A 115,343-nucleotide genomic window follows, 5' to 3' on the forward strand; every position below is an offset into this window, starting at 1 on the left:
TGACGTACCGCATCAAATAGTGGGTTATCCCTATATTAAATTTTTCAGGGGTCTCCCTAAACAAATGGCATTCGGCGACGAATGCCATTTGTTTGACGGCGCAGTAAATGACATTTAAAATATAAACCTAATGTTCCATTAACTGTCGCTTAATATTGCAGAATTACTTTTGAAGCGAAATTTCAAACTACTATACAAATGGAAAAATTTAGAACGAAATTGGTGATGGTGGCATTATCCGTGCTTTCATTGTCATTTGCGCTTTCGTCTTGCAGCGACGATGACGAGGCGACCCCTACTTACGGAGACCCCTCTGTTGCCACTTTCATCGGTGGTGTAACCAGCGAAGGTAAAATCCCTCTGACAATCGCAGTTACTGCTCCCGCAGGTTTGAAGAATGTGACACTGGGTGAGACTGAAATTAAGTCTTACAGCAACGGTGAAACATCTGATGTTTTCCAATACCTCTACGAAGGTGATGCTACTTCACTGGCGCTGGTTGTAACAGACGTGAACGGTAACACAGGCGAAAAAACCGAATCCATCGTTCCGGTTGTCGTGGTTGATGCTAACATCACTGCCAACACTACCTGGGAAAAAAGCAAGCGTTACCTGTTGAAGGCTAACATCTTCGTTACAAACAACGCTACACTGACAATTCAGCCTGGCACAATCATATTTGGTGATAAAACTTCTAAAGGCGCTCTGATCATCGAGCGTGGCGCTAAACTGATGGCCGCAGGTACTGCAGCTGAACCGATTGTGTTCACTTCATCTTCTCCAGCGGGTTTCCGTAACACGGGTGACTGGGGTGGTTTGGTCCTCCTGGGCAAAGCTAAAAACAATCAAAATGCTAATCAAAACATCGAAGGTGTTACAGCAGGTGCACTTGGCCAATACGGTGGCGAAGTAGCCGACGATAACTCGGGTACGATCACATACGTTCGCGTTGAATTTGCCGGTATCGCACTGTCAACAGATAACGAAATCAACGGTATTACGCTGGGTAGCGTGGGTAGCGAAACAACTTTCCACCACGTACAGGTATCTTACTCTGGTGACGACGCTTTTGAGTGGTTCGGCGGTACTGTAAACGCAACGCACCTGATCGCTTACAAAACATGGGATGACGACTTCGATACAGACTTCGGCTTCACAGGCAAAGTTCAATACGCTGCTGCATTCCGTGAGCCTAACACTGCCGATAAATCGGGTTCAAACATCTTCGAATCTGACAACGACGGAAACGGTAATCCTTCTGAGCCTTTCACAGCTCCTGTTTTTGCTAACGTAACTGGTTTCGGTCCTTTTGTATACGCTAAACTGGGCGGTACTGCTCAAGCTCCAGCACTGAACAACGGCGCGGTAAGTGCAAACTTCCAAAACGGCCTGCACGTACGTCGTCGCAGCCAACTAAAACTATACAACTCGGTAATTCTAGGTGCCGGTACTACTGGCAACGCAGCACTCCGCACTACAGACAGCAAAAACGGTGCTTCTCCTGACGCTGACTTCCAAAGCAACTACTTTGGCCGCTACGTAGGTGGTCTGACACTTCCTGCTACTGGCGCAAACGATCTTGGTTTTGACGTTGACGCAATACCTGTTGACAACAATACTGCAGATAAGAGTACAATCGACCTGTCTGCTAAGTTCGCAGGCTTGACAACTGTCGGTGACCTCAACACTCCGGCTGCTACTGCAACGCTGGCTGCTAACTCACCGCTGGCAACTGGTGCAAAAGATATGAGCGCTGAAGATGAATTCTTCCAAAAAACGGACTACATCGGCGCAGTAGGTACATCTGCTGGCTGGCTGGGCGAGTCTTGGGTGAACTTCACTCCGAACACGACCAACTATTAATCGACTCTGATATTCTGATAAAAAACCCGGATATTTGTCCGGGTTTTTTTTGTCCTTACTTTATGAGAATCGCCTACTACACTTTTTTCGCCCTGCTCGTTTTATCGACTTCTTGCAAGAAGAAAAATTACGACCCGTCTGGATGCCTTTCTGCAGAAGAGCAGAAGAAAATTCTCTATACGATGATGCACTACGCCTCGCGCCTGGCGCCGGAGGCCACACATGAAACAAAGTTTGATAAGAAATTCGATTGGTACTACGACCGCGCCGTAAACGAAGCCCGTGTCCTGTATTGCGACCACAACGAAGAAAATGATACCTATAGTCTGTTAGTAGCCCGTAAAGCACGAAGCATTACGCCCATGGAGGAAGGAATTGCCGTGCGTATAAAACTCGGAGAGAATGATACATTCGCAGACTACGAAGAAGTATTCAGAATGTGGAAAATGCACGCAGACTCGGTTGAAAAGAAAGGTAAGTTCCTTTTCCGCACCATGCTCGAAGGCGGCGACCTGACGTTGTACTATACACAGTTCCGCAAAGATGAATTTATCGAGTTCCCCGACCAGCGCTTTACATTCGATAAGAAGATTCGCCGCTGGCGGGATAGCGCCATGGATACCATTCAGTTTCAATAACAAGACACATAATCATAATATTTCAATAATAGGTTATCCGGCCTATGGCGATAGCTCTTACGTTATCTTAGCCATCGTTATCGGCTACAGATCAAGTTTCGATCGGTTGTCAGCAAGCACGAGAGTTGTTACAATTTAACTATATATGTTATGATTAAATCTCTATTTAAAAAAGCAGCGCTTTTGATGGTGCTGCATCTATTCATGTGTTTACAGGTATTTGCCCAATGGCAAAATTACAGCAGCTGGGAGATCGACCAAAATTCTCTCGGAGGCAGTACTTCCCAACTTTTGCTGGCGGCGAATCAGAGCAGGATCGTTAGGTTCCGCATAACAGTGATAAAAAATGTTAGCCCGGTAAATTTCAATTTCCAGATGTTCCGTAAACCCAGCGGCACACAAACATGTGGATGTATACCGATATCGAATGCCTTTAAGATAACGGATGCAGACTTTCCGAGTGGTGTTACCAGCATTACGAAAGAGTTTAGCATGACACTGTATGCTGAAGCGGGTTCATCGTTAAACGATGCTACAATGCGTGATTTTGATACTGTTATTATGGGCGTGGCCACAAATAGTCCCGAGAATCCTACCAGTCCCCCCTGGAATCCGTCGAAAACGTATACCGTAAGAGTTCAGAGCCCCCCGACAACGCCACCGGGAGTACCACGTAATTTGAAAGTAGATGCATCTTCCGCCTGTAGCATTACGCTCTCGTGGACCCGGCCCAGTTCATCGGTTCAGATAACGCAATACAGTGTATATATAAATGGACAAGGTAATTTCAACTGGGCGGTAGACGCCAGCAGGACGAGCATAACGATTAACGGTCTTGCCGCCAGCACGGCGTACGCAATTTATGTAAAAGCAGGAAACGATATCGGTGAGTCGGCGGCATCTAACACTGTGAATGTAACGACCCCAGGGCCAGTCCCCGGCGCCACACGTACCAACGCTATCGAAGTCCGTTTGGAGAATAGTAACTTGCTTTATTACTTCTCCCCAGATAATTCAAAAGCAAACTGCTACGGTAATGACTTTGTAGGCGATGCGTCTAACGAGTTTAATGGGCAGCCGAGCGACGACATTTATTATAAGGTCATTTCCAGCTACTATGGTACCCTTCAAATATCTACTTGTGGTTCACCAGATCAGGAAAATACCCGGATTCATGTACTAGATGCAAATGGAAAGTGGATGCGGCATGTCGTAGAAGCGTATCCGACGGTGTGTGCTAGTTATAATACATCACGAACACTGGATGCTCGGCCAGGAGTGTATTACGTTGTAATAGAACGTGTTGGTCAAGGACAAGGGGAGATCAATGTAAAGATGCAACTGAATCCGATGAATGTGCCGGGCATTTCATGGACACAGCCAATTCACCTGGGTGTTCTAGGCGACTGTAGCCGATTTAGCGACTACTTACCCGATATTAACGCGTCTTTCAGAGACCAGTATGGCTGGTATGGAGATGACGTCTTTTATCGGTTTACATTGACAAAGCCCACAAGCATTAGAATTGGAAACTGTAGCGATGCTCACCCGGATTTTGCCGTGTACTTGTTTGACTCACTGTATCAATTTATTGCAAAAGGAGACGTTGATAATTGTTTATTGACGACCCGCGTGCTCCCAGCAGGCGAATACACAGTGATGTTTGAAGGGGAAGCCGACAGTTATCCGTTTTCCTATGGAATGCCGGTCAGTATAGCGACCCAAGACTGTAATCAAGGAAGTCGTATTGCTTCCGCTGGACCGTTAGAAATGTTACCGGGTAATCAGCAATCCGCAAGTAAAGAGAGTGGGACCGCGATCTATCCTATCCCGGCCAGCGGTACGCTAACGATTGATGTACATGCCAACACCTACTACAACGTTTCGATGACAGATATCTACGGATTGCCCGTGAAAGCATGGAGCGCGCTGCGAGGTAAGAACAACCTCGACATCTCTCAGGTGAAGGAAGGTGTTTATGTTGTTCAGGTGCACGCTGGCGACCAGACGACGGTCAGAAGAGTTGAAGTGAAAAGATAGTTAAAATCTGCTATCTGTAATGAGATAAAAAGACCGGACGTCAATGTCCGGTCTTTTTTTAGTAACTCCGACTCATTTACCTTTAAGTCTCCATTAAAACAACATCTCTTCTAGTAATTCCGTGGTAGACGTAACATCTTTTTCTTTTTGCAATTTCCAGCGACGCAGCTCATATTTATCACCGCTTTTGGTAAAATACACCTTAACCAAATCGAGGTCGCAATAGGAATACAAGTATTCGAATTCCTCGTGCGGAGTTCTGTAAATTCCAATTGACTCGAGATCCTCATCGGTTAGTTCGTTCAGTTGTTTAGATTTAATGCAGGCCAACTTTTCAAAGTCCAGTTGGTCCATGTGTTCGGCTGCCCGTTCTTCATAGTCGGCTTTCATTCTTAGATTTAGGATCTCGTTTGAGACCTCGTCATCAAAATTCATCATCTTTTTTCCCAATTAACGTTTAACATTCTGTTTCTTGTGAAGTTTAGATCGTTGTGTTTCTTGTGAAGTTTTATGAACTTCCATAAAACGTGTCTAAAGTAGACTCGAGCGGGTTTGGCAACTCGGGTTTTGGTACATACGGATTGCACATGGAAAACAGATTGTAACGTTTAATAGCGGTCCTATTTATACAGACTGCGGGACGAAGACGTACGGCTCGTGTAATCCTCCACTGCAAGGAAATGTGGTTTTTACCGTGTGCGGTTTTTTTCTCCTTTTTCCAACACGCTTTCTCCACGTGAATCAGCGTCAACACAGTATATTTCTTATCCTCTACAACACAATACTCGCGATCAACCTTTCGGAGATACTCAACGCCCAACGTTATAAAAAGAAACTCATCCTCAACAGGCATGATGCGGCTGGTAAATGTCAGAGGAGTCCTCGCCACCATGCGCGACGACATCACTGCTGACCGGATGTGCTCCACGGAATGCGCACCGGTTTTAAAGTCGATCCTGGCTACGCCCATCACAAACCGAAAGCGCGCAGCATCCGCATGCTGTAGCACTAACTTCTTATCGGAAGGGATAATCGTGATAGTACAAACACCTCTTTCGTGATCAACATCCGTACTATACGTTGCCTTTAACACGCGTTTCAGTGAAGTCCCTTTATTAAACTCAAACCCACGCAACAGCCCGATATCGCCTGACTCCGGACGTCGCTTACCCGGCATGTTGGTGGTGTCGGACTGCATGGCGGCCATAACGGCCTGAGTAAGCCTACTGGTCATGCGCGTATCAGCCGCACCGGCAAACAACTGTATAAATGCCGCGCGTAAGAGCTTAACACCCCACGCACACCGTCCAAAGTCCGTATTGTTCTCCCGCACCCGTGCAAAGGCAGGATCAGTACGAATACGCTCCGCATCGACAGACGTTATTTTTCGGACGAGATAGCCATTGTCTTTAGTATAGTAGTAGCTATTTTCCCCTAGTTTGCCGATTAATTTAATAACACCCGTTTGTTTCGCCATGCCCTCTTAAGTACAAACCTAAGATCGCTTTCCGCTGCCGAATTAGCCAGTAATATGAGACGAGATGTCATTAGCGGATTTGGCATTCATATCAACTGTCCATGAACGGTATTCGGGCAATTTGGCGAGGTCCTGTATGCTGGCGAGTCTAAGTCCAAGCACATGATATAAGCTTTAGGAAGATCCGCATCTCCCCTAAGCCATCCATACAGCATACCTAAGGCAAATCTATGGATTACCCGTATCAAACATATACTCTAGCTATACCTGAGCTATACTAGACACATAGCTAATTAAAGCAATCCCTCCTAACCGGATAAATCAGGTGACCAATTTCTGTCTTCGTCAGTTCACCTTCCGCTGCTTCTCCTTCTGCGCCTCCATCACCTTCTTAATCTGCACCCCCGCCAGCGCTACAGAGTCACGATCGTGCTTATTTTTCTCGATCTTCTTCAACAGATCAGCATTTTGCAGCTTATTATTCTCAATCGACTTCTCCAGCTGAATCTTCTCCCGTTTGTTATCTTCTAACTTGACGTTCAGATTCTTATTCTCATTCGTCAGCTTCTGCTGCTGTTTATCCACCGCCTGCGCAGCACGTAGCGACTCATCAATCTGCACCTGGATTTTCTCCCGATAGAACTTCACGCCAAAGTCGTGCATCAACTTCTCCAGCTCTTTGTTAACATGCGCCGCAGTTTCCGCAGAGCCCCCTTCCGGCTTCATCCCAATCCAGGCTGCCGCCTTCGTAGTGCTTTCGGCTTTCATCACCGCGTAGGCAGGCGTAGCGTACGGAATAGCGCCAATGGTGGGTTCGTTGATCGTAATGGCCTCGGTAGCTTGCTTGGCCTTGCCAAGCGACTTGGCCAGCTTGAGCAGCGCAGCGTTGACCTCCTCAGGTGTGCCGTCTAGCTCTACCTCAAAACCTTGGAGATTTTCTCCCTTTACACGGGCAGTCTCTTTTTTAACTTTTACGGTTTGGGCGGTAGCGATAAGTGTAAGCGCAAAAAATGAAAAGATCAGGACAAACTTTTTCGTTAGCGACATGTTGTTTACTTTGTAATAATTCAGGGCTCAAAACTACTGAAAAATTGACTGCAAAAAATATACTTATTACCGGCGCTTCAGGTCTTATCGGTACGCACCTGACAGAACTTTTACAACGCGAAGGCCGCCACGTGGCGCATCTCAGTCGCAGCAACCGTGGCAACAAGACAACCACCTTTTTATGGCACATCGCTCAAGCAAAACTTGATGTAGCCGCCTTGCAAGGCACTGACACGATTGTGCACCTGGCAGGTGCCGGCGTCGGCGAAAAGCGATGGACAGACTCTTACAAGAAGGAAATCCTCGAAAGCCGCACGCACTCCACGCGCCTGCTGTACGACACGCTGCGTCAACACCCGCATACTGTCAAGACCTTTGTCTCTGCCTCCGCGATTGGCTATTATGGCTTTGAAGACAACGACTCGTTGTTAACCGAAGAGCATCCCTCCGGCAAAGATTTCATGGCGCAAGTAACGCGTGCGTGGGAGGAAGAAGTAGACCGCATCGCCACACTGGGCATTCGCGTAGTAAAGATTCGCATCGGTATAGTACTGGCAGCGGAGGGTGGTGCATTGGAACAGATGGCCAAACCGGTAAAGCTCTTTGTCGGTGCACCCCTCGGCACCGGGCGTCAGAATGTAAGCTGGATTCACATTCACGACATCTGCCGCATGTTTATCAAGGCCATGGACGACGAGGCAATGCAAGGCCCTTATAATGGCACCGGCCCGTATGCCATCACCAACTGCGAGCTGACAAAAGCTATCGGCAAGGCCATAGGCCGGCCGGTGTTTATGCCCCCTGTGCCGGGCGTTGTACTAAAGATGTTGATTGGACAAATGGCTGAAGTGGTACTCACGGGTAGCAACGTGTCGTCGAAAAAGATTCAGGGCGAGGGTTTTCAATTTCAATTTAAGACGCTGGAGGGTGCATTAAAAGACCTTCTTCATTAACTTCCACCGTATTGCACACGTATAAACAGCCGTAAAAAGGTTTTACATCATGGCAAAAAAATCAAAGAAAAAGGAAATAGAAACACCGGCGTTTCAACACAGCCTGGAAGAAGAGCAACGTATCCGCCAGGCATTTCAAGACAAAGACTGGGCCGAGATCAAAAGCTCGAACAGCTGGGTGATCTTTAAGGTCATGTCTGAATTTGTAGAAGGCTTTGATAAGCTCGCAAAGATAGGCCCCTGCGTGACCATCTTCGGCTCAGCCCGCGTAAAGCCCAGCAACCCATATTATAAAATGGCCGACGAAATCGCCTTTCAACTGGTGAAGCATGGCTACGGTGTCATCACCGGTGGTGGCCCGGGCATCATGGAAGCCGGCAACAGAGGCGCCAACCGCGCAAAAGGAAAATCCGTAGGCCTAAATATTTACTTACCCCACGAGCAAAAAGGAAATATATACATCGACCCCGATAAGCTCATCACATTCGATTACTTCTTCGTGCGCAAGGTAATGTTCGTAAAATACTCCCAGGGATTCATCGTAATGCCGGGCGGATTCGGAACGCTCGATGAGCTAATGGAAGCATTAACATTGATCCAAACAAAGAAAATTGGAAGATTCCCCATCGTGCTGGTAGGAAAAAAATTCTGGAGTGGACTGGTTGATTGGTGGAGGAAGGTATTAGTGGCGGAAAAGATGATTGACGCCGACGACCACTACCTCTTCGAAGTAGTAGACACCCCAGAAGACGCCGTAAAAGTCATCGAAGAATTCTACTCCAAATATCTACTCTCCCCCAACTTCTAATAGCAGCGCAACTGCTCTGACATCTGGTTCAAGTCTTCCGACCGAAGGGAGGGCGACTTGGACCTACTTTAATGGCAGTCTTCAGACTGCCGGAGCACAGTCGTCATAAATGGCAATCCAGCACCGAGCGAAGCGATGGTGCGCCACAACAAAAAGCCCCGGCACAAACCGGGGCTTTTTCTATGTATATAGTTGATCGAATTACTACGAAACCAACTCAACACTCCGCTTAATAAAGCTCGTCAAATCAGCCCCCGTCAACATACCCTGCGACAGCAGCGCCAAGTCAAACGACTGCTTCGCCAGCTTAATCTTTTGCTCTTCCGCGTCAGCCTTCAAAATCTTCTGCACAATCCCATGGTTACCGTTAATAGCCACCGCATAATTATCCGGCATCTGCCCCATAAAAGCATAACCGCCACCACCAAGCTTCGCCATATCCTTCATCCGGCGCATAAACTCACTCAGCGTGATCAACACCGGCAGTTCGTCCGGAGACAGCGATTCAACAGTCACGTTAAAGCTCTTATTATTAATAGCCTTCTCAAAAATCCCCTTCACCTGCTCCTGCTCTTCACTGCTCAGCACACTCTCAGTCTTGCTGTCGGTATCCACCAGCTTATCTGCCGTCTCGCTATCAACACGCTTCAGTTGCGTCTTCTCCAGCTTCTGCTCGAGCGTATTAATAAAGTGGCTATCCAGCACACCGTCTAACACCAGCACATCATAGGCTTTATTTTTAGCCGCCTGAATGAAGCTATCTTGCTTACCCGGATCAGACGAATAGATATACACCAGGTTACCATCCTTATCCGTCTGGGTAGCCTTCACCTTCTCCTTATATTCTTCCAGGGTAGCATACTTGCCTTCAGTATTTTTCAACAGGACAAAATCCTTCGCCTTATCGTAAAACTTCTCGTCGCTGATGATACCATACTTAACAAAGACGCTGATGTCATCCCACTTCTTGTCAAAGTCGGCACGGTCCTTCTTAAAGATCTCCTGCAGCTTATCCGCCACTTTCTTCGTAATGTGAGCGCTGATCTTCTTCACGCTAGCGTCACTTTGCAGGTAGCTACGCGATACGTTCAGCGGAATATCCGGCGAGTCGAGCACACCGTGCAACATCATCAGGAAGTCGGGCACCACATCTTTCACCTCGTCCGTAATAAACACTTGGCGTGAGTACAGCTGAATCTTGTTCTTCTGCATCTCGAAATCGTTCTTCACCTTCGGGAAGTATAAAATACCCGTCAGGTTGAAAGGATAGTCCACATTCAGGTGGATCCAGAACAGCGGCTCTTCCGAGAAAGGATACAGCTCCTTATAGAAGGAGAGATAATCCTCATCCTTCAACTCAGACGGTGACTTCGCCCACAGGGGAGCAGGATTGTTAATAATCCGGTCGGTCGTAACCGACTTATACTTAGGCTTACCCTCCTCGTCAACACCATCCTCTTCGTTCTTCTCCTGCGTGCCGAACTTAATCTCTACGGGCAAAAACTTACAGTATTTATCGAGAATGCCTTTCAGCTTCCATTCATCGAGGAACTCCTCCGAGTCGGCATTGATATGCAGGATAACATCCGTACCGCGTTCTGCTTTCTCAGCAGGCGTCAGTTCGTACTCGGTCGAGCCGTCACACTCCCAGCGGGCAGCCTCGTCGGCACCTACTTTAAAAGAGCGCGAAACGATCTCTACTTTGTCAGATACCATAAAAGCGGAGTAGAAACCAAGACCGAACTTACCGATGATGTCTTTCGCATCGGTCTTGTCCTTAAACTTCTCTACAAACTCAGTAGCACCCGAGAATGCAATCTGGTTAATATATTTTTTGATCTCCTCGCCCGTCATGCCGATGCCTTTATCGCTAACGGTGATGGTCTTCTTCTCTTTGTCAAAGCTCACCTCCACCTTCAGGTCGCCCAGCTCGCCGGTAAATTCGCCCAGCGACGCCAGCTTCTTTAATTTTTGGGTGGCGTCTACGGCATTGCTAACCAGCTCGCGCAGGAAAATCTCATGGTCGGAATAAAGGAACTTCTTAATGATGGGAAAGATGTTCTCGGTGTGAATGGAGATCGTACCTTTTTCTTGTGTCGTACCTTTTTCTTGTGTTGCTGCCATATTTGTCAGATTTAAGGGTGGGGGAATAAAAAATCCCCGACAGGCGGGGATTTCAAATGTTGTTCCAGTTCAGGAATGTGCCAAGGTGGCAGAATTTCGGGTGCTTAGCGCAGGCGATCGGAGTCGCGTACGATCTTTTCGTCGCGTTTGATAAAGCGAATTGCGGCCCAGTTAGAAATCACCGCCACAAAAGGTGCCCACAGACCGTAGTCGTAGTTGCCACCCTGGTTGGCCTTCAGAAGCCCACTGGCGAAGTAAACCGCCACGCCAACAGCGACAGCCAGGAAGACGGCGTTCAACGCACCCAGCTTCACTTGCAACAGGCGGTTGCGGAACTTTTGAATTTCAATAAAAGCGATGGTTGCCGCCGCGATGTACAGGACAGCGATGACACTATAAGGGAAATATTCACTCGTACGCACGTTGTTTTCAATGACGGTATAATGCAGCGCGTAAAGCGCATGCGTTTTGCCGGAGGCGTCTACGTGCAGGTAGATCGGTAGGAAGATGGAAGCGATAAGACTAAGGATGGTAATACCCAGAAATACGGTTTGAATTCTTTGCCACATGTGCCGGTTGCGTTAACTTGAGGGCAAAAGTAATCAAAAATAATTCACACCAGCCCGCGTATGTCAGCTGCCTTTATTGTCGATATACTTCGCACGCCCATCGGCCGTTACGGCGGTACGTTGGCCTCCGTGCGTCCCGACGACCTCGCCGCCTACGTGCTGCGTGAGGTGTTGCAGCGTCAACCTGCCGTCGACGCTTCACTCATCGAAGATGTCATCGTCGGCGCGGCCAACCAGGCAGGCGAAGACAACCGCAACGTGGCCCGTATGGCGCTGCTGTTGGCGGGCCTGCCCGTAACCGTGGCTGGGGTGACCGTCAACCGGCTGTGCGCCTCCGGTCTGCAAGCCATCATGCAAGCTGCCCAGGGCATCATGACCGGTGCAGGCGATGCATACCTCGCCGCCGGTGTCGAAAGCATGAGCCGCGCGCCCTTTGTAATGGCCAAAGCCGAAGAGTCCTTTGCCCGAAAAGCAGAGATTTATGATACAACGCTCGGCTGGCGGTTTGTGAACGACAAGCTCTCAGCGCTCTACTATCCCTATTCCATGGGCGAAACCGCCGAGAATGTCGCGGAGAAATGGAGTATCACCCGCGAAGAGCAAGACCGCTTTGCGCTGGAGTCGCAGACCCGGTATCAACGCGCGTATGAGCAAAACCGTTTCCAGGCAGAGATGGTACCCGTGGCGCTACCCTCGCCAGTCGCACGCCGGGAAATCATACTATTTGATAAAGACGAGCATCCACGCACAACGACGCTGGAAAAGCTCGCGACCCTAAAACCCGCCTTCCGCGAGCAAGGCACTGTCACCGCCGGAAACTCATCTGGTATAAACGATGGCGCCGCCGCCTGCCTGGTGGTAAGTGAAGCCCTGCTGAAACAACTGAACCTGAAGCCCATGGCACGTATCGTGTCGACCGCTGTCGCCGGTGTGGATCCCGCCTACATGGGCGTCGGCCCTGTGCCGGCCACCCACAAAGCCTTGCAGCGCGCGGGGCTTACCGTGGCAGATTTGGATTTGATCGAGCTCAACGAAGCCTTCGCCTCCCAGGCGTTGGCCTGTATAAAAGACCTGGACCTGTCACCCGACCGGGTAAACGTCAACGGCGGCGCCATCGCCCTCGGCCATCCCCTGGGTTGTAGCGGCGTTCGCATCAGCGCCACCTTGCTGCACGAAATGAAACGCCGCGACGCCCGCTATGGCCTGGCGACAATGTGCATCGGCGTGGGCCAGGGAGCCGCCATCGTGTATGAATCTTTATGAGGTATTTTTTTGAAATAGCCTACCATGGCGCCGCCTATAGCGGGTGGCAGTCACAGCCCAATGCTGTCGGCGTACAAGCCGTGGTGGAAGACGCACTGACAAAGTTACTGCGAGAAGAGATCAGCGTTACCGGCAGCGGCCGTACCGACGCCGGTGTACACTGCGAGCAGCAGTTCTTTCATGCCGATATTGAAAAAGACTTCGACCGGCCCACGCTGCTCGTAAAGCTTAACTCGTTTTTACCCAAAAGCATCGCCATTCACGCCATCCGGCGCGTACAGCCCGAAGCCAATGCGCGATACGAGGCGTACGAGCGCACCTACCACTATCGCATTACGCGCGTGAAAGATCCGTTTACCGAAGGGCTCGCTTTATATTATTTTCGCCCCCTCGACGTCGACGCCATGAACCGCGCCGCGGCTACGCTGTTGGGCGAGCACGACTTTGCCTGCTTTAGCAAGGTGCAAACCGATGTCAACCACTTTCGCTGCGACATGAAAAAAGCCGAGTGGCGCGAAGACGGCGCGCGGCTGGAGTTCACCATCACCGCCAACCGCTTTCTGCGAGGCATGGTGCGCGCCATCGTAGGCACCCTTCTCGATGTGGGCAGCGGCCGCACGTCGCTGCGTGAATTTCAAACCATCGTACAAAGCCGCGATCGTAAACAGGCCGGCGCCAACGTGCCGCCTCACGGACTGTACCTCAGCCGGGTTAAATACCACAGCCGTATATTTGTAAAAGAATAATCGTACTTAATACTGAGAAGCAATGACAAACATTCGCGTAGGCATGGGCTATGACGTACACCAATTAGAAGAAGGAAGAGATTTTTGGATGGGAGGCATCAAGCTGCCCGCGACCAAAGGTGCCGTAGGCCACAGCGACGCGGACGTATTGATCCACGCCATCTGCGACGCGCTGCTCGGCGCGGCCAACATGCGCGACATCGGGTTTCATTTTAAAAACACCGACGACCGGTGGAAAGGTATGGACAGCAAGTTCTTCCTAAAAGAAGTCACACGCATGATCACCGAAAAAGGCTGGAAAGTCGGCAACGTCGACTGCACCATCTGCCTGGAGAAACCCAAGATCGGCCCGCACATCGACGCCATGAAAAAAACGATGGCGCCCCTCATGAACGTAACCGAAGAAGAGATCGCCATCAAAGCGACCACAACGGAGACGCTGGGCTACGTAGGCCGCGAGGAGGGAGTGAATGCATCCGCCGTGGTGCTGATCTACAAATAAAGAATGAGTATCGAAATCATTACCACCGGCGACGGCTCGCATTCCCTGCTCAACACCGCCCTCAATGAGACCTACCACTCGCGCCATGGCGCCGTGCAGGAGTCGCGGCACGTCTTTATACAAGAGGGCCTCGATCGTTTCCTGGCCTCGGGCGCTACCACCGTGGCCGTGCTGGAAGTAGGATTTGGCACCGGCCTTAACGCGTTACTCACCGCACAACACGCCGAAGAGAAAGATGTAACCGTGCAGTATACCTCGCTGGAAACTGCGCCGCTGCCCGAAGACCTGTGGATGCAGCTTAATTATTCTACCTCGCCCGCCGCGCAAACACTCTTTCACGCAATACACCAGGCACCCTGGAACCAGCCGGTCGCAGTACGCCCGACATTTCAATTGCAGAAACTAACGATATCGCTGCAGGACGCAACCTTACCGGTCGCGCAAACCGACGTGATCTACTTCGACGCATTCGCGCCGAACAAGCAACCCGAGATGTGGACCTACGACATGTTGGCGAAAGCCGTACAGACGTTGCGGCCCGGAGGAATGTTTGTGACGTACTGCGCCAAAGGCCAGTTGAAACGCGATCTGAAAGCCCTCGGATTGACAGTAGAAACACTTCCAGGACCTCCCGGCAAGAAGGAAATGGTGCGCGGTGTGCGGAGCGTATAATTCATTGAAAATTCTTCAATCGTTTTCGCTGTTTCTTGAATTTTCAAAACTGAACAGGGTGCAATCGTATTCGTTTTTTAGTTTTTGAAGCATTCTGATTTTTTTGTGAAAAGATTCAAAAAATTCTTTGCATTACTGAAACCTCAGAAATTTCTTCTGTTTTCTCCCTAACTTTATAGACTCTGTTCCGCTCAAAACAGAGAATTAACACACCCATAACAACTAGTAAACGCCAGAAGTAATGAAAGAAACAACCAGCCGTGGTCTGTACACCCCTGAACTGGAACACGATGCCTGCGGGATCGGCTTTGTTGCCAACATAAACGGCAACAAAACCAATCAAAACCTGCGTGATGCATTGTGCATGCTCGAGAACATGGAGCACCGGGGAGGAAGAGGGAGCAGCCCAAAGACAGGGGATGGTGCCGGGATCTTGATCCAGCTGCCCCACGAATTTTTCATCGAAGAAGCAACACGCCTGGGCTTCACATTGCCCGCCCTCGGGAAATACGGTGTGGGAATGGTCTTCTTTCCGCGTGATAAGAAAGTGCAAAACGCTTGCCGCGAAGTACTGCGCAAGAATATCAAGGAACTGGGTTTCGAGCTCATAGGCTTTCGCGTTGTACCGGTAGATCACAGCGTGCCCGGCCCGGGTGCCGCCGAAGTGGAGCCTACCATCGAGCAGGTGTTTGTTAAACCCGCGGACGAAACCATCACCGGCGACGCCCTCGAGCGAAAACTCTTTGTACTGCGCAACTATACGCAGCACATCATCGAAGACACCGTAAAAGGAAACAACAAAGACTTTTACATTACAAGCTTCTCCGCACGCACAATTATCTATAAAGGTCAGCTGCGCACCGAGCAGTTGCGCGCATACTTCGACGACCTTCAGGACACGCGACTCAAAACAGCCCTGGCACTGGTACACTCGCGTTTCTCAACCAATACTTTTCCGAACTGGAAACTGGCGCAGCCGTTCCGTTACATCGCACACAACGGTGAGATCAATACCATCCGCGGCAACGTCAATAAAATGAAATCCAAAGAGGCGCTTTTCAAATCGACGTTGTTTAGCGACGAAGAATTGAAAAAGCTCGTGCCGATCACCAGCCCCGACGGCTCGGACTCGGCCAACCTCGACGCCCTGGTAGAAATGCTGGTACTCTCTGGCCGTACCATTCCACACGTCATGATGATGCTCGTGCCCGAAGCCTGGCAGGACAACAAGCTCATGGATCCACACCGCAAGGCATTCTACAAATACCATGCTTCCATGATGGAGCCGTGGGACGGCCCCGCCGCCCTCGTCTTTACCGACGGTACCCGCATCGGGGCAACACTCGACCGTAACGGTCTGCGCCCGCTGCGCTACTGCGTAACCCGCACAGGCCGCGTCATCGCCGGCTCAGAAGCCGGTGCCCTGCAAATCGATCCGAAAGATGTTATTGAGAAGGGTCGTATCACACCGGGCAAAATGCTCATGATCGACACCGAAGCCGGCAAAATACTCGACGATGACAAAGTAAAACGTGCCGTATACGAAGGCAAGTCATACTACAACTGGATCATCCAGAACCGCCTCAAGCTGCGCCTCGAACCCGAAGTAGAGTGGGTAGAAACTTCTTTCGACGAAAAGACACTCGTACAACGTCAGAATGCCTACGGCTACACCGCCGAAGACGTCAAGACGATCATTCTCCCCATCGCCGAAAAAGGTTATGAAGCCATCGGCTCCATGGGTGACGATACACCACCGGCCATACTCTCAAAAGAAAGCCGTCACATCTCCAACTACTTCAAACAGCTTTTCGCGCAGGTAAGTAACCCGCCGATCGACCCGATCCGCGAGCGCCTGGTGATGTCGTTGTTCACGCGTGTCGGCGCCAGCCTCAACGTACTGGACGAAACACCACAGCACACCAACCAGATCCACATCTCGCAGCCCGTGCTGCTGAACGACGACCTGGAAAAGCTCAAGCACCTGCAAGACCAGGGCTTTGAATATGCCGTCATCCAATGTGTATTCAACGCCGACGGCGCACCCGGTCGTCTCGAAGAAAGCATTGACCGCATCTGCGCAGAAGCCGAGAAGGCTGTACGCGCCGGCAAGAAGATCCTCATCCTGTCCGACAAAAAGATCAGCAACGACTACGCACCGATTCCGTCCATGCTGTCGGTAGGTGCTGTGCATCAATACCTGGTCAGCAAGCGCATCCGCACACAAGCAGGCATTGTGGTAGAAGCCGGCGACGTGTGGGAAGTGCACCACTATGCCACCATCATTGGCTACGGAGCCAGCGCGGTAAATCCATACATGGCGCTCGAGACCATCCACTCCATGAACAAGCACGGCATGTTCTACAAGCCGCTGCCCGATGAAGAGGCCTATGCCAACTATCAGAAAGGTATCGGCAACGGTCTGCTGAAAGTCATGTCGAAAATGGGTATCAGCACCCTGCAGTCATATCAGTCGTCACAGATCTTCGAAGCCCTCGGTTTGGGCAGCGACGTGATCGAGAAATGCTTCCGCGGCACCATCAGCCGCATCGAAGGCCTCTCGTTCGACGACCTGGCACAGGAAGTACTCGTACGCCACAAACTTGCCTACGAAGCAGAAAGCAAAGAGCTGCAAGTGGGCGGTATCTACCAGTGGAAACGCCGTGGTGAGAAACACATGTTCAGCCCCGAGGTAATCCACCTGCTGCAACACTCTACCAAGACGAACAACTTCGAACAATACAAGAAGTACGCACACCGCATCAACGAGCAAACAAAAGAGCAGATCACCATCCGCGGTTTGTTTGAGTTCAAGAAGCGCAACCCCGTACCATTGGAAGAAGTTGAGCCGGTAGAAGAAATCTTCAAACGCTTCGCCACCGGTGCCATGTCGTTCGGATCTATTTCCCACGAAGCGCACAGCACGCTGGCCATTGCCATGAACCGCATCGGCGGTAAAAGCAACAGCGGCGAAGGGGGGGAAGATGCCGCACGCTTTGAAAAGAAAGCCAACGGCGACTGGGAGCGTTCTGCCATCAAGCAAGTAGCCTCCGGACGTTTTGGTGTAACCAGTTACTACCTCAGCAATGCTGACGAATTGCAGATCAAAATGGCGCAGGGTGCGAAACCCGGCGAAGGAGGTCAGCTGCCCGGTCACAAAGTAGACGACTGGATCGGTCGCGTACGTCACTCCACACCGGGTGTGGGCCTGATCTCGCCGCCGCCCCACCACGATATATACTCCATCGAAGACTTGGCCCAGCTGATCTTCGACTTAAAGAATGCTAACCGCCAGGCGCGCATCAACGTCAAGCTGGTATCGCAAGCCGGTGTAGGTACTGTGGCAGCCGGTGTTGCCAAAGCAAAAGCAGACGCGATCCTCATCTCCGGTGCTGACGGTGGCACAGGTGCTTCGCCCATCAGCTCGGTACGCCACGCTGGCTTACCATGGGAGCTCGGCCTCGCCGAAGCACACCAAACACTGGTGAAAAACAACCTGCGCAGCCGCGTCGTGTTACAGACCGATGGACAGATCCGCACAGGCCGCGACATTGCGATCGCCGCCATGCTGGGTGCTGAGGAATGGGGCGTAGCCACCGCTGCCCTCGTGGTAGAAGGCTGCATCATGATGCGTAAGTGTCACCTGAACACATGCCCTGTCGGTATTGCCACACAAGACGAAGAACTGCGCAAGCTCTTCACCGGCGACCCCGACCACGTCGTGAACTTCTTCCGCTTCCTCGCACAAGACCTGCGCGAGAACATGGCCGAGCTCGGCTTCCGTACCGTCAATGAAATGATTGGCCGTGCCGACATGCTGCGTGTACGTCAGGATGTAGAACACTGGAAAGTGAAGAAGCTCGACCTGTCACCAATCCTGCACGTAGACTCTTCCCGCGAAGGAGTAGGTCTGTACAAACAGATCGAGCAAGACTTCGAATTGGAAAAAGTACTCGACTGGAAGCTCGTGGAGGCAGCACGTGCGGCACTTGACGACGCCGAAGCCGTACAAGAAAAGTTCATCATACACAATATCGACCGCTCTGTCGGCGCGCTGTTGTCGAACGAAGTATCAAAGAAATATAAAGGCAAAGGCCTCCCGGAAGATACCATCCACTTCCAATTCAAAGGCTCCGCCGGACAAAGCTTTGGTGTGTTTGGAGCACCAGGCCTTACGTTCGAGCTGGAAGGTGAAGCCAACGACTATTTTGGCAAAGGCCTGTCGGGAGGTAAGCTTATTATCTACCCCGACCGTGAAGCCAGCTTCAAACCGGAAGACAACATCATCATTGGCAACGTGGCCTTCTACGGCGCTACGTCAGGTGAAGCTTATATCCGCGGCCAGGCCGGCGAACGTTTCTGCGTACGCAACTCGGGCGTAACCGCCGTAGTGGAAGGCGTAGGCGATCACGCCTGTGAATACATGACGGGTGGCCGCGTGGTAGTGCTCGGTAAGACGGGTAAAAACTTTGCCGCCGGTATGAGCGGTGGTATAGCATACGTATTTGATCCCGAACATGCGCTCGAGCGTCTGACCAACCGTGAGATGGTCGATCTCGAAACCATGGAAGAAGAAGATAAGGTGGAGGTGAAGGCGATGATTGAAAAGCACCACAAATATACGGGTAGCGACCCGGCTGAGTGGGTGCTGGAGAACTGGGCCGTAGCGTCAGAGCTTTTTGTAAAAGTAATGCCGCGCGACTACAAAGCCGTTCTTCAAAAGCAAAAAGCTGCCGGCAAGCAAGCCGCCAGCGCCAAAGCCGCCGCGCCGGCCCTGGTAAAAGAATAATGCGATTCAATCATCAAAAAGTAACAGACACATGGGACAGATAGATGGATTTATGAAGTTCGAGCGCGAGATGCCAAAATCGCGCGACCCCAAAGAACGGCTCAAAGATTACAAAGAGGTATACAACCCGCTCGATAAAGAGAAAGTAAAACAACAGGCTGCGCGCTGTATGGATTGTGGCGTGCCGTTCTGCCACAACGGTTGTCCGTTGGGCAACAACATTCCCGACTTCAACGATGCCGTATACAACGGCAAGTGGGAAGACGCGATCAAGATCCTGAGCAGCACCAACAACTTCCCCGAGTTTACCGGTCGCATTTGCCCGGCACCGTGCGAAGCAAGCTGCGTGCTCAGCATCAACAACAAACCGGTCACGATAGAATACATCGAAAAGACTATTGCCGAGCAAGCCTATGAAAAAGGCTACCTCAAGCCTACACCGCCCAAGCATCGCACAGGCAAGCGTATAGCCGTAGTAGGTTCCGGCCCCGCCGGCCTCGCCGCCGCGGCACAGCTCAACAAGGCTGGCCATTGGGTAACAGTGTTCGAACGCAGTGACCGGATTGGTGGCTTGCTGCGCTACGGTATTCCCGACTTCAAACTCGAGAAACACGTGATCGATCGTCGCCTGCGCCTTATGGAACAAGAAGGCATCGTCTTTCGCACCAACGCCCACGTAGGCGTAAACATCAGCGCGAAACACTTGCAAGATGAGTTCGACGCCATCGTAATGTGTGGTGGCGCCTCGGCGCCGCGTGACCTGCCCATTCCAGGCCGCAACCTGAAAGGTGTACACTTTGCCATGGACTTCCTCTCGCAGCAAAACAAACGCGGAGCGGGCGACAAGCTGGCCGTCGAAGAGATCCTGGCAACCGACAAAAACGTATTGGTGATTGGCGGTGGTGACACCGGCTCTGACTGTGTGGGTACGTCTAATCGCCACGGCGCGAAATCGGTCACGCAGATCGAGCTGCTCGCGAAGCCGCCCGTAAAACGCGACGACACAAACAACCCCTGGCCGCTCTGGCCCATGATCCTTAACACTTCTTCCTCACACGAAGAAGGTGCCAATCGTCAATGGGCTATTTTGACCAAAGAGTTTGTGGGTGACAGCGCCGGCCGCCTGACCGGAATGAAACTGGTCGACATCAAATGGGGCACAAACGCACAAGGTAAAATGGGCTTTGAAGAAATCGCCGGCACCGAGCGTGTCATTCCCTGCGAGCTCGTCACCCTGGCCATCGGCTTCGTAGGCGCTGAAAAAGGCGGTCTGGTCGAAGAACTCAAACTGGAGCTCGACGAGCGTGGCAACATCAAAACGCAGAACTATATGTCCACACAAGAAGGCGTATTCTCCGCCGGCGACGTACGCCGCGGACAGTCGCTGGTAGTATGGGCAATCTCGGAAGGTCGCGAAGCCGCCCGTGCCGTAGACACCTGGCTGATGGGCTCATCGAATCTCGAAGCGAAAGACGAGTCGTTCATACACATCGAGCAAGAAGCGTAAAAAATCCCTTTTAAAAGTCGCATACAAAGCCCTCCGGCACGCCGGGGGGCTTTTTTTGCCCACTGCGTACGTCGACAGTCCTTTATCTTCTTCGCTCTCACACGCACGCTCACACTGATTTTTGCTGGCGGAATTACTTTCTCTACTTTTGCGTTCTGAAGCCAAAAAAACGGAATAATACGTGAGTAAATCAGTGAAAGTAGGTACCGTGCAAATGAGTTGCACAGCCAACCCCGACGAAAACCTTCAAAAAGCGGTTGTCAAAATACGCGAAGCCGCTGCACAAGGCGCGCAGATCGTGTGCTTGCAAGAGTTGTTCCGCTCGCTGTACTTCTGCGACGTGGAAGATTATGACAACTTCAAATTGGCCGAGCCGATTCCAGGTCCGTCAACCGACGTCCTTTCCGCGCTTGCCAAAGAGCTCGGCGTGGTCATCATCGCCTCGCTGTTTGAAAAACGCGCCGAAGGCCTCTACCACAACACCACCGCCGTGCTGGACGCCGACGGTAAGTACCTGGGCAAGTATCGCAAAATGCACATTCCTGATGACCCTGCGTACTATGAGAAATTTTACTTCACACCCGGCGACCTGGGCTACAAAGTATTTAAGACGAAGTTCGCCACCATCGGCGTACTCATCTGCTGGGACCAGTGGTATCCCGAAGCGGCGCGCATCACATCGTTAATGGGCGCTGAAATGTTATTCTACCCCACCGCCATCGGCTGGGCTACCGCGCAAGATGAAGACACCAACACCGAGCAATACAACGCCTGGCAAACCATTCAGCGCAGTCACGCTGTCGCCAATGGTGTATATGTAGTAAGCGTAAACCGCGTGGGCCTTGAGCAACAGGGAGCCATGAAATTCTGGGGCGGTTCGTTCATCTCGAACCCCTTCGGCAAGATTGAATACCTCGCGTCGCACGACAAAGAAGAAGTACACGTACACACGCTGGACATGGACAAGAGCGACCGCTACAGAACACACTGGCCGTTCCTGCGCGACCGTCGCATCGACTCCTACCAGCCGATCACCAAACGTTACATAGACGAAGAATAATATAATGACCCCCGGCAGCGACCCTGCCGGGAGTTTTTTGCCCCGATCCATTACCTCGCATAGTATTTCCATGAGCACCACTACCCCGAAGCAACAAGGATATTTTTTCCCGGCAGAATTTGCCAAACACGACGCCACCTGGCTTAGCTGGCCGCACAAAGAAGCGTCCTGGCCCGGTAAGATTGAAGCCATCTATCCGGTATATGCCGAGTTTATCAAACGCGTAGCCGAAGGGGAGAAGGTAAACATTAACGTGCTGAACGAGGCCATGAAGCAAAAAGCCCTGGGGCACCTGCAGCAAGTCGGTGCCGACGTGGGCAACTTGCAGTTTTTTATGCACCCCACTAACGACGCCTGGTGCCGCGACCACGGCCCTGCATTTTTGATCAACCCCCACGCCGCGCAGAAGAAAATAATCGTCGACTGGGGCTACAACGCCTGGGGTGGTAAATATCCTCCATTTGACCTCGACGATAATATACCGACACTCATAGCACAGCACTATAAGGTGCCCGTGGTATATCCCGGTATCGTCATGGAAGGTGGCTCAGTGGAATTTAACGGTCGGGGCACGCTACTAACGACGCGCGCCTGCCTGTTAAACGAAAACCGCAATCCGCACCTGACGCAGGAGCAGATCGAAACATACCTGCGCAACTACTACGGCGTCGACCACATCCTGTGGCTCGGCGACGGCATTGTGGGCGACGACACCGATGGCCACATCGACGATCTCACACGCTTTGTCAATGCCGACACCGTTGTAACCGTGGTGGAGGAAGATAAGAACGATGAAAACTACACGCTCCTGCAAGAGAACCTGCACGCGCTACACCGCCTGCGCCTGGAAGACGGCAAGCAGCTGAACGTCGTGGAACTGCCCATGCCAGGTGCCGTGGTATATGACGATATGCGCCTGCCCGCCTCGTACGCCAATTTTTACATCAGCAATAAATACGTGGTCGTGCCAACCTTCCGCGACAAAAACGACGACCGCGCGCTGGACATACTCCAGAAATGTTTCCCCGATCGGAAAGTGATCGGCCTGGATTCGGTTGATATTATCTGGGGCCTGGGCTCGTTCCACTGCCTCAGCCAACAGGAGCCGGCAGCATAGGACCCTCCACCCGGCCTCCCGGGCGACATTTTCATGTAGGATATATACTTTTTGGTATAACACCCATAGTAAACATGGTGTGTTGTCGTTATATTTATTCCAAACTGTTGCCTATTGAAAAAGTTACTACTCTTTTGCGTGCTGGTGGCTTCACCTGCCTGGATCTTCGCGCAAGACATGCCATCCATGCCGTTGACCGATATCAAAGATGGACAGCCCCTGGCGGAGGTATTAGTCGAATTGGAGAAATCGTATCCCGTCCGCTTTTTCTTTGCTTCCGAATGGCTTGAGCCCTATACGGTAGACAGTCAGTTTAAGGGCATGCCCATCAAGAGTGTGCTGGACGAGTTGCTGCGCGGCAGCGATATTCGCTACTCCTATAGGTTTGGCTACGCCGTCATCTTTATCCGTGATCCCCAGCGCGCGTTGGAACACGAAGCACGACTCAAGACAGCCATCGCCAAAAAGAAAACGATCGAATCGCGCGAGCTGGGTGACCGCCGCAAATACAAACCGGGCAACCGTGCCACCATTACGGGTAATGTCAAAGACGAATCTACCCGGCATCCCATGGCGGGTGTTACGGTGCTGGTCAATGACGTGGAAACGACGGCAACAGACGAAAAAGGAAACTATACCATCAACGTACTGGCCGGCGAGAACATAATCCACTTCAAGTCTGTAAACTTTCGGGAGCGCGTGGTAGACGCCAGGATATATAGCAGTGCTACCCTCGACATAATCCTCGAAGAGGCACCCACGATACTGGACGAAGTGTTGATCTCCGAACAGGCCGTACTCAACCGGCGGATCAGCCAAACGTCGCTCCGCATTACCGACATGAAACGCGCGCCCACGTTCCTCGGCGAAGTAGACCTCATCAAGCAAGTACAAAACCAACCGGGCGTGACGACGGTTGGCGAAGTAGCCCAGGGCTTCAACGTGCGCGGTGGCGGCGTGGACCAGAACCTGGTGCTATACGATGGCGTACCGGTGTTTAACACCTCGCACGCGCTGGGTTTCTTCACCGCCTTTAATGCCGATGCCGTCAGTCAGGTATCCTTTTATAAAGGCGGCATTCCCGCCGAATTCGGCGGCCGCGTATCATCGGTGCTCGACATCAAGTCGAAAGAAGGCCCGCTCGATAAGTGGCACGGTGGCGGTGGCATCGGCATCCTGTCCAGCTACCTCACAGCCGGCGGCCCCGTAAAACGCGACACCTCATCGATCATGGCCTCCGTACGCAGCTCATATTCCGACTGGGTGCTAAAGACCATCAAATCCAATTATCAGGACATACAAAGCGCCTCCGTGTCATTCTATGACGCCTCGCTCAAGTACACCCACAAGGTCAACAACAAGTCGAAGCTGACACTGTCGGGTTATACCAGCTACGACCGCTTTAGCCTCACCAACGACACACTATATACATCGCGCAACATCGCTGCGTCCATTCACTACGATCGGACCTTTACCGAAAAATTATTCGGCACCCTGTCGGTGTCGTTTGGAAAATATACCTACGGCACAAGCGACGACGATCCGACCCAGGCCTACGACCTGTCGTACGGCATTACATACCCCTCCGTAAAACTGGACTTCAACTACGAAGGCGAACACAAGCTATCCTTCGGTGTACATCATACCTGGTATGACTTTGTGCCGGGCAGGCTGGAGGCGACACAATCAGAGTCGATCGTAAAAAATATCGATATGGGGCACGAGCGTTCGTCCGAGTCTGCGCTGTACTTCAGCGATGCGTTTTACTGGCGCGAGAAGTTCTTGCTGGAAGCCGGCCTCCGTGCGTCGTTCTTTAATCGCGTGGGCGAAGGTGTAACCTACCACTATGCCGAAGGTCAGCCACGGCTGCGTCAGAATATAACAGACTCCACAGTATACAAAGGCGGCGAAAGCATGAAGACCTACTTCGGCCTCGAACCGCGTGTATCGCTGCGATATACCCTCGATGCTTTTGCATCCATCAAACTGGGCTACAACCGCATGTACCAATACATGCACCTGATCAGCAACACCGCGGCCGTGACACCGGTAGATATCTGGCAGTCGAGCAACACTTATTTCAAACCGCAGATCGCCGACCAGGTGTCGCTCGGCTATTACCGCGCGATCAACGAAAACATGTACGAAGCCTACGTAGAGGGATTCTACAAGGTAACGCAAAACGTACTCGACTTCCGCGACGGCGCAAGCCTCATCTTGAACAAGAACCTCGAAACAACGCTGCTGCCCGGCGACGCCGAAGCCTATGGCGTAGAGGTATCGTCGAGCAAAATCAAAGGCCGTCTGCTGGGCAGCCTCAGCTATACCTACTCGCGCTCGTGGCGCAAAGTGGATGGCGCCTGGGAAGAAGAAAAGATAAATGACGGCAATCGCTACCCTTCAAACTACGACCAGCCACACGTCGTACAACTCAACTGGCGCTATGGCCTCTCACGCCGTATCTTCTTCTCGGGCACATTCGTATACCATACCGGCCGGCCGATGTCATTGCCGATTTCGGGATACATAGTAGACGGTGTACCCGTCATAACTTTCTCGGATCGGAACAAATACCGCATCCCTGACTACCACCGGCTTGACCTCGCCCTAATCATCGAAGGCACACACAAACGTAAAAAGATCCTCGACGGTACCTGGGTCATTTCGTTCTACAACGCCTATGGAAGAAAGAACGCCTATGCGGTTTTCTTCCAGGATAATGGCAAAGGTTTTTATAACCCCTATAAATTGTCCGTGGTGGGCACAATCGTTCCTTCGGTAACATACAGTTTTAAATTTTGACACATGAGGACGCGAAACCTGTTAGTACTACTTATAATGCTGTTGATCGGTGCGTGTGTTGATCCGCTGAAGGTTCCCGATATTGCATTAGAAGAAGGCCTCGTCGTCGACGGCGCAATTACCGATCAACCGGGGCCCTATACCGTCCAGCTCTTCTCCACACTATCGCTGGACGGCGACCTCGACAAGCGCAAATACATTCCCGGCGCTACCGTCACGATCAGCGACGATCACGGTCACACCGTAACCCTGACGGAAAACGCCACCGGCACCTACCAGACCGATGCTGACGAAATTCAGGGCGTCGTGGGGTATACCTACCAAGTGAAGATTACTCTGGGGGACGGCCGGCAGTATGAATCCACCCCGGTGTTACTGGAGCCCGCGGGCACCGTCGATCGCGTCTTCTTTCAGTTCCAGGAAAACTCGATCAACCAAAACGACCTGACGAAACCGCAGGATGCCTTCGCGGTATACCTCGATGCCACAGGCACACCCGGCGCGTCGAATTTCTTCCGCTGGCGCTGGAAAGGCACCTTTCATTACATAGCCTTTCCCGAGTTGAGGACCCGCGGGGTAGGAATGGTAGAGATTCCCGATCCTGTGCCGTGCAGTGGTTGGGTATATACCGACACAGCAGGCCTCGAACAGATAGGGCCATGTGAATGCTGCGACTGTTGGGCGCCGCAGTATAGCACCGATGCGCTCGTATCGGAAAACGATTTTGTCAGCGAGATGGAATTTAAAACGGTGCGCATCGCGCAGATTCCCATCGACAAGCGGTTGTTCTATGAAAAATATCACATCGAGGTAGAACAGATGAGCGTATCTCAGGACATCTATGCTTTCTGGAAACTGGTCAAAGCGCAACAACAAAGCGCAACCGACCTGTTCCAACCTGCAGTGGTGAAAATCAAAGGCACAATACGATGCACATCTGACCCGGGCGAGAAAGCGTACGGAATCTTTTCCGCTTCCGCGGTAACAAAAAATTCAGTCTTCCTCCGGCGTCTGGATATTCCGAAAGGAATTCCTCCCATCGATACACTGAAGACAGACTGCCGCCAGATCTATACGGGCGCAACCAATCAACGACCTCCTTTTTGGTGATATGAAAAAACTGGCACTCTCCCTTGCTATAGCTCTCCTGACTCCCCTCTGTTCACTGCGGGCGCAGGAAGACCCGTTTGTGGTGCGTTTGAAAGAAAAGCTGGCAGCGTTTTACGAGAATCGCCTGCCCGTTAAGCTGCACCTCTTTTTTAACCAACCCGCGTATTACCCGGGTGACACCGCGTATTTCCACATATCGTTTCTCAGTGAACAGGGTCTGCGCGGCATCGGCGGCCGGCAGATCATACAGGTCTCCCTGATGGACGGCCAGAATACCCCCGTTATACGACAACAAGTATTGATCCGCGACGGATTTGGCTACAACCAGTTGGTAATTCCGCCGTCACTTCCCGCCGGTATGTATACCGTTACCGCGTACAGCAATTGGATGAATAACTTCGACAAGTCGTTGCTCTACCAAACCAGGTTGCCGATCGTTACCGAAAAGAGCCTTGCGGGTAGCCCGATCTACACCCCTGCATTTTATCCGGAGGGAGGCAATCTCGTACAGCAGGTTAGCAACAAGATTGTCATGACCGGTGCGCCGGGCACACAAAACGATATTGTAACATCGTCCGGTAGTACGGTCGCCACCTGCACGCTCGACAGCGCCGGTCTCGGCTTCTTTTTTCTGACGCCGCAACCCGGCGAAACCTATACTGCCGTTGGAAGCAAGGGTGTCCGCACGGCACTTCCCGCGTCGACTAACGTCGGTGTAAATATGCTGTTGACGCACACCAGTGCGGAGGCTCCCGTACGCATCATTCTGCAAGCGGGTCAGCAAACATTCACCACCGACCACAACCGCGCCTACCTCGTGATTAGTGCGCAAGGACACGTGTACTACAGTGCGACGATCCAGTTTGGCGAGAGCCGTAACGGCATGGTGATGATCCCCGTCGGAAACCTGCCCTCAGGCATGACCCGGGCCACGTTGTTTCGCCCAGACGGTACAGTACTAGCCGAGCGTTTGTTTTTTGTAGAAGAGGCCGCCCCCGTGCAGATCACCAGCACCTTCGATAAACAAGTATACAACACCCGTGAAAAAGTAACGCTAAAACTACATGTGGAGGATAAAACAGGCATCACAAAAACCAAGCTGCAGGTACGGATATACCAGCACGACCTGTTCCCTCCGGCAGTATCGCCGCGCATCCATCCGCTACAGGTCTCCGGCAATTTGCCATATACCGCGTATGCGCCATTTCTGACCAGCACGCCGCAGGCCTTTGATAATTTCCTCATCACCCAACAGGACAAACTGTTCACATGGCCGGACGTTTGGAACAACGCCGAGGCGCGTAATGATTATAGCTTTAGTACATCCCTGCGTTTCGCCGGTCGCGCCACGTTTCAGCAATCTTCCAAACCGCTTCCCGACTCAACCCGCATTACATTCTTCCTCGAAAAAGACGTGATGACATACTCTATCTATCTCAACAAAGAAGGACGATTCAGCTTTCCTTTGCTAAATGACTTTATCGGCGATGACCTGGTATACTACCGCGCCGATGTAAAGGGCGTCACTGTAAAAGATGTCGTTGTGACAATGTCGCTGGAAGATGCCGCGCCCCCGACGCCGGACAATCGCACGGTATACCGGGAGACGGCTACATCCTCGCCATACGCCACGTTCGCCACGCAAAAACTGACGATCGATCAGGCCTATGGATTTTTGAAGCATGCGCAACAACAGAACTATGAGAAAGCAAACCCGCATGCATTCCTGGAAGAAGAGATCTTCGGCCCCGATGTTACTGTAAACCTGCGCGACTACCTGCTCTTTCCCGACATGGAAGAAACGCTCCGCGAGATCATCCCCTTTGTACAACATCGCTGGCACAACAAGCAACACGTGGTACGGGTATTCTTACCCGACCTGGAGGCACTGGGCAAAGAATCACCCGTGTATATAATCGACGGTGTCCTGACAGATGATACCGATTACTTCATGTCGCTCAAGCCGGAAGATGTTGCTACGATCAAAGTAGTATGTTCAAACGATAAACTTCGGACATTCGGCCAGATCGGCAAAAGTGGTATTGTTTTGATAGAGACCACGATCCCAGGCAACGCTGCCAGTGTGCCGATACCAGTCACCACGCTAAAGGTACAGGGCATTACGCCTATAAAACCATTACTAACAGGTGCGGATGCCGACGCCATACAACGATATCCGCAGATTTTGCCCGCCCTCTACTGGAATCCCGACGTAACGACAGACGAAGCCGGCAACGCGACATTGTCTTTTTATACACCGGACAATACGGGCGAGTATAACATCGAGATTGATGGCATCACATACTCGGGTAAACCGGTCACGGCATCAGGGAAATTTAACGTGGTATACCAGCCCGGCCCGATGGGCAAACGTTAGAACACCGTCACACCCGCCGGTGTAACAATTTGAGTCAGCGGTTGGTCAAAGGCATTGGTATCATCTATTGCCACGGGTTCAGTAAACAAGGATAATCCGACGCGTTGGCACGAAGGCTTGCACAGCGGCAGGAACCGGTCATAAAAGCCTTTGCCATAGCCCACACGATTACCGTATACATCAAAGGCCAGCAGCGGCACCAACACCATGTCGATCTTTTCAGGCTCGGTCGGCACACCTTGCTTAGGCTCCAGAATACCCCAGGCGTTAGCCTGTAACTGGTGCATACCCTCAAAAAAAATATTCTCCAGTTGCCCTGTCTGCGGTTGTACACGTGGCAACGACAGCCGGATGTGTGGAAACTCCCTCCGGATGCGGTCAATGATTAGCCACGTGTTTGGCTCTCTGAATTTTTCAATCGGCACAAAGCTGTGCAGCACGCGCACGAACGAAAGATCAACAAACGCAAAGAAGTATTCACTTAAAAGATGATTGAGGCGGAAATATTCCGCCTCGGACATTGTTGCCCGTTTTTCTGAATAAAGCTTGCGTAGTTCGGCCTTGGTCATGCAGGGTTCGCCAGCGGTTGCTTGTACGCAAAGATATAGAATTGAAAATCGAATGGATCAAAATGCAGCAGCAGGTGCTGGATGAACTGCGGGTCCTGCTGGTAGAAGTTGAGGAAGTTGTCGGTGCGCTCCTGTAAGTTTCCGTTCGGGAATAGTAAATCTTTTACCGCTTCGATCTGTCGCAACGTGTCACTGTGTAAACGTTTCTCCGCGCGGAGCAACTTGTGCTCGATCTTCTCCAGGCTGTTCAGCGCCCGCTTCCCTTCTGCCGCCACATAGGCTGCGAGAGTAGTGTCAATCTCATGGGCGCGTTGACGCAAGACCTCGAACAACGCCTGAACGTCCGTACGTTCTTTGCCTACCGTGAGGTTGCGGGGCGAATGCTGCAATACCCAGTGATTGTAGATATAGTTCTTGTCTTCAAAGAAATCACGAATATGAAGTTCCGTCCGCAGGAACTTACGATGCGCGGTATGCTCCAGGACCAACGCAAAGTTGCGCGGCATGAGAATCGGGAAAGGCACCTGGAAGTGTTTGAATACACCGCCAAGCTGCAACCAGTACTCCACTTCAGAAGGTCCACCCGCATACGCCAGGTTCGGTAGGATCATCTCCTGGTACAGTGGACGCAGGATGACGTTAGGACTGAACTTTTCAGGATGCTTGTCGATCAGCGCGCGGAGTGCCTCGGCCGTAAACGATATATCGGTATCGACCACCTGAAACTGATCACCTACTTTTTCGATCCGTGCGCGCAGGCCTTCGTCCAGGTAAAAGAAATTAATGTCACGACCGTTTACAGCAGGCTTGTAGCCTTTTGCTTCCAGCGCCTGTGTGGTTTGATCAACGTGTTTCTTGGCGACGTTGTCAAAAATATCTTGTTGGATCACATCGCGGAAGCCGGTTTTAAAAGCCGTCTCATCGGCGTCGATCACCACCAGCCCTTCAGCGCCAAATAACGCATTGACATAATGCCGCACCGCGCCGCTTAAGGTCTTGTTTTTCGTATAAGCTTCCCGGAATAGTTGAATGTCGCCGGGAACTTCGCGCAGCAGCCCCGCCATGTCCTTTGTCGAGAACCGGCCGACAGCTCCTTGTTGGGGAGTCTCCCAGATATACTTCTTATTGTATAACCGGAAATATTTGATCTCGTCGTAATCGTGATCTTCCGAAGCCATCCAATATACCGGAACAAAGGTGTAGTCCGGATATTTTTCCTTTAGCTGACGACAGGTGTTGACGACCGTTACGATCTTATAAATGAAGTATAGCGGTCCCGTGAAAATGTTCAGCTGGTGACCTGTGGTCACGGTAAAGGTCGTATCGTCGGCCAGGGCCTTAATGTTGACCTGTACGGCCTCGGGTGTCGTTACGTCTTTGTATTGTCGCTGCAACACCTCGACGAGTGTCGTGCGGCGGTCGCGCGTAAAGGCGGCTTGCTTGTCGGTTATCTGCTGCTTGAATTCGCCTGGCGTCGGAAAGCGATTATAGAAAGGACGCAACGATTCTTTTTGCTGAATGTAATCGAGAAAAAAGGGATGGAATGCATGGGTGTCAGCAAAGGGAATTTTCTCAAGCTGCATAAAAAAGTGCGGAGGTTGGTGGACTCAGAAACTACACCCCGAATAACGGGAATTAATGGTATTATGTTTGAAAGAATTCTATCACCGGAGAAGCGCAGCCCGCCTTTGGTCAATAAAATTTGTTAATGATCTGTTAAAGCCCCTGCATCATAACACGACCTCTCCCGTCAGGTCGAATTCCGTGGCAGATTTAATTTTTACGTTGGCAAAATCACCGACACGAAGATAGTTGTCGGGACTTTGGATGATGACCTCGTTATCCACTTCCGGTGAGTCAAACTCCGTCCGGCCGATAAATGTGCCGCCCTCTTTCCGGTCGATCAGCACCGGGAGGGTTTTACCAACCCGCTGCTGATTCAACGACAGCGATATGCCTTGTTGCAGCTCCATGATCTCGTCTACCCGTTCTTGCTTCACATCTGCGGGTACATCATCAGGCATGGAGTATGCGTGCGTGTTTTCTTCGTGCGAGTAGGCAAATACACCCAGGCGATCAAATCGCGACCGCTCAATAAAACGTAGCATTTCTTCGTGCTCGGCTTGTGTTTCTCCCGGGTGGCCGGAGATCATGGTTGTGCGAATAGCAATGCCGGGCACACGCTCGCGAATGGTCTCGAGCAATTGCTCGGTCTTTTCGCGTGTTGTACCACGCCGCATGATCTGCAGCATCTTGGAAGAGCCGTGCTGCAGGGGAATGTCGAGGTACTTGCAGATGTTCGGCCGCTCCGCCATGACGTCAAGGACATCCATCGGAAAGCCTGCGGGAAATGCATAGTGAAGGCGGATCCAGTCAATTCCTTCTACATCCGACAGCCGCTGCATCAGCTCTGCCAGATTGCGTTTTTTATACAGGTCGAGACCGTAATAAGTTGAGTCTTGCGCAATGAGCAACAGTTCTTTGGTGCCGTTCTTGGCCAGGTTTTTGGCCTCGAGGACCAGCTCCTCCATCGGACGCGAGATGTGGCCGCCGCGCATCAGGGGAATGGCACAAAATGAGCAGGGACGATCGCAGCCCTCAGATATTTTTAAATAAGCATAATGGCTGGGATTCGTCAAAATACGTTCGCCTACCAGCTCCGTCTTATAGTTGGCTTTGAAGACTTTCAGCAACCGCGACAGGTCGCGGGTACCGAACCAGGCATCAACATCCGGGATTTCTTTTTCCAGGTCGTCTTTGTAGCGTTCGGAAAGACACCCTGTGACGTATACCTTGTCGACAATACCCTCTTCCTTCGCATCGACATATCGCAAAATGGTGTCGATGGATTCCTGCTTGGCATTGTCGATAAACCCGCACGTATTGATCACCACGACGCTCGCGTCATCGTCGCTTGACTCGTGTACAGCGTTGATGCCGTTGCCGCGAAGCTGGGTGAGCAATACCTCCGAATCCACCAGGTTCTTGGAACAGCCCAGTGTCACAATGTTGACTTTCGTCTTTTTATTTCCCTTTGTCTTCATGTCTCTTGGCAGATTTGGTGGGGGTCCAAATGAAATGGCCCCCCCAACGCCTTTCCGGCGGCAAAAATACAAAAATAAACGGGCACGGAATTTGGGCTTCCGGGTGTTAAAGTATCTTTACAGCCTCAAACCAAACCATGAAAAAGTCGTCCTGGTTCATTTTTTTCCTGATTTTGGCCGTTTCTTGTCTCGACGATCCCGACTGTTTTCGTCTAAATAATAATGTCGTCGGATTTGCTTTTCGGGTGATCGGTTCCAACCGCGCAGACACGGTTCGACTGGTGATGGTAAATGTGAGCGGCACGGACAATTTTGTTCCCGACACGGTCACATCCAGCGTATACGTGCCAATCAACTTCACCACGGATTCCACCAACGTCAGGTTTACATATCAGGACGGCACCACCCACTACCTCGATCTGCGATATAACCTTAAGACGCAGTTTATTTCCGAGGATTGTGGCTCGCGATATGAAGTGTCGGACCTCCTGGCGCGGGATACGGACATAGACTCGGTACGTGTAATCAGCAGTGCGCCCAATAAGGCCGCCGGAGCAATCAACATCGAGCTCCTCCGTTGCCCCAACCCGCGATACGTGGGGGTGGCCTTCTATGATATGTCGGCGTCCAATAACAACACGGTTGCCTTTAACATTAAATCCGGGTCGCTGGCAGTAGACAGCATCATCGCTGACTATAGCGGTGAAGTGCTTTACCCAAAAGCCAGCCGCGCACTTTTTTACTTACCAATAGACCCATATTCAAACGAAACAACCTTTAGTTTCTACACACGTGGTGGAAACCCGACCATCCCGCAAAAACTACGGGTGACTTACACGACACGTCCACAGAATTCCTTTCCCGACCTGTGCCCTGAAATACGCCGTGTCGAGAATCTGGATGTGACATTAGTAGATGCTGGTCTGGCCGCCGCCGACAGCCTTGGCATTGACGAAGACAACGAATTTCTGAACTATCTGACCGATCCGCCGTCGAGCAATATCCGGTTATTTCGGTGTCCGCAAACAAACCTGGCAAAGCTGGTCTTCCGTCAGCGTACTGCAACGGGCGCTACAACGACCAAAGACGATACAATTGCCGTCAAGCGAATTACGTCGAACTATGCTCCCGACAGGATTTATGCTGGCAACCGCGATCTTTCCAGCGTTACATTGCCGGTAGACCCGGACGCTGACGAAACAATATTTTATATCGAATATACGAACAGCAGTACACCGACCGATACAGTACATATCCGCTATAGGCGTACGACAAGCGCCAGCGGCATACGGAATTGTGGCACCATAACCGCATATACCGAACTGGTAGGTGATGAGGGAAATGCGGATAACATCATCGTCGCGCCAACGAATAGTACGAACTCCGATGCTTTACATAATCCCCCCACGTATACTAATATTCAGGTTATCCATGAGGCTGATCAGTAGCATAGTGTTTGTTTTGGTGGCCATCGTCGCACAGGCCCAGCATGCTGCCCCTCGACAGCCGGCTGCGCCCAAAAAAGACAAAGCCCCGGTGGCTACAGCTACCCCCGAGAAGGATACTGTTAAGGTGACGAAAGACCCGCGGCGGTTCATTCCTACCGGCGTGCGTTTTGGCACCGACGGTCTGACGATCGCCCGAAATTTTTACGATAATACTTTTTCGGGGTGGGAGGTTGACGCTGACGTGGATTTTGACCGGTATTTCCTCGCACTGGAATACGGCACGTGGTCTCGTAGCTTTGATGGCAGTGGCAACGTATATGACAACGACGGCCGCTATTTCCGAACCGGTATCGATGTGAATTTTCTTACGAAGGATCCCGAGAAAAACATGTTCTTTTTCGGCCTGCGCTACGGACGCGCTACCTATTCAGAGCACCTCACCGTGGATACAACGGATCCAGATTTTGGCGACATCAGGGATACATATCACAACACGAACCTCCACGGCCATTGGTATGAGTTGACCACCGGGCTTCGTGTCAAGATGATCGGCGGTTTCTGGATGGGGTATACTGCTCGTTTTAAGTTCGGCCTCAAAACCAACGATGGCGGCGAGATGATCACCAGTGATGTGCCGGGCTTTGGTCGCACCGACAAACCTTCCACGTGGGGTTTTAACTATGTGCTGTTGTTCAGAATCCCCCTGGGCAAAGCCAAAGTGCCTACGGCAGCGGCGCCGACAGCAGAGAAGGAAAGTACGAAAGAGAAATAATTCAGGAGCGCTTAGCCGTTGCGCTTAAACAGGGAATCGACAAACTCCGTCTTATTAAACACCTGCAGGTCATCAGTCTTTTCACCCACGCCAATATATTTGACGGGTATCTTAAATTCGTCGGAGATCCCGATCACCACACCACCCTTTGCTGTACCATCCAGTTTAGTAATCGCCAGCGCAGTTACTTCCGTGGCTTTGGTAAACTCGCGCGCCTGGATTACCGCATTCTGTCCGGTGCTTCCATCGAGTACCAATAATACTTCGTGGGGGGCATCGGGTATAACTTTTTGCATAACGCGTTTGATCTTGGTGAGCTCGGCCATCAGGTTGACCTTGGTGTGCAATCGGCCGGCAGTGTCGATTATAATAACATCGGCATTCCGATCCACACCTTCTTTCACGGCGTCGAATGCAACGGCAGAAGGGTCCGTATTCATGCCACGCGAAATGACCGGCACGCCTACGCGCTCCCCCCACAACTTAAGCTGATCCACCGCAGCAGCGCGGAAGGTATCCGCTGCACCTAGTACAACGTTCTTACCCTTCTTTTTGAATTGCGCCGACAACTTGCCGATGGTGGTCGTTTTACCCACGCCGTTTACCCCGACAACCATAATAACATACGGCTTTTTATCCGAAGGCGTTTCGAATTCGGCTACGTCTTGTGAATTGCTTTCGGACATAAGAACGGCGATCTCTTCACGCAAGATCCGGTCCAGTTCGGTAGTGCCGAGGTATTTGTCGCGGGCCACGCGGGCCTGGATGCGCTCGATTATCTTCAGGGTTGTTTCCACACCCACGTCGGAGGACACGAGAATCTCTTCGAGATTGTCTAGCACCTCGTCGTCTACAGTAGATTTACCGACAAGCGCTTTCCCCAGCTTGCCAAAGAAGCTATCCTTGCTTTTTTCAAGTCCCTTATCGAGGGATTCTTTTTTGTCTTTTGAAAACAGTCCGAACATAATGGGTCTGGGGTAAGGCATCCTGCGGATAGACGCCGACGTACAAATTAAAATAAAAAAAAAGTCCCTCAAGGGGACTTCTTTTATTCTGTGAGGCCAGCTTATTTCTTGGCGAGTGTTTCTTTCACCAGATCAGCTGCGACAATTTCTTCTTTGAAGGTATAAGCACCAGTCTTTTCAGACCGCACGGCACGGATCACTTTTGCGTAGCTTTTTCCGTCGGTTTTTTTCAGGGTAGCAACTACTTTCTTTGCCATGGTTATTTAATTTCTTTGTGTACAGTTACTTTTTTCAGAATCGAATTGTATTTCTTCAATTCCAGACGTTCTGTTGTGTTCTTGCGGTTCTTCGTGGTAATGTAACGACTCATACCCGGCTGGCCGCTGGTCTTGTGCTCTGTGCACTCTAAGATCACTTGGATCCTGTTACCTTTCTTTGCCATGATTTCTTTGCTTTATTTACTAGAGTACCAGGTTTCCGTTGGCTTTAGCTTCCTTTAAAACCGCAGAGATACCGTTTTTGTTGATAGTCTTAATTGCTTTTGTGGATAACTTCAAAGTGATCCATTTACCCTCTTCAGGGATAAAGAAGCGCTTCTTCTGAAGGTTCGGCAAAAAACGACGCTTGGTCTTGTTGTTCGCGTGCGAAACATTGTTGCCTACCTGAGGTCTTTTTCCGGTTATTTGACAAACTCGTGCCATATTCAGCTTTTTTAGCCCTTTTCGAAAAGGGACTGCAAATATCGTTAAAAGCAGTCCATAAATACAAACCGATCCCTAAATAAAACCCTAAAAAAGCTTGGAAATCAGTTCCTGCGGCTCCAAACCAGCAAAATCGTGGATAATAAAATCCGTCTCGTGTAGCTCCTCAGGGCTGTGCGTGGTCGTAATGCCCACAACTTTGCACCCCGCCTGCTTGCCGGCCTGCACGCCTGACAGCGAATCTTCAAAGACAATGCAGTCCGCCGGAGCATAGCCCAGGGCCGCCGCTGATTTCAAATAAATCTCGGGATCAGGTTTGCCTTTGCTTACAAAACTATCGTCAAGGATAGTAGGAAAAAACCGCTCGGTATGCGTCTTCGAAAGAGAAAAATCTACGTTCGAGCGCGGGGCAGAAGTGGCGATGGCCCGTGCAATGCCGAGCGCATCCATCTTTTCCAGGAAGCCCACCAACCCGTTCACAGCCCTAATGTCTTTGTCGTACACCTGGCGATAGAGCGCCTCCTTTTCTTCTGCGTATTGCTGGATGCGGGCATCGCCGATGTCGCCAAACAAATTGGAAATCCAATCTTTGTTGGTGCGGCCGTAAATCTTCTCGCGCAGCTGCGCTTCGGTCAGGTCGTACCCTAGCTGTTTGCAAAATTGTTGAAGAGCTATTTTGTGATAAGGATTGCTGTCGACAATGACGCCATCCATATCAAAGATAAAGGCTTTATTCATGCGGCGTTAATTACAAAACATTCCACATTAAAGCACGACAAATCTTCGTGCAAACGATTTGTTGCCAATCGCCACGCGTAAAATGTATACGCCCGCCGCGAGCGAGGCCACTGGTACATCCGTTGTTTGCTGCCCTTGCAGATACAACGGTTGGCCAACCGCCTGACCGGTGACACTGTAAACCTGTGCCGTGGCAGCCCGATCGATGCGCACTTCCAGTCGTTGTGTCTGGCGTGCGACGGGATTAGGTCCGAGGTAGATCGCGGGATCTCCCGGCAGAACGCCTTCATTGTCATGGCGCAGAATGTGTATGCCGCCTTGCAGATTACCCACCACCAGGGCCGGTCGCGCACTGCTAAACAAATTGACGGCCACGGGCCACACACGCCCGCCCAGGTTGTAGGATTCGTATTCGTCCAACAGCGGATTCCACAGAATATTGGTGGCGGCATTTTCGGCCTGCGTAGCAAGACGGAAGTTGCTGACGATGCGCAGAACACCCGTCTGATCGCCCATCACCAAATCGGCCGCGCCGTCGCCGTCGAGATCGCCCACCGCGCAAGCAATATTCTGACGCACCACACTGGACACCAGGCCCAGGTACGCGCTTGACTCCAGCACAAAGTTCAGGCCTCCTGTGTTTCGCAAATAAAAGAGCGTACCGTTGGTGCGGCCATACAAGAGATCGGGACGCCGGTCGAGGTTAACGTCAACGACGAGTATATTCTCCGACGAGACCAGGGTAGCGTTATTGGGCAGCGCAGGGAGTGTAATAAGCTGACGATCGTTCAGGGAAAAGTTGGCGCTGCCGCTAACACGGTTCGGAATATAATACAGGCGCGTCACCCCATCGTCAGGAGACGTGCCGGTGAAGACGAGATCGTTGCTACCGTTCGCGTCCATATCGGCAAACTGGATCTTGATGTTATAAAGCCGTAGCGAGGTGAAGATGAGATAGTCCGGGTCGACGAGTGTAAAGATGGGTAGTTCGGCCGAGCCGGTGTTTTCGTATACCTGTATCGTGGCATAAAGAATGCTGGAACTGTTTTGGCTGATGAAGAGGTCAAAGTCACCGTCGCCGTCATAATCCAAAAAGGCAGGCACGGCATTGTCTCCAACTTCCAGCATGGCGTCTTGTAAGAAGTTGTTCTTGACAAAGGCGAGCGATGGATCGGTATTGGTACCGTTGTTTTTGTACAGCCAGCTCGATCGTGCGAGGTCGATGAACGTCGCTGGGTCGGCACGATTGATCTGTTTACTGGGCAGGTTGGTAGAGACAATGATGTCTTTTTTACCATCGAAGTCGACGTCCTCGTAATAGGCCGCGGGGTATAAGAAGTTCGGGGCGGTTGGCCCGGGAAAGTCGACGTTGGTGTTAATAAGGGGTGCATCGACGGTGCCGGCGTTTTCGAGCAGCCAAAGGTGATTACACGCCGCCTCCGACAGCAATATGTCGGGTATGCCGTCGTGCGTGAAGTCTTGCACAAGCAGGCTTTTGCCACCGGCGTGTTCGGGCCGGCCACCGGTAAAACAAGCAGTGTTGTTAAAGGCAAAGTCGCCGCAGCCACATTCTACGAAGCCACCCCATTTGGATGTCACACGTTCGAAATCCAGTGAGTCACACGTACCGTGGTGCTCGATGCCAAAATTTTTATAATAGCCTACAGTGCCATTGCTGCCAAAGCTGATGCTAAAGATATCGAGGTCACCGTCGCCGTCTACGTCAGAAATCGACGGCAGGTCGTCAGGCGCCATTTGAAGATTTACTTTGAACGTGCCGGAGCCTTTGTATAATACCGCGTCGCTCATGCCGCCGCCAGGACCGCTGGAAAATCGAATATGCTCCCAGGCGGGGAGACCGCCCTCGGGGGTAACGTTGCGGAATACACGAATGCCGAAGTTGTCGCCGGTGAAGATGTCTTTGTGACCATCGCAGTCAAAGTCACGCAGCAATAACCAGTTGATGATCTCGGTTGGAAAAAAATGTTCGTAGGCAGGCGTATACACATAACGACCGTCTTGCTGCAGGAAGGTAGAGATTTTTGCCGCCATGCGGTCGTACACCACAAGGTCGTCTTTGCCATCGTGGTCGAGGTCCAGCGTGTTGTATTGGGCAGCGTTCAATCCACCGGCCCAGGCTAAGTCCAGGTTGTTCTCAGCACGGTTGACCAGCACCGAATCTTCCAGCGTATACGTAAACTGGGCGTGCAGGCCTAGCGGGAAGAGAATCAATGCGGCGTGTAAAAACCTTCTCATGTAAAATAAATTTCTTCCTTAGCATAACGTAGTCGCGATACGGCCTGTTATCTTGCTGCAAGATACTTTCTTCTGGGTTAGCCGGGAAGGATGGTCGTGTTAATATAGAGAATAGTACTGTATGGAAATAGCCGCATTGTATGCCCGGTTCAAAGAGGCAGGAAAGGTGTCTACCGACACCCGTAAAATTGAGCCCGGAGCGATGTTTTTTGCGCTGAAGGGAGACCGCTTTAATGCCAACGAATTTGCCGCGCAGGCCCTCGGGGCCGGCGCCCGGTACGTAGTGATAGATGAAGCCCGGTATAAAGTGGACGATCGCTGCCTGCTGGTGGACGACGTGTTAACAGCCCTGCAGGCGCTGGCCCGGTATCATCGCAGCCAATTAAAAATGCCGGTGGTAGGACTGACGGGCTCCAATGGAAAGACCACCAGTAAAGAGCTGGTCAGCGCCGTGCTGAGCCAGAAGTTTAAGACATATGCCACCAAAGGCAACCTGAACAATCACATCGGTGTGCCGCTTACACTGCTGGCCATAGACGACTCGTATGAAATAGCGGTGGTAGAAATGGGCGCCAACCACGTCGGCGAGATCGCGTTGCTTTGTTCGATTGCCAATCCCACACACGGTTTTATTACCAACATCGGCCGCGCCCACATCGGCACTTTCGGCGGGTATGAAAATATCATCCGCGCGAAGTCTGAATTATACCAGCACCTGCTGACGCATCAGGGCACCGTGTTTATTCAATCTCAAAATCCCGTGTTAGCCAATATGGCCAAGCGCTTTGCCGCGCCGGTATTTTACCCGGCATCGGGCGACTACTATCACTGTGCGTTGATCGATGCCGACCCGTTCGTGCGCGTACGCGCCGAGAACGGCGACACGATCACGACCAACCTGATCGGTAGTTATAATTTTGAGAACATTGCGGCTGCCTTGTGTATTGGCAAGTTCTTTGGCGTGGACGACAAACTGGCAAACCAGGGCATCGCCGCCTACGTGCCGGGAAACATGCGATCGCAGATCTTACAGAAAGGCAGTAATACCATCATATTGGATGCGTACAACGCCAACCCCAGCTCCATGCAGGCCGCCATTGAAAACCTGGCGGCGATGAAAGCCGACCGGAAAGTGGCGATCCTGGGCGACATGTTCGAGTTGGAGGAAGAAGCCGAAAAAGAGCATGCTGCGTTGGGCGCGTTGCTGCGCGAAAAGAATTTTGCCGCGGTATACTTGTGCGGTAACCTCGTGCGTGCGACGGCAGATGCTTTACCCGGCGCCCGGCACTTCACCACTAAGGAAGACTTGGTGGCTGACTTAAAAAGGCATCCGCTCGAATCAGCGACGATCCTCGTAAAGGCGTCACGCGGCATTGGATTGGAAACGATAGTCGACAGCTTATAAACACACAATAGTATTTACCCATGGAGTTTACACCCATACTCAAGTTCCTGAAAGACCTGGCCAAGCACAACGATCGGGATTGGTTTGAGAAGAACAAGTCGCGCTACGTAGAGGCGCGTGAGTATTTTGAGCAGGCTGTTGGAACCTTGTTAAACGACATGATCAAATTTGATGCGTCGCTGGCAGGCCTGGAACCGAAGAAACTGATCTTCCGCATCTACCGCGACGTACGCTTTAGCAAAGACAAAAAACCGTATAAGAATAATTTCGGTGCCGGCTTCTCCGCATCAGGCAAAGGACTTGGCATGCCCGGATATTATTTCCAGGTGCAGCCCGGTGGGGAAAGTTTTGTAGCCATTGGATTTTTTCAACCCGAGCCGGAGATCCTGGCCCGGGTGCGTCAGGAAATAGACTACAATGCTGCCGCGCTGGAGAAAATCTTTCGCGATAAGAAATTCAAAGCAAACTTCGAAAAATTTTGGGAGGAAGGCGCCCTCAAGAATGCGCCCAAAGGATACCCCAAAGATCACCCCCATGCCGACTGGCTGCGGCTGAAGAGCTTTATTGTCATTCGTAACTTCAGCGACGCCGAAGTGGCAGATAAGAAATTTCTCAAGCAAGTGGCCGACACACTTAAATCGGGCAAGCCATTGAATGATTTTCTGAAAGAAGCGCTGGCATAGGTAGACCGTGCCATTAACTTTGTACCATGTTTTTATATAATGTAACGGTGGGCATCGACAAGGAGCTTGAAGCGGATTGGGTGCAGTGGATGAAGGAGCAATATGTACCGGTGGTGATGGCTACCGGCATGTTTGTGGACTGGAAGATGTACAAGGTGTTGCACGACCAGGAAGACGGCTCGGTGTCGTACAGCGTGCAATATTTTGCCACAACGATTGAGCGGGTAGTGCAATTTGTTGAGCAAGTGGAGCCGGAGTTGAACAAGGCACACCAGCAACGCTATAGAGATAGACATGTGGCCTTCCGCACATTGCTGGAGGAGGTTTAAACAAAGGCAAAAAAAATACCCGGTTCGTCAGCCGGGTATTTTTTATATGTCCTTTCTTCAAGCTGTTAATACACGCTACTTCTTGCGTATTTTTCGAACGGTACTCTTCGTGCCGTTAGTTGCTTTCAACAGGTAATTTCCCGTCGGTACACCACTCAGGTCGAAGTTATGTTCGATGTTATCGATGTTCTCTTGCTTCAATACGTTGCCCGAGTAATCCAGCAACAATACTTTGCCACCACGCCATGACGCGTCGAAAAGCAAGGTCACTTCATCTTCTGCCGGGTTGGGATAGCTCACGATTTCGTTTGCCTCTGCGGTGCGGGCAGCTGCAGTCGCAGTACCGTACACTTCCAGCTCATAGATAGAATAGCCCCACTCGGTGCCGCGTACAGTAGCGTTGACACGTACATACCGTGCCGTGCCACTCAAGCCAGTGTGATCATTCACCAGCGTCGTGTTGCCTGTGACCGGTTTTAATGTAGACCATGCGTTGCCGTCGTTGGACGTTTCAATAACATAGTCCCTGCCATAGGCAGCTTCCCACGTGATCTTCACGCGGCTGATGGAATAGGTGCCACCCAGGTCCACAGCGATCCACTCGAGCGCTGTCTCTGCACTCGCCCAACGGGTGGTTGTAGTGTTTCCATCAACAGCTTTGCCACCTTCCAGACCCGCAGCCTCTACGGACGAGGTTGTTACGGACTTGTTCAGAGCGATGTTCGATACCGGGTTTGTTACCAGCGAACCATATACTTCCAGTTCATAAATAGAATAACCATAAGGTAATCCACGCACAGTATTATAGACCCGTACATAACGTCCGCTGCCGCTGAGGCCGGCGTAGTCGTTTACGAGGGCGGTGTTGCCGGTTACCGTGCGCAGCGGTGTCCAGTTGTTGTTATCGGATGAGATCTCAATAACATAGTTCGCAGCATAAGCAGCCTCCCAGGTAATTTTCACCCGGTTTACGGCGTAGCTTGCTCCCAGGTCAACGGTGATCCACTCGGTTGCAGTCTCTGCACTGGCCCAACGTGTTGACAGGTTACCGTCCACGGCTTTGCTGCCTTCCAGGCCCGCGCCTTCAATAGAAGAGGTCGTAGCAGCTTTGTTCAGTGCAATGTTTGCGCCACTGTTGCCGGTAGTGACAGAAACACTCACAATACCCGATGTGGTAGAAGCACCGGCATTGTCCGTAGCGATAGCAGTGAGAGAATAGCTGCCGGCGCTCACGTTGCTCCAGGTGTAGCTGTACGGTGCAGTGTTGTCAGTGCCCAGCAAGGTAGTGCCCTGGTAAAACGATACGCCGGTGATGGTGCCATCAGCATCGGCGGCATTGGCCGAGATGGTAATGCTGGCGGGTGCCGTAAAGCTACTGCCGCTGGTAGGCGCCGTGATGCTCACGGTGGGCAATTGGTTGGTGCCACCACCCGGGAAGTCGTCGGCCGGACTCATGATCTTGTCGCGGATCCACAGACCTGCTTCTTTCAGGTTGTTTGTAGTCCAGGGGCCATTCGGAGAAATGCCGGTCTTCCATACTGCGCCCGACAGCGGGTCGTCTGAATAGTTCCAGTTGGTCCAGCTGATCTTCTTCTGACGCATCATGTCGATGTAACGCTGCGTCATCACAAAATCGTTGGGGCCGTCACCCGATGCCTCTTGTGAGCCGAACTCGGATACGAACACCGGCAGGCGGTCGGCCGCCCAGCTGAGCTCGTTCAGGTATTGATCGCGGTGATCTTTTGCATAAAAGTGAAACGTATACATCACGTTCGGGAAGCTGAGCTGGTTGCTGACAATGTCTTGCGCGCTGCGGCCCATCGACACACCCATCGAGCTCCACGCATGCGTACCGACGAGGACTACAGCATCCGAGTCAATCGCGCGAATAACAGGAATGATCTGGTCGGCATACGTCTTAATAACAGGCCATGTTGTGTTGTTGCCGTTGGGCTCGTTGCACACGTCATAGATGATGTTATTGTAGTCCTTAAACGTGTTGGCAATCTCCGTGAAAAAGGTCTTGGCGCGTGCGAGGTTGAAGTTCGGGTCACCCGGGGTGAGCTGGTGCCAGTCTACCAGGGCATACATGCCGCGTTCGGTAGCTTCATTCACCAGTGTCTTCACCTGGTTGGTGTAACCGGTTGGGTTTGTTTCGTAGCCACCTTCCTGCACATACAGCGAAATGCGGAGAATGTCAGCGCCCCAGTCGTACGCGAGTGTATTGAGAGAGGTTTCGTTCAGCGACTTTCCCCAGCCGTGCCACTGAATGCCGTGCGTACTCATACCGCGCAACTGAATGGGATTGCCATACTGGTTGCAAAGCTTGGTACCAATCACCTTTAGCTGACCGTTTTTCTGCACGGGCGTCTGTGCGTGCGCCGACGGCGCCGACAGCTGCCAGCAGGCCGCGATCAACAGTAGGTGTAACATAACAATTCGGAATAGTTTAATCATAGTATTCAAATTTGGTTTTGGTTGTACGCTTGAAACAGGCCGTGCACGGCCTGAAGAGGGAATTAAAACTCCGGATGAATGGGGGAAAGAAAAAAAGCATTGATTAAACGGTTGGCGTCAATTATTAAAAGGCAGAGCCCAAAAAATCTCTTTACAAGGGTTAGCTTCCAATGGGTAGAAAATAACGATGAATTTTTTTTTGGCTGCGTGAACCTAATGGCGGGCGACATGGTTCTAAGACCATACCGATCGGTATGGTTTTACCAAAAGGTTAAGAACAATGCCAAAAGCAGAACAAACCCGGACATTTATCATCGAGCGCACGGCCCCCGTGTTTAACATGAAAGGTTACGCGGGCACGTCGCTATCAGATCTCGAAAAGGCAACTGGCCTGACGAAGGGTAGCATTTACAACAACTTTGCGAACAAAGACGAAGTAGCCCTGGCCGCCTTTGACTACAACCTCAACATGGTCCACACGCTGATCCAATCGGAAATGGCCCTGGCTGACTCGGCGCACGAGAAGCTGATGGCGTACATACGCGTTTACAGCGACCCTTCCTTTCGCAATGCTTTTCCAGAAGGCGGTTGCCCCATTCTAAATACCGCGATTGAGTCAGACGACACACACCCCGCGTTGCGTGAACGCGCGCATGCTGCCGTGATGGATTGGAAAGACACCATTGTGGCGGTAATCGAGCAAGGCATGCAGGCGGGCGAGTTTAAGGCGTCGGTCAACGCGCAAGAGGTGGCGGTGGCGATGGTGGCCATGATCGAAGGCGGCGTCATGATGGCGCGCGTGACAGGCAAGCCTGCCTTACTGAAAACGGTGATGCGTTCGGTCGAACATACCGTCAAAGAATTATTATCAGAATAACTACACACAAGTATAAATTATGAAAACAACAAACAACACCATCCTGATCACAGGCGGCAGTGCAGGCATTGGCCTGGAGCTCGCAAAACAATTTGACGCCGCGGGAAACAAAGTAATTATTACCGGTCGCGATGCCGGTCGGTTAAAGAAGGCCTCCGATCAGCTCCCCGGCGTAACAGGCATCGTAAGCGACGTAACCCGCGCAGCCGACGTCGACAAGCTCGTGGCTCAACTGCAAGCAGAATTCCCCAGCCTAAACGTTGTAATCAACAACGCAGGCCGGGCCTTTGTACACGACCTGGCCCTTGCAGAGGGTACGTACGATAAGGCGGCAGAAGAGATGGAGACCAACTACCTTTCGGTTATTCGACTGAACGAAAAACTGATCCCGATTCTCCGCAAGCAACCGGAAGCAGCGATCGTCGACGTATCATCGATCGTGGCCTATACACCGAACCACATCATTGCCACCTACAGCGCCACGAAAGCGGCCCTGCACTCATATACCGTGTCGCTACGCCACGCGCTATCAAAGAACAGCAGCATAAAAGTGTTTGAGCTCATGCCGCCCCTGGTCAATACAGAGTTTTCGCACGACATCGGTGGCGCAGAACGTGGCATACCGCCAGCTGTAGTAGCCGCAGATTTGTTGGCGGCGTTCGAGCAAGACAGCTACGAAGTCCGCGTGGGCGACACAGCCTATATCTATGAGCTGAGCCGCACATCACCCAATGACGCTTTTGCTGTTCTGAACCCTGCATAAGCAACGACCCTGCAACCAATGAAAACAGAACTGAAACAAAAGATAGCCTTCGCCTTACTCATGGGCATCGTTACAACAGGCGTTATTTCATTTACGCTGATTAGTATTAACGTAGGCTTCACGGAGCGCTTCTGGCAAATTTGGCTCCGATCATGGGTCATGGCCTATATCGTAGTGATCCCCGCCATTTTAATCATCGGCCCCAGGATTCAGGTACTGGTTCATCGGTTGATTCCGCACAGAGAATAGTCAGTGGCAAAATAAAGGGCTTACACCGTAAGCCCTTTATTTTGCAATAAACTTTCCAATTGCCCGCGCTCCAGCGAGCAATTCATCCAACTACCATCAATCGCCGCCCCATACTTCTTATAAAACTCAATGGCCGGCGTATTCCAATCCAACACCTGCCAGATCATACCATTACAATTTTCATCCAGCGCACATTGCATCGTCCGGTTGAAAAGCTCCTGCCCAATGCCGCCGCCACGTTGGCTTTCGGTAACGATGATGTCCTCCAAATAAAGCCGCTTCCCCTTCCACGTAGAATACCGCCAGTAATACAGCGACAACCCCACAATACCCTGCTCATTCTCGGCTACAAAAAAACCGTAGATGGGCGTGGGTCCAAAGCCGTCGCGCTCCATTTGCTCGACGGTATTTGTTACTTCGTGAGGCGCGCGTTCAAACAATGCCAGTTCTTTAATAAGCTCCAGCACGCGCGATAAATCTTCTTTTTTTCCTTTGCGAATCTGAAATGCCATGATGATTATTTACATATCTTTTTTAGCGAGCGGCGGCACGACACCCATGTTGTACCAGCTGAAGGCAAATTGATCGGCGTCGAGATCGATAGCCTTCGACAGGTTCGATGCGCCATGGGCGGACTTCGTGTCAATGCGGATCAACACCGGTGTTTCGCCGGCATGATATTCTTGCAGCGTCGCCGCGAATTTAAAGGAGTGGGCAGGCACCACACGGTCGTCATGATCAGCCGTGTTCACCATCGTGGCCGGATAACGCGTACCAGCCTTGATATTATGAAGCGGTGAATACCCTCTCAGGTAGTCAAACATTTCTTTTGAGTCGCTTGCCATGCCGTAATCAGGCGCCCATCCCGGGCCAGCCGAGAACTGATGGTAACGCAACATGTCCATGACACCCACACCCGGCAATGCTACTTTAAACAAGTCGGGACGTTGGGTCATACACGCGCCCACCAGAAGCCCACCGTTGGAACCACCTTTGATGGCGAGATGATCGGCGGACGTATACTTTTCTTTGATGAGGTATTCAGCGGCCGCAATAAAGTCGTCGAAGACGTTCTGCTTTTGCAGTTTGGTGCCGGCCTTGTGCCAGGTTTCGCCGTACTCGCCACCCCCGCGAATGTTGGGGAGCGCATAGACGCCGCCGTTCTCGAGCCATACCAGCAGGGAGGGATAAAAGACCGGTGTCAGCGAAATGTTAAAGCCACCGTAGCCATACAACAGGGTAGCATTTTTGCCGTCCAGCGTCAGGCCGCGTTTGTGTACGATGAACATCGGCACTTTTGTACCGTCCTTGCTCGTGTAAAACACTTGCTTCATTTCGTAGTCGTCGGCGTTGAAGTTCACCTTGGGTTGTGCATAGAGTGTCGATTTGCCGCCGGCGATGTCATAGCGGAAGATGGTCGTGGGGTAGAGAAACGACGTGAAGCTGTAGAACACTTCTTTCGCGTCTTTCTTTCCACCACCCCAGCCGGCAGCGCCAATGCCGGGCAGTGCTACGTCGTGCTCGAACTTGCCGTTCAGGTCAAATTGCTTGATGAGCGACTTTACGTCTGCGGTATATTCGGCAAACAGCTTGCCGCCAATGGAGCTGAAGGCAGCTACGTCTTTTGTTTCGGGTATCAGGTCCTTCCAATGTTCTTTGGACGGGGCAGAAATGTCTGCTATGACCAGCCGGTTGTTAGGCGCTTTGTAATTTGTCTGGATATATAGTTTCGAGCCTACGTTCTCGACAAAGGAGTGGTCGTTATCCTGGTCGCCCACCAGGGTGACGATCTTGCTGCCGGCGTCGTTCAGGTCTTTGATGTACAACTCCTGACCCGATGTGCCGTTGGTAGCGACGATTACGAGGAACCGCTCGTCTTCAGTAACCAGGGCGTCGAGGTAACGCTTCGGATTTTTGTCGTCGCCAAAGATCAATACATCTTCGCTGCGCGGTGTGCCGACGCGGTGGTAATACAATTTTTGATTTTCAGCTTTGGCCAGCAGCTTGCTGCCCTCTGGCTTGTCGTATGCCGTGTAATAAAACGAGTCGTTGCCCTTCCACGCGATGGAGGCAAACTTCAAGTCGTGTAGCGTGTCTTCCAATACACGTTTAGACACGGCGTCAATGACGATGGCGTCGTTCCAGTCGGAGCCACTGCGAGAGACCAGGTATACCAGGCGCGATCCGTCGTTTGTATAACTCAGGCCGGCGAGTTTCGTTGTGCCGTCGGCAGAAAAGGTATTGGGATCGAGAAATACTTCGGCGGCGCCATTTTCGCCCTTCTTGCGGTAATATACGTTTTGGTTTTGCAGGCCGTCGTTCTTGGCAAAGTACAGGTAGTCGCCTTTGCGGAAGGGCGTGCCCAACCGTTCGTAGTTATATACTTCGCGGAGGCGGCTTTTGATCGCATCGCGATACGGTATCTTGGAAAGGTAGCTCGCGGTTACTTCGTTTTGTGCTTCAACCCACTCGCCCGTCTCCCGTGCGGTGTCGTTTTCCAGCCAGCGGTACGGATCTGCTACGGCTGTTTCGAAATAGGTGTCAACGGTGTCTACTTTTCTTGTTTGAGGATATTTCATGGAATCAGTATGTTCTTCTTTGCCGGGTGTACAGGCTGTGATGGAAAAAGCCAGGCACGCAGCGATCGGGATGATAAAAGTCTTCATGGTCGGGGTTAATGGTATTGGCACTCAAAGTAACGCTGCGGAATGAATTCCCCAAGACAAGTTTGGTAATCGGCCAAACCGGCAGGCACTATTTCTTTCTGGTAGGATATCTGTAGTATAGATAACCTCCTGTATGAGCAAGCAAAAACTTCTGGCCGGCCTGGCCATCGTTTCTTTCGCCGGAACGATCGCCGTCAATGCCCTGGCAAACCTTCTGCCGATCAATGGATTGAATACAGGGCAAGTATCCAACCGCTATCCCAGCCTTTTCACACCCGACGGAACGACCTTCCTCATCTGGAATGTCATCTATCTGTTGCTGGTGGGTTTTGTGGCCCTGGCCTGGAATCGCCGGCATTTATCGGTGGTACAACAGGTATTGCCATGGTTCGTCGGCACCAATGTGCTTAACATGGCGTGGATCCTCGTGTGGCATTACCTGTTTATCGAGGTGTCGGTGTTGATTATGTTGATGCTGCTCACCGTGCTGGCCCGCATCTTTGTCACAATTTACAGCGCACGGTTGGCCGACTGGAAGGAAAAGACCTTTATTCGGCTTTCATTTGTTTGTTACCTGGCGTGGATTTGCGTGGCGACCATGGCCAATGTCGCCGCACTGCTGGTATCGGTTCGATGGCAAGGCGGTCCGTTATCGCCACAGGCATGGACCGTCGTGATGATGATCGCAGCCGCCTCACTGGCATTCTTTATGGCGTGGCGGTATAATGTGCCGGCATTTATACTGGTGGTGATGTGGGCCCTGCTGGGCATCTACCTGCGCTGGCGCCACACCGAGTTCACGGGCTTGATCTATACCGCCATGATGCTTGTGCTGGCGCTGGGCGCTGCGTTTATCGCACTCTCACGCAAAACAGGAGAAATCAAGACCGGTCGTGCTTAGCTTTCGCTATCGAAGTAAAGTTTATAATAGTGCTTCCCTTGCACTTCGTCAAATCCCTTTTCGATTAGTTCACGATTGCCGTGAATATAGATGTGAAAGTTCTTGTCCAGCTTGAGCACCGTCTTAAAAACTTTGGCCTGGCGCTTCACCGCCTGAACCGAGATCTCAAACTGATCCATGGCGTCGAATTCGTTTTCGGCCATAAAGTTCTTACCGTAATTACGGAAGGACTCGATCACGTCGGCGTCACCCAGCACACTCGTCTCGAACTCGGCTTTGCTAAACTCTTCGTTTGACTTGAAGAAATCTACGGATCGGTTGAGAAGATCGATTTTTTCAGCCTTCGACACGTTAAACTCTTCTGACAGTTGCTCGGATACAAACTGCCGCGTCATGTTCATGAAGTTGCTGGTATGATGAAATGCATCCGATTGCGGCTTGACATTCAGGAAATCATGTTTCCAGAAATGAGCGTCTGACTTGTTGTCGACGACCATTACTTTAAAGCCCGACCCCCGCTCGGTGTCAAGGATGATACAGCCTTTATCCAGCTTGCGCACGTTGGTGCCTTCGTCGGTATAGAGCTCGAAATCGCGCGTCAGCTTGAGGTAGTTCTCTTTATTTTCAGTTTTAAAGATGCCTACACCATTGAATAGCTCGTGATCTACTTCGATGCCTTTGACGTAGGCTACGTACAGCTCGCCCGCTTTGATGTTAGGGTGCTGTGTCGCGCCGAAGAGATGCTTGGCGATGTTAATGGAGTTATCAAACAGCGAATACGGATCATCAAAGATATCGCTGGCAAACCGGTAAAGCGGGTTGAGCGTAAAATCCTCATTGGAGAAGGTAAACGAATAAAACTCCGGCGTCGTAAAACCTGATAGGAAGTACGATCGTAGTAAGCTGACAAGATGATCATCTTGCAGCTCGAACGGACCCTCTGATAATTTCAACGGGTCGCCGTTAGCGTTGTTGCCTACGAAATGCGCAGCGACCTGCTGCAGCGAGCTGAGTGCTATATTGATCATGCCTTCCGCCTACGCAATTAGGTCAAAACCAGTATATGGCACCAGCACCTTCGGAATCCGAATGCCTTCCGGTGTTTGGTTATTTTCCAGAATAGAGGCCACGATGCGTGGCAACGCCAGTGCGCTACCGTTCAGGGTGTGCAGCAATTGCATTTTGCCTTCTTTATTTTTGTAGCGAAGCTTCAGGCGATTTGCCTGGAACGTTTCGAAGTTGCTCACCGAGCTTACCTCCAGCCAGCGCTGTTGCGCCGCGGAGAATACCTCCAGGTCGTAGGTCATGGCCGAGCCGAAGCCCATGTCACCGCCACAGAGCAACAGCTTGCGGTAGGGAAGCTCGAGCTTCTCTAACAAGCCTTGTACATGTGCGCACATGATTTCGAGCGTTTCGTATGATTCCTCCGGCTTGCGGATTTGTACAATCTCCACCTTGTCGAACTGGTGCAGGCGGTTGAGCCCGCGCACATGCGCGCCCCAGCTGCCGGCCTCGCGGCGGAAGCACGGCGTATAGCCTGCGTTTTTGACGGGCAGTTCGTTGTCGCCGAGAATAACGTCTCGGTATAGGTTCGTAATGGGTACTTCTGCCGTGGGAATTAAATACAGACCATCTTCGTTTACAAAGTACATCTGGCCTTCTTTATCCGGCAGCTGGCCGGTACCATAGCCGGAATCTGCGTTCACCACAATGGGTGGTTGTATTTCGCGATAGCCCTGGCTCACGGCTTCATCCAGGAAGAAGTTGATGAGAGCACGCTGCAAACGAGCGCCTTTGCCTTTGTATACCGGGAATCCTGCACCGGCGATTTTGGTACCCAGGTCAAAGTCGATGATGTCGTATTTCTTGATAAGTTCCCAATGCGGCTGTGCGTCGGCCGGCAAGGTCGGTACCATGCCGTGCTGGTATACCGTCACGTTGTCTTCGGCGCCGACACCTGCGGGAACATTCGAATGGGGTATATTGGGGATTTTATACAACAGTTCGAGTTGTTTCTGATCAAACTCTTCGAACGATGCTTCCAGGTTTTTCACGTTTTCTTTGTCCGCGGCTACAGCCGCGCGCAGTGCGGTAGCGTCTGCGGATTGGCCCGACTTCATCAGCTCGCCAATCTTCTTGGCATCGGCGTTTGACTTTGCTTTGAGCTCGTCGAGTGCTTTTTGAGTATCACGACGACGTTGATCGTTCTCGAGTACCGCGCGAACCAGTGTTTCCCCATCCTTGAAATTACGTTTTCGTAAGCCTTCCAGGATGGTGTTGGTTTGTTCGCGGATCGCTGCTACCTGTAACATTGTGTATGATTTTTTAGAGGATCAAAAATAGGTTTTTTGATCGTCCAGCAGGGTTTTCACGTGAAGAAAATATTTTTAACCGTTTGATAATTTTCAATTTTCGGCTATACTTGCAGGGTCGTTCGGCTTTTATCTCCAGCCCTCTGAATAAATCCGGAATTTTTAATCAAATTTTTGTCCTGTATTTCATCTGTTTACCCTGTTACCATACAGCCATGGTGCTGAGCAACGTATTCAATCATTTTTAATAAAAAATTCAATCCATTTCCCATTCCCATGTACACTATTGATGACCTGAATGTCAGGCTCCTTTCAGAATTGAAGGAAATTGCGGAAGATATGGGCGTTAAAAACGCCAAGAAGCTGTCCAAGCAAGACCTTATCTACAAAATCCTCGATCAACAGGCTGTATCGGGTGAAAAGACTCCCGCCAAAAAATCAGCCCCTGCCACCGCCTCTGCTCCTGCGGTCGAATCTGCCGATGCATCTGCCGCCACTGAACGTAAAATGCGTCCCCGTCGCCGTGAAAACGTAGCGCCTCCCACCGCGGCGACACCAAAAGCCGATAGTGAATTCACCTCTGACGAATTGCTTGATTCTATCAACATCAACTTTGATAGCCCCGCTACTTCGAACTTCGATGACACGTCAGATGCCGATATAGAAAATATTATCATCAACGAAGAGCCACGTCCTGATCGCCTTAGCCGCGAAGAGAGACACCAGCCACGCGCGAACATCCGCGAGTTCGACGGTGCCATCAGCAACGAAGGTGTGTTGGAGATCATGCAAGATGGCTACGGCTTCCTGCGCTCTTCCGATTACAACTACCTGGCTAGCCCTGACGATATTTATGTTTCGCCGTCGCAGATCAAATTGTTTGGTCTGAAAACAGGCGATACCGTAAAAGGCTTTATTCGCCCTCCGAAAGAAGGCGAGAAATACTTCGCGCTGCTGAAAGTAGAATCTGTAAACGGAAAGACTACCGAAGAGATTCGCGACCGTGTCGCGTTCGAATATCTCACGCCGCTCTTCCCCGAGCAGAAGCTGAGACTCAGCACAACACCCGATAATATGTCTACGCGTATTCTCGACTTGTTCTCACCCATTGGTAAAGGACAGCGGGGTATGATCGTAGCGCAACCGAAAACGGGTAAAACCGTCTTGTTGAAAAACATTGCAAACGCCATCGCGGAAAACCACCCCGAAGTATACCTCATCGTGTTGCTCATCGACGAGCGCCCGGAAGAAGTTACCGACATGGCGCGCAGCGTAAAGGCCGAAGTAGTAGCGTCTACCTTCGACGAACAGGCGGAACGCCACGTAAAAGTTTCCAGCATCGTATTGGAAAAGGCGAAGCGCATGGTAGAGTGTGGTCACGACGTGGTGATCCTGCTCGACTCGCTGACGCGTCTGGCACGTGCATACAACACCGTTGTACCTTCCTCCGGTAAGATCCTGTCGGGTGGTGTGGACGCCAATGCACTGCACAAACCGAAGCGTTTCTTCGGTGCGGCCCGCAAGATTGAAAACGGTGGCTCGCTCACCATCATCGCGACAGCCCTGATCGACACCGGTTCGAAAATGGACGAAGTGATCTTCGAAGAATTTAAAGGTACCGGCAACATGGAGCTCCAGCTCGACCGTAAGCTCGCCAACCGCAGAGTTTACCCGGCGATGGATGTACCGGCTTCAGGCACACGTCGTGAAGATCTGTTGATGAAACATGAAGACTTGCAGCGCGTGTGGATCCTGCGCAAATTCATGGCCGACATGAACTCAGTAGAAGCGATGGAATTCCTGCAACAGAAAATGAAAGGAACACGCAACAATGAGGAGTTCCTGGCATCCATGAACGGATAATAAATTCCTCATACCGATAAGAAAAGGACGTCTAGCGCGTCCTTTTTTTATATCCACCCTTTTTCGGAGTCTCTTCGTTTTTAGATTTGCCCGTTCTTGGCTGGCTGCCGGTCTTTGGCCTGCCCGCCTGTTTCTGCGCCTCTTTCTTTTCATGAAACGCACCCTGAAAGGTCGGGTCGTCTTTCTTGCGCTGGTCGTCCAGTGTACGTGCGATCGACTGTTGTTCCTGGTATGGCGTCTTTTCGACCTTTACACCTTCCGGTAGTTCCAGCACCGGTATTTTGGCGCGGATCAGCTTTTCTATTTTCTCAATGTGATATTCTTCGGCTTCGGTCACAAGGGTAATCGCCTTGCCCTCCTGAAACGCCCGGCCCGTGCGGCCGATGCGGTGCACATAGTCTTCATACAGCACCGGCACGTCAAAGTTTATCACGTGCGACACATTGGCAACGTCTATCCCACGCGCCGTGACGTCGGTCGACACCAGCACGCGCAACTTGCCTTCGCGAAAATCGTTCATCGCGTTGATGCGTGTGTTCTGGTCTTTGTTGGAGTGAATGGCCCGTGCAGGCCCCAGGTGTGTGTCGGCTATAAAACGGAACAGGTCGTTGGCGCTATCTTTCGAGCGCGTAAAGATCATGACACGTGTTAGCTCGTCTTTCTTCAGTAACAGGTGTTCGATGAAATTGAGCTTCGTTTTATGATTCGGTACACGATACATCTCTTGCGCTACCTGCACCGCCGGTGTTGCCTGAGGTGTTACTTCGATCTTTATCGGGAATTCCAGGAACTCTGCCGACAGCCGCTCCACACGTTCGGAGAACGTCGCGGAGAAAAGCAAGTTCTGCCGTTTGTGCGAGACAACTTCAAAGATTTTGCGCAGCTGGTGCATGAAACCCATGTCCATCATCCGGTCGGCTTCGTCCAGCACCAGCGTCTTGATGTGTTTCACCGGCAGATTGCCGCGCAGGTAAAGCTCCATGAAGCGCCCCGGCGTAGTAACCAGGATGTCAACACCCTGTTCAATGGCCTCGATCTGGATTTTGGGCCCCGTGCCACCGTAAATAGGCAATATGCGTAAGTCAGTATATTTTGCCAGCAGCTTCGCATGGTCGGCTAGCTGTACGGTTAGCTCCTTGGTCGGCGCCAGGATGACAGCCCGCGGCTCCGTACCTTGCGCATATTTTACCTTCATGAGCAAGGGCAGCATATAGGCTGCGGTCTTGCCTGTGCCGGTCTGGGCGATGCCGATCACCTCCTGTCCCCCCAGGATCAGTGGAATACTTTTCTGTTGAATCTCGGTAGGGTGCTCAAAGCCCAGATCAGCCACTGCCTGCAGCAGCTGTTTGTTGAGGTTAAATTCTTCGAAAGATGTAATGGCTGGCACGTTTTACTTTATTTTTGGGGCGATGAAAACTACACTGATCCTGCATGCAAATATAGTCAACGAAGGCAAGGTCTTTCAGGGCGATGTGCTGATTAAAGGGCAACACATCGAAACCATTGGCAAAGATCTGTCTTCTGTTAAGGCTGATACGGTCATTAATGCCAACGGCCGTTATTTGTTACCCGGTGCAATAGACGACCAGGTACACTTCCGTGAACCCGGCCTGACACACAAAGCTACTATCTTTACCGAATCGCGCGCAGCGGTAGCGGGCGGAGTTACCAGTTTTATGGAAATGCCCAACACCAATCCGCCGGTGTTCACGCAGGCACTGTTGGAAGACAAATACCAAATTGCTGCGCGTACCTCGTTGGCTAACTATTCGTTCTTCCTTGGTGCTGGCAATGACAACCTCGAGGAGGTGATGAAGACCGACATCCGCCGCGTATGTGGTTTGAAGATCTTTATGGGCTCTTCTACAGGCAACCTGTTGGTAGACGATATAACCGCCCTGGAGGGATTCTTCTCACGGTTCCCGTCCATCATCGCCACCCACTGCGAAGACGAAGCGACTATTCGCAAGAATTCGGCCGACTACAAAGCGCAGTACGGCGAGGAGATTCCGATCGAATGTCACCCGCTCATCCGCAGTGCCGAGGCCTGTTATAAATCATCTTCGGCCGCCGTGGCGCTGGCCAAAAAACATGGCACGCGCCTGCACATACTGCACATCTCGACGGCACGCGAGCTGGAATTGTTTGACAACACCATACCCCTCGAACAGAAAAAAATCACTGCAGAGGCCTGCATTCACCACCTGTGGTTTAACGAAACGGACTATAAGACACTGGGCACACGCATTAAGTGGAACCCGGCGGTCAAGACCCGACACGACCAGCAGGCAGTATTCCAGGGCGTGCTCGACGATCATCTGGACGTGATCGCCACAGACCATGCCCCCCACACCTGGGAAGAAAAACAAAACACGTATTTCAAGGCGCCGTCGGGTGGACCGTTAGTGCAGCACAGCCTGGTCGCAATGTTGGAGTTCTGTCGCCAGGGGCGGATCACCATCGAAAAGGTGGTGCAGAAAATGAGCCATAACCCCGCTATTCTCTTTCAGATCGAAAAGCGTGGTTTTATTCGTGAAGGGTATTTTGCCGACCTGGTGCTGGTCGACCTGGATAAACCGTGGACGGTCAGCAAAGAAAACATCCGCTCGAAATGCGGCTGGTCGCCGTTGGAGGGGGTCACCTTCCAGGCGGCCGTTACGCACACTTTCGTATCCGGGCACCTGGCGTATGCTGATGGCACGCTGGACGAGTCGACCATGGGTCAGCGGCTGCTCTTTGATCGAAAATGACGTAAAATCATTTTTGCAAATTCGGCTAACCTCGCTACATTTGCAGTCCTTAAACGGTGGATGTAGCTCAGTTGGTTAGAGCACCAGATTGTGATTCTGGGGGTCGCGGGTTCGAGCCCCGTCTTTCACCCAAAAGATAAACCCCTCATACGAGGGGTTTTTTGTTTTGCAGCCTTTTCCTTTCATAGAAATCCGGTGGCTTTTGAATCTGGAAAGCGGTATCTCGTGTCTATAACAACCCCCCTTTGCTATGGACCAACGTATCATCAACCTCTTTGACGAGTATACCCATAAGCCATTATCGCGTGAAGAGTTTATGCGTCGCCTGACAACACTGGCCGGTAGTACCGCCGCCGCGCTCTCCATCCTGCCACTACTGGAAGTAAACTATGCACATGCCGCCACGACCGCCATACAGGATGATCGGCTGACGACCGGCTATATTTCATATCCCTCGGAAGCAGGGCTCATGCGTGCTTATATCGCACGACCGAAAAAGCAGGGCCGTTATGGTAGCGTGGTAGTCATTCACGAGAACCGCGGATTGAATCCACACATTGAAGATGTGACACGCCGCGCTGCGCTGGAAGGATTTGTCGCGCTCGCACCTGATGCACTTTCGCCACTGGGAGGAACTCCCACCGACGCGGATAAAGCGCGCGACATGTTTCAGCAACTCGATATGCCGAAGACGATTGCGTCGTTTGCGAAAGCGTTTGAGTACCTCGGAACGCAAGCCGATAGTAATGGTAAATACGGATGCGTCGGTTTTTGCTGGGGTGGTGCGATGGTCAGCAACCTGGCGGTGCAGGTACCGAATTTATTAGCAGCGGTTGCATTTTATGGCCGGCAACCCGATGCGGCGGATGTACCGAAGATTCACGCAGCACTGCAATTACACTATGCCGAAATGGACGAGCGTGTGAATGCCGGTATAGCAGCGTATGAAGGAGCGTTGAAGCAGGCCGGTAAAACATACCAGGTATATATGTACCCGGGCGCGCAGCACGCCTTTCACAACGATACTGCGCCGACGCGCTACAACGCCGACGCGGCTAAGCTTGCGTGGAAACGCACGATCGACTTCTTTAACGAAAAACTTCGCTAACAAACAACGTTGCCTTCCGGCTTTTTTTGGACTATGTTCATGCCATGATTGTGTGGCCGGAATATAAGAAACTGACGCTGGAGGATAAGATCGATCTTTTGTATGAGCATGGTACATTCATCATGGCCATTCGCTACTATTCATATAAGATTAATCTCTATCTGATCGGCAATTTTTATGTGGAGGTCTTCGTTAGGCACAAGAATACCATTATTGAGAAAATAATTCCCCTCGATATGAAACACACGCGCATGAAATTCTATTCAGACCAGATCATGCTGCCGTGTGATATGTTCTAAAGGTTATTAAACGTATCGCAATAAGAAGCCGAGCAGTAGCCCCCCTAAAATAATCAGCGGCGACCACACCCGCGTAAACGCCAGCAGGGCGAACGTAATGATGGTAACGGCAAAATTCATCACCGTATTTTCTAGTGGTTGAAATAGAATAACAGCCGAAGCAATTACCAGTCCGGCACTCGCAGCTGTAATCCCTTCCAGGGAAGCACGTACGGCGCGGTATTTCTTTAGGCTTTCCCAGAAACGTATCACAAAAAAGATCAGGAATGTACCCGGCAAGAAAATGCCGAGCGCGGCGACAAAGCCCCCGACGAGCTCGCCAGCCGTGCCGTATTCACGCATGGAGAGCGCACCGATATACGCGCTGAACGAAAATACCGGCCCGGGTAAAGATTGCGCCACGGCATAGCCTGACAGAAACTCTTCCGACGACAGATATTGTTTAGGCGCGTATTGTACAAACTCGGTGTACAGCAGGGGTGTCAGTACTTGGCCTCCGCCAAAGATCAGGCTACCGTTACGATAGAAGTTCTCGAACAGTCGCACCGGCAATGCCTTTGTTATACCCCCTAACGCTGCCGCTCCAATCAATACACCGGCCCATAATAAAAAATTAGCCCAGGGTATAATGATCTTTGTCTTTTCCTCCTTCGGTTGCGCTTTATACTTTAACGCGGTCAGCAAGCCGGAGCAAAGCAACACGATGGGAAAGATAAAAGGAGTCTGAATAAAATACGAAAGCACCGCGGCGAGGATCATCAACGCCACACCCGTTTTTGTATGAATCGTTTTGACGCTGATCGTATAGGCACCATAGCTGACAAAGCCAACCGCCATGGGCTGAATAAAGCGCGTAAACTCAGTCGACCAATTTTTCTGTTCGATGCTTGACATCATCATGGCGGCCAACGTCATGAAGGTCACGCCGGGCAATATCCAAAGAATGAGGGTGAGGTAAGCGAGATTGGGACCGCCGATCTTAAAGCCGATAGCCGTCAACGTCTGCGTAGAGGTCGGGCCGGGCAGGATTTGACAGAGCGAGTTGATCTCGAGTAGTTCTTCCTCCGATAGATACTGGCGCTTGTCCACGAGTATCTTTTGGAAATGCGCTAAGTGTGCCTGGGGACCACCAAACGTAGTGACCGCCAGCATCAGCACATCTTTTAAAAAGATATAGTAGCGCACATTCCGGATCATGTGCAGCCTATTATTTCTTTAAGCCAATCTCGCGCAGACGTTGGTCGAGAAATTCCCCGGCTGTAATATCCTCCCACTGTTTGGGATTAGCGGCGTCTACGCAACTGTTTAACGCGGCCAGGCTCATGTCGGCGCGCGGGTGCATAAAGAAAGGTATAGAGTAACGCGGTGTGTTCATCAGCGCACGCGGCGGATTGACGACGCGGTGTATCGTCGACTTGAGGTATTTATTGGTGAGTCGCTCCAGCATGTCGCCTACATTTACTACAAGTTGGTCTGGCAGTGCAGTAATAGGTATCCACTTACCGTCGCGGCGCAATACCTGAAGGCCGTCGGCGCTGGCACCCATTAGCAGAGTAATAAGGTTGATGTCGCCGTGCTCGGCAGCACGTACCGCGTCTGCCGGTACGGCATCTGGATTTTCAATAGGGTAGTAGTGGATCGGGCGCAGAATGCTGTTACCGTGCTTTACCTTATCGTCAAAGTAGTTTTCTGGCAGTTTCAGGTATAACGCAATAGCCCGTAGCATAGCAAGACCGGTTTTTTCCAGGGCGCGATACACCTCTATGCCGACCGTCTTTAATGCAGGCGACTCGGCGGGCCAAATATTCGCAGGATAGTTTTCACGTTGTCGCTCTTCCTCGGGCAGTTCCTGGCCCACGTGGTAAAATTCTTTTAAGTCGCCGGTGTTACGGCCTTTGGCATGTTCTTTACCCTTACCAATATAGCCCCGTTGACCGGCCAGCTCCGCACGCTCGTATTTTTTCTTAACATCGTCCGGCAACGCAAAGAACTGCTGAATGGCAGCGTAAAGCGATTGCTGCGCGGCATCCGTCAGATAGTGATTGCGAATGGCGACAAACCCGATATTATGATAAGCTTCGCCGAGCGTGGCTACAAAATTGGCTTTTTTTCCGCTGTCGCCTGACAAAAAATCGGCCAGGTCGAGGGAGGGTATTTGATCGTAAAGAACTTCTGCCATAACTGTAACTGGTTACATGAGTGGTACGCCGCAAGCTAAATATTTTTGTCTAAATTTCGCGGACAGGAAAATCCAGCCTTATAAAGAAATGCGATTTCTCTGGCATGATTTATTACACAACCAACTGTTCCTTCATTTTTAAAAGTACTGATCATATGAAAACAACCCGTAGAGAATTTGTACAACGTACTTTAAAGGCGACGGCGATCACCGCCATCGGTGCACCCCTGGCCCTTGACGCCCTTGCCGGATCTGCTCCCGCCGCGACGGTACCCGCCACGGGAGTTGCCGCCGTCCAGTTCTCACAGATCGCTTTGCCGTATGCTTACAATGCACTCGAGCCTTCCATTGACGCACAGACCATGGAAATTCACTACACCAAACACCACGCTACCTATATTAAGAATGTAAACGAAGCGATCGTGGCAGAGAAAATCACCTACGCTTCAGAAAAAGATTTCTTTGCGAACGCCTCCAGGCTTTCTGACAAAGCGCGAAACAACGGCGGCGGTGCGTGGAACCACAACTTCTTCTGGGAATCAATGAAGCCGGGCGCGGCGGCACCCAGCGGCAAGCTGGCAGACGCGCTCAACAGCTCTTTCGGCTCCATCGATAAATTTAAAGAACAATTTAACGAAGCAGCGACCAAACGATTTGGCTCAGGCTGGGCCTGGCTCATAAAAGACGGCAGCAAGCTAAAGATCGGCTCGACACCGAACCAGGACAACCCGTTGATGGACTCCAGCGACTTCAAGGGCACGCCCTTACTTGCCCTCGATGTTTGGGAACACGCCTATTACTTAAAATATCAAAACAAACGTCCGGAATACATCGCCAACTGGTGGAAAGTGGTGAACTGGGACGAAGTGGCGAAGCGCTTCGCATAAGGATATTAGTTTACAGGGAAAGAAGGCTTCTGCAGCAATGTGGAGGCCTTTCTTATGTATAGGTCAATTTAGCTCGTTCAGGATCAGGTCGGTTATATCAAACAATGGAAACTCACCGGTGTTGTTTAACAAGATCACGGTGTTGCCCCGGTCAGGCTGATGCGCCAGCATGGTTTTGAAACTGAAGTCCGTTCCCGGATGTAACAAAACAGTGTGATGTTTCGATACACGAAATTGATACCGGTCGATCATCCAGCCATAGCCATAATAAACACCCCAGTCCTGGTAGTACGTGCGGGGAATGAACTGTACGTCCAGCCCGGGCGTAGACTGATTATTGCTCCACCGCAGCAAGTCAGCGGCTGTCGACGTGATAGCGCCCGCACCCATTACGTTGGTCACGGCATACGCCGGTTCGTCGACACCGTAGAGGTAGCCTTTGGCCAGAGAGGGTTCTCGTCCATCCAGCGACGTATGGGCCAAGATCAGGGGAGCTGTGATTTTTTCGTGTAATAATTGACGGAAAGATTTACCCGAAACTTTTTCTGCTACAAGCGCCAACAGGGTGTAGCCGGTGTTGCTGTATAAGAAGTCCGTGCCGGGAGTAAACCGGGGAGGCTCACAACCAAAATGGCGAATGATCTCTTCAAGGCTATAGACATGTTGTATAGAATCGATAAAACCGGGATGTGAAGTATAGCTCGGCAAACCGGAGGCATGCGTGAGTAAATGCTCCAGTGTGATGCCAGGGTATGGATACCAGGGCAAAAACTTTTGTACGGTATCCTGGTATTGCAAGAGCCCTTCTTGTTGCAGCGCAACGATTATGCGGCTGGTAAAGGTCTTGGATAACGACCCGATGCGAAAGACAGTGGTCGTATCGTGCGAACGCTGCGAAGCCTTGTCGGCGTAACCATATCCGCGATGCAGGATGACCTGACCGCGGTATTGTATGAGAGCAACACCCTGGAACATTCCTTTTTGATGATAGATGCGCAAAACAGAGTCAACGCGTGAGGCAGGGTGCTTAGGTGAATTTCGCAAGACTGTTTGTACCGATGTTTTCAACGCCGTATAGCCATTGCGCGCTTCGATGTCTGCGGCCAGCGCGTTATAGTTTACCGAGGAGGGCAGCGTGTTATACCCTTCCCAGAACGTGCGGCTTGTGTCAGCAGACGACTCCAGGAATCGCCCGGGAGAGGTACCCTGTGCGGATGAAGATTGGGCCGCGGTATCGATGCGTGTTATCAAAAAATCACTTCGCTCGTCCACCATGACATCAAAGCTATAACGCTTGCTGGTGACACGCGTGCTTTCATCACGGGCTATGTGATCGAGATACCAGCGTCGGCCGAAAGGCCGATAATGAATGACCGTTCGCTGACGATGTACATCGAGCTGGATGTTGAGGAGCTTTAAGACCGCACGCTCGGCAGCGTTGCCGGCTTGTACATACGGTAGCCCGTGTGGGCTAAGCTCGTATTCCACCTGTACCAAAGCAAGCGACGAAGTGCTGAAGAAAATTCTGCCGCGGTATAATCCGTCTTTAATCAGGGCCTTTTGATCAAACGATATTTCATGAACTTCTTCCGTGCCAATGTGGGTGACACCTTCATACGTGAAGTCATGCTTTCGCAGACCGCTTTTACTAAAAAACAACGTGTTTGGGTTTATCGCCAGGTCGAGTGTCTTGACGGTGCTCACCTTGGTGCCAATGGCCATCCCTACACCATTAAAGGCACGTTCGTCTTCAACCTCACGCGCTTTTAGTACCGTGAGCTGCGCTTCTCCGCCGGAGGATTGGTGTAATTCAAAGGCAGCTTCAGAGATATGTATATAGTGGTCAGCCTTACGTGCTGCCAACCGATAAAAGCAAGTCAGGGTACGGGTTCCGCCATGATTTTGTGAAAGCCGTGCGAGCGCTTGTTGAATCAGTTGACGGGGGTTGACGGGGGTGATCTCCACAGCCTGGAGCAATACAGTGTCAGGCAGCAGCGCGATGTCGAGCACGCCACCCAACGACGGCACGGCCATTTGTACAGGCTGATAACCAATAGATGAAATCAAAGCATGCCGGCGGGCAGCAGAAGGAAGAAGCTTCAAGGAGTAATGACCGTGCTCATCGCCCAAGGTACCCTCTCCAGTTTCAGGAATAGAAACATGTACAAATGGAATGGGCTGCCGCGTAGCCCGGTCGGTAACCTTTCCCGAGATCACCTGCGCGTTTGCAGGGAAGACGGCAAACAATAACACAAGGAAGAGAAAAGCATTCGGTATAGACACGACTTTTTACTGAAGATGTCGCCCGCCAGTAAAAAGTTTTTAAGGCCTCCATCTCCAACGGCCGTAAAACAAAGAATCCCCGGTCAGGAACAAGACCGGGGATTCCAAAAATCCTCATTCAAATTTTATCCGTAACTAAAATTCCAAGAGGTTTAACCAACCCTAATGCGTGATACACCTTGGAATTGTTAGTGTACGTTTGATTGATAAAATGTGCTTGGGACTAGACATGGGTACCTCCTTTCTTTTAGTGGGACATGAACTACAGGCGCTGTTCAAATACCTTATGAATCCTGGCCAGTAGCCGGCAGCGATCGCTGTCAGGATCATTAACGTTTTTGCAGGGTCGAATTGTTTACGGGCAACCTAATTTTTCGGGTTTTTCTAGCGAACAAGCGTTTTTTGCAGAATTTGGGGGTGATTCAGACAGTTTCCGGGTCAACCATGCCCAAATAGTTGCGGTGATTTCTATGCAAAAGGCCTTTTTTGCGCAAAAAACGCTTCCCGAAATGTCTTAAAAAGTCAAGAGCGACCGAATTTTCTTTTGACACATCCCCAGACGAGCAATGACCTTTGGTGTGCCCGCACACACAATGTTAACCATTCTTCGCACCGCAACTCTCGTAAAACAAAATCCTGATCGGATGAAAAGCGATTTTTCCTTACACGAATTCATGTAAGAACCGCTTTGACGAGCAGGGCACCGCGCAGCACCGCACCTTTGTATCATCAAAACAACACAAAAGCAACATATGAAATCCAAGATCGCCGTTTTAGCATTTGCCCTTCTGACATCCGCCGTAGCACTGGCTGATTCTCCCGCCATCCTGTCTGTAGTATCGACTGCCAACACCTACACTGTGTATTACAAAACCAGCGGTACCGGTAAAGTAAAGATCTCGATTGTGAACGAAGCCAATAAGCTGGTTTACTCCGAAGTATTGAATAACGTAGCGTCTTTCTCTCGCCCGTATAACTTCAGCCAACTGGAAGAAGGTCAATATACTATTATCCTGGAAGACAAAAATGGTCGCCAGGTAGAGAAAGTAAACTACACGCAGAACCATATCAACAGCGTCGCGAAAGTTACCCGTCTGCAAGCGGACCCGAACAAATACCTGGTAAGCCTTGCCAACAACGGTAGCGAAAAAGTTCTGGTAAGAATCTACAACGGCGAGCACACCATCCTGCACGAACAAACTGTGCAAGTAGACGGTAGCTTCGGCATGGTCTACAACCTGGGCCAGGCAAAGCTCGACTCAAACGTGCCCCTGACATTCGAGATCGTCACCAGCAACAAAGTTGAACTGGTGAACTTCTAAGAATTTCCAATTCGATTCGCAGAATTCTTAAAAAACAGAAGCCTCCCCATGCTCAAGGGAGGCTTCTTCTTTTATTGAAAGTTTCGAGACGACTTGGTCCGTTGCGTTGCTGGCGCAAAGTCTAATCCCGACAAGTCGGGAGGAACTTGTGACGAAAACGGGGCCACTCAGGCCAGTAAACAATACGGTGTCCGCGGGGTGGCCTCATAGTGCCAGTTTAACCTGGGCTCCTGCCTCCCTGGATTCAAGCCTGCCCCAGCCATGTCCTACTCCCTTTATAGCGTAGATCATCCGTGGTTCATCCGTGGAACATCTATGGAGGAACCCTGTGGCAGACTCGAAGGATCCCCGGCGAAAAATTCCTTTTTTCCGTCCTGGCTCCGACCCGTCCCGCAACTCCTTCTCTCCTCCGCGGAACCCCAAATTCCATTTTTTCAAACCAACGAAAATTATTTCAAAACAACCTGTCAAACCTGATTCAACAGGTGATCATCAAGTGTGCGGCTGGCGTGAGTTTAAGCCCCGCCGACTATTGGCCAGTCCCGGTTTGCTCAATCGCGCTAACCGCCGACATCAAAGGCATCAACTTCGCATGCGCCTTTTCATCATCAAAAGTATGCGCAACCGTTTTCCCATCACCTGTGAATAGCGTTAAGGTAGAGTGCCGGGCACCATCATATTCCCGCGCCTGTGAGGGAGATTTCAGCGCAGGGATTTCAGAAAGAGATACGCCGCGAAGGCTTTTTTGCACAGCCGCCCATTCCTCCGGCGTGATGAGCCGGCGCGACGCCCGTTGCTCACGTCCGGAAATGGTCGTAATAAAACTGTCGGCGGTAATAACGACGTGTTTTTGGAAACCACGCGTCAGCGAGCTGTATTCAACGCGACCAATTTTTTGTGAAGACTGGCATTGCATCAAAGCCATGGCCAATGTAAAAAGGAAAGCGGTCGACCCGCATCGGATAGTTTTCATGCCCGCAAGATATCAAACAAACCGCAACAGCCGAGGCAAAAAGAAACCTCCGGGTCGTCCAGCACAAACGCTAATGATGACACCGGAGGTCGAATAATTGTGACTATTCTATTATTCCTTCAAAAATTTCTCGCGAATAAGCCCCTTATCCGTCGACACCGATAAAATATACATACCCGTGGGCAGTGATGACACATCCAGCGAGCGCTCCTCCTGCCGCACATACGGCACTGCAGCACCCGTCAGATTATTGATCTGCAGCGCACGAATGACAACACCTTCTTCCAGTTCAAGCGTCAGCTGATCCTTTACCGGATTTGGATAAATGCGATGCGTCAGGATGCTTGCCTCTTCCGGAAGCACCACCTCGCCGCGATCCGTTTTAGCCAGGCCACTGCCGCCGGTAATGTTGACCGTATAATCTTCCACCTCACCATAAGCGAAAGCCTCGCAATAGCTCGGTACGCCATTATACTTCATAGATACGCGCAATCGGGTAGCGCCAGCGGTAACGGTAGAAGGCACCGTAAACGAGCCGCTCACGGGAGTGGTCGTGGTCGCATTACGGAACCACACACGCTCACCACTGTCGGCAAAATCACCGTCGCGGTTAAAGTCAATCCACGCGGCATAAGCTTCGCTATACGATGTGCCCGTCCAGGTAGGCGTGACGGTGATGGTGTAAGTCGAGCCTGCGCTAAGGGTTGTTGACAGGTTTGTAAAATTGCCATAGCCGCCGTTTGCGCCGCTTAGGTTGTTAATCGTGCCGAGCTGTACGCGACCAATGTATTCATCCGCGACGCTATTGCCGCGCGAGGCACAATAAGTAGGACCTGCATTGAGCGTGGTAAAGTTGACGGAAGCGCTGTAGGCCGAAGTAGTCGTGCCGCAGACGCTGCGCACCTGCGCCTCATACGCCGTCTGCGATGCGAGTGCGCTTAGCGTAATGGTTGTAGCCCCCGTGGAAACGGTTGTCCAGGTGGAGGCACTCGTCGCACGGTATTGTATATCGTATGTGGCATTGGCCACCGCGTTCCAGTTCAGGGTTGCGCCGGAAGTAGTAACACCGGATGCTGCAAGGCCGGTGGGGATAGTGGCATTACAGGTCACCGGACCTGTTGTAATGGTAAAGTTAGTGTTGGATATATCATAGAAGATATTGTCTGCAGCTTCCACTTTAATACGTGCCGTGGTTGTCGCGAGTGTCGGAACCGTAATAGCCTGCGAGCCATCGTTGGCTGTGCCGGCCACCAGCGTGGTGGGATAGGTAAAACCACCATCTGTAGAAAGAAGAATGTTTACCGTCGCAGAGTTTACCGGGGCTACGTTGGTGCTGGCCACATTCCAGGTAACGGTCTGTGCGCTGCCCGCGGCCCACGTCGTGGCGGCTGTTGGGAAGGTGACAACAAAAGGCCCCGCCGTACCGTTGACCGTTACGCGCATGAGATCTTCCGCTGTCTGGCCACCCCCGGCTTTGTTGTCACGTACGGTCAGTGCGAAGTTGAGCGTACGGGCTACCGACGGTACCACTTCCCACGTCGGTGTCAGATTGTTGTTGACTACGTCGCTGATGCGTGGGAAATAACGGTCGGGGGAAGTAGTTCCTTCCCATGAGCGGAACATCGGGCCCACGGTGCGGGTAGATGTCGGCGCCGAGTTGGAGTTCGGATTACCCGGGTCGTTTTGTTCCCATGCGAAGGTAATGGCATCGCTGTCGGGGTCTGTTCCTTGTCCGCGTAGCACAAAGGCGGTCGAGCGCGGAATGGTATAATCCGCGCCGGCGTTTGCCGTCGGCGGGTTGTTGGTCAGGTTAATAATCTGCGCACAGCCCGAGCTGTTACCGGATTGTACGTTCGCCGAGATATCGCGGATGTTTACATAGTGGAAGTATGCGTCGCTGTTGTTCTGTACGTTGGCGGCGCAGATGCCGGCATAGCCCATGATGGTGCTGCCGCTGCCGGGCTCTACTTCGGTCAAACCACTGCCACTGCGACAGGAAGAATTACTTTGTGTATGATAGCCACCAAACTGGTGTCCCATTTCATGCGCCACATAGTCTATGTCAAATGCATCGCCCGTAGGATTGGAGCTGCCGGTAAAGCCGCTACCTTTGCTGCCCGTAGTACACACGCAACCGATGCACCCGGCGTTGCCGCCACCGGTGGTGTTGAAGTTGTGACCAATATCGTAGTTGGCGTTGCCGATCGCGGCATCGATCACCTGTTGTGTTTTAGTATTCCACTCGTTTGACCAGGGGTCGGTAGTTGTACTACCATGGTAAATGATGAGGTTGTTGTTCGGAACGATCTCCATCGTAATAGCAAGGTCACGTTCATACACACCGTTCACGCGCGTCATGCTCACGTTCATTTGGGCGAGGATGTTGGCTTTCTTTTGTGCGTCAGTACCCGTGCCGGCAAACAGGTTGCCATACTCGGCTGTACAGGACAATGCGAGCCGGTACTTGCGCAGCTTGCGGTCGTTGGTGCTGAGAGGTGTCGGTGCCGCCGTGCGACCTGAAAATACATTCGCTTCATCGGTGTAACATGTAAAGCTCGTCTCGCGGGTCACATCGGCTCGGCGGTATACAGTATATAACGAACGGTCTTCGGTGTAGGGATCAATGTAATACTGACGGTCATGATCGCTGGAAAGTACCATGCCGTGGAATCCCGTTTGATTGGACACACTAAACCGGATGGTCGCAGAAGGCTCATCGAGGCCCTGGCCGGCATACGATTTAATGCCCGGGTACTTCGCGGCTAAGTCGGGGTGCAGTACCGAAGCTTCCACCACGCGATAACGCTTCAGCATACCTTGTGGATCAGGGAAGCTGACGATCAGATCAGCTCGCCCGGCAGACAAGCCCCGTATAGGGGCCTTGTTAACCTCTTGTTGAAGGCCGGAGAAATCGAGGGCAAACACCCGGTGCGCCGACGGTTGCGCGCGACGTGCCGCTAATGGCTTTTCCAACGGAGGCTCTGAAGACTGGGTCCAGTACGTTTTTGTTTGGGCCATGCCCAACGTTGCTGTCAAAGAGAAGACAGCCATAAATAGTAGTTTCTTCTTCATAACATGTATCGGTTTATGGTACAAAACAATATACCGAATAAGCCAGGAAGAAACATCGCGGTCACGACATAATTCGCTTTTATTCGCTCAACAACGGGTATATATTCTTTGGAGTATATATAATACCTGATAAGTAAGGTATACGAGAAATAAGGTATGCAACAAGTGTACCTGACGCGACTCTTAATTCTTATGCTGTTGTTTGCCGGCGCGAGTCTTCAGATTGCGTAATGTTCATGTCGTAGTGAATACACCGCCGGCGTCCCGACCAGGTTGGGATAACTGCATCTGCCTGCAGTCCGTCTTTCGTCGAGCATTATCCTCAGCAATCGATTGATACGTTTCAAAAGTTTAAAAATTCCTTAACCTGGCATTCGCCTTTCCATCCTTTTTATTTGGGTTATTTGGACGTCTGAATAGTCATGGAGACCCCGCAACAACATATTCAGTCAGATGAGCAACTGCTGCAGTCCTTGCAGCAGGATAGCCGCCAGGCATTTAATGAATTGTATTTCAGGCATTGGGAGAATCTCTACCGGGCGGCCTATTCAGTGTTACGCGACGAAGACTCGGCCAAAGACATCGTACAGGAAGTATTCTTCAGTATCTGGAAAAAACGTCACACCCAGCAAATCCGCCAGTTGTCTGCCTATCTTTTTCAGGCGGTAAAGTTTCAGGTGGCGCGCCAGCTGCGGCACGGTAAGTTGTTGGATATTCATGTAGAGCGGCTTGGCCACCTGCACACAATGAACACGACGGAGGAATCACTCCATGCCTCTGAGCTCGATGCGCTGCTCGAAACAACCCTGGGCAAATTGCCGGAGCGTTGCCGCGATGTCTTTTATCTAAGCCGCTTCGAACAGCTCTCGAATAAAGAGATCGCGCAACGTCTCAACCTTTCTACACGCACCGTGGAGTGGCATATCTCCAATGCGCTGAAACATCTGCGGCACACCATCGAGAACACCTTCCTGTTATTGATTCTATTTATGTTGCACTAACACGCGTTGCGTGTGCAACGTGTTATGCCCAGGTTATGGGTATTATGATTCTATTATTTGATGATTTTATGGCCCGTGTATCCGCCCGTTCCTGACACTATAGGACGTGTAAACACAGGTACATGACGAAGGAAGAATTTTTAAAACTGTTGGATCGGTATATCGCGGGCAAATGTACCGAGGCCGAACGGCAGTCGTTAGATCGTTTTTTTGCCTCCTTTCAGGAGGATGGCTCCTGGCAGCAATCGTGGGAGCTCACAGCACGCGAACGTATAAAACTGGAGATCTATACATCGCTCAATCGCCAAATGGATGAAGAACAGGTAACCGGTCTCTCCGTATGGCGACGCGCTGTGCCGGCAGTATTGCGCATCGCCGCCACGGTGGTAGTGACGCTGGGTCTCGGTTGGCTGATCTATACACGTTTTTATAGCGAGCCTTCCCCCCGGTACATCACCCAAAAAACGATTCGCGGTCAGCGCGCTACGGTTACGTTGAGCGACGGCTCCGTGGTTCGTTTGAATGCTGAAAGTCAGATCACCTATCCGGAGAAATTTACGGCAGATACCCGTGAGATACAGCTGACGGGTGAAGCGTTCTTCGATGTCCATCGCGACCCCGGGCATCCGTTTATTGTCCATTCACAAGGGTTAAAGACATCGGTGCTGGGTACCTCCTTTAATATACAGGCCGAAGCCACGGCGACAACCGTACAAGTAACCGTAAAGACGGGCCGGGTACAGGTTGAGCCGGAGGGGGACGACAGCAGTCGTCGACTGGTGCTGACCCCTACGCAGCAGGCAACCTATACGCGTGCGAACGCCAGCCTTACCCGCCAGACCGTGGCGTTGGATCGCTACCTGGCCTGGACGGACGATGTCATTTACCTCGACAATACGCCCATTCGCGAGATGGCACAGATCCTCGAAAAATGGTATGGCGTCACGATTTCCCTGGAAAAAGAAGGCCTCGGAAATTGCCTCATCAGCGGTAAGTATAAAAGCGATCAGCTTATCAACATCCTGGAAGGACTGGAGTTCATGCAAGGTATTACCTACCGCTTTGTAAACAACCGCACCATTATTTTATCCGGAAACCCCTGTAACCATTAACCAATGCCTATGCGATAAAAGACTACCAAACAACCCCTACTCAAAAAAGAAAGCCCATCGCTGCGGGAACAGAGATGGGCCCGACCCTAAAGATTGTAAAACCTTTAAAGCCTGATTCATGCGCTTGAAATTACTCAAAATATTGATGTTCGTGTCAAGAAAACTGATCCATGTTTTTGTGTGGCACATCGTCGCCATGCAATGTTTGCTTGCGGCACCTTCGAACGGCCAGGACCTGGAGGAGGTGAAGATTACCCTGAACCTGAAAGATGCGGCCCTGACAGAGGTTTTCTCTGCCATCGAAACCCAAACCGACTATGTGTTTGGCTATAACAGTCAGGTAAGGAAAATTAAAAAACGTTTCACATTTCAGTCGTCCAAAATTTCGATTGCCGATATCCTGCGTGCCGTATCGAAACAGGCGGACCTGAAATTCAAACAAATCAATTACAACATCACCGTTTCGTCCAAAAGTCCGACAGCCTATGTTGAACCTACATCGAATACCGATGTGGTGATCACGGGACAGGTGACCGATGCTGCTACCGGCGAGTCCATGCCCGGTGTAAACGTTATTGTAAAAGGCACGAGCATCGGTACCTCTACCGACGTGGACGGCCGCTATACACTCAATGTACCCGACGACGGTATCGTTCAGTTTACGTTTATAGGATACTCTACTGTGGAAGTAGTGGCCGGTACGAAAACCACGATCGACGTACAGCTCAAGACGGATTCAAAATCACTTGAAGAGCTCGTGGTGATCGGCTATGGTACGGAGCGTAAGGCAAACCTCACGGGCTCAGTCGACCAGGTGAACGGCGAGGTATTTGAAAACCGGCCGGTGGCCAACGTGTCGCAAGGCTTGCAGGGGTTGATTCCCAACCTGAACATTACGCCGGAGGATGGTAAGCCCATTCAATCACCCACGTATAATATCCGCGGGATAACGTCTATCGGTCAGGGTGGTAGTGCATTGATCTTGATCGATGGTGTGGAAGGCGATCCGCGCATGCTGAACCCACGCGACATTGCCAACGTGTCCGTGCTAAAAGATGCGGCGTCCGCCGCGATCTACGGCGCGCGCGCGGCCTTTGGCGTGGTGCTGATCACCACCAAGAAGCCGGCAGTAAACAAGATGACGGTAGACTACAGCACGAACTTCTCGTCGAAGAGCCCAACCACGGTTCCCGATCTTGTCACCGACGGCTATCAACAAGCGATGATCTTCAACGAGGCGTGGACGGCGTGGAACGACTACTCACAAACACCGCAGAACGTTAACAAAACCTTGAAATTTTCGCCCGCGTATCTCGAAGAATTAAAGCGCCGGTCAGAAGACCCTACACTACCAAAAGTAGAAGTGGGTCCGAGTGGCGAATATGTATACTACGGCAACACCGATTGGTATGATCTGCTGTATAAAGATCACACCACCGCCATGGAGCACAACCTCTCGGTTTCCGGCAGCACCGAAAAGGCAAGCCTCTACGTAACCGGTCGTTATTTCAAGCAGGATGGTCTCTTTCGTTACAACTCGGACGACTTTAAGATGTATAACTTCCGTGTGAAAGGAACGGTCCAGGTAACGCCGTGGCTGCAGTTGGAAAACAACACGCAGTACTCGGACATGAAATATCACAACCCACTCAATACGGGCGAAGGGGGCAGCATCTGGCGTAACATAGCCGACGAAGGCCACGTCATGTCGCCCATGTTTAACCCCGACGGCACGCTGACGTATTCAGCGGCATATACCGTAGGCGACTTCTGGTATGGCAAGAACGGTATTGATATGAAGAACCGCGTGCTGCGGAACACAACCGGTTTTACCGCCGAGTTCTTTGACAAGAAATTTCGTGTGAAGGGCAACTTTACGTACCAGAACACCGACTCCGCGCGGAAATTCATTCGCGTGCCGGTGCCGTACAGCAGACGCCCCGGTGTAATCGAGTATGTCGGTACGGGTACCAATGACATACGCATCGCTAACAGCGTGGCACAATATATTGCTACCAACATTTACGCAGAGTACGAAAACACCTACCACGAGAAGCACTATATAAAGGGATTGATCGGGTATAACTACGAGCAGTCTACATTGGAAGGCTTGTCAGCGCAGCGCAACGGACTTATATACAACGGTGCGCAAGACATCAACCTGGCGCTGGGCCAGTCGTATACCACCATCGGTGGCTGGGACAAGTGGAATGTGCTGGGCGGTTTCTTCCGGTTGAACTATCACTTCAACGACAAGTACCTGGTGGAAGTGAACGGCCGCTACGACGGTTCTTCCAAGTTTCCCACGCACGAACGCTTTGCATTCTTCCCGTCGATATCAGCAGGCTGGCGTGTCTCCAACGAATCGTTCTGGCATGTATCACCGAATCTTATTTCCGACTTGAAGCTGCGCGCTTCCTATGGTTCCCTGGGTAACGGTAGCATTGCCTCGTATGCTTTCCAGGAGAAGTTCGCCATTCGGCAGGCCAACCTGGCCCTCGGCGGTGTAAAGCCTCCGTATACGTCACAACCCAACGTACTGCCAGATGGTCTCACATGGGAAACATCGACGACGCAAAACATTGGCCTGGATCTGTCGATGGTACGAAACCGGTTGACGCTAAGCGCGGATGCATACATTCGCAAGACAACGGATATGTTCACCGTAGGCAGAACCCTGCCGAAGGTCTTTGGTACCGACGTACCGAAAGGCAACTATGCTGACTTGAAAACCACGGGTTGGGAAATTGTACTGAATTGGAATGATGAAGTTAATGTTGGCTCCAAGACGTTGGGGTATGTCGTACGCCTGACGCTGGCCGACAACCAGTCAGTCATCGAGAAGTATAACAACCCCGACAAAAAGCTGATCGACTACTATGAAGGCCAGAAAGTAGGCGAGATCTGGGGGTACGAAACAGAAGGTTTCTATGAGTCAGTGGAGGACATCGCGAATCATGCCGACCAGACGTTAATCAAATCCTCTACCAGTGGCAAAACCCTGCCGGGTGACATCAAGTTCCGCGACCTCGATAACAATAACAAAATTGACAACGGTGCCGCCACAGCAAACAAGCCGGGTGACATGCGGGTGATCGGGAACTCGCAGGCCCGCTATACCTATGGCATTATGCTGGGTGCAACGTGGAATAACTTTTCCTTGTCGGGTTTTTTCCAGGGTGTGGGCAAGCAGGACTGGTGGCCCGGTGCCGAGGCAGATGCCTTCTGGGGCCCGTACAACCGCCCCTACAACGGTACGCCGGAGTACATCGTCGGCAACTACTGGACGGAAGATAAACCCTACGGCTATTTTCCCCGCATGCGTGGTTATTCGGCGCAGTCCGACTGGCGTGAGCTGGGTGTGAAGCAGACAAAGTATTTACAGAATGTCGCATACCTCCGGTTGAAGAATGTGCAATTGAGCTATACGTTGCCAAAGTCGCTGGTGGAAAAGATCCGCGCCAGCAATGCGCGTGTCTATGTGACCGGCGAAAACTTGTGGACATGGTCGCCGTTGTACCGCCTTACCCGTGATATCGATGTCGAGAGCATTGGCCCGTCAGATAAAGTGCTGACGACAAACAATGCCGGCAACGGTAATAACTACCCGATATTGAAGAGCTATACCGCCGGTTTGGTTGTCACTTTTTAAGATTTAAACGCGCATCACCATGAAAAAACAATATTGGTCTATCGTACTCCTGAGTGTGCTGCTGGGCGCATGCGATCTGGAGCAAACGCCCGAAGCTACCACGACCCGCGACGCGGTGTTTAATAGCGAGAAGGGGCTCGAAGTTTATAGCAATTCTTTTTATGTGCCGCTAACAAATCCCGACTACAGCATCCTGCCTACTGCCAACAACCAGGTGCGTGGCGACGAGATGTCGGATTTTGCCGCACGTACACAAATACCCGACTTTTTACGTGATGGAGCGTTTGGGCCACGCCAAAGTTCTGGTTGGGACTGGCGTGCCCTGCGCAACATCAACTTCTTTATCGAAAATGCCAAGCCGTCGCCCGACGTTTCCACGGAGGCGCGCGAGCACTACCTGGGCGTGGCGCGTTTCTTCCGGGCCATGTTTTACTTCGACAAAGTGAAACGCTTTGGCGATGTACCGTGGATTAACAAGACTATGAGCATCGAAGATCCTGATCTGTATAGTAATCGCGACTCGCGGACGCTGGTGATGGACTCCGTGCTGGCCGACCTGGACTATGCGGGCGCACACGTGCGGGAGGCAGCGGATAACAGCCGTAGCACCGTGACACGGTACGTGGTATACGGATTTAAGTCACGGGTCTGTTTGTTTGAGGGAACGTTCCGCAAGTATCATACAGAATATAATCTGGGTGGAACCGCGACAAAATGGCTTGAAGAAGCTGCCGGCGCGGCGCAAAAGGTTATGGAGAAAGGCGGCTATCTGCTGAATGAGTCGGGTGGACCGACGGCGTCGTATCGCCAGGTATTTATCTCGCGCACGCCAGTAACGTCTGAAGTGATGCTGGCGGCGGCCGCGGACGTAAACCTGAGCTTGTTCAACGATGCCAACTGGTATTGGACCAGCGCTACGTATGGCTCGCGCGTAAGCTTTACCCGTACGTTTATCAATACGTACCTGCTGGAAGACGGCACGCCGTTTACGGATCAGTCCGGTCATGAAACGATGGTATTTGCTGACGAGGTGAAAGGCCGTGACAAACGTCTGCAACAAACCATTCGCATGGGTAACTATACACGTGTCAATGCCGGCAAGCGTGAGGTAGCACCGCCGGTCTTCTCATACACCTATACGGGTTATCAGCCTATCAAGTGGACGCTGGACGATACCTATTACGACGGGGGTACCCGCAATGACAATTCGGTGGCGTTGCTGCGGTATGCTGAAGTCTTGTTGAACTATGCTGAGGCCCGCGCAGAATTGGAAACGATCACCACCGACGATTGGACCAAGACCGTAGGGGCATTGCGCCGTCGTGCGGGTATTACGGGTAACCTGACAACGTTGCCCACAATGCTCGATGACTATATGCAGGCTGAATATTTCCCCGACATTAGTAACCCTGTGCTCATGGAGATACGCCGCGAGCGTGGTATTGAACTGGCACTGGAAGGCCTTCGCTTCTACGACCTGGTGCGATGGAAACATGGTGAGTTGCTGCTCAAGGTGTGGAACGGATTGTATGTTCCCGCGCTGGATGTGCCGATGGATCTGAACGAAGACGGCGTCATGGACGTGGCTTTCTACAAGACGATGCCGGCGAACCCTGTTAAGGGTGTTACCTATGTCAATGTGGGTGAAAAGATTAATAACCTGGACAATCCGCAGCGCTTGTCACATGACTCCTCTGGAGAAATTACATGGCTGGCAAATGTGGACCGGGGAGAATGGAATGACAAACGTTATCTTTACCCGATACCGGAAACGGACTCGCTGATGAACCCTGCTCTTGGTCAAAATCCCGGATGGTATTGAGAAAGAACAAAATAAACCGATGAAGAACAAATTGATCATGGCATTGCTCGCGCTGATACTGGCGGGCAACACCTTCGCACAAACATTACGCGTGGCGACCTACAACATGCGTTACGACAATCCGGGTGACAGCCTTAACCGGTGGAAGTACCGCCTGCCCATTATTATTGATCAGATAAAATTTCACGATTTTGACCTGCTCGGCGGTCAGGAATTGCTTAGCCACCAGGTTGAAGGGCTGATGAAACAACTCAAGGACTATGAATACGCCGGTGTCGGCAGGGACGATGGTGAGAAGAAAGGCGAGTTTTCCGCACTGTTCTATAAAAAAGACAAGTTCAAGCTGTTGAAGAAAGGCAACTTCTGGCTGTCGCTAACGCCTGACAAGCCAGGTGCGGGCTGGGATGCTGCACTGTCACGGATCTGCACGTGGGTGCAGTTGGAAGAAAAAGCCACCGGTTTGCGCTTCTATTTCTTCAACACGCACTTTGACCACCGCGGTGTTCAGGCGCGCAAGGAGAGCGGACGGTTGATCGCTGAAAAGATTGCTCAGATCGCCGGTGATGCACCGGCGATTCTCACGGGAGACTTCAACTTCGACGAGCAACACGAAGGTTTTGCTGCCATCACGGCTTCCGGCAAGCTGCGTAATTCGTTTGACCTGGCGCCCATTAAGCTGGCACCTACCGGAACCTTCAACAGCTTTGACATAGCAACAACGAACAAGGTTCGCATTGACCACATCTTTGTGACCAGCCAATTCAATGTAAAGAAGTATGGCATTCTGACCGACAATTACGGTGGTCGTTTTCCGTCGGATCACTTTCCTGTGATGGTTGAGATTATACCGGCAACGACACGCAAAGCAAAATAAACCGTTTTTAAATTTTCCTTAGTAGTTTGAGGCCACGGCACATGCTGTGGCCTTTTTTTATACCTACGCGCCGATGCTGGCAAAAAGATTATTGAGTGACTCGGCATACGTGGGATGCGCAAAGATACCGTCGCGGAGGGCCTCGTAGGTCAGGCCACCCATCATGGCTACTTGCAGGATCGTGACGATCTCGCCCCCCTCGTTACCCAATATCGCAGCGCCCAGAATCTGTTTTGTCTCGCGGTTTACAATCGCTTTCATTAATCCGGCGGCGCGGCCCACTTCGTTGGCGCGGGCTACACGTGACATCGGCAGGGTGGCGACTTCGATCGGTAATCCCTTGTCGCGTGCTTCCTGTTCGGTCAGTCCTACACGGCCTAACGGCGGGTCGGTGAAAACACAGTAAGGTACCAGCCGGCCGGTGATGCGGTCATGGCCGCCGTGCAGCAGGTTGTTAAATAATATAAGATAGTCGTTGTACGATACGTGTGTAAAGGCGGGTCCTCCCTTAACATCACCCAAGGCATATATACCCGGAGCGGAGGTCTCGAGGGCATCGTTTGTTTTGATATAACCTTTGTCGTCGGTTTCGATACCGGCTGCTGCCAGGTTCAGGGCATCGGTGTTGGGTGTTCGACCCGTCGCCATCAGGAGGTGAGAAGCTCTTATCGTGATCTCGATTCCCTGCTTGTCAATTGTGGCGGCAACACCATCACCGTCAGGTTGTACATGCCGCAGGTTGCTGGCGGCGTGGAGCGTCATGCCTTCGTTTTCGAGAATGGTTTTGAGTGCGTTGGCGATGTCGGTGTCTTCGCGCGGGAGCAGCCGGTCATGTGGGTCGATCAATGTCACCCGGCTGCCAAACCGCCGGAACATTTGCCCCAGCTCCAGGCCGATATAGCCACTGCCTGCCACGAGTAAATGCTCGGGTAGGACTTTCAAATCGAGGATGGTGGTAGAGGTAAGGTAGCGGACGGTGTCCAGGCCTTCGATCCTGGGTATTGCCGGACGTACGCCGGTATTGATAAATATAAAGTCGGCCGTGCACGACGCGACCGTGCCATCGAGCAACGTGACCGCCACCGTTTTGCGACCGGTGAAAGTGGCGGTACCATATACCAGGTCGAGGTGATCAGTGTCTTGCAGCTTTTGCTCGAGGCCACTACGCGATTTCAGTACGAGCTTGTCTTTACGTGCGAGGATGGCGGGCAGGTTGACGCTATAGCCATCGATGTCGATGCCCAGCGCTTTCGCGTGCGCGGTGACGCTCGCTGCCTGGGCGGAGGCGATCATGGTTTTGGTAGGGGTACAGCCGTCGTTCACGCAGGTGCCACCGACCCATCGTTGTTCAATGAGGCAGGTATTCCAGCCGGCTTCTGCCAGGCGCTTGGCCATGGGGTTGCCACCCTGGCCCGAACCGATCACGATAGCTTTGTAATGTTTTTGCATAAGCAGGTCTTAGTTAATTTCTGTGCAGGCTTCTTGTCAACGGCAAAGCCAACAATGAAAATACGCGTGGTCTAACGGTAAGGATCAATATGTAAATTTACCGACGAAGGGGCATGTGGTAAAAAACCGTGCCCGAAAATTCCTCACACAGTATATCTACGGAAGATAACAATTTCCTATGGGTGGTATGATAGTTAGTAGGATGAATCAATACCTTTGAATTTCGTGGATTTTTTAGTTTACAGTATACATGAAGAATTTTGACTCGGAGCTTTGTGGAAGCCTACCCATCCACCTGACCAACCACATCCAGCCGTATGGTGTCTTACTGGTGATCAATCGCAAAGATTTCAAAGTCATTCAGGCCAGTGAAAATAGTAATCTCGTTTTTGGTGATCCGATCCAAGAGATGATCGACAAGCCACTGAGTGCTTATGTTCCGGAAAATATTGTAGAAAAGATTCAACAAAAACTTACTACATCTTTTACAAATCCGCTTCCTGACCAATGGAACATTCGCGGTGTGGAGCATTTTGTTCTTTGGCACGCCAAGGAAAATTATCTCCTTGCCGAAATCGAAATACCAGGCGGTCGCACAGGTGATCTCTCCAGTTTTGCCAACGTATACCATGAATTAAAATATGCCATGAACCGCATTGAATCCGCAGAGACCCTCACGGCGCTCTGGCAGATCGTGGTGGCGGAGATCAAAAAGGTCTCGGGCTTTGACAAGATCATGGTGTACCAATTTGACGAGGAGTGGAACGGCACCGTGGTGGCCGAGGTGCTGGAACCGGGTATGGAGGTATACCTCGGCATAACCTTCCCGGCCTCGGACATACCCCGCCAGGCACGGGAGTTGTACAAAAAAAACGCCTACCGGTATATACCGGATCGCGACGCACAGCCCGTGCGATTATATCCCGTCATTAATTCACTCACCGGCGCCTTTATTGACCTGTTTGATTGCAACCTGCGCAGTGTAGCGTCAGTGCACGTAGAATACCTGCGGAACATGGACGTGGCCGCTTCCATGTCCATCCGCATTATGAAAAACAACGAGTTGTGGGGACTTATGGCCTGCCACCATCGTACGCCGCGGCAGCTATCGTTCCAGATGTGTTCTGTGTTGGAAATGCTTTCCGCAGCAATCTCGGCCAAACTGTCGTTGCTTGTAAATAAGAACAGCTACCAGTTCGACCAGAACCTGAAAGAAAAGTATACGACGCTGGTGAAAGAGATTTATGCATCGGGCAATCCGGATGATACGATGGTCGGGACGGGGCGTATTGCCGAGCTCTTTGAAGCCGATGGATTAGCCATTATACGCAATGGGCTGACGCGCACATGGGGCAAAACGCCGCCGGAGGAGGACCTGCAAGAATTGGCACTCTGGCTGAGCGTACAAGACATTAAAAGCCTTTATCATACCACCTCGATATCATCGGTGAACGACGCAGCAGAACGATACAAAGGCTCTTGCAGCGGACTGCTGTGCCTGGTTATTGATCCGCGCCGGCATGACTTCCTGTTGCTCTTTCGGCGCGAGATGATCGAGACCCTCCAATGGGGCGGTAACCCGCACGAACGGATCCAGTTTGAAAGCGATGGCAAGTCGTATCATCCGCGCAACTCCTTTAAGATCTGGCAACAGACCGTCACGGGACGGTCCGCGCGGTGGCGGAAAGAAGAGCTCATCCTGGCGGAAGTGCTGCGCAACTTTTTATATGAATTTAGCACAACTCGTATTAAATAACACATAGACGCTCCATGGCCCGCGAAACGGATCATTTTATAGTAGGAATAGGTGCCTCGGCCGGCGGACTCGAAGCCATCAATGAATTCTTCGACAACATGCCGGCGTCACCGGCCTGCTCGTTTGTGGTGATCCAGCACCTTTCCCCCGACCACAAAAGCCTGCTGGCCGAGATCATTACCCGTCATACTAAGATGCGTGTATACGAGGCCGTCGATGGTATGCAGGTGGAGCCCAATTGCGTATATATCATACCCAGTAACCGGGCGCTGACGATCCGCGGCAATAACCTGACGGTTGAAAAAAAGGAACCTCTGAAAGTACCAAACAATGCCATTGACGTATTTCTCCAATCACTGGCGCACGAGCGGAAAGAGAAAAGCATTGGTGTGATTCTCTCGGGCACGGGTTCGGACGGTACCCGGGGCATCGAAGCCATTAAAAACTGCGGAGGTCTGGTACTGGTGCAAGACCCGAAGACGGCGCAATTCGATGGCATGCCCATCAGCGCGATACAGTCGGGTCATGCACGGGCGATATTATCACCATCGCAGATGCCGGAAGAGATCCTGTTCCATACCCAGACCAACCTCTCGTATCTTAATACCAACAACCTGCTCGAGAACAAAGCGCTTGACGAGATTTTCCAGCTTATTCACGACGAAGTAGGTTTTAACTTTCACTATTATAAGACGCCTACCCTGTTGCGGCGTATTTACAACCGGATATCGAAGGGAAATCACGGCACGTTGGAAGGTTATTTAGAGGTGCTGCGCAAGTCGCCACAGGAGTGTCGTGCGCTGAGCAACGATTTTCTGATTGGGGTCACAAAATTCTTCCGCGACAAGGAGGCCTTCCAGGTATTGGCGCGTGAGGTCATCAACCCACTGGTGGCTTCGAAAGAGAATGGTGACATTCTGAAAGTATGGGTAGTAGCGTGTAGCACGGGCGAAGAGGCGCTTTCCATCGCGATCCTCATCAATGAAGCGCTGGAAAAGCAAAAGAAAGATTTGATGGTAAAAATCTTCGCCACGGATATTGACGAGCGGAGTATCACCATCGCTAACAAAGGTATATATCCAACTTCGATCGAGGCGGACATCAGCAAGGAACTGCTCGAAAAGTATTTTTCCAGGAGCAACAATAGCTATCAGGTCCTGCCGCACATCCGCAAGCAGATCATATTCGTTAAACATGATATCACCAACGAGGCGCCGTTTGTCAAGAATGACCTGGTAAGCTGCCGTAACATGCTTATCTACATGACGCGCTCGCTGCAAGAGAAGCTGTTTCCCATTTTACTATACGCGCTCAAACGGCAGAGTTACTTGTTTTTGGGATCCAGCGAATCGCCGGTGACGATTGAAAAATACCTGGTCGACGTCGACGCGAAAGCCAAGGTATATCGCAAGGAATATGAGGCCCCCCTGAACAGTCGTCACCTCATGGACATATCGCAGCGTAAAAGCAGCTATCCCGAGCCTGAGAGTACTGCGATGGGAAGAAGTGGAGACAGCTACGCTAAGTTCTTTCAGCAGGAGATCAGCCGCGAATTTGGATATGTAGGTTGTTACATTAATGACGAGTTTGAAATCGTCAAGACTATTGGGGACTATAACAATATACTATCGCTGCCACAGCGCGAGTTGGTGTTCAACTTGCTGGAGATGTTGCCGCCCAACCTCGGTCCGATGTTAAGCCTGGAGGTCCGTAAGGTATGGAAGACAAATCAACGGGTATTGCTCCGCGACCTGAAGTTTCAACGGGACGATGAAGAGTATGTGCTGGAGGTACTGATCGTGCCGGCCAAGGTAGAAGTGCCCACACGACTGACGCTGGTGATACTTCGCCAACAGCAAACACTGCCTGGCATGACGCCACCCCCGGTGGTGCCCGATCTCGATTCGACGGATAAATTCACGAGCGACTATATTCGGTCGCTGGAAATGGACCTGCAAAAGGTCCGCTACAATCTGCAAGTAACAGTAGAGAATACAGAAACGATCAACGAAGAGCTGCAAAGCTCGAACGAGGAATTACTCACGGCGAACGAGGAATTACAGAGCTCGAACGAAGAGTTGCAGTCTGTAAACGAGGAACTGCACACGCTCAATACGGAGTACCAGCTGCGCATTCAGGAGCTGTCGGAATTGAACGACGATTTGAACAATTATTTCCGCAGCAGTGACTTTGGACAGATTTTCCTGGACGAAGAGCTGAACATCCGGAAGTTCAATCCAGCGTCCGCCAAAATGATCAACCTCATCGAAAGCGATGTCGGTAGACCCATTACACACTTCTCGACAAACTTCCGGTACGATAACCTGGCGCAGGACTTGCAGGTAGTGCAGCAAACTAACCAGACACTTGAGCGAGAGCTATTATTGGCAAATGGCCGAAACCTGCTCATGCGGATGATGCCTTACCTTTCCAACGAAGACAAGCAAGTAGGCATCGTGATATCGTTTGTTGACGTGAGCTTGGTGAAACACCTCAGCACATTTATTGCTGCCGTGTTCAACGTTAGCCCGAGTGCCATTCTGGCGTTGAAAAGCGTGCGCAGCGTGGAGCGAAATATACTCGACTTCGTTGTAGAGACTTCCAACTATATGGCCAGCTCCTTGCTGGGCACGACCGAAGACCTGAAAGGGAAATCGGTGCGTAAGGACCTGCCACAACTGGTCAGCGACGAGTTGTTCCAGGAAATGCAATACGTCGTGGAGCGCAACGTTCCTATGCAGCAGGATTTTTACCTTCTTCACACACGCCGCTGGTACCAGGTGAACGCCATTCGCATGGAGGACGGGCTGGTGATGACGTTTGCCGATATCACGCAAAAGAAGGCCGCCGAAGACAAGCTGCGCAATAGCTATGCAGAATTGGTGCGGGCAAAAGACAGTCTGAAAGAGCTAAACGCCGACCTGGAGCAGAAAGTACGGGAGCGTACGCTCGAGTTATCAAAAAGTGAGGAGCGTTTCAAGACCATTGCCACCACCACGATCGATGCTATTTGGGAGTGGGACTTTGTACGGAATGAAGCGTGGTGGAGCGATACTTTTTACAACGTCTTCGGTTATGATGTCGTGCGCGATAAGTTCACGCGCGCTACCTGGGCGGAAAGGATTCACTCTGACGATAAGGACCGTGTACAACAGACATTGTACAGAGCCATCAATCAGAACAGTCAGCGTTGGTCTACCGAGTATCGTTTTCAGCGGGCCGATGGTGAATACCTCGACATACTCGACCAGGCCACAATCATCAAGGACGAGCTCGGTGCACCCTGCCGGATGATCGGTTCGATGCTCGACATCACGCAGCTCAAACAGGCCGAGCAAGCTATTGCCAACTCACAGGCCGAGCGCAAGTTCCTGGCAGAGTCTATGCCACTGATCGTGTGGATGGCCGACGAATCGGGAAATATCACGTTTGTGAACCGTCAGTTCGAGAAATATACGGGCCTGTCAACCGAAGAAATTCTGGCGAAGGGTTGGAGCACGGTGATCCACCCGCAGCACATTGACGTTTTCTTAGAGACGTGGCGTCAGTCTGTAAACCGCGCCGAGGAGTTTACGCTCGAGCTGCGGCTGTTGGTGCAGGGGGGCGAATACCGCTGGAACCTGCTGCGCGCCAACCCGCGTAAGAATCGCGCTGGCGTGATTGTGAACTGGGTTATTACCTCCGTGGACATCCACGAACAAAAAAGTCTGAATAAGCTCCTGGAGGAAAAAGTCGCCAGCCGTACCCGGGAACTGGAGGAGGTAAACGAGGCGCTTCGCTTGAGCAACAACGACCTGAAGCAATTTGCTTCGGTAGCGTCGCATGACCTGCAGGAACCTATTCGGAAAATGGTGATGTTTTCGCGTATGGTCGGCAGCCAGTTCCGCGATCAGCTGCCCGAGAAGGCGCACTTTTACCTCGATGCCATTGCCTCGTCGTCGGAGCGCATGCGCGCGATGATTACCAACATCCTGAACTTTTCCAAAATCTCTCCCGACCGTGGCGACTTCCGGGTAACGGACATCAATGCCATGTTAAAAGATATACAAGATGACTATGAGCTGTTGATCAAAGAAAGGAAAGCGGTCCTTACGGTGGACCAGTTCCCGGACATGGAAGTTATACCGAACCTGATCCGCCAGGTATTCCAGAACCTGATCAGCAACGCCCTCAAGTTTGCACGCGACGGTGTGCCGCCGCACGTTACCATTACGGCGACACGCGTGGCCGAAAAATCGTTCACCGCCTCTTCAGACCCCAACGGTCCTTTCTGTATATGCACTGTCCGCGACAATGGCATAGGATTTAATGAGGAATTCAGGGAAAAAATATTCGTGTTGTTCCATCGTATCAACCCCAAGGACAAATACGAAGGCTCCGGCATCGGCCTGGCCATCGTGAAGAAGGTGATTGATATACACCAGGGGCTGGTACGCGGCTCCAGTGAGGAGGGACAAGGCGCACTATTTGAACTTGTAATTCCGATTAAACAGTAAAGTAAGTATGTCGAAGTACTTGTTGTTATGTGAAGACGATCAGTATGACCGTGCCGTTTTCGCAGAGATCTTTCAAGAGGTGGAGAAAGAATATGAGCTCGTGATGCTCGAAGAGGGCAGCGAAGTAATACCCTTCCTCGCCAAAAAACAGCGGCGCGATGCATACCCGGCGTTGATTTTGCTGGATCAAAACATGCCGCAAAAAAAGGGAACGGAAGTGTTAAAAGAAGTGAAAGCGAGCGATGACTATAAACACATTCCGGTAGTGATATACTCTACCCATGATGGCCAGGAGCTTGCCAGCGAGTCGAAGGCGCTCGGCGCGGTGACATTCATGTCTAAGCCGTATGATTACAACGAGTATATAGCACTGATTAAAATGCTGATGACCCTCGCTCTCTGAAGAAAATACTCCACAGTGAGTGTGTCGACTGTTCCACGCCTTCGTTCGATAGCTTGTTGAATTTATTCCACAGGCTAGGTTGATTTCTTTTTCGACCCTTTCGTGCGTCATTACTTCTCATGCTGCGGGCACAATAATTAAATTATGATAGCCGGTACTTTCACCAATAAGATCCGTCTATCATAATGAACGAACTATTAGAACGCGAGTATTGGAACAATACCGTACAAGACTATCTCATTGCCCTGGCGATCATTGTCGTCGGCACATTGGCCCTGCGCATCTTTAAAGGCACGTTGTTGCGCCGCCTGGAAAAATGGGCAAATACCACCAAGACTACCAATGATGATTTTCTCTTAAAGAGTGTGGAACGTTTTGCGCTGCCGGCGTTATACTACTTTATTATCTATTCGGGTATCAACTACCTGGAGCTGACACCGAAGGCCGACAATGTGCTGCGCATTGCTACCGCCCTGGTGATTACGTTTTTTATCCTGCGGCTGATATCCTCGATCATTTTGCTGGTGCTTCAGAACTATATACGCCGACAGGAGAAAGGCGAGGAGAAGATCAGACAGCTCGGAGGCCTGATGGTGATCATCAACATTGTCGTCTGGATTTTGGGCGCGGTATTCTTAATCGACAACCTGGGTTACAATGTTACAACTATTATCACCGGGTTGGGCATCGGTGGTATTGCTATAGCCCTGGCAGCACAAAACATTCTGGGTGATTTATTTAATTACTTTGTCATCTTTTTTGATCGACCGTTTGAGGTCGGTGACTTTATTGTCGTAGATGACAAGATGGGTTCCGGGGAATATATAGGTCTGAAAACAACGCGCATTCGAAGCCTCAGTGGTGAGCAGTTGGTCATCGGCAACTCCAACCTCATGAACGCCAGAATTCATAACTTCAAAACCCAAAACTTACGGCGCGTAGTTTTTAACATCAATATCTCGTATGCCACACCAATCGAAAAAGTGCGGGAGATTCCAGCAATCTTAAAAGCAATTGTGGAAGCCCAGGCAGATGTACGGTTCGACCGTGCACACTTTGCTTCCTATAAGGACTGGAGCCTGAACTTCGAGATCGTATACTTTGTGCTCAGTTCGGACTTCAACAAGTACATGGATATTCAACAATCAATCAATCTCGCAATCTACGATCGTTTGCAGGCATTGGGCGTAGACTTCGCATTGCCGACACAACGTTTGATGATGAAAGGTGGCGGGGAGGAAGCTTTGAATCCCAATGAGGCGACAGATAAAACGGAAGCCGCCAGAACTTAACGCCTGACTATGCGTCCCAAGGCGGACAAAAACATCCGGAACCGGACACCATATAATCATTTGCTACGCCAAACGCCAGATCAAATACCAATATCGATTGTGGTCACATAATTGCATGCCTTGGCCAAATCGCCCGCCATGATCCGCAACTACTTCAAAGTGATCCTCCGCACGATGCTTCGAAACAAAGCATATTCGATCATCAACATTCTGGGCCTCTCTGTCGGTCTCGCGATGTACATCATCATCTCGCAGTATGTACAATACGAAGCGAGTTACGATCGATTTCATACCCACACGTCGGACATCTACCGTGTCGCCATGCACTTTGCCCGTCCCAACCAAGAGGCATATACCGACGCAGCGACTTATGTGCCTGCCGGCGCGGCGCTGAAAGCTGACTTTCCGGAAGTACAGGCCTATACCTTTATCACTCCTGAATACGGCCGCATCGTTTTCCAGGTTGACGACCGCATTTTTGAGGAAGAGAAAGTATACTACGCTGATTCCACCTTCTTCCGCTTCTTCGACTTCCAGGTGTTGACCGGTGACCCGGCTACGATGCTCGTCGAACCCGCATCGATCGTGCTGTCGCGTCGGGCGGCAGAGAAGTATTTCGGCCCAATGGACACCTGGAAAGAGAGCCCGTTGAATAAAACCATCCGGGTAAACGGCCAAAGCATCATGCGTGTGACCGGAATCATGGAGAATGTACCGGGTAACTCACACTTCAAACCCAACGTGCTGATCTCGTATGCAGAATTTACAGCCGGCAGGGACCTGACCCATAACTGGGGCTGGAATGACTTCTATACGTACATCCGGTTGGCGCCCGGCACTGACTATAGCATGCTGCAAGCGAAGCTTGACGACCGCTATGCCGAGAAGTATATGGGCAAAGATTCGCACAAGAGCTTTGTATTACAGCCTTTGGAGGATATTCACTTGCGCTCGCACCTGTCGTTTGAATTAGAACCTCGTGGCGACGGACGCGCGGTGCAGTTCCTGGTAGTGATTTCAATCATGATCCTGGTTATTGCCTGGGTCAACTATATCAACCTGTCGACTGCGCGGGGCGAAAGCCGCGGCAAGGAAATTGGCGTGCGCAAGGTAAACGGCGCCAGCCGACGGGAGATTATGGGCCAATTCCTGTTAGAGTCGTTCTGCATGAACCTGATCGGCATTTTGCTGGCCGTGATGATTGTACAGGCGTCGGTGCCGTTGATTGGCGCCATGTTGGAAAAAGACCTGCGCTTTACGTTGCTGGGCGATATAGATTTTCTGCGCGCATTGCTGACGTTGTATGTCGTCGGAAGCCTGGTAGCGGGCCTATATCCGGCGTTGGCATTATCATCGTTTCAACCGCTGCGGGTCCTCAAGGCTTCGTCGGGGAGCGTTGCGCGGGGCAAGTCGTGGTTGCGTCAGGCGCTGGTGGTGTTTCAATTCGTGATGTCGGCAGGTCTCATTACCGGTACGATCATCGTCATAAATCAGTTGCAATTTATGCGTAAGGCAGACCTCGGATTTTCATTCGACAAAACGCTGGTGATCAACAGCCCCAGTACGATTACGAACGACTCGGTGTTTTTCAGTCGCTATCAGCATTTCAAAGAGCAGGTGCTGAAATACCCGGCGGTAAAATATGTGACTTTGTCTTCCGCATTGCCGGGTAAATCTTATAACGACCTCGATAACATGGCCAACATTCGCCTCCTGGGTCGATCGGATCAATACCTGGGCTTGTTGACCTACCGTGTGGACGAAGACTTCCTGAATGTGTTCGACCTGAAGCTGTTGACGGGGCGTAAGTTCCCGCCCATGGAGCCGGGCAGGGACAGCCTGGTGTACCTCAATGAAAAAGCGGTGGAGCTATTTGGCATTGCTTCGCCGGAGGCGGCCGTGGGTCAAAAGATTGACTTCCAGGGTCGGACCGTAGAAGTGTTGGGCGTGGTGCAGAATTACCATCATAAATCATTGCGCAACAGCTTTGAGCCGATGATGCTCCGCAACACGCCGGCGTATCCGCTCTATATATCGTTACGGCTGAGCCCGGATAATACCGTTTCCATACAGGATATTATTACCCACGTACGGCAACAATGGCAGCAGACATACGCGGACAATCCTTTCAACTACTCGTTTCTTGACACGCACGTCGCGGATCAGTATAAAGAAGACCTACGCTTTGGTCGTGTGTTTACCATGTTTGCGTTCTTCTCAATTGCCATTTCCTGTTTAGGCCTGCTGGGCCTGGTGTCGTATACGGTCACGGTGCGCATGAAAGAGGTGGGTGTACGCAAAGTATTGGGCGCCACGGCATCCAGTATTTTTCTGCTCTTCTCGCGGGATTATATGCGTCTGTTGCTGACAGCCAACGTGGTGGGTATACCCCTGGCGTATTTTGTGCTGACGTTGTGGTTGGAAGATTTTGCTTACCGCGCATCGCTGGCGTGGTGGATGTTCCTGATGCCGGTTGTCGTAGTAGCCGTCCTGGCCCTTGTGGCCGTGGGTAGTCAAATTCTGAAGGCGGCGCACATGAATCCCGTCAATACTTTACGGCAGGAATAAGTGCGAATGGCATGGTTATTTAACGTGGATTTTTATCCACCGTTAATGAAAATGCCGGTCGTATGGAAGAACCAGGTGCAGAGAATAAAGCTCCCCAAAAAGAAGAAAAGAAATCCAGCAACGTCTTGATGTTTGCTGCCATCGGTGTGTTGGCGGTGCTCGTGGGTTGTTACTTTATCTTCCCGGATTTCCAGGCCGGGGTTAATGAGGCTTTTGAAATTATTACAAGCCAAGACGAGGAACGGATCAAATCCTGGGTACAGCAGTTTGGATTGTGGGGTCCGCTGGTGTTGATCGTGGCGATGATGCTGCAGATGTTTATGTTTGTGGTTCCGAATGTCCTGTTGTTTATGATCTCCATTATTTGCTACGGGCCCATATGGGGTGGGTTGATCTCGCTCGCCGGCGTATTTGCTTCATCAACCCTGGGATATTTCATCGGTCGCAAACTCGGCCCACGTGCTATCGACCGCTTTGTCTCAAAGAAAGCACAAGACAAGATTTGTATTTTTATTGAGCGCTATGGTGTGAAGGCGATTGCCATTACACGCTTGTCGTCCTTTTCGAATGATGCGTTGAGTTTTGTTGCCGGCATTCTGGAAATGAGTTATCGGAAATATATACTGGCTACCCTGGGTGGCATCACACCGCTTATCGTGCTCATGGCAATCTATGGTAACAACGGTAAGATCGAAAAGGCGTTGATTTGGATCGCGTCTATTTCGGTGGTGTTGTTATTGGGGTATATTTACCTTGACCGGCACAAACGACGCGAGGCATATGCCCGGTATGCTGACCGTTAGTAAGTAACATCCATGTTGTAACGCGGGGTCAGAACGAATATATATTACGTTTCCCATTCCACATTTGGCGGCGAATGTGTATATTCATTGCACGCTCGACGTTCGAACGCCCGTGCAGAACGCACGGCACACTTTTTTATGTGTTGTTGGCAAATAAAGCGCACGATCATGGAAAACCTTAAATTTAATCTCGATAGCGTAGAAGTATCGTACGGCGACAATGTCCTGACATCGATCATCCAGATAGACGAACGTATTTCCGACATTGCCAAATACCTGCGTACGCACAACGAGTCTAATGACTTTGAAAAGACCGAGGTCATCGACCGACTGAACAAGCTGATCGAGCTGAACCATAAGATCCAGCAAGAGCTGGAAGCGCAGGTACAAAAGATCAACGATATAAAGCCTATGTTGGCGCACGAGCCGATGAACGAATCCTTGCGAATAGCTTCCGTTCTCTAAGGCTTTTGTAAAGTCAAAAAAAGACCTGAATGTAGAAGGAGCCCATAACCTGCTACAAAACGAACGAGCCCTTCCCGAAAGAGAAGGGCTCTCGTGTCTTAATTCGGCCGGGGAGGGCATCATTTTTTATCTTGTACAGTAAAAACAACTGAAGACCATGAGCCAGGCATTTGTACGCGAGAACGACGACCTGTGGCTGCACGATGTGGCCCCCTCTGTAACCGCGCTGATCGTGTTCCTGACACAGGAAAACGGCGGCATCCGGGTGAATGAAACAAAGACCTTTACCGACCCGTCGGGCAAAGACGTGCATACCATGAGCAACGGCCTGTCATATGCTAAAGATGACCGCGGGCGGTGGGAAGTGGTCGTGGAAAATCCCACTTCCTAATGCTTAGTGCATCAGCTTGAATAATCCGGTGTGGATGTTGTCGTCGGTATTGACGGGCTTAACCTGAAAGGTCCACCGTCGCATCGACGAGTCTGTCGTATTTCGTTGGCTGTCAGAAAGTGTGCCGGTCACTTCCCAGGTATCACCTTTCTCGTCGATCAGCATCATTCCCAGGGCCGGCTCCACATGCCTGTCCAGCAGCAGCTCGGCCATATCGCCCACCGGCGTATATTCCGTTTCAATGACGTTTACAGTGATCATAGTAAAAAGTGTTGATACTGCTGTAAAATAGTAAAAAATCGCGCCTTTTGGTATGGAATGGTATGGAAGGAGTTGGATACGTATCTGGCCCGTGGAGAGCGATTGCTCGCTAATGCGTATAGTGGTTCAATTTGGCTTCTTCCAGGTCAAGCTGCGCCTCCTGTTTCCGCACCACTTCATGATCGTATAACTTCTCCCGCCGAATCAACGCAAGCTCCTTCCGTTGCGCCTCAACAAGTTCCTGAAGAATATGTGTATACTCTCGTATCTCCCGCATCTCCGGATCATGATGCGTAAGTGTCTCCAACCGTTGACGCGTCAGATCCAGGTCACTCTCCAGCTGCTGTTTAATGTTTTCAATCAATTCATTCTCTTCCACTTCCGTAGCGTGTTTCTGATCCAACCAGTGCAGAGAGACTTTCATCAGCCGCAGACGAATAGCAGCCTCTTGTTCCTCTTCCGGCACAATCTCGTCGATCTCTTTGATCTTTAACAATCGCAGCACCAGCGGCAGGGTGAGGCCCTGAATGACCAGCGTGATCAGAATGACGACAAAGGTGATAAAGAGGATGAGGTTTCGTTGCGGGAAGGCTTCACCGCCTTCCAGCGTTAAGGGAATGGCCAGTGCGGAAGCAAGCGATACCACACCGCGCATACCCGCCCAACCCATGACAAAAACTGTATTAAGACCCGGCGCGGGGTCGCGGTCGCGTATGCGTTTGCTGAACCAGCGGGGTAAATAAAAGATCGGATAGACCCAGATGATCCGGAGCACGATCGTGATGACACTGATGATGACGCCATAGCGGATGGCCTCGGAAACGGAATACCCGCCCATTTCGGCCATGATCACCGGCAGTTGCAACCCGATCAGAATAAAGACAAAGCCGTTCATCAGGAATACCAGTGTAGCCCACACACTGGTCGACTGCATACGCGAGCGATAGTTGAGAAAATCGTGTGAACGGAAGGAGAGAAACAATCCGCCGCTGACAACGGCCATGACCCCCGAGAAATGAAACCGTTCGGCGCCGATGTACATGATGTATGGCGTCATCAGCGTAAGCGCGGTGTCTACACTGGCGGTCGTGGGCATGTAGCGGTGAATAAAATACATGACATGGGCAATGGCTATTCCGACGACGACGCCCATACCGGCTACAATAAAGAAATCTCCAATAGCATCGTTCAGAATAAAATTCCCCGAGATGATAGCCGCCAGCGCAAACCGGAACACAATGAGTGACGATGCGTCGTTCACCAGGCTTTCACCTTCCAGGATGGTTACGACGCGCCGGGGCACTGGCAAGCCTTTGAGCACGGAGGTAGCGGCGACAGCGTCCGGTGGCGAGATGATGCCGCCAAGCAGGAAGCCGAGCGCCAGGGTAAAGCCCGGAATCATCTTGCTGGATATCACGGCGACCACACACGATGTGATGATCACCAAACCGAACGCCAGCTGACTGATGGGCCGTTTCCATTTCCAGAAGTCGTGCCACGAAGTATACCATGCTGCTTCGTATAACAGCGGTGGCAAAAAGATGAGAAAGATCAGCTCGGGGTTGAGTGTGATGTGGGGTGTGCCGGGGATAAGACTGATGAGCAGTCCGCCGATGACCAGGAATATAGGGTAAGAGACCCGCAGCTTCTGGCTTAACAGGGAAAGAATAGAGACCGCAAACAGCAGCGAAAGGATCAGCAGCAGGTTATGATGAATCATGTGGGGCAAATTAAAAAAAGGAAACGGAGGTAGGCAACCCATCCCGGCCAGCGGCCTGGCCGTGGTGACGTCGTACGCGTACAAATCGACTTGTCAGCACTGAAAAAACGACATATTCGTCGGGAATTAAAAAAGCATTAAAATTCGCAGAGCAGTGGCCTGTCGCAGGAAGCATAAAAAAATAAAACAAGGGATCGCCAACTTGCGGAAGCATTCTGCGTATATTGAACGAATATTGTTGCGTGATTATGTTACCGTTTTATGCAGTCATGAGAAAAAGGCCATGGCTTATCTTTGGTATGCTATCTATTGGGTTCACCGCCCTTTTCTCGATTATTCCGAATCATGATTTATCGCTCGCTGAGCACATCGGTAAATCGATGTTCATGGGCATCCTGATGGCCGGCTTTATGAAGTTCTCATTTTCCAGCCAGATGCGAACTGACGTATCGTTGCTGGGTGCAATACTGGAACAGGATGAGAAAACTGTAAGGTCAGCACAGGCTGGATACGTCGTGGATGGACAACTCACACAAGGTAACCTAATCCTGACCAATCAGCGACTGATCTTTTGTTATCCCAGTGAGAAGTACTGGCTGCGCCCGAGACATGTGGAGGCAGACCGGAACGAAATAAGCGAAGTACAATTATCCATTCTGCACAGCAAATATCGCACGGGCGTTACCGTAAAAGTCAAGGGCCGCACACACATCTTTACGGTATCATTGGCCGATCGCTGGGTAGATGACATTCGAAACGTCGTCAGACATGGTCATACTGCAAACTAATCGCCTTACCCTTTCAACAGTATCGATGGAAGACGCTCCATTCATATTGGAGCTACTCAATACACCCAACTGGTTACGGTATATTGGCGATCGTGGTATATTTAGCCTAGAGCGCGCCGAAGACTATATTCAGCAAGGCCCGCAAAAGAGCTATGCCCAGTTTGGCTTTGGCTTGTGGCGTGTTGCACGTACGGACGATAACTTGTCCTTGGGTGTCTGCGGGCTGTTAAAGCGCGACACGCTCGACGACCCGGACATTGGGTTTGCATTTTTGCCGGAGTATGAGGGGCAAGGGCTTGCGTTTGAATCATCACACGCGGTATTGAACTACGCTGCCACGACGCTGAAGCTCAAGCGCATCATTGCCATCACGACAGAAGAAAACCAGCGCTCGCTAAACCTGCTGAATCGGTTGGGATTGAGTTTTGAAAAAAAGATTACACTACCCGGACAGCTGCAAGAGTTTATTCTGTTAGGCAAAAATCTTTCGGTGGAAGAATAAATGTAAAGTGTGGCATTTTACTGCCATAAAAAAATAAAAATATTATGCGATATCCTTACGGAAAGTAAAAGCCTCTCATGAGGCTTTTACTTTCGTCCGGTGTACCGGAAGTAATACCTGATAGGGTCGGTTAGGAGCTTGTCAGGCGAAGTGTACCCGGCTACCGGGTACACGGAGGTGAGGGGTTAGTTTTTTTTACTTCATTAGCAGGGGGTTCGTCCAACCTTTACATGCTGGAGTATGCATGCCTCAACTTAAAAGCATGAGGTGCTCAAATCTAGGTACTTATTAGAGCCCATCTAATAAAGTCAGTGGTAAACAAGGTTCCGGGCTATCATAATTTTCGCAAATTCTGCGGACATCGACCGGAACAGAGCACGTAGCCAGAAAAGGCAGGATCTTGTTAAAACACAATCAACCCGTAAAGCACAAATCGATTAAGACTTACCAACTCAGACTACGTAAAATAGACAAAGCCCATCTATCCAATCACACTTTTAGCGGTATGACGGGATCGATGGGCTCGTGGGACCGAATGTAGAGAGCCCCTAACGATTTTGCAAACTTTACCTATATTAATTTTTTCATATCTATAGTAACTATATATATGATTTGTTACTGTGTATTTAACAGTTTTGGACCGGACTACAACATTTTGGCAAGCGCTAATCCCTCTTCCCACGGGCCAAACCCTGCGTCAACATTGACATGGCCTGCGTCGCCGATGTTGACAAGGGTACTTCCCCAATTCTTCGCAAACAGTGTTGCACGTTCCAATGTTACCCACGGATCGTTTGTGCTGGTGACCATGATGGTTTTGAAGTCGATGCGCTTCTTCGGCATTTTGTCGAATCCTTTTATCGGAAAAGTATACAGGGGGGACTCCATGTCGCTTGGTGCTACGAGCAATGCGCCGCGCACCCGTTTGCTATAGTGTGCGGCCCAATGCGCGATCGTGGAGCAGCCCAGGCTGTGCCCGATCAGCACAACGTCGGAAAGGTCATGGTTTTGTAAGGCGGTGTTGATGGTCGCGATCCATTCTGCGCAGTCTGGCGCTTCCCATTCCTGTTGCTCGATGCGCCGCGTGTTGCGGAGTGTTTTTTCAAAATGGGTTTGCCAATGTTCGGGACCGGAGTTTCCCAGGCCGGGAACGATGAAGTAGTGTGTCATATTCGATTTCCAAAAAGATCTTGTAATCCTTTTCGCAAGGTCTGCATGACGGCGGTATGGGTTTGTAATCCGCCGTGCTCGTCGATGTGCATGACGTCGATCTGTCGGGTCACGAGTGTCTCACCGATGAGTCGCGTGCGATGGCAGTCCTCCGGTTTACTTTCCGCGCACAGGATGGCCAGTGCAATGTCTCTGTCGTACGCTGTTTGCAAGCGGGCGATGCCTTGCTGGTAAAATTCTTTCTCTGCGACGAGCGCGTAGTTTATTTTTTGATCGATATAACAGGAGGGGTCTTCCGGCCGGCCGCCGAGTGTATCCCCGAGATAGACATAGGTAATGCCGCGTGTCTCTAACGACGCTGCAAGAGCCTCGCGATTAAACTGCGGATTGTAGCGCGAGTAAGGGCGGGAACGGACGTCGGCGAGATACCGGATGGAATATCCTTCCAGCAGATCCAGCAACAGCGTAATGGGTCGGTTGCCATGACCGATAGTATAAAGTGGTTTCTTCGGCGCTGTCATACGACAAGAGGTACGAAGATAAATTAAATTCCAGGAACGACTTGCATCTGCCTGCGCGGTTCTATTCATTTAAGGATCATTTTGCAGCAATGGATTTTTCGGAGGAACAAGTTCTCGCGATGGCCCCGGACGAGTCGTCCAAAAAGTCGGGAAAGGAACTGGCAAACGCATCGAAGTGGGGGAAACGCGCCTGTAGTGAGCGGGCCTTGTGGGGCGAATGCCAGGGCAGCGGCAAGCTGCCATATCAGGCACAGGTCGACCTGGCGGCAGTGGCGTTTAAATGCACATGTCCCAGTCGCAAGTTCCCCTGCAAGCACGGATTGGGACTCATGCTGCTCTACGTGCGCGATAAAAAGCTCTTTACGGAAACACCCGAGCCGGACTGGGTAACCGACTGGCTAGACAAACGTTCAGCGCGGGAAGAGAAAAAAGTCGAGAAGAAGGAAAAGGGAGCGAAGGTCGATCCGGAGGAGCAGGCGAAGCGACAGGCCACGCGGCTCAAGCGCGTGAAGGAGGGCATGGCGGATCTTAAACTCTGGATTAAAGATATTGTTCGCAATGGCCTGCACGCCTTGTCGGACCGAGACGCGAATTACTTCGAGGCAACGGCGCGGCGGATGGTTGACGCCCAGGCTTCCGGCCTGGCCGCCATGGTGCGACAGCTTGGTGCGATCAACCGGTTTCAGGATGGTTGGCAGGGTGCGTTTCTCGAGCAAATGATTCGTATATACCTGGTGATAGAAGGATTCAGTCGCCTGGACCAGTTGCCGGAAAACCTGCAGGCGGAGCTTCGTACGTGGGTGGGCTTTGCCCAGAGCCAGGAAGAGGTGAAAGCCGGTGCTGGTGTACGTGATACCTGGATGGTGTTGTCGCGTCGGTCGGAACAGGAGGATAACCTCATGGTGGAGCGTACGTGGCTGTTTGGCACCACGACACAACAATATGCATTGATCTTGCAGTTCTCTGTCCGCAACGCAGTGCCTGAGCTCACGCTCATGCCCGGCACGTGCATCGATGCGGAGCTATGTTATTTTTCCGGCGCTACGCCGCGGCGGGCGTTGGTACGCCAGCAGTTTGGTATGGTTGAGCCGGGTGTTGTGAAGGGATTAAAGAATTGGCACGAGGTGGCCGACATGCTGGCCGCCGTGCAAATGACAAACCCGTTGGTGGGTGCGAGTCCGGTGATCATCGACGGCGTCATACCGGTGCGCGACGGCAGCAACCGCTGGTTATTAAAAGATGCCGAAGGCCATGGCGTGGTGCTGCAAGGCAATGACGACCGTGCCTGGAAGCTGATGGCCGTCAGCGGCGGTACTCCCCTGCGGCTTTTTGTTTTGGGCAGTGCGCAGGCATTCGAGCCCCTGGGTGTATGGATCGACGAACATTACGTGGCATGGGCATGAAGCATTGGGAAACGATACAACAACATGCGATGCTGGGCACGGCACGCGCACCCCTTACGATCGCTGATCTTCCGGCAACCATTGCCGGCGAGCTGTCGTGGACACCGATTGATGCCGAGGAAGATTTTCTGCGGCTGGCCGGCGTGGCTTGGCAATATGGCCAGACGGGCAGATTGCCATCGGCAATATCGACGGTAACATCAGTGGCCGCGCCCGAAGAAAAACCGTATAGCTCGTCGCAGGCGGCGAATGAGCTGCAATCGCTGGTAGAGGATGAGTTATATACGTTAGTGCGGCTGTGGCTTGAATATTGTCAGGCCGCCGGCCAGTTGGCGAGACCTGAAATCTTGCCAGCATTACTCGACCTGGCGATACGTCGTCCAGAGTTTCGTACGATGATTACCACAGTGGCCGGCAATCGTGGTCAGTGGCTGATGCGCCTCAATCCTGCCTGGCGTATCGATACGCCGGCAGAAGACGACACCACCGTGTGGCAGACCGGTAAACCGGAAGCGCGCCGCGCCTTGCTGGCCCACATTCGTCAAACAGACGCGCCCGGCGCGCTGGTGCTGCTGCAAAGTACATGGGCAACGGAGAGTGCGGCCGATAAGGTGGCGTTCCTGAACATCTTGCAGGCGCAGGCTTCGGATGCCGACTTGCCCTGGCTGGAAAGTTTACAAGAAAAGGGACAGAAGGTAACGACTGCGATCACCAATGTCTTAAAACATATACCCGGATCAAAAATTGTCACAGCGTATCAGGACGTGCTTCGTCAGGCCTTTGTCATGCGCACGGGTAAGGCGCTGTTGGGCATGTTGAACAAAACATCGGTGGAGATACAGGAAGCGGTGGCTATACCGGCTGAGATCTTTACCACCGGCGTTGAAAAACTGAGCAGTAACAAACAGATTACCGACCAGCAATATATCCTGATCCAACTGGTTATGGCCGTGCCGCCGGTATTCTGGCAGACGCAGCTGCAACAAGCAGACGCCCGCGCGGTCATTACACTATTGCAAAAAGAACAACACACGGCACTCTATCTGCCCGCACTGGCCGATGCAGCCGTCACCTTCCGCGATCTCACCTGGGTACGGACATTGCTCGATCATGGCGACGAGGTACTGATCGACTCCGCCATCGTGTTGTTGCTAAAAGCGCTGCCGGTAGCAGAACGTATGACCTGCGCTGCCCGCTTCCTGCCACGCCAGCCACAGGCCATCATAGAACTCTTACTGGAACAGGATGAGCCGTGGGATATCGCGCTGGCAAGGGCTATTATAGCGTATACGGCCGGTGAAGTATATACCTATAACCGTACATTTTACCGGCAGGCTGTGCATAATATACCCGTGGAGCTGCTCTCGTATATCGATACGTTTACGCCAGCGGAGGAAGCCAAAAAACCATACTGGCGGACACAAGCCAACGAGCTATACCGGCTTGTGTCCTGGAAACAACAATTACAGAAATCATTCTCGCAGATAAATTAATCACGACCGATACCATGAGCACCATCCTTCGTCAACATGCCGAGCAACTGTTTGCCGCCGAACTGGAAGAACTGAAAAAGAACGATGCCGACAAGCGTCCACCGAACTGGCTGATGTCACCGCAGGCAGTGGTGACCTACCTGATGGGCGGTAAGCTCAAAAATGGCTTTGAAGTATCGCCGAAGTATATCGGCAATCGCAGATTGATCGAAATAGCGGTCGCCACACTGACAACCGACCGCGCCTTGTTGTTATACGGCCTGCCAGGTACGGCGAAGTCGTGGGTGTCGGAACACCTCGCCGCGGCGATCTCGGGGGACTCAACCATGATCATACAAGGCACGGCCGGTACGAGCGAAGAATCTGTTCGGTATGGATGGAACTATGCCCGCTTGTTAGCGGAAGGCCCGTCAGAGAAAGCGCTGGTCGAGACCCCGGTGATGAAGGGCATGAAAGCCGGCAAGATCGTGCGGCTGGAAGAGCTGACGCGTATTGGCTCTGACGTGCAGGATACACTCATCACCATCCTGTCGGAGAAGACGCTGCCGGTGCCTGAATTAAGTATGGAGGTACAGGCCGTGAAGGGCTTTAACCTGATCGCGACGGCTAACAACCGTGACAAGGGTGTAAACGAATTGTCGGGTGCATTGAAGCGCCGGTTTAATACCGTCATCCTGCCATTGCCAGACAGTATGGAAGAAGAGATCGACATTGTGCGCCGTCGCGTGCAGAGCTTTGAAAAGATCATGGAGCTTCCCGCCGAGCCACCGGCGGTAGCGGAGATCAAACGCATCGTGACTATTTTCCGCGAATTGCGCGCGGGTGTCACCCTGGATGGAAAGACCAAACTGAAAGTACCGTCCGGTACACTCAGCACGGCCGAAGCTATATCGGTCGTGAACAGCGGTATGGCCATGGCGGCGTACTTTGGTGATGGTACGTTGAAAGCGCCCGACCTGGCGGCGGGCATAGTCGGAGCCGTTGTAAAAGACCCTGTACAGGACAAGATCGTATGGCAGGAATACCTCGAGACCGTGGTCAAGCCGCGTGACGAGTGGAAAGATATTTACCGCGCTTGCCGCGACCTTGGTATATGAGTATACACATTCTGGGTATACGGCACCATGGGCCTGGATCGGCGCGGAATGTAAAGACATTCCTGGAAAGGCTGCAGCCGGATATGATCCTGGTAGAAGGGCCGCAGGAAGGCGACGACCTGCTGCGGTGGTCGCAACACAGCGAGCTCAAGCCGCCCGTGGCGATCCTGGCATTTCGACCCGACAAGCCGGCGCACGCTGTATTTTATCCGTTTGCCGAATTCTCGCCGGAGTGGCAGGCAATTCAACATGGCGCAACGAATAGCGTACCCGTGCGGTTTATGGACTTGCCGCTGGTATACCGGTTTGCGTTCGAGTCGGAGCAAGCGTCGCCGGCCGAAGGGCTGGAATCAACCGGTACACCGCCTGTGGAAGAAGAACACGTCGAAGCGCTTCATGATCATCGTGACCCGCTGCGACATCTGGCAGAGGCGGCCGGGTTCAACGATGGCGAACGCTGGTGGGATCAGATGTTCGAGCAACGGGTAAACAACGACGATATATTTGAGGCGGTAGGCGAAGCCATGCGCGCGCTGCGGCAGACGCTGCCCAACCGCGAAAATCGTACGGAGCAACTGCGCGAAGCCTATATGCGCAAAATGATCCGGCAGGCGGAGAAAGAGGGCTATCAAAAGATTGCCGTAATCTGTGGTGCCTGGCACGCGCCTGCACTGGAGACGATGCCCAAACAAAAAGATGATGAAGCCCTATTGAAGGGCCTGACGAAAGTAAAGGTAGAAACAACCTGGATTCCGTGGACCTACGACCGCCTGTCGTTTGCCAGCGGTTATGGTGCGGGCATTCTGTCGCCGGGATGGTATCATCATGTATGGAATTTCCCGAACGACGACGGCACGCAGTGGATGACGAACGTCGCCCGCCTGTTTCGAAGCCGCGACATCGATACCTCGGTGGCACACATCATCGAGGCTGTGCGCCTGGCCGAATCGTTGGCCTCTTTGCGCGGCCGGAGCAAAGCCGGACTGGACGAGCTCAACGAGGCTGCCCTGGCGGTGTTGTGTGGCGGCGAGCCGATCTTGCTTGAACTGATCCGCGAGGCGCTGATCGTAAGCGATACGATCGGCACGGTGCCGTCGGCTATTCCCAAACCGCCGCTCCTCCAGGATGTTGAGAAAACGCAGAAGCGGCTGCGCATGCCGGCGGAGGCGGGTATAAAAGAGCTGCTGCTCGACTTGCGTGAATCGCTGCACCTGGAACGAAGTATATTTCTGCACCGGTTGTTACTGCTAGAGATTACCTGGGGACACCTGCAACACGTGCGCGGCAAAGGCACCTTTAAAGAGCAGTGGCAGCTGCGGTGGGAACCCGAATACTCCATTCGCATCATCGAAAAAGGCAACTGGGGCAATACCCTCGAAGAGGCTGTTACGCAATATGTAGCCAACGAGGCGGGTGAGGCGGCCACACTCGGTGTGGTCAGCGGGCTGTTGGAAAAAGTAATACCTGCGGAGCTCCCCCGCGCCACGGAGGCGCTGATCGCGCGGATCGATGGCCTCGCGGCGGCGACGGGGGACGTGCTACAACTATTGGAAGTGCTGCCGTCCCTCGCTACTGCATCGCGCTACGGCAACGTGCGTCAGACTGACCAGGAGATGCTGCTCGGAATTTTGCAGTCCATGATCGCCCGGGTATGCGTGAGCTTACCGCCGGCGTGTGTGTCGATCGACGACGATGCTGCGACCACCATCACGGTACACCTGCACCAGTTAAGTGATACGATCGCCCTGCTGGATATACCCGAGCAGCGACAAGCCTGGTACGAGACATTGCAGCAGATTGCTGACCACCGTCAGGCAGCACCGCTGGTATCAGGCTATAGCACGCGCCTGTTGGCCGATGCAAAGGTGATCGACAGTGAAGCGTTGGAAGCACGCTTCGCGCGTGCACTCTCCCGGGCAGAGAACCCTGCGGCAGCGGCTTCGTGGATCGAAGGATTTCTCAAGGGCAGTGGCTCCCTGCTGATACTTGATTTGCGTCTTTGGAGTCTGGTCAATCGCTGGGTGCGCGACCTGCAGGAGCCGGACTTTGTGGCGCTGTTGCCGCTCATGCGGCGGACGTTCTCGCAGTTCTCGCATGCGGAGCGACGCAAGATCGGTGAGAAGGCGCGACAAGAGGATGCGGGCTTAGCGCCTGTCGAGGTACTTGATACCACTGCACTCGATCCCACGCGCGCCCGGCAAGGACTGCCGGTTATACTTCAATTGTTGGGCCTGCAGCGCAGTGGCATAGCGACAGATAAACCAGCCTGATTAATCCGATGGAAGAAAACGAAAAAACGACAGCACACCTGGAACGGTGGCGCATGGTACTCGGCGGAAATGAGAACGATGGCACCGGCGTAACATTGACCGGTATAAACCTGCAGATCGACCAGACCCTGGAAGCACTATATGATGCTGAAAGACAGGGTAGCCTGGGACCCTCTTCACCCAACATCAGCCGCTGGCTGGGTGATATCCGTACCTATTTCCCTAACACGGTGGTGCGTGTCATGCAGCAAGATGCCTTCAAGCGGCTTAACCTCACGTCGATGTTGTTGGAAAAAGAGATGCTGGAAAATGTCGAGCCCGATGTACACCTGGTCGCGACGCTGATGACGCTGAGCCACGTCATACCCGCGAAGACCAAAGACACGGCCCGGCAGGTTGTACGTCAGGTGGTGGAGGCGCTGCTGAAAAAACTACAGCAGCCCACGCAGCAAGCGATCGCCGGCAGTCTGAATCGTGCGGCGCGCAACCGGCGGCCCCGGCATAACGAGATCAACTGGCATAGCACCATACTCAAAAATCTGAAACACTATCAGCCCAGGTATAAAACTATTATACCCGAAGAACGCATTGGGTATGGCAAGCGGCGACGTTCGTTGAAAGATGTCGTATTGTGTCTCGATCAAAGTGGCTCGATGGGCACTTCGGTGATCTACTCCGGTATATTCGGTGCCGTGATGGCATCTATACCGGCGATTCAGACGCGCATGGTGGTATTTGATACCAACGTGGTGGATCTTACAGACGAGCTGCAAGACCCGGTCGAGCTGTTGTTTGGTGTACAGCTGGGCGGCGGCACCGACATCAACCGCGCCCTGACATACTGCCAGCAGATTATTCAACGGCCTGCCGATACGGTACTGGTACTGATCACGGACTTGTACGAGGGCGGTGATGCCGCCGAAATGCGCAAACGTGCCCGCACATTGGTGGAGGCCGGTGTACAGGTAGTAGTACTGCTGGCGCTGAACGACGAAGGAGCACCGTCGTATGATCATGGTAACGCCGCCTATATGGCGACGCTGGGCATACCGGTGTTTGCCTGTACACCCGATAAATTTCCCGACCTGATGGCGGCGGCGCTGAGCAAACAGGACATTGGTATGTGGGCCGCGAAGGAAGAGTTGGTAACAAAACACTAAGCGATTGGATATTATGCCCCAAGGCCGGATATTTGTGCCGGAGTGATGAGCATGGAGGCAAAGGATAAGAATCGGGTTTTTCTAAGCGTTTTCTTTTTTCTATCGGGCATTTGTTTTTCGACCTGGGCGTCGCGTATTCCGACGATCAAGACGACCTTTCAATACAACGAAGCCGAGCTGGGTACCATACTGATCTTTATGCCGATCAGCTCACTCATCGGTCTGCCGATCTCCGGCTGGCTTGTGTCGCGCTATGACAGCCGTATTCCCTTAGTCGCCGGATTCATCATGCTATCGGTTGCGCTCGCCTGCATCGGCTGGGCTTCTACCAGCCTGGCCCTGGTGGCATCGATCTGTCTCTTTGCCTTTAGCCTGCGCATGCTCAACATCTCGGCTAACACCCAGGCGCTCGCCTTGCAGCAGCTCTTTCAACGCAAGATCAATGGCTCGTTTCACGGTTTGTGGAGCACAGGCGGTATCGTGGGGGTAAGTATTTCCACCGCGCTTATTGCATGGGATGTGCCTATGAATATCCACCTGTCGTGCATAGCTGTACTGGCATTGCTCGTGACGGCATATGCGTATCGTTTCCTCATCCGGAACGACCGCTCCACCTCCGGCAACCGCATTGTGTTGAGCAAACCCGATCCCTATATTATGTACCTGGGCCTCCTGGTCTTCTTTGCTTCTGTCTGCGAAGGAGGTATGTTTGACTGGAGCGGTATATACTTCAAAGAAGTCGTGCACGAAGAGATCTTTACATTGGGGTACCTCAGCTTTATGATCTGCATGGCGCTGTCGCGGTTTGCGTCGGACCGTATCGTCGAGCTGATCGGCATGACCCGTACCTATATCATGAGTGCCTCGCTGGTCGTGACAGGCATTGCATTGGCGGTATTGTTCCCCATGTTCTGGCCATCGTTACTCGGTTTTTGTTTTGTAGGCCTGGGCACTGCGGCCGTCATTCCGATGACCTATACCCTGGCCTCAGGCTCGCGCAAATATTCCCCGGGCATGGCGATTTCCATCATCACCACCTATGGCATCGCGGGTGTATTTCTCGGCCCGCCACTCATTGGCTACATCGCTCACGCATTTAGCCTACGTGTATCGTTTGTGGCCTTTGGACTTTCTGGCCTGATGCTGATACCGATTTCGCAACGGTTTTTCCGCCATCAGCGAGCACTCGACACATAATCCACTACCCCGGCATTCTTTTTTACGCTACACAATCTTGCAATAATGAGTTCTATCATCATGCTGGATTTTACCGCGCTCTTTTCTCATTTTAAACACGATGTCTACAACGTGCTCATTTTATTAGGCACGGTAGTCGGTGTTTTCCTCGCGAGCTACCTGCTATTTAAGCTGGTGTCGGTGTTAGTAAAGCGCATATCGGGATCGTCGTACGCACTCATCCATAAACGTCTCAGCGTTCCGTTTCGATTGTTGATCACCGTCATCGGCCTGATCGTGGCACAACGGTTCATGTATTTTCATAACATCAGCAACTATTACCTGAATAAAATCACGTATCTGTTGCTGATCGCCGCGTTAGCGGGACTGCTGATCAAGATCACGGAGTTTGTGCGTGATGCGTTATACGAGCGTTTCGATATACAGGCGGCCAACAACCTGAATGAACGCAAGATCCGCACGCAAATTGATTTTATTCAAAAGATAGGCACGTTGTTTATCGGGCTCATCGCCCTGGCGGTCATGCTCATGAGCTTTACGCGTGTACGCGAGCTGGGCACCAGCTTGATTGCCTCAGCGGGTATCGCCAGCGTGATCATCGGTTTTGCCGCGCAGAAGTCCATTGCCAACTTATTAGCAGGTTTACAAATAGCGTTTACACAACCGATCCGGTTGGACGATGTGGTAATCGTCGAGGGAGAGTGGGGACGCGTGGAGGAGATCACACTCACGTACGTGGTGTTGCGCATTTGGGACTCGCGTCGCCTGATTGTACCGATATCATATTTCCTGGAAAAACCCTTTCAGAACTGGACACGTACATCATCCGATCTGCTGGGCACCGTGTTTCTGTCGGTAGATTATACCCTGCCCGTAGACGCCGTGCGCCAGGAACTGGTAAAGATTCTGGCGCAGGAAGACGCAAAAACATTATGGGACGGCCGCACGAGCGTGGTTCAAGTAACAGACACGACAGAAACAACGATGCAGCTACGCATTTTGGTGAGCGCCGCCAACGCGGGCGATACGTTCGATCTGCGCTGTATTGTGCGCGAGCGCATCATTGCCTTCATTACGCAGCACTATCCCGATGCATTGCCGAAGCGACGTGTCGATGAAAGCAGCGTGAAGCAAGCAGACCTGAAGAGCCTGGTATAACAGGATCTTAGCGCACCTTGGCCATTGCCCGCACAGGAAAAGTACCCACACCTTTAAACTTGGGTGGCACAGCGCTAAAGGTAAAGCCTTCGTGCGGCAGCAGGTGCAGGTTGCAGAGGTGCTCGACAATGAGAATGTCGGCTTCCAGCAACGTCGTGTGCACGGGTCGATCGTTGCCCGTGGTATTGTCGATGTTGTGTGAATCAATACCTACCAACGCTACGTTGCAGTCACGCAGGTACGCAGCGGCTTCAGCCGTTACGTAGGGGTGGTGCTCATAATACGTTGAGGTATTCCAATGCTCAGCCCAGCCGGTATGGATTAATACCGCCCGGCGACGGATCTCGTAGTTGCGTACGTGGTCGAGTGTAACGGCGAGTGTGTCGGTATAGGGCACGGAAATGACAATGCCTTCCAGGTCGGTAAAGCTTTCCAGCGTGATCTCCGATAAATCTTTACCATGCTCAAAGCGGTGAAAGGGGCAATCCAGATATGTACCCGTGTTCGTGACCATTTCAATTTTCCCGATTTGAAATTCTGTGCCCGGCGCGTAACGCGTCCGCGATTCCGCGCGGCTGAGATAGTCGCAAATGATCGGGGCGGGGAGGCCTTTGTATGTTACCAGGCCGTTCTCGATGGTATGGCTCAGGTCGATGAGTAAAGGCCCGCGCGTAGCATCCACGGCTTTGCGTTTGTGTGACTCGGTCAGGATCTGCTTGTTGAGAATCTTCGTCTCGCCGACCATAAGCAGCCGCATGTCCGCTACGATGTAGTCGGCCAGAGCCTGATCGCTGATGTCGTCGCCGACAATGTCCAGGCGGAATCCTTCTCCTTTTATCCCGCCGCCATTGGTAAAGAAAATCTCAAAGTCGAATGCTACGCGTTTTTCCATAAGTCATATTTCTCCGCCCACGTTAAACCGTTGGGCAATGTCGTACTGTTAAATTCGAGGTGTATCACACGCCGGTGTTTGCCTTGTGTGGCTTTTGATGACGCATGCAGCAGCAATGGCCGCATGACGTGCACACCACCCGCCGGTACATCGCAGCATTGGGGCACGGTGTTTTGTGTCAGGAACCTGATCTCATCATCCGATAACTTCTTATGATGGGAGCCAGGCAATATTTGTAGCGCGCCGTTTGTCTCATCCGTGTCGTCGAGGTGAATACGCAGCGTGACCGTATCTTTTAAGATGTCTTCCGGTGGGGTAACGCCGTGTACATCGTTCTTGCGGGTCCAGCCAGTAAAGCCTTCCGTCGCGATCTTCTCGGTGACGTTAATGATAATATCCTGATGCCAGGTGACGTACCAGTTCGCGTCGGGCGACTTGTCAAAGAATATAGCTTTGGTCAGGAACAAGTTCGGATTTATTTTCTTTACTACCTCCAACAAATTCGGTGTAAAGAGCATTTGTTTGAGTGTGGGAATCTCTTTCAACACATGCCGGATGGCGTATGTGTCGGCGCCCTCGCCGGTGGCCTTCAGATACAGGTAAATAGTATTCCGGATCTTGTCGACTTCTTTCCGCCGGTATATATGATGCAGCGTAGTTGATCCGCGGTGGATAAACCTTTGCAGATTGTTCTGGAGCGATTTGGAATTAAACTCGTAGAGATAGGAGTCGAGTGCATTGTTGAGGATATCGCGGATGCGTCGTTTCAGACGTGCCGGCTCTAATACCTGGACTCGGTCGCCATATCCCAGAAGCTCCCGTTCCAATTCAAAATTAATTTGTACCTGCAAAGATACCAGGGGCTCGCCGGTGGAGGACTCGAGAATCTCCTGCGAGTGGTGCAGTGGTTTGGTTTGTACATAGGGCAGTGTTTGCCGGTCGAACTTGAGCAAGACCCGCTCCGTCGCAAGGCCGGGACTAACGCTCACCCCGATCACATGCTGGAAATGGTCGTGCAGGTTAAAGTTGCCGGGGCCAATATACGTTAGTTTACAATCCTGAATCTCGACGATCCGGTCCAACGCCAGATTCAACAACGGTTCACCCCGCTTCCGCACACCGAGTACAAACCAGCGGTTGCGATACTCCTTAAGGTAATACGCGTGGAAATGAAAGACCGATGCCTCGCGTGCCTTAAATGACTGATAGGTTAGGTCGACGGCACGCTTGTTAACAATGGCTTGATACAGCGTGTCGATGTGTTCAAGCCCTTTCAGATTGTCATTCTTTTCGAAGTCGATGACCGGGGCTTGGTTGGTTTTAGCAGAGCGGATCTTATTTTCCAGTCGCTGGACCATGCCGCCCAGGTCTTGAAAGTGGCTAAAGCCTTTAAATTGGCGCAGAATCTCTACCGCCTCAGTCAGACGACCCAGGTCCTGGTCGGTTACCGGACTATTGGTGATCGAATACTCAGGGTCTTCGTAGGTATAATATTTCTTTTCCAGGACCACAATGGGGGCGTTGTAGCCCAGCTTGTCGCTGCGCATCAACTGGATGTCCATTTGTATAGTACGGCGGCTGATGCCTTTGTCGATCCCTTCGTACTCATATAGTGCTTCGGAGCAGGCGTCCAGCAGGTCGTCCAGTGTCCAGCGGCGGTACCGGTTGCGCAGGCAGGTGTCGATCGTGCGAAAACGGATCAGGGCATTGCGATTGACAGGCATAGTGACCTCGAATTTTTTAATTAAAGAAAGGCAAATTTTTCACTACGCAAAAAGGCTGCGCAGAGGTCCTTCAGCTTTGCATCATCAAACGGGTTTTCAGGGGGGAAGGTTTACAACAGCACCTTTGCCGGGAGATCGCGATATTTGTCATACATAAACAAGCACAACGATGAGCTTAACAGGAAACGATCTGAAAAGTGTAGGGTTCGAGGAGGGAAAAGCATTGGGCCTCGCCCTGCAAGTGATGGAAAAGAACTTCAGCACCCTGCCGGCAGCAGATCAGCTTTCACTTTTAAAACAAGTAATAACCGACCCTGCAGCCTATCAGCACGATACGCATTTCGGAGCCGTGGCAAACCAGCTGTTGCAACCGGTGGATCCCGTCATCGCGCTGGAGCCGCAGAAGGCGTATACCGTCTACGGTGCAGAAGGTATTGAGCAGGGAGCCATTGGCCAGATGCAAACTGCTATGAGGTTGCCGGTAACCGTAGGTGGGGCGTTAATGCCCGATGCGCACCAGGGCTATGGCCTGCCCATCGGCGGCGTGCTGGCGACACGCAACGCGGTTATTCCGTACGGCGTAGGCGTTGATATCGGGTGCCGTATGTGCATGACGCTGTATACGCTGCCGGCGACTATGCTACAGCAAAAGACCGAATCCTTTAAAAAGATGCTGGTGGATAATACACGGTTCGGTATAGCAACGTTTAAGAAGCCACAGGACGACGCCGTCTTTGAACGAAAAGAGTTTCAAGACTTGAATATTCTACGCGGGTTGAAAGACCGTGCGTGGCAACAGATCGGTTCTTCCGGTGGGGGCAACCACTTCGTGGAGTTTGGAGTGGTCGAGATCACAAATGCTATCAATGAACTGAATGTACCGGTCGGTCAATATTTAGCGGTATTGTCGCATTCCGGTTCGCGTGGTTTGGGTGCTAACATCGCCCGACACTATACGGATGTCGCCATGAATCTTTGCAAGCTACCGACGGAAGCCAAACACTTAGCCTGGCTTGACCTCGATACCGAAGCTGGGCAGGAATACTGGTTGGCAATGAACCTGGCGGGCGACTACGCCTCGGCGTGCCATCACCAGATCCACAGCCGCCTGGCGGTGGCGTTGGGTGAGACGCCGCTCGCGATGATCGAGAACCACCATAACTTTGCGTGGAAGGAGAAAGACGCGCACGGCCGTGAGATCATCGTACACCGTAAAGGGGCAACGCCCGCCGGTAAAGGCGTACTCGGAATTATACCGGGCTCCATGGCGTCGCCGGGCTTTATCGTCCGGGGTAAAGGTCTGGCGGCATCGATCAGTTCGGCATCACACGGCGCCGGCCGTTTGATGTCGCGAACGAAGGCTAAGGCGAGCATATCACCGGGAGCAGTAAAGGCAATGTTGCAACACGAAGGCGTGGAGCTAATCGGCGCCGGCCTGGATGAAGCACCGATGGCGTATAAGAATATACACCAGGTTATGGAGTACCAGAAAGACCTGGTGGATACACTGGGAACGTTTATGCCTCGTATCGTACGGATGTGCGGCGACGAGCGGTTCCAGGAGGTGGATTAAGAAAATAACAATAGAAAAGGCAGGTATACCACCTGCCTTTTTCTTTTCATTATTTGTTTTCGCGAATCAGCTTCATGCCTTTCGTCCACCGGGTTAACTCCCGGAGGAGTACTTCGGCCGACTTGGTGGTAGATTCTGGTGGGACAAATGTTGAGTCTTCGGTGATATATTGGGTGAAGAAGGGAATGCTGACCAGTTCCATCAACGGCACCATGCGGAGTGCCGGCAGGTCTGCCTTCAGCCCGTTGATCGCCCGGGTACCACCCGACAGACCACCATAACTCACCAAGCCAGCCGGTTTATAGGCCCACTCGTGTGACAGGTACTCCAACGCATTGCGCAGTGCGGCGGGGTAGTTGTAATTATACTCCGCCGTCACGAAGATGAAAGCGTCAGCGGGATCGATCAGGGCGCTCCACTGTTTGGTATGGTCATGTTGATATTGGCGCAGCACCGGATGGGCGGGCTCGTTCATCAACGGCAGGTTGATGTCGGCCAGGTCCAGCACTTCCACCTGGAAGTGGCCATGCGCACGTGCCAGGTCAGCGATCCAGGAAGTGATGATTGGCCCTTTACGACCGGGACGCACCGTAGAATTAATGATCTTTAAACTGTACATAAAAATTAGAGAAGACGATTGAAGAAAGAAGGTAAAGAGGGCCGACTATGCCTGCTTTCTGGAGATAAGATAGTCGACTGAATATCTGCCGCTACCGGTCACAGCCAGTACGACATAGAACAGAAGATAGACCATCGACAATTCTTTTACATTGATCGGGTCGGCAGCGTGCACGATAAAAAATGCCACCAACATCACCACGATCAGCGGGATTGCCGCCAGGCGTGTAGCAAAACCAATCAGCAGGAGCGTTGAGCAGAGCACTTCGGCGAAGACTGTCAATGCCAACGAGAGGGTAACTCCAAGGCCGATAGGATCGACATACTGAATAGGTCCGTCTGAAAAAAATTGCCCGAGCTTAGGAATACCATGCGTAAACATCAGAAGCGCCAAGCCAATGCGTGCTATGAGTAATGCAGCATCCAGGTAGGATGCGTTGATAGTTGTCTTAAATACTGCTTTCATAAATGGATAGGATTTAGCAGGAGCGTGGGTAAGATGTTAAGCCGGCTTAGCGACTTGAATGTTCGCGACGAATTTAATGTCTTCACCCAGTGCGAGGCCGCCGGTTTCTGTCAGCGCGCTATAGGTCAATCCGAATTCCTTGCGGTTTACAACACCCTTCACTTCAAAGCCGTGACGAATGTTGCCCCAGGGATCTTTCGCGGTGCCACCATATTCAGCATCCAGCGTGATGGGTTTGGTGATGCCTTTCATCGTCAGGTCGCCGGTCAGCGCATATTGGTCGTCGCTTACTTTTTTGAAGCCGGTCGACCGGAAGCTGATCGTGGGATAGGTGGCGGTATCGAAAAATTCCGGTGAGCGCAGGTGCTCATCGCGCTGTGCCTGGTGGGTCGAAATGCTGTCCGTATCCAGTGAGAATTCAATGGCGGCGTTTTCAAAATCATCGCCCTGCGTGGTGGCGGATCCCTGGAATTTGGTGAACGATCCGCTTACGGTAGAGATGACAAGGTGTTTTACCTTGAATTGCACTTCAGAGTGCATGGGGTCAATAGACCAGGTAGTTGCTGACATGTTAGAAAATGTTTAATGTTTTGATTATCTGACGCTTAGTGCTTTTTGATCTTCTTGATTAGCAGCTTTCTAGCGTTTCTATAACATTAAAACAAAATATAACAGTGTTAGTTCATGTTATTGATGGAATATTTACAAAGATTTGATAAAGCCGGCAACAGCATCTTTTAAGATAAGCTGACCTAATGGATCAGCGTCACGCTTAATCATCTGAATGGACACTAAACCGTGTAAAATGGACCAATAGGTGTGGAATTTCAAGAATGCATCGGCATTGGGGTAAGGACCGCTGGCCACGGCCTTGCCAATACTGTCAATCATAATAGCCGTCAATTGTTGTAATTCTGGCGAATTTCGAACGGCTTCGCACGCAGGAATGCCCAAACCAAACATAAGCTGATAGTATTCTTTCTGCTCGAACGCGAAGTCCCAGTAAGTCTGGGCCATGGCTTCCAATTGTTGGCGCGGCTCCGGTTGGGTTGTTTTGGTGTCATTCAGGCGGTCAGCCAACATCGTAAAACCCTGACAGGTGAATTCTGCTAAAATGGCCTCTTTGTTGGCAAAATGCGCGTAAATAACGGGTATGCTATATTCAATGGCATCGGCAATTCTGCGAATGGAAAGCGCCTGCCAGCCTTCTTCGCGGGCAATTTTCCAGGCGGCCTCCAGAATCAAGCCACGCACTTCTTCTTTTTGTCGTTGACGGCGCTCAATAATGCCCATAATGCTATTTAATAATACTAACGGTGTTAGCGTCGTGATTGTTCGTTTCAGCTTATTTATTGTTCCGGAGGCTGCCGGGCGTTACGCCATACTTCTTTTTGAACGATCGGGTAAAATGCTGGGCGTGCTCATAGCCGCAGTAGCTGGCAATTTCGTGGATGGGTTTTCCGGCATTATTCAGCAGCAGCCGGCGTGCTTCTTCCATTCGCAGGTCGTGCAGGTAGCCGAACACGGTATTACCGAATGTTTCTTTAAAGCCCTTCTTCAATTTGAAATCGTTCAGTCCTACCGCGCGGGCCAATGCCTGTAAAGTATGTGGCGTGTCGCGATGTTGTTCGAGCAGGTACCGGGCGTGGTGCAGCTTGTCGATGTCACACGGCTTGAGGCATGGCATGTCGCGGACGACATCCTCCTGCGTGAATTGTTCGATCTGCAACAATAGCAGCTCCAGCACTTTTGCTTCCAGGTATAGCCGTTTAAAGACACCGGTGCGTTCGCACGTCATGATCTCGTGAATCACGCGCGTCATGGCCGGTGTGATCAGGTGGTTCTGGCGACTCATCGTCACGATGTGCCCTCGGTCCATCTGCTCCATAAATTTCTCCAGCAGGGTAAAGGGCGCATGGGCCAGGCGTTTGAAGTACGCTTCGGTAAAATGTACCTCGAATACTTCGTGGAGGACGTCTTCTCTACCCGTTTTCAGGTAGCCTTCAAACCCCGGCATATAAAAAAGGTTATGCTGCTGCGGCTGAAAAACAAAATCGTGGATATTGTTGACCCTTGCTGAATGCGCGGTCCCACCCAGGCCGAAGTGCATTTCGATCACCGGTGTGTCGCTTTCAAAGTGTAGGGACGTATTGCCCTTCACACGCGACTTTCCGAAATTGAGGTGCACGCCTTCAAACCAGATTTCACGTATGGATGCGCTCCCAAGTCCGGCATGATCAAAATCGAGGGAATGATCTTCAATGCCGTCTGCGGTGTGAAAGTTGTCGGCAAAGGTCCGCTCAAACACGGGCTCCCAATTACTGGTATCGGTCAATCGCATCCGCATAAATAATCCCTTTAAGGTCAGTAAAAATCCGTCTGGGGTAAGAAGCGCCAGCCTCTAAAGACGAATCTTTGCCAAAGCTAATCATTATTCTTTATGCCGGGAGTTTCGAAGTGGTTGGGAGATACGATGAATGACCTGCTCAGCAGGTCTCTATATCGCGCAGACAGCAAGTATCATTTTTTCTTTGGTGATGAAACTTCGCTGCGGTTGTTCAGCAGCCTCACGCGCAAGATTCACGCGAACAGTCAGGAGTATTTTGGTGTATTGGAATTGCGCGAGGCATGCACGGAGTTGCCCGAGCAAGCTGGTTTGATGCTCGATGTCGTACCACGATCGAATATACCTGCCGCCCACGCCATTCACTATGTTGAAACGCTACACGAACGTGTGTGGCACGTGTGGCATACCGCAGCCTTTTACCTGGCGGGCAATACGCATTCCATTAAAGCTTTCCGCAAAGCCCTTTTGGACATGGGCGTCGACGCCAAAAATATTATCGTTCAACCTTATTGGGCAGAAGGAAAGGAAGGCTTGTAAGCACGTGCTGTTTCAGCAACGCCTTCTTCATAGGACGTGGGCGCTACACCAAAGGCTTTTTCAAATTTGCTGCTGTCGAACAAATAGTCTGCATTGTTCTGATACAGCATTTCAACAACCTCGCGAATGTTGCCGTCCATCAGGCCACCCAGGCGCACCATCCATTTTTTCAGCACGAGGTAATCCGGCTTTACACCATACGCCTTTGCTGTTAAGGCAATGAATTCTTTTCCCGTCAACGCGTTTCGGTCTGTCGGCGCGTGCCACACCTGGTTGTATGCGTGCGGCGTATTTCCCAGCAGGGCCATGGCGTTGCCGGCATCGGGGGTATAGGTAAAAGAGTGGCGTACATCGTCGCGCATCAGCCACTGCGCGCTTTTCTTTTTAGCGTAGTTTTCAAACAACATCATGGTTAAAAAACTAAGCGGAGTGGCCGGGCCATAAAAGTCGGCACCACGTACGATCATGGCCTGAACGTTGCCCTTGCGTACTTCCTCCAGCAAGTGTTCTTCTATTTTCGCGCGCACTTCACCTTTCTTGCTGACCGGATTGAAGGGAGTCTCTTCGGTCATCCAGCCTTGTACGTTGCCATAGGGATATACATTGCTAAAAAACACCAGTTTGGCGCCGTGACGTTTACAGGCGTCGATAACATTGGTCATTAATGCGGGCCATTGCTCGCGCCAGACTTTGATGTTGTAAGGCAGTCCTGCCGTAAGATAAACAATGTCCGAACCGGCCACGGCCTGATCCGTTTGCACGGCGTCTAACAGGTCGGCGGCGATGACTTCGGTCGCCGATGACACCCGTTGCGGATGGCGGCTTACCAGTCTGATGTTATCGGTGTAGGCGGGAAGGGCTTTCACCAGGTTGTTTGCAATGGCGCCGTTAGCGCCCAAAATCGTTTGCATGTTCGAGGCTTTCTATCAGGGACGTGCCGGCAAAGAAAATTATTGCAAAAAATTAAAAACCCTTGTGATCAGAGAGTTAAGGTTGTGCAACGACCATTCCGACGTTCACGTCGCCG

94 protein-coding genes and 1 tRNA gene (1 of these 95 cut by a window edge) are annotated in these 115,343 nt (G+C 51.6%); 57 read left to right on the forward strand and 38 right to left on the reverse strand.

The window, feature by feature from the left end; all coding sequences use genetic code 11:
- The 4 genes from K7P01_RS13030 to K7P01_RS13045 form a co-directional block, all read left to right on the forward strand.
- Positions 1 to 20, forward strand: partial view of a TonB-dependent receptor gene (locus K7P01_RS13030; protein ID WP_267293608.1) — the end only. 2,848 nt of this gene lie to the left of the window's left edge; the window shows 20 of its 2,868 coding nt (coding positions 2,849-2,868); the start codon falls outside the window, past its left edge; the stop codon is at positions 18 to 20.
- Between the two features lie 178 nt (positions 21 to 198).
- The gene (locus K7P01_RS13035; RefSeq protein ID WP_267293610.1) at positions 199 to 1,863 is read left to right on the forward strand and encodes a hypothetical protein; all 1,665 of its coding nucleotides are present in this window, start codon (positions 199 to 201) and stop codon (positions 1,861 to 1,863) included.
- 62 nt (positions 1,864 to 1,925) lie between these two features.
- Positions 1,926 to 2,501 (forward strand): hypothetical protein, encoded by a 576-nt coding sequence (locus K7P01_RS13040; RefSeq protein WP_267293612.1) that lies wholly within the window; start codon positions 1,926 to 1,928, stop codon positions 2,499 to 2,501.
- Between the two features lie 150 nt (positions 2,502 to 2,651).
- Positions 2,652 to 4,541: a fibronectin type III domain-containing protein gene (locus K7P01_RS13045; RefSeq protein ID WP_267293614.1), complete on the forward strand. Its 1,890-nt coding sequence runs from the start codon at positions 2,652 to 2,654 to the stop codon at positions 4,539 to 4,541.
- A 93-nt stretch (positions 4,542 to 4,634) separates the two neighbouring features.
- Here K7P01_RS13045 and K7P01_RS13050 read toward each other — a convergent pair whose 3' ends face one another.
- The 3 genes from K7P01_RS13050 to K7P01_RS13060 form a co-directional block, all read right to left on the reverse strand.
- Entirely contained in the window at positions 4,635 to 4,931 is a 297-nt protein-coding gene (locus K7P01_RS13050) for a hypothetical protein (RefSeq protein ID WP_267293616.1), read from the reverse strand.
- Between the two features lie 118 nt (positions 4,932 to 5,049).
- Entirely contained in the window at positions 5,050 to 6,018 is a 969-nt protein-coding gene (locus tag K7P01_RS13055; protein ID WP_267293618.1) for a hypothetical protein, read from the reverse strand.
- A 345-nt stretch (positions 6,019 to 6,363) separates the two neighbouring features.
- Positions 6,364 to 7,065 carry a hypothetical protein gene (locus K7P01_RS13060; protein WP_267293620.1) on the reverse strand — a complete coding sequence of 234 codons (702 nt, stop codon included), beginning with the start codon at positions 7,063 to 7,065 and terminating at the stop codon, positions 6,364 to 6,366.
- Positions 7,066 to 7,109: 44 nt separating this feature from the next.
- On the opposite strand from K7P01_RS13060, the gene K7P01_RS13065 reads away from it, so the two are divergent.
- Entirely contained in the window at positions 7,110 to 8,018 is a 909-nt protein-coding gene (locus tag K7P01_RS13065) for a TIGR01777 family oxidoreductase (RefSeq protein ID WP_267293622.1), read from the forward strand.
- A 49-nt stretch (positions 8,019 to 8,067) separates the two neighbouring features.
- On the forward strand, positions 8,068 to 8,826 hold the full coding sequence (locus K7P01_RS13070; protein WP_267293624.1) for an LOG family protein: 759 nt from the start codon (positions 8,068 to 8,070) through the stop codon (positions 8,824 to 8,826).
- Positions 8,827 to 9,030: 204 nt separating this feature from the next.
- Here K7P01_RS13070 and htpG read toward each other — a convergent pair whose 3' ends face one another.
- Entirely contained in the window at positions 9,031 to 10,950 is a 1,920-nt protein-coding gene (htpG, locus tag K7P01_RS13075; RefSeq protein WP_267293626.1) for a molecular chaperone HtpG, read from the reverse strand.
- A 104-nt stretch (positions 10,951 to 11,054) separates the two neighbouring features.
- The gene (locus K7P01_RS13080; RefSeq protein WP_267293628.1) at positions 11,055 to 11,519 is read right to left on the reverse strand and encodes a DUF4293 domain-containing protein; all 465 of its coding nucleotides are present in this window, start codon (positions 11,517 to 11,519) and stop codon (positions 11,055 to 11,057) included.
- Between the two features lie 60 nt (positions 11,520 to 11,579).
- Here K7P01_RS13080 and K7P01_RS13085 point away from each other — a divergent pair, with 60 nt between their 5' ends.
- The 11 genes from K7P01_RS13085 to K7P01_RS13135 all read left to right on the forward strand — a co-directional run bounded on the left by K7P01_RS13085 (position 11,580) and on the right by K7P01_RS13135 (position 29,464).
- Positions 11,580 to 12,782: a thiolase family protein gene (locus K7P01_RS13085; RefSeq protein ID WP_267293630.1), complete on the forward strand. Its 1,203-nt coding sequence runs from the start codon at positions 11,580 to 11,582 to the stop codon at positions 12,780 to 12,782.
- The gene (gene truA / locus K7P01_RS13090; RefSeq protein ID WP_267293632.1) at positions 12,779 to 13,528 is read left to right on the forward strand and encodes a tRNA pseudouridine(38-40) synthase TruA; all 750 of its coding nucleotides are present in this window, start codon (positions 12,779 to 12,781) and stop codon (positions 13,526 to 13,528) included. Before K7P01_RS13085 ends, truA begins: the two co-directional genes overlap by 4 nt.
- A gap of 22 nt (positions 13,529 to 13,550) precedes the next feature.
- Complete coding sequence (ispF, locus tag K7P01_RS13095) at positions 13,551 to 14,030, forward strand: 2-C-methyl-D-erythritol 2,4-cyclodiphosphate synthase (RefSeq protein WP_267293634.1); 480 nt, start codon at positions 13,551 to 13,553, stop codon at positions 14,028 to 14,030.
- Between the two features lie 3 nt (positions 14,031 to 14,033).
- Positions 14,034 to 14,702 carry a tRNA (5-methylaminomethyl-2-thiouridine)(34)-methyltransferase MnmD gene (gene mnmD, locus K7P01_RS13100; protein WP_267293636.1) on the forward strand — a complete coding sequence of 223 codons (669 nt, stop codon included), beginning with the start codon at positions 14,034 to 14,036 and terminating at the stop codon, positions 14,700 to 14,702.
- 241 nt (positions 14,703 to 14,943) lie between these two features.
- Complete coding sequence (gene gltB / locus K7P01_RS13105; protein WP_267293638.1) at positions 14,944 to 19,491, forward strand: glutamate synthase large subunit; 4,548 nt, start codon at positions 14,944 to 14,946, stop codon at positions 19,489 to 19,491.
- A gap of 31 nt (positions 19,492 to 19,522) precedes the next feature.
- Positions 19,523 to 20,998: a glutamate synthase subunit beta gene (locus tag K7P01_RS13110; protein ID WP_267293640.1), complete on the forward strand. Its 1,476-nt coding sequence runs from the start codon at positions 19,523 to 19,525 to the stop codon at positions 20,996 to 20,998.
- A 181-nt stretch (positions 20,999 to 21,179) separates the two neighbouring features.
- On the forward strand, positions 21,180 to 22,058 hold the full coding sequence (locus K7P01_RS13115) for a carbon-nitrogen hydrolase (protein ID WP_267293642.1): 879 nt from the start codon (positions 21,180 to 21,182) through the stop codon (positions 22,056 to 22,058).
- Positions 22,059 to 22,128: 70 nt separating this feature from the next.
- Positions 22,129 to 23,175: an agmatine deiminase family protein gene (locus K7P01_RS13120; protein WP_267293644.1), complete on the forward strand. Its 1,047-nt coding sequence runs from the start codon at positions 22,129 to 22,131 to the stop codon at positions 23,173 to 23,175.
- Between the two features lie 114 nt (positions 23,176 to 23,289).
- Positions 23,290 to 25,977, forward strand: coding sequence for a TonB-dependent receptor (locus tag K7P01_RS13125; protein WP_267293646.1), 2,688 nt, complete (start codon positions 23,290 to 23,292; stop codon positions 25,975 to 25,977).
- Between the two features lie 3 nt (positions 25,978 to 25,980).
- Positions 25,981 to 27,087: a DUF4249 domain-containing protein gene (locus tag K7P01_RS13130; protein ID WP_267293648.1), complete on the forward strand. Its 1,107-nt coding sequence runs from the start codon at positions 25,981 to 25,983 to the stop codon at positions 27,085 to 27,087.
- 1 nt (position 27,088) lies between these two features.
- Positions 27,089 to 29,464 (forward strand): hypothetical protein, encoded by a 2,376-nt coding sequence (locus K7P01_RS13135; protein WP_267293650.1) that lies wholly within the window; start codon positions 27,089 to 27,091, stop codon positions 29,462 to 29,464.
- Here K7P01_RS13135 and K7P01_RS13140 read toward each other — a convergent pair.
- The 3 genes from K7P01_RS13140 to rimO all read right to left on the reverse strand — a co-directional run bounded on the left by K7P01_RS13140 (position 29,461) and on the right by rimO (position 33,077).
- Positions 29,461 to 30,033 carry a 5-formyltetrahydrofolate cyclo-ligase gene (locus tag K7P01_RS13140; protein ID WP_267293652.1) on the reverse strand — a complete coding sequence of 191 codons (573 nt, stop codon included), beginning with the start codon at positions 30,031 to 30,033 and terminating at the stop codon, positions 29,461 to 29,463. The genes K7P01_RS13135 and K7P01_RS13140 overlap by 4 nt on opposite strands.
- Positions 30,030 to 31,616: a bacillithiol biosynthesis cysteine-adding enzyme BshC gene (gene bshC / locus K7P01_RS13145; protein WP_267293654.1), complete on the reverse strand. Its 1,587-nt coding sequence runs from the start codon at positions 31,614 to 31,616 to the stop codon at positions 30,030 to 30,032. The genes K7P01_RS13140 and bshC overlap by 4 nt, the downstream gene beginning before the upstream one ends.
- 147 nt (positions 31,617 to 31,763) lie before the next feature.
- Positions 31,764 to 33,077 (reverse strand): 30S ribosomal protein S12 methylthiotransferase RimO, encoded by a 1,314-nt coding sequence (gene rimO, locus K7P01_RS13150; RefSeq protein ID WP_267293657.1) that lies wholly within the window; start codon positions 33,075 to 33,077, stop codon positions 31,764 to 31,766.
- A gap of 137 nt (positions 33,078 to 33,214) precedes the next feature.
- Between rimO and K7P01_RS13155 the strand changes: the two genes are divergently transcribed.
- Together K7P01_RS13155 and K7P01_RS13160 are read left to right on the forward strand one after the other, a co-directional pair.
- Positions 33,215 to 34,525, forward strand: coding sequence for a hypothetical protein (locus K7P01_RS13155; RefSeq protein WP_267293659.1), 1,311 nt, complete (start codon positions 33,215 to 33,217; stop codon positions 34,523 to 34,525).
- The gene (locus K7P01_RS13160; RefSeq protein WP_267293661.1) at positions 34,509 to 35,297 is read left to right on the forward strand and encodes a DUF6048 family protein; all 789 of its coding nucleotides are present in this window, start codon (positions 34,509 to 34,511) and stop codon (positions 35,295 to 35,297) included. The genes K7P01_RS13155 and K7P01_RS13160 overlap by 17 nt, the downstream gene beginning before the upstream one ends.
- Positions 35,298 to 35,308: 11 nt before the next feature.
- Here K7P01_RS13160 and ftsY read toward each other — a convergent pair whose 3' ends face one another.
- The 6 genes from ftsY to K7P01_RS13190 form a co-directional block, all read right to left on the reverse strand.
- On the reverse strand, positions 35,309 to 36,262 hold the full coding sequence (gene ftsY, locus K7P01_RS13165) for a signal recognition particle-docking protein FtsY (RefSeq protein ID WP_267293663.1): 954 nt from the start codon (positions 36,260 to 36,262) through the stop codon (positions 35,309 to 35,311).
- Positions 36,263 to 36,363: 101 nt separating this feature from the next.
- Positions 36,364 to 36,519 (reverse strand): DUF4295 domain-containing protein, encoded by a 156-nt coding sequence (locus tag K7P01_RS13170; RefSeq protein ID WP_267293665.1) that lies wholly within the window; start codon positions 36,517 to 36,519, stop codon positions 36,364 to 36,366.
- A gap of 2 nt (positions 36,520 to 36,521) precedes the next feature.
- Positions 36,522 to 36,704, reverse strand: coding sequence for a 50S ribosomal protein L33 (gene rpmG, locus K7P01_RS13175; protein WP_254082664.1), 183 nt, complete (start codon positions 36,702 to 36,704; stop codon positions 36,522 to 36,524).
- A gap of 19 nt (positions 36,705 to 36,723) precedes the next feature.
- On the reverse strand, positions 36,724 to 36,963 hold the full coding sequence (rpmB, locus tag K7P01_RS13180; protein ID WP_254082665.1) for a 50S ribosomal protein L28: 240 nt from the start codon (positions 36,961 to 36,963) through the stop codon (positions 36,724 to 36,726).
- 87 nt (positions 36,964 to 37,050) lie between these two features.
- A complete protein-coding gene (locus K7P01_RS13185) occupies positions 37,051 to 37,701 on the reverse strand; it encodes an HAD family hydrolase (RefSeq protein ID WP_267293669.1) in 651 nt (216 codons plus the stop codon).
- 27 nt (positions 37,702 to 37,728) lie between these two features.
- On the reverse strand, positions 37,729 to 39,957 hold the full coding sequence (locus tag K7P01_RS13190; RefSeq protein ID WP_267293671.1) for a T9SS type A sorting domain-containing protein: 2,229 nt from the start codon (positions 39,955 to 39,957) through the stop codon (positions 37,729 to 37,731).
- Between the two features lie 121 nt (positions 39,958 to 40,078).
- Here K7P01_RS13190 and K7P01_RS13195 point away from each other — a divergent pair, with 121 nt between their 5' ends.
- Genes K7P01_RS13195 through K7P01_RS13205 form a run of 3 tightly spaced genes read left to right on the forward strand, consistent with a single transcriptional unit; the run spans position 40,079 to position 42,374 of the window.
- The gene (locus K7P01_RS13195) at positions 40,079 to 41,362 is read left to right on the forward strand and encodes a UDP-N-acetylmuramoyl-tripeptide--D-alanyl-D-alanine ligase (RefSeq protein WP_267293673.1); all 1,284 of its coding nucleotides are present in this window, start codon (positions 40,079 to 40,081) and stop codon (positions 41,360 to 41,362) included.
- A 20-nt stretch (positions 41,363 to 41,382) separates the two neighbouring features.
- Positions 41,383 to 42,045, forward strand: a complete 663-nt coding sequence (locus K7P01_RS13200) for a DUF2461 domain-containing protein (protein ID WP_267293675.1) — start codon at positions 41,383 to 41,385, stop codon at positions 42,043 to 42,045.
- Positions 42,046 to 42,071: 26 nt separating this feature from the next.
- Positions 42,072 to 42,374, forward strand: coding sequence for a DUF4286 family protein (locus K7P01_RS13205; RefSeq protein ID WP_267293677.1), 303 nt, complete (start codon positions 42,072 to 42,074; stop codon positions 42,372 to 42,374).
- A gap of 75 nt (positions 42,375 to 42,449) precedes the next feature.
- Here the strand turns inward: K7P01_RS13205 and K7P01_RS13210 are convergent, their stop codons facing one another.
- Complete coding sequence (locus tag K7P01_RS13210) at positions 42,450 to 44,807, reverse strand: cellulase family glycosylhydrolase (RefSeq protein ID WP_267293679.1); 2,358 nt, start codon at positions 44,805 to 44,807, stop codon at positions 42,450 to 42,452.
- A 304-nt stretch (positions 44,808 to 45,111) separates the two neighbouring features.
- On the opposite strand from K7P01_RS13210, the gene K7P01_RS13215 reads away from it, so the two are divergent.
- From K7P01_RS13215 to K7P01_RS13225, 3 genes are read left to right on the forward strand one after another with little or no spacing between them, the layout of a single operon-like run.
- Entirely contained in the window at positions 45,112 to 45,708 is a 597-nt protein-coding gene (locus K7P01_RS13215) for a TetR/AcrR family transcriptional regulator (protein WP_267293681.1), read from the forward strand.
- 19 nt (positions 45,709 to 45,727) lie between these two features.
- On the forward strand, positions 45,728 to 46,471 hold the full coding sequence (locus tag K7P01_RS13220; RefSeq protein ID WP_267293683.1) for an SDR family oxidoreductase: 744 nt from the start codon (positions 45,728 to 45,730) through the stop codon (positions 46,469 to 46,471).
- 18 nt (positions 46,472 to 46,489) lie between these two features.
- The gene (locus K7P01_RS13225; RefSeq protein WP_267293685.1) at positions 46,490 to 46,720 is read left to right on the forward strand and encodes a DUF2798 domain-containing protein; all 231 of its coding nucleotides are present in this window, start codon (positions 46,490 to 46,492) and stop codon (positions 46,718 to 46,720) included.
- A 20-nt stretch (positions 46,721 to 46,740) separates the two neighbouring features.
- Here the strand turns inward: K7P01_RS13225 and K7P01_RS13230 are convergent, their stop codons facing one another.
- Complete coding sequence (locus tag K7P01_RS13230; protein ID WP_267293687.1) at positions 46,741 to 47,232, reverse strand: GNAT family N-acetyltransferase; 492 nt, start codon at positions 47,230 to 47,232, stop codon at positions 46,741 to 46,743.
- A 9-nt stretch (positions 47,233 to 47,241) separates the two neighbouring features.
- On the reverse strand, positions 47,242 to 49,386 hold the full coding sequence (locus K7P01_RS13235) for a prolyl oligopeptidase family serine peptidase (protein ID WP_267293689.1): 2,145 nt from the start codon (positions 49,384 to 49,386) through the stop codon (positions 47,242 to 47,244).
- 133 nt (positions 49,387 to 49,519) lie between these two features.
- Here K7P01_RS13235 and K7P01_RS13240 point away from each other — a divergent pair, with 133 nt between their 5' ends.
- The gene (locus K7P01_RS13240) at positions 49,520 to 50,287 is read left to right on the forward strand and encodes a tryptophan-rich sensory protein (RefSeq protein ID WP_267293691.1); all 768 of its coding nucleotides are present in this window, start codon (positions 49,520 to 49,522) and stop codon (positions 50,285 to 50,287) included.
- On the opposite strand, the gene K7P01_RS13245 is transcribed toward K7P01_RS13240, so the two are convergent.
- Positions 50,284 to 51,315: a nucleoid-associated protein gene (locus tag K7P01_RS13245; RefSeq protein ID WP_267293693.1), complete on the reverse strand. Its 1,032-nt coding sequence runs from the start codon at positions 51,313 to 51,315 to the stop codon at positions 50,284 to 50,286. The genes K7P01_RS13240 and K7P01_RS13245 overlap by 4 nt on opposite strands.
- Positions 51,316 to 51,324: 9 nt before the next feature.
- A complete protein-coding gene (serS, locus tag K7P01_RS13250) occupies positions 51,325 to 52,599 on the reverse strand; it encodes a serine--tRNA ligase (protein ID WP_267293695.1) in 1,275 nt (424 codons plus the stop codon).
- 276 nt (positions 52,600 to 52,875) lie between these two features.
- Here serS and rho point away from each other — a divergent pair, with 276 nt between their 5' ends.
- Positions 52,876 to 54,462 (forward strand): transcription termination factor Rho, encoded by a 1,587-nt coding sequence (gene rho, locus K7P01_RS13255; protein ID WP_267293697.1) that lies wholly within the window; start codon positions 52,876 to 52,878, stop codon positions 54,460 to 54,462.
- A 31-nt stretch (positions 54,463 to 54,493) separates the two neighbouring features.
- Here the strand turns inward: rho and K7P01_RS13260 are convergent, their stop codons facing one another.
- Positions 54,494 to 55,849 (reverse strand): DEAD/DEAH box helicase, encoded by a 1,356-nt coding sequence (locus K7P01_RS13260; protein WP_267293699.1) that lies wholly within the window; start codon positions 55,847 to 55,849, stop codon positions 54,494 to 54,496.
- 22 nt (positions 55,850 to 55,871) lie between these two features.
- Here K7P01_RS13260 and K7P01_RS13265 point away from each other — a divergent pair, with 22 nt between their 5' ends.
- From K7P01_RS13265 to K7P01_RS13280, 4 genes are all read left to right on the forward strand, one after another.
- Positions 55,872 to 57,212, forward strand: a complete 1,341-nt coding sequence (locus tag K7P01_RS13265) for a dihydroorotase (protein ID WP_267293701.1) — start codon at positions 55,872 to 55,874, stop codon at positions 57,210 to 57,212.
- A 55-nt stretch (positions 57,213 to 57,267) separates the two neighbouring features.
- Positions 57,268 to 57,343 (forward strand) — tRNA-His (locus tag K7P01_RS13270).
- Between the two features lie 119 nt (positions 57,344 to 57,462).
- Entirely contained in the window at positions 57,463 to 58,320 is an 858-nt protein-coding gene (locus K7P01_RS13275) for a dienelactone hydrolase family protein (RefSeq protein WP_267293703.1), read from the forward strand.
- A gap of 26 nt (positions 58,321 to 58,346) precedes the next feature.
- Positions 58,347 to 58,619: a hypothetical protein gene (locus K7P01_RS13280; RefSeq protein WP_317987617.1), complete on the forward strand. Its 273-nt coding sequence runs from the start codon at positions 58,347 to 58,349 to the stop codon at positions 58,617 to 58,619.
- A gap of 6 nt (positions 58,620 to 58,625) precedes the next feature.
- Here K7P01_RS13280 and chrA read toward each other — a convergent pair whose 3' ends face one another.
- Both chrA and K7P01_RS13290 read right to left on the reverse strand, forming a co-directional pair.
- The gene (chrA, locus tag K7P01_RS13285; RefSeq protein WP_267293705.1) at positions 58,626 to 59,816 is read right to left on the reverse strand and encodes a chromate efflux transporter; all 1,191 of its coding nucleotides are present in this window, start codon (positions 59,814 to 59,816) and stop codon (positions 58,626 to 58,628) included.
- A gap of 10 nt (positions 59,817 to 59,826) precedes the next feature.
- Positions 59,827 to 60,798 (reverse strand): isopenicillin N synthase family dioxygenase, encoded by a 972-nt coding sequence (locus K7P01_RS13290; protein WP_267293707.1) that lies wholly within the window; start codon positions 60,796 to 60,798, stop codon positions 59,827 to 59,829.
- 155 nt (positions 60,799 to 60,953) lie between these two features.
- On the opposite strand from K7P01_RS13290, the gene K7P01_RS13295 reads away from it, so the two are divergent.
- A complete protein-coding gene (locus K7P01_RS13295; protein ID WP_267293709.1) occupies positions 60,954 to 61,685 on the forward strand; it encodes a superoxide dismutase in 732 nt (243 codons plus the stop codon).
- A 63-nt stretch (positions 61,686 to 61,748) separates the two neighbouring features.
- Here K7P01_RS13295 and K7P01_RS13300 read toward each other — a convergent pair whose 3' ends face one another.
- On the reverse strand, positions 61,749 to 63,968 hold the full coding sequence (locus tag K7P01_RS13300) for a serine hydrolase (protein ID WP_267293711.1): 2,220 nt from the start codon (positions 63,966 to 63,968) through the stop codon (positions 61,749 to 61,751).
- Positions 63,969 to 64,720: 752 nt separating this feature from the next.
- On the opposite strand from K7P01_RS13300, the gene K7P01_RS13305 reads away from it, so the two are divergent.
- Positions 64,721 to 65,290 carry a hypothetical protein gene (locus K7P01_RS13305; protein WP_267293713.1) on the forward strand — a complete coding sequence of 190 codons (570 nt, stop codon included), beginning with the start codon at positions 64,721 to 64,723 and terminating at the stop codon, positions 65,288 to 65,290.
- A gap of 529 nt (positions 65,291 to 65,819) precedes the next feature.
- Here K7P01_RS13305 and K7P01_RS13310 read toward each other — a convergent pair.
- Complete coding sequence (locus tag K7P01_RS13310) at positions 65,820 to 66,263, reverse strand: hypothetical protein (protein WP_267293715.1); 444 nt, start codon at positions 66,261 to 66,263, stop codon at positions 65,820 to 65,822.
- Positions 66,264 to 66,374: 111 nt separating this feature from the next.
- Positions 66,375 to 69,335: a zinc-dependent metalloprotease gene (locus K7P01_RS13315; RefSeq protein WP_267293717.1), complete on the reverse strand. Its 2,961-nt coding sequence runs from the start codon at positions 69,333 to 69,335 to the stop codon at positions 66,375 to 66,377.
- 422 nt (positions 69,336 to 69,757) lie between these two features.
- Here K7P01_RS13315 and K7P01_RS13320 point away from each other — a divergent pair, with 422 nt between their 5' ends.
- The 5 genes from K7P01_RS13320 (at position 69,758) to K7P01_RS13340 (ending at position 77,796) form a co-directional block, all read left to right on the forward strand.
- A complete protein-coding gene (locus K7P01_RS13320; protein WP_267293719.1) occupies positions 69,758 to 70,336 on the forward strand; it encodes an RNA polymerase sigma-70 factor in 579 nt (192 codons plus the stop codon).
- Positions 70,337 to 70,458: 122 nt separating this feature from the next.
- A complete protein-coding gene (locus tag K7P01_RS13325) occupies positions 70,459 to 71,448 on the forward strand; it encodes a FecR family protein (RefSeq protein WP_267293721.1) in 990 nt (329 codons plus the stop codon).
- Positions 71,449 to 71,566: 118 nt separating this feature from the next.
- Positions 71,567 to 75,100 carry a SusC/RagA family TonB-linked outer membrane protein gene (locus tag K7P01_RS13330; protein ID WP_267293723.1) on the forward strand — a complete coding sequence of 1,178 codons (3,534 nt, stop codon included), beginning with the start codon at positions 71,567 to 71,569 and terminating at the stop codon, positions 75,098 to 75,100.
- A gap of 19 nt (positions 75,101 to 75,119) precedes the next feature.
- Positions 75,120 to 76,922 (forward strand): RagB/SusD family nutrient uptake outer membrane protein, encoded by a 1,803-nt coding sequence (locus tag K7P01_RS13335; protein ID WP_267293725.1) that lies wholly within the window; start codon positions 75,120 to 75,122, stop codon positions 76,920 to 76,922.
- Positions 76,923 to 76,941: 19 nt separating this feature from the next.
- Positions 76,942 to 77,796: an endonuclease/exonuclease/phosphatase family protein gene (locus K7P01_RS13340; protein ID WP_267293727.1), complete on the forward strand. Its 855-nt coding sequence runs from the start codon at positions 76,942 to 76,944 to the stop codon at positions 77,794 to 77,796.
- Between the two features lie 63 nt (positions 77,797 to 77,859).
- Here K7P01_RS13340 and K7P01_RS13345 read toward each other — a convergent pair whose 3' ends face one another.
- On the reverse strand, positions 77,860 to 79,245 hold the full coding sequence (locus K7P01_RS13345) for a mercuric reductase (protein WP_267293729.1): 1,386 nt from the start codon (positions 79,243 to 79,245) through the stop codon (positions 77,860 to 77,862).
- A gap of 250 nt (positions 79,246 to 79,495) precedes the next feature.
- Here K7P01_RS13345 and K7P01_RS13350 point away from each other — a divergent pair, with 250 nt between their 5' ends.
- The 8 genes from K7P01_RS13350 (at position 79,496) to K7P01_RS13385 (ending at position 91,419) form a co-directional block, all read left to right on the forward strand.
- A complete protein-coding gene (locus K7P01_RS13350) occupies positions 79,496 to 81,001 on the forward strand; it encodes a GAF domain-containing protein (RefSeq protein ID WP_267293731.1) in 1,506 nt (501 codons plus the stop codon).
- 14 nt (positions 81,002 to 81,015) lie between these two features.
- The gene (locus tag K7P01_RS13355; protein ID WP_267293733.1) at positions 81,016 to 85,497 is read left to right on the forward strand and encodes a chemotaxis protein CheB; all 4,482 of its coding nucleotides are present in this window, start codon (positions 81,016 to 81,018) and stop codon (positions 85,495 to 85,497) included.
- Positions 85,498 to 85,504: 7 nt separating this feature from the next.
- A complete protein-coding gene (locus K7P01_RS13360; protein ID WP_267293735.1) occupies positions 85,505 to 85,900 on the forward strand; it encodes a response regulator in 396 nt (131 codons plus the stop codon).
- Positions 85,901 to 86,085: 185 nt separating this feature from the next.
- The gene (locus K7P01_RS13365) at positions 86,086 to 87,192 is read left to right on the forward strand and encodes a mechanosensitive ion channel family protein (protein ID WP_267293737.1); all 1,107 of its coding nucleotides are present in this window, start codon (positions 86,086 to 86,088) and stop codon (positions 87,190 to 87,192) included.
- A gap of 138 nt (positions 87,193 to 87,330) precedes the next feature.
- Positions 87,331 to 89,760, forward strand: coding sequence for an ABC transporter permease (locus K7P01_RS13370; RefSeq protein ID WP_267293739.1), 2,430 nt, complete (start codon positions 87,331 to 87,333; stop codon positions 89,758 to 89,760).
- A 62-nt stretch (positions 89,761 to 89,822) separates the two neighbouring features.
- A complete protein-coding gene (locus K7P01_RS13375; RefSeq protein WP_267293741.1) occupies positions 89,823 to 90,563 on the forward strand; it encodes a TVP38/TMEM64 family protein in 741 nt (246 codons plus the stop codon).
- Positions 90,564 to 90,731: 168 nt separating this feature from the next.
- Positions 90,732 to 91,028, forward strand: coding sequence for a hypothetical protein (locus tag K7P01_RS13380; RefSeq protein WP_267293744.1), 297 nt, complete (start codon positions 90,732 to 90,734; stop codon positions 91,026 to 91,028).
- A 157-nt stretch (positions 91,029 to 91,185) separates the two neighbouring features.
- Positions 91,186 to 91,419 carry a hypothetical protein gene (locus K7P01_RS13385; protein WP_267293746.1) on the forward strand — a complete coding sequence of 78 codons (234 nt, stop codon included), beginning with the start codon at positions 91,186 to 91,188 and terminating at the stop codon, positions 91,417 to 91,419.
- Positions 91,420 to 91,422: 3 nt separating this feature from the next.
- Here K7P01_RS13385 and K7P01_RS13390 read toward each other — a convergent pair whose 3' ends face one another.
- Both K7P01_RS13390 and K7P01_RS13395 read right to left on the reverse strand, forming a co-directional pair.
- The gene (locus K7P01_RS13390; RefSeq protein WP_267293748.1) at positions 91,423 to 91,680 is read right to left on the reverse strand and encodes a hypothetical protein; all 258 of its coding nucleotides are present in this window, start codon (positions 91,678 to 91,680) and stop codon (positions 91,423 to 91,425) included.
- A gap of 109 nt (positions 91,681 to 91,789) precedes the next feature.
- Positions 91,790 to 93,400 (reverse strand): Na+/H+ antiporter, encoded by a 1,611-nt coding sequence (locus tag K7P01_RS13395; protein WP_267293749.1) that lies wholly within the window; start codon positions 93,398 to 93,400, stop codon positions 91,790 to 91,792.
- Positions 93,401 to 93,669: 269 nt separating this feature from the next.
- Here K7P01_RS13395 and K7P01_RS13400 point away from each other — a divergent pair, with 269 nt between their 5' ends.
- Positions 93,670 to 94,188, forward strand: coding sequence for a hypothetical protein (locus K7P01_RS13400; RefSeq protein WP_267293751.1), 519 nt, complete (start codon positions 93,670 to 93,672; stop codon positions 94,186 to 94,188).
- Positions 94,169 to 94,690 (forward strand): GNAT family N-acetyltransferase, encoded by a 522-nt coding sequence (locus K7P01_RS13405; protein ID WP_267293753.1) that lies wholly within the window; start codon positions 94,169 to 94,171, stop codon positions 94,688 to 94,690. Before K7P01_RS13400 ends, K7P01_RS13405 begins: the two co-directional genes overlap by 20 nt.
- A 645-nt stretch (positions 94,691 to 95,335) precedes the next feature.
- Here K7P01_RS13405 and K7P01_RS13410 read toward each other — a convergent pair.
- Together K7P01_RS13410 and K7P01_RS13415 are read right to left on the reverse strand one after the other, a co-directional pair.
- Positions 95,336 to 95,860 (reverse strand): RBBP9/YdeN family alpha/beta hydrolase, encoded by a 525-nt coding sequence (locus tag K7P01_RS13410; RefSeq protein ID WP_267293755.1) that lies wholly within the window; start codon positions 95,858 to 95,860, stop codon positions 95,336 to 95,338.
- Positions 95,857 to 96,381 carry a DUF488 domain-containing protein gene (locus tag K7P01_RS13415; RefSeq protein ID WP_267293757.1) on the reverse strand — a complete coding sequence of 175 codons (525 nt, stop codon included), beginning with the start codon at positions 96,379 to 96,381 and terminating at the stop codon, positions 95,857 to 95,859. The genes K7P01_RS13410 and K7P01_RS13415 overlap by 4 nt, the downstream gene beginning before the upstream one ends.
- An 89-nt stretch (positions 96,382 to 96,470) precedes the next feature.
- On the opposite strand from K7P01_RS13415, the gene K7P01_RS13420 reads away from it, so the two are divergent.
- Genes K7P01_RS13420 through K7P01_RS13450 form a run of 7 tightly spaced genes read left to right on the forward strand, consistent with a single transcriptional unit; the run spans position 96,471 to position 106,159 of the window.
- Positions 96,471 to 97,784: an SWIM zinc finger family protein gene (locus K7P01_RS13420; protein ID WP_267293759.1), complete on the forward strand. Its 1,314-nt coding sequence runs from the start codon at positions 96,471 to 96,473 to the stop codon at positions 97,782 to 97,784.
- Entirely contained in the window at positions 97,751 to 99,277 is a 1,527-nt protein-coding gene (locus tag K7P01_RS13425; RefSeq protein ID WP_267293761.1) for a DUF5691 domain-containing protein, read from the forward strand. Before K7P01_RS13420 ends, K7P01_RS13425 begins: the two co-directional genes overlap by 34 nt.
- A 14-nt stretch (positions 99,278 to 99,291) precedes the next feature.
- On the forward strand, positions 99,292 to 100,374 hold the full coding sequence (locus tag K7P01_RS13430; protein WP_267293763.1) for an ATP-binding protein: 1,083 nt from the start codon (positions 99,292 to 99,294) through the stop codon (positions 100,372 to 100,374).
- Positions 100,371 to 102,644, forward strand: a complete 2,274-nt coding sequence (locus K7P01_RS13435) for a DUF5682 family protein (RefSeq protein WP_267293765.1) — start codon at positions 100,371 to 100,373, stop codon at positions 102,642 to 102,644. The genes K7P01_RS13430 and K7P01_RS13435 overlap by 4 nt, the downstream gene beginning before the upstream one ends.
- A gap of 8 nt (positions 102,645 to 102,652) precedes the next feature.
- The gene (locus K7P01_RS13440) at positions 102,653 to 103,804 is read left to right on the forward strand and encodes a VWA domain-containing protein (RefSeq protein ID WP_267293767.1); all 1,152 of its coding nucleotides are present in this window, start codon (positions 102,653 to 102,655) and stop codon (positions 103,802 to 103,804) included.
- Positions 103,805 to 103,855: 51 nt separating this feature from the next.
- Positions 103,856 to 105,001, forward strand: a complete 1,146-nt coding sequence (locus K7P01_RS13445; RefSeq protein ID WP_267293769.1) for an MFS transporter — start codon at positions 103,856 to 103,858, stop codon at positions 104,999 to 105,001.
- Between the two features lie 45 nt (positions 105,002 to 105,046).
- Positions 105,047 to 106,159, forward strand: a complete 1,113-nt coding sequence (locus K7P01_RS13450) for a mechanosensitive ion channel family protein (RefSeq protein WP_267293771.1) — start codon at positions 105,047 to 105,049, stop codon at positions 106,157 to 106,159.
- 7 nt (positions 106,160 to 106,166) lie between these two features.
- Here K7P01_RS13450 and K7P01_RS13455 read toward each other — a convergent pair whose 3' ends face one another.
- Both K7P01_RS13455 and K7P01_RS13460 read right to left on the reverse strand, forming a co-directional pair.
- Positions 106,167 to 107,051 (reverse strand): cyclase family protein, encoded by an 885-nt coding sequence (locus K7P01_RS13455; RefSeq protein WP_267293773.1) that lies wholly within the window; start codon positions 107,049 to 107,051, stop codon positions 106,167 to 106,169.
- Positions 107,036 to 108,775 carry a WCX domain-containing protein gene (locus K7P01_RS13460; protein WP_267293775.1) on the reverse strand — a complete coding sequence of 580 codons (1,740 nt, stop codon included), beginning with the start codon at positions 108,773 to 108,775 and terminating at the stop codon, positions 107,036 to 107,038. The genes K7P01_RS13455 and K7P01_RS13460 overlap by 16 nt, the downstream gene beginning before the upstream one ends.
- Before the next feature lie 169 nt (positions 108,776 to 108,944).
- On the opposite strand from K7P01_RS13460, the gene K7P01_RS13465 reads away from it, so the two are divergent.
- Positions 108,945 to 110,348 carry an RtcB family protein gene (locus K7P01_RS13465; RefSeq protein ID WP_267293777.1) on the forward strand — a complete coding sequence of 468 codons (1,404 nt, stop codon included), beginning with the start codon at positions 108,945 to 108,947 and terminating at the stop codon, positions 110,346 to 110,348.
- Between the two features lie 49 nt (positions 110,349 to 110,397).
- On the opposite strand, the gene K7P01_RS13470 is transcribed toward K7P01_RS13465, so the two are convergent.
- The 5 genes from K7P01_RS13470 to K7P01_RS13490 all read right to left on the reverse strand — a co-directional run bounded on the left by K7P01_RS13470 (position 110,398) and on the right by K7P01_RS13490 (position 113,779).
- Positions 110,398 to 110,967 carry an NADPH-dependent FMN reductase gene (locus tag K7P01_RS13470; protein ID WP_267293779.1) on the reverse strand — a complete coding sequence of 190 codons (570 nt, stop codon included), beginning with the start codon at positions 110,965 to 110,967 and terminating at the stop codon, positions 110,398 to 110,400.
- A gap of 45 nt (positions 110,968 to 111,012) precedes the next feature.
- Positions 111,013 to 111,432: a DoxX family protein gene (locus tag K7P01_RS13475; protein WP_267293781.1), complete on the reverse strand. Its 420-nt coding sequence runs from the start codon at positions 111,430 to 111,432 to the stop codon at positions 111,013 to 111,015.
- Positions 111,433 to 111,468: 36 nt separating this feature from the next.
- Positions 111,469 to 112,002, reverse strand: coding sequence for a YceI family protein (locus K7P01_RS13480; protein WP_267293783.1), 534 nt, complete (start codon positions 112,000 to 112,002; stop codon positions 111,469 to 111,471).
- A 132-nt stretch (positions 112,003 to 112,134) separates the two neighbouring features.
- Entirely contained in the window at positions 112,135 to 112,725 is a 591-nt protein-coding gene (locus K7P01_RS13485) for a TetR/AcrR family transcriptional regulator (RefSeq protein ID WP_267293785.1), read from the reverse strand.
- A 52-nt stretch (positions 112,726 to 112,777) separates the two neighbouring features.
- A complete protein-coding gene (locus K7P01_RS13490) occupies positions 112,778 to 113,779 on the reverse strand; it encodes a helix-turn-helix transcriptional regulator (protein ID WP_267293787.1) in 1,002 nt (333 codons plus the stop codon).
- A 93-nt stretch (positions 113,780 to 113,872) separates the two neighbouring features.
- Here K7P01_RS13490 and K7P01_RS13495 point away from each other — a divergent pair, with 93 nt between their 5' ends.
- Positions 113,873 to 114,316, forward strand: coding sequence for an SIP domain-containing protein (locus K7P01_RS13495; protein ID WP_267293789.1), 444 nt, complete (start codon positions 113,873 to 113,875; stop codon positions 114,314 to 114,316).
- On the opposite strand, the gene K7P01_RS13500 is transcribed toward K7P01_RS13495, so the two are convergent.
- Entirely contained in the window at positions 114,286 to 115,227 is a 942-nt protein-coding gene (locus tag K7P01_RS13500) for an NAD-dependent epimerase/dehydratase family protein (RefSeq protein WP_267293790.1), read from the reverse strand. The genes K7P01_RS13495 and K7P01_RS13500 overlap by 31 nt on opposite strands.
- Positions 115,228 to 115,343 lie beyond the last annotated feature (116 nt).

It is taken from the genome of Parachryseolinea silvisoli (assembly GCF_021190955.1).
Lineage (GTDB): Bacteria > Bacteroidota > Bacteroidia > Cytophagales > Cyclobacteriaceae > Ohtaekwangia > Ohtaekwangia silvisoli.

Excerpts from the sequence above, each read along its gene's own strand:
- K7P01_RS13035 (WP_267293610.1), top strand. The coding sequence starts at position 199 with ATGGAAAAATTTAGAACGAAATTGGTGATGGTGGCATTATCCGTGCTT.
- K7P01_RS13040 (WP_267293612.1), top strand. The coding sequence starts at position 1,926 with ATGAGAATCGCCTACTACACTTTTTTCGCCCTGCTCGTTTTATCGACT.
- K7P01_RS13045 (WP_267293614.1), top strand. The coding sequence starts at position 2,652 with ATGATTAAATCTCTATTTAAAAAAGCAGCGCTTTTGATGGTGCTGCAT.
- K7P01_RS13050 (WP_267293616.1), bottom strand. The coding sequence starts at position 4,931 with ATGAAAGCCGACTATGAAGAACGGGCAGCCGAACACATGGACCAACTG.
- K7P01_RS13055 (WP_267293618.1), bottom strand. The coding sequence starts at position 6,018 with ATGGCGAAACAAACGGGTGTTATTAAATTAATCGGCAAACTAGGGGAA.
- K7P01_RS13060 (WP_267293620.1), bottom strand. The coding sequence starts at position 7,065 with ATGTCGCTAACGAAAAAGTTTGTCCTGATCTTTTCATTTTTTGCGCTT.
- K7P01_RS13070 (WP_267293624.1), top strand. The coding sequence starts at position 8,068 with ATGGCAAAAAAATCAAAGAAAAAGGAAATAGAAACACCGGCGTTTCAA.
- htpG (WP_267293626.1), bottom strand. The coding sequence starts at position 10,950 with ATGGCAGCAACACAAGAAAAAGGTACGACACAAGAAAAAGGTACGATC.
- K7P01_RS13080 (WP_267293628.1), bottom strand. The coding sequence starts at position 11,519 with ATGTGGCAAAGAATTCAAACCGTATTTCTGGGTATTACCATCCTTAGT.
- K7P01_RS13085 (WP_267293630.1), top strand. The coding sequence starts at position 11,580 with ATGTCAGCTGCCTTTATTGTCGATATACTTCGCACGCCCATCGGCCGT.
- truA (WP_267293632.1), top strand. The coding sequence starts at position 12,779 with ATGAGGTATTTTTTTGAAATAGCCTACCATGGCGCCGCCTATAGCGGG.
- ispF (WP_267293634.1), top strand. The coding sequence starts at position 13,551 with ATGACAAACATTCGCGTAGGCATGGGCTATGACGTACACCAATTAGAA.
- mnmD (WP_267293636.1), top strand. The coding sequence starts at position 14,034 with ATGAGTATCGAAATCATTACCACCGGCGACGGCTCGCATTCCCTGCTC.
- gltB (WP_267293638.1), top strand. The coding sequence starts at position 14,944 with ATGAAAGAAACAACCAGCCGTGGTCTGTACACCCCTGAACTGGAACAC.
- K7P01_RS13110 (WP_267293640.1), top strand. The coding sequence starts at position 19,523 with ATGGGACAGATAGATGGATTTATGAAGTTCGAGCGCGAGATGCCAAAA.
- K7P01_RS13120 (WP_267293644.1), top strand. The coding sequence starts at position 22,129 with ATGAGCACCACTACCCCGAAGCAACAAGGATATTTTTTCCCGGCAGAA.
- K7P01_RS13130 (WP_267293648.1), top strand. The coding sequence starts at position 25,981 with ATGAGGACGCGAAACCTGTTAGTACTACTTATAATGCTGTTGATCGGT.
- K7P01_RS13135 (WP_267293650.1), top strand. The coding sequence starts at position 27,089 with ATGAAAAAACTGGCACTCTCCCTTGCTATAGCTCTCCTGACTCCCCTC.
- K7P01_RS13140 (WP_267293652.1), bottom strand. The coding sequence starts at position 30,033 with ATGACCAAGGCCGAACTACGCAAGCTTTATTCAGAAAAACGGGCAACA.
- bshC (WP_267293654.1), bottom strand. The coding sequence starts at position 31,616 with ATGCAGCTTGAGAAAATTCCCTTTGCTGACACCCATGCATTCCATCCC.
- rimO (WP_267293657.1), bottom strand. The coding sequence starts at position 33,077 with ATGAAGACAAAGGGAAATAAAAAGACGAAAGTCAACATTGTGACACTG.
- K7P01_RS13155 (WP_267293659.1), top strand. The coding sequence starts at position 33,215 with ATGAAAAAGTCGTCCTGGTTCATTTTTTTCCTGATTTTGGCCGTTTCT.
- K7P01_RS13160 (WP_267293661.1), top strand. The coding sequence starts at position 34,509 with ATGAGGCTGATCAGTAGCATAGTGTTTGTTTTGGTGGCCATCGTCGCA.
- ftsY (WP_267293663.1), bottom strand. The coding sequence starts at position 36,262 with ATGTTCGGACTGTTTTCAAAAGACAAAAAAGAATCCCTCGATAAGGGA.
- K7P01_RS13170 (WP_267293665.1), bottom strand. The coding sequence starts at position 36,519 with ATGGCAAAGAAAGTAGTTGCTACCCTGAAAAAAACCGACGGAAAAAGC.
- rpmG (WP_254082664.1), bottom strand. The coding sequence starts at position 36,704 with ATGGCAAAGAAAGGTAACAGGATCCAAGTGATCTTAGAGTGCACAGAG.
- rpmB (WP_254082665.1), bottom strand. The coding sequence starts at position 36,963 with ATGGCACGAGTTTGTCAAATAACCGGAAAAAGACCTCAGGTAGGCAAC.
- K7P01_RS13185 (WP_267293669.1), bottom strand. The coding sequence starts at position 37,701 with ATGAATAAAGCCTTTATCTTTGATATGGATGGCGTCATTGTCGACAGC.
- K7P01_RS13190 (WP_267293671.1), bottom strand. The coding sequence starts at position 39,957 with ATGAGAAGGTTTTTACACGCCGCATTGATTCTCTTCCCGCTAGGCCTG.
- K7P01_RS13195 (WP_267293673.1), top strand. The coding sequence starts at position 40,079 with ATGGAAATAGCCGCATTGTATGCCCGGTTCAAAGAGGCAGGAAAGGTG.
- K7P01_RS13200 (WP_267293675.1), top strand. The coding sequence starts at position 41,383 with ATGGAGTTTACACCCATACTCAAGTTCCTGAAAGACCTGGCCAAGCAC.
- K7P01_RS13205 (WP_267293677.1), top strand. The coding sequence starts at position 42,072 with ATGTTTTTATATAATGTAACGGTGGGCATCGACAAGGAGCTTGAAGCG.
- K7P01_RS13210 (WP_267293679.1), bottom strand. The coding sequence starts at position 44,807 with ATGTTACACCTACTGTTGATCGCGGCCTGCTGGCAGCTGTCGGCGCCG.
- K7P01_RS13215 (WP_267293681.1), top strand. The coding sequence starts at position 45,112 with ATGCCAAAAGCAGAACAAACCCGGACATTTATCATCGAGCGCACGGCC.
- K7P01_RS13220 (WP_267293683.1), top strand. The coding sequence starts at position 45,728 with ATGAAAACAACAAACAACACCATCCTGATCACAGGCGGCAGTGCAGGC.
- K7P01_RS13225 (WP_267293685.1), top strand. The coding sequence starts at position 46,490 with ATGAAAACAGAACTGAAACAAAAGATAGCCTTCGCCTTACTCATGGGC.
- K7P01_RS13230 (WP_267293687.1), bottom strand. The coding sequence starts at position 47,232 with ATGGCATTTCAGATTCGCAAAGGAAAAAAAGAAGATTTATCGCGCGTG.
- K7P01_RS13235 (WP_267293689.1), bottom strand. The coding sequence starts at position 49,386 with ATGAAGACTTTTATCATCCCGATCGCTGCGTGCCTGGCTTTTTCCATC.
- K7P01_RS13240 (WP_267293691.1), top strand. The coding sequence starts at position 49,520 with ATGAGCAAGCAAAAACTTCTGGCCGGCCTGGCCATCGTTTCTTTCGCC.
- K7P01_RS13245 (WP_267293693.1), bottom strand. The coding sequence starts at position 51,315 with ATGATCAATATAGCACTCAGCTCGCTGCAGCAGGTCGCTGCGCATTTC.
- serS (WP_267293695.1), bottom strand. The coding sequence starts at position 52,599 with ATGTTACAGGTAGCAGCGATCCGCGAACAAACCAACACCATCCTGGAA.
- rho (WP_267293697.1), top strand. The coding sequence starts at position 52,876 with ATGTACACTATTGATGACCTGAATGTCAGGCTCCTTTCAGAATTGAAG.
- K7P01_RS13265 (WP_267293701.1), top strand. The coding sequence starts at position 55,872 with ATGAAAACTACACTGATCCTGCATGCAAATATAGTCAACGAAGGCAAG.
- K7P01_RS13275 (WP_267293703.1), top strand. The coding sequence starts at position 57,463 with ATGGACCAACGTATCATCAACCTCTTTGACGAGTATACCCATAAGCCA.
- chrA (WP_267293705.1), bottom strand. The coding sequence starts at position 59,816 with ATGATCCGGAATGTGCGCTACTATATCTTTTTAAAAGATGTGCTGATG.
- K7P01_RS13290 (WP_267293707.1), bottom strand. The coding sequence starts at position 60,798 with ATGGCAGAAGTTCTTTACGATCAAATACCCTCCCTCGACCTGGCCGAT.
- K7P01_RS13295 (WP_267293709.1), top strand. The coding sequence starts at position 60,954 with ATGAAAACAACCCGTAGAGAATTTGTACAACGTACTTTAAAGGCGACG.
- K7P01_RS13305 (WP_267293713.1), top strand. The coding sequence starts at position 64,721 with ATGAAATCCAAGATCGCCGTTTTAGCATTTGCCCTTCTGACATCCGCC.
- K7P01_RS13310 (WP_267293715.1), bottom strand. The coding sequence starts at position 66,263 with ATGAAAACTATCCGATGCGGGTCGACCGCTTTCCTTTTTACATTGGCC.
- K7P01_RS13315 (WP_267293717.1), bottom strand. The coding sequence starts at position 69,335 with ATGAAGAAGAAACTACTATTTATGGCTGTCTTCTCTTTGACAGCAACG.
- K7P01_RS13320 (WP_267293719.1), top strand. The coding sequence starts at position 69,758 with ATGGAGACCCCGCAACAACATATTCAGTCAGATGAGCAACTGCTGCAG.
- K7P01_RS13325 (WP_267293721.1), top strand. The coding sequence starts at position 70,459 with ATGACGAAGGAAGAATTTTTAAAACTGTTGGATCGGTATATCGCGGGC.
- K7P01_RS13330 (WP_267293723.1), top strand. The coding sequence starts at position 71,567 with ATGCGCTTGAAATTACTCAAAATATTGATGTTCGTGTCAAGAAAACTG.
- K7P01_RS13335 (WP_267293725.1), top strand. The coding sequence starts at position 75,120 with ATGAAAAAACAATATTGGTCTATCGTACTCCTGAGTGTGCTGCTGGGC.
- K7P01_RS13340 (WP_267293727.1), top strand. The coding sequence starts at position 76,942 with ATGAAGAACAAATTGATCATGGCATTGCTCGCGCTGATACTGGCGGGC.
- K7P01_RS13345 (WP_267293729.1), bottom strand. The coding sequence starts at position 79,245 with ATGCAAAAACATTACAAAGCTATCGTGATCGGTTCGGGCCAGGGTGGC.
- K7P01_RS13350 (WP_267293731.1), top strand. The coding sequence starts at position 79,496 with ATGAAGAATTTTGACTCGGAGCTTTGTGGAAGCCTACCCATCCACCTG.
- K7P01_RS13355 (WP_267293733.1), top strand. The coding sequence starts at position 81,016 with ATGGCCCGCGAAACGGATCATTTTATAGTAGGAATAGGTGCCTCGGCC.
- K7P01_RS13360 (WP_267293735.1), top strand. The coding sequence starts at position 85,505 with ATGTCGAAGTACTTGTTGTTATGTGAAGACGATCAGTATGACCGTGCC.
- K7P01_RS13365 (WP_267293737.1), top strand. The coding sequence starts at position 86,086 with ATGAACGAACTATTAGAACGCGAGTATTGGAACAATACCGTACAAGAC.
- K7P01_RS13370 (WP_267293739.1), top strand. The coding sequence starts at position 87,331 with ATGATCCGCAACTACTTCAAAGTGATCCTCCGCACGATGCTTCGAAAC.
- K7P01_RS13375 (WP_267293741.1), top strand. The coding sequence starts at position 89,823 with ATGGAAGAACCAGGTGCAGAGAATAAAGCTCCCCAAAAAGAAGAAAAG.
- K7P01_RS13380 (WP_267293744.1), top strand. The coding sequence starts at position 90,732 with ATGGAAAACCTTAAATTTAATCTCGATAGCGTAGAAGTATCGTACGGC.
- K7P01_RS13385 (WP_267293746.1), top strand. The coding sequence starts at position 91,186 with ATGAGCCAGGCATTTGTACGCGAGAACGACGACCTGTGGCTGCACGAT.
- K7P01_RS13390 (WP_267293748.1), bottom strand. The coding sequence starts at position 91,680 with ATGATCACTGTAAACGTCATTGAAACGGAATATACGCCGGTGGGCGAT.
- K7P01_RS13395 (WP_267293749.1), bottom strand. The coding sequence starts at position 93,400 with ATGATTCATCATAACCTGCTGCTGATCCTTTCGCTGCTGTTTGCGGTC.
- K7P01_RS13400 (WP_267293751.1), top strand. The coding sequence starts at position 93,670 with ATGAGAAAAAGGCCATGGCTTATCTTTGGTATGCTATCTATTGGGTTC.
- K7P01_RS13405 (WP_267293753.1), top strand. The coding sequence starts at position 94,169 with ATGGTCATACTGCAAACTAATCGCCTTACCCTTTCAACAGTATCGATG.
- K7P01_RS13410 (WP_267293755.1), bottom strand. The coding sequence starts at position 95,860 with ATGACACACTACTTCATCGTTCCCGGCCTGGGAAACTCCGGTCCCGAA.
- K7P01_RS13415 (WP_267293757.1), bottom strand. The coding sequence starts at position 96,381 with ATGACAGCGCCGAAGAAACCACTTTATACTATCGGTCATGGCAACCGA.
- K7P01_RS13420 (WP_267293759.1), top strand. The coding sequence starts at position 96,471 with ATGGATTTTTCGGAGGAACAAGTTCTCGCGATGGCCCCGGACGAGTCG.
- K7P01_RS13425 (WP_267293761.1), top strand. The coding sequence starts at position 97,751 with ATGGATCGACGAACATTACGTGGCATGGGCATGAAGCATTGGGAAACG.
- K7P01_RS13430 (WP_267293763.1), top strand. The coding sequence starts at position 99,292 with ATGAGCACCATCCTTCGTCAACATGCCGAGCAACTGTTTGCCGCCGAA.
- K7P01_RS13435 (WP_267293765.1), top strand. The coding sequence starts at position 100,371 with ATGAGTATACACATTCTGGGTATACGGCACCATGGGCCTGGATCGGCG.
- K7P01_RS13440 (WP_267293767.1), top strand. The coding sequence starts at position 102,653 with ATGGAAGAAAACGAAAAAACGACAGCACACCTGGAACGGTGGCGCATG.
- K7P01_RS13445 (WP_267293769.1), top strand. The coding sequence starts at position 103,856 with ATGGAGGCAAAGGATAAGAATCGGGTTTTTCTAAGCGTTTTCTTTTTT.
- K7P01_RS13450 (WP_267293771.1), top strand. The coding sequence starts at position 105,047 with ATGAGTTCTATCATCATGCTGGATTTTACCGCGCTCTTTTCTCATTTT.
- K7P01_RS13455 (WP_267293773.1), bottom strand. The coding sequence starts at position 107,051 with ATGGAAAAACGCGTAGCATTCGACTTTGAGATTTTCTTTACCAATGGC.
- K7P01_RS13460 (WP_267293775.1), bottom strand. The coding sequence starts at position 108,775 with ATGCCTGTCAATCGCAATGCCCTGATCCGTTTTCGCACGATCGACACC.
- K7P01_RS13465 (WP_267293777.1), top strand. The coding sequence starts at position 108,945 with ATGAGCTTAACAGGAAACGATCTGAAAAGTGTAGGGTTCGAGGAGGGA.
- K7P01_RS13470 (WP_267293779.1), bottom strand. The coding sequence starts at position 110,967 with ATGTACAGTTTAAAGATCATTAATTCTACGGTGCGTCCCGGTCGTAAA.
- K7P01_RS13475 (WP_267293781.1), bottom strand. The coding sequence starts at position 111,432 with ATGAAAGCAGTATTTAAGACAACTATCAACGCATCCTACCTGGATGCT.
- K7P01_RS13480 (WP_267293783.1), bottom strand. The coding sequence starts at position 112,002 with ATGTCAGCAACTACCTGGTCTATTGACCCCATGCACTCTGAAGTGCAA.
- K7P01_RS13485 (WP_267293785.1), bottom strand. The coding sequence starts at position 112,725 with ATGGGCATTATTGAGCGCCGTCAACGACAAAAAGAAGAAGTGCGTGGC.
- K7P01_RS13490 (WP_267293787.1), bottom strand. The coding sequence starts at position 113,779 with ATGCGGATGCGATTGACCGATACCAGTAATTGGGAGCCCGTGTTTGAG.
- K7P01_RS13495 (WP_267293789.1), top strand. The coding sequence starts at position 113,873 with ATGCCGGGAGTTTCGAAGTGGTTGGGAGATACGATGAATGACCTGCTC.
- K7P01_RS13500 (WP_267293790.1), bottom strand. The coding sequence starts at position 115,227 with ATGCAAACGATTTTGGGCGCTAACGGCGCCATTGCAAACAACCTGGTG.